Here is a 112,880-nt window from a genome sequence, read left to right on the forward strand (position 1 = left end):
CCGCGGCCCTCGGGGAACATCAGCTCGTCCACAATCGTGCCCGTGCTGCCTTGGCGAGCGGCGGTAATCACGTTCTCGCCGTCCAAAATAATCGTTGAAAGGTGGTCGAGTGGCACCGATTCCCAAATGTCGCGCACCACGCGGGCGGCGAGGTTGGTCGGAGTTTCGGCTCCGGCCGCCACCGAGCTTACGGCGTACAGGAGCTCAGCTTGTCGCAAGCGACGCTCTTGCGAGGTTTGGTCGCGCTCCTGGCGCAACACCGCCACCAGCGGCGTCGTGAGGCGCTCTAGCAGGCCGACCGCGTCGTGCACGGTCTCGGCGTCGCGGTCCACCAAGGCAACCACAGCCAACACCTGACCTTGATCGCGAAGCACCACATACCCGGCGCGCTGCGCCGAGCGATCCTCCTCGCGGAGAGTTTGAAAAAGGTTGTCAATGCGGCGCTTCAGCAGGCTGTCGTTATGCACGCCGCTGATTTCCACCGCGCGGATATCGAGGTTCTTGGGCACCTCGCCCGAGGTGACCCGCGCCACCAGGCTATCGGCCATGCTGGCCGGAGTGTAAACCACCACGCCTTCGCAAGCCGTGAGCTCGCGGAGCTTGGCGGCAAGCCGGCTGAGCATCGCGTCGCCCTGCTCTTGCAGCACGGTCACAAGACTCGCCACCAGCGAGTCACGTTTGGCGGTGCGCTCTAGCTTGAGGGTTTGCTCGCGCAGCTCGCGGTAGTTTTCGCGGAGCAGCAAGAACTTGCGGTCGGGTTCGTCCGTGTTGCTCGGAGCCATCGCCGCGGGGACCGGAATCTCGATCCGCTCCTCAACGGTGACGACCACTTGACCCATGTTGAGTAGCAAGCCGACGGCGAGAATGCCCAGCGCCTGCACCAGCACTAAGGTTTGGTTGACCGGACCCGGCGCGAGATTCGCCGCGACGAGCAAAAACGAGGTGGCGAGCGGAGCCATGGCGGCGGCGTTCGCTCCGTGCTTCGCCGCGGCAAATGCACACGGCGCGAGCACAAAGAAACTGTAGTATTCCAGCGAGCCGCTGAGGCCGAGCAGTACGGCGATGACGGCGGAATCCATCACGGCGACCAGGCCAGCGAAGCCTTGGTTCATTTTGCCGCGGGTTTGCAGCCAATAGGCAATGCCCGCGTAGCTCGCCAAAGCCAGCGCCAAGCGCCAACCCCATTCCAGCGGCGGGGTTCCTTGCCAAAACGAGGCAACCAAAATGCCCGTGGCCCATATCAAACGAACGATGCACTCAACCATGAGAATCCACTTGAAGTTTCGGCGCGCCGAACCGGGTTCTGTAGGAGCGAATTTGGGGTCGCACAAAAAAATGTCCCCGCCAGTTCTCTGGCGGGGCCTGGAAGTCCAGGAAATGTCTTGTCGTCTTGTGCTTGCTTGGTCAAAGGCTCTCGTTGGAGCCAGTGACAGTAGTAGGAAGATTTGTGCCAATCCGCGGTTCCGAGCCCCGCAACTATTCGGGACTTGTGGCCTACTTAGAACGTAAAGGACATTCCGTCATAACCCGCAAGAATATTATGCGGAGCGAGTTGATTCGCTAATTCGGCGTGGGTCAAATCGCCAAAATGACTAATATGTGTGGTCGCAACCGGGCCATCCGCGCGGAGAATGCCCGCTTTGCGTAGCCGTTGAACCTGATCCACACACTCCGAAAGGGCGAGGTGTCCGTAATATGACGTCTTGTTGAGGCCCTCCGTGCACTCGATGACCAGCGCATCGAGTCGAAAGTCCCGCAGAAACTCCCACGTGGTCTCATCCCACAAACCGGTGTCGGTCGCGTAGAGCAGCGTGGAGTGGCCGTCGCTGATGATCAGGTTCTGTGCGTCCTCGTCCAGCTTGTGCATCGCATGGATCGGCGTGACCGTGTACTCCGCCACTTGGAACGCGCGAAAACTCTCTGTGAGATGCAAGTCGAATGGCCACTCGGGGTACTTCAGGTGAATCGCATCGAGCACCACCTGGTTGCCATAGATTGAGTACGGACACTCGTGCAGGCTCGTAAACGGATACAGGCTGTACTGCAGTTCGCTCGCGGCAAAGTGGTCGTCGTGGCTGTGCGTGTAGAGCACCGCGCCCCATTCCCGGGGATTCAGCCCGAGCGCGCCAACCTGGCCCAGCGTGTCCGGACCCATGTCGATTTTGAGAAAGCCATCGACCAGCGCCGACGCGCGCGACCGGCGGTCTTTGCCGCCATGCTGGTGTGCATACTGCGAGACACGGCTATCGGCGTACAGGGACGGAATTCCTTCCGATGCTCCTGTGCCGGTTAAAAGTATCTCCATACGCGCCGCGTCCGGTACCTAGTGTGCCTTACTTTTCGAAGTCGTTGAGGGACCAAAGGACTAGTCCGCTCAGGATTTTCGGGTAGTAAAACGTACTTTTCTGCGGCATTTTCTCGCCCCCCTGCGCAATTACCTGCATGTCGTCCACGCTCGGCGGATTCATCAGGAAGCTGGCGGGTGAGCCCTGTTCCACGGCATCCAGCGCTTCTTGGGGGTCGCGCGTGTAGTCGAAAAAGTCGTGCCCGGTTAGCCCCAGGCATTCGCCGAAAATGAGGTCGTGCAGCACGGTGACGTCTAGCCCGGCGAGCCGCCGTTCGGCGTCGCTTCCGCTGCTTTCCGGTCGCGGGGCGGTGAACAAGTAGCCTTGTCCACCGGGGAGCGCCACGCCAAACACGCATTCGCCGGCGTTGGTGTGCGCGTCAAGTGCGGCCGGAATGTCGGCGTTCGCCATCGGCGTGGAGGTGAAATGTTCGCTGAGCTTGGCGAGCATGGCCTCTTGGCTCAGCGGACAACGCTTCAGCATGCGGTGCGTGGGAAGCAGCACCAGCCCTGGATCGCTGATGCTACTGATCGCCATCATCATGAGGTCTTCGGCAATCAGCGCATCGCTGGCCGGCTGCATGCCGCGGAACGTGACTGCCGTCTCGTAGCGGTGGTGCCCGTCGGCGATCCAGACTTTTTTCGGCGCGACCAGCTCGCTGATCTGGCCGATCGCGGCCTCGTCGGTGATGACCTCCACGATATGGCGCACGCCATCCGGGGTGGTCACATCGGCCACTCGCTCACCCGCCGCGGCCATGACGAGCTTGAAAAACGCCTGGTCGGCATCTTCGATGAGGCCGTAGATGCATTCGAGATGCGCGCGCGTGGCTTCGAGAATCCGCAGCCGGTCTTCCTTATGCTTGGGGAAGGTCTGCTCGTGCGGCAGCACCACGCCCTTTTCGTAAGGCTCAACCTTGATGGTGGAGATCAGACTCATGCGCTCCAGCGGCTCGTCGGAGCCGGGAATGGTGAAGGTTTGTAGATAGCGATAGTAGGCCGGCTTGGGTTCGAGCTCGAGCAATCCCTCGCGACGCCACTGCTCCAATCGGGCCGCGCTGCGGGCGTACTTCACATACTTGCTGCGGTCATCAGCATTCTGTTCGGGCAGGGTCAGACCCACCACATTGTTCGCGTTAGACGCGTAAAGTTCGTCGCGATCGGCCGGGCTCAGCACGTCGTAGGGCGGCGCGACGAGAGTCTGCATGGAACCAGCGGACGCCGAATATCGTAGACCGCGAAAGGGTCGAAGAACTGCCATGCGCGGAGTTTACCGACCCCAAGTAGACTGACACCGTGGAGCCCACCCCCGAAACTCGGGCGCTGATTGCGCTCGTGGAGCCTCGTCTGGCCGAGCTGATTGCAACCGGCCCGGACGCCTTGGCGGTGGAAGAAGCGATGGCTTACAGCTTGCTGGCGCCCGGTAAGCGGCTCCGCCCCGTGCTGGCCATGGCTTCCAGTGCGGCAGTGGGCGGGGTCGCTGAGGCCGCCTTGGATGCCGGTTGCGCGGTGGAGATGGTCCACTGCTTTTCGCTGATTCACGACGATTTGCCGGCGATTGACAACGACGATTTGCGCCGCGGTCGCCCGACCTGCCACAAGGTGTACGGCGAGGCGATGGCGATTTTGGCCGGCGACGGGCTGTTTGCCAGAGCCTTTGCCGTAATCGCGCCGAGTGGGACCCTAGCCGTGGCGGAACTCGCCCGCGCCAGTGGCGAACTTGTGCTGGGCGAGGCTCGCGACATTCTCAGCGAAGGCGCGCCCGCCAACGCCGCCACGCTGCAGGCGATCCATGCGCAAAAAACGGGAGCCTTGTTCGGTGCGGCCTGCGCCATCGGCGCGATCTGCGGGGGCGGTGCGCCCGGTCACGTCGGCCAACTTCGCTCGTACGGTTTGGCCTTGGGGTTGGCGTTTCAAATCGCCGACGACGTGCTCAACGAAACGAGTTCGGCCGAAGTGTTGGGCAAGGCCGCCGGCTCGGATCGCGAACTCGGCAAGATGACGTATCCGGCGCTGTTTGGGCTGGAGGAGAGCCGCCGCATGGCGCTTTCCGCGCGGGATGAGGCGATCGGGTTCCTGGCGGGCCTGCCCACCCCCACCCCGCTCCTCGCCGACCTCGCCGAGTATGCGTGTGCGCGGTTAAGCTAGCTGGTGACGCTTTCTCAAAAGCTTCACCAGAATGTATATGAAGATCGGAATCGAAACCGGAACGATGATCAATCTCCATGTGGACCAGAACTGGCGTATCTGAGCCCACGTGGAATCATCTCGGAACGCAACCACTATAGGTTCAGGCCGCTTGTACCCATCCCAAAATTTCTCGTCATCAGGATCAAATCCGGCCTTTATTCTGCCTTCGACGAACTCAACCAATTGCTCGTGACGCCTGTCAGCTGTGTGGCGCGCCAGCGTAAACCGGTGAGGACGAATGGTTTCGGCGGACTTAACGGTTAATCCGAATGTGGCTTTGTTATCATATCGTGTCAGCTCGCGATATCGCAGGTAGGTGAGCGACGCCAAGTCCTTATCATCAGCTTTCCACGCGTACATATTGGCGAGGGCAAAGATGTCCGGGTTCGTCCACGCGTTGCCGAGCTCAGCGAGGCCCAGTAGCCCGCGTGCGGTTTCCGCCGCATTACGTCCGAAGTCAAAGTTTGGCCGCTGTCCCTTAGCCATCTGAATCACGGCCTCTACCACTCCAATCTGGGCCCACTCGCGGCCAGCATGCGCGTTTGGGTTAATCTTGACGGCCTGCTTGAGTTCGGCTAAGCCTGTGGTTAAGAGGCTGATATCCTTTGGCTTGCCTCGCTGAAACCAAAGGTGGATACGAAACGTGCCGCGGTTTGCTAAACCGGAATACCGCAGATACGTTTCTGGCTGAAGACCACCAATTTCGTCCTTGAGACGGGAATAGTCCTGCTTGATGCCCGTCGACCACGCTTGCTCGCGGGCTAACGCCGTCTCCAAAGCCTTAGCCGAATCACCGATCCGATCGTAAGCCACGCTGAGGTCGTCGTACTCGGCCAAGTCAAGCCGGGGGCTCAGCTGCACAAGGCGCTTGATCCGAGCCTCGTAATAGGAATCTGGCATCCGAGGAAAATCTTCGATGGCGATTGCTGCCGGCGATCTCTCGTCCAGAGTCAGATTTCTCGTGTCCACGTCGTTTACGCATGCAACTACGGGCATGCTCAACGCGAGCCCCAACGCGACGATCGCAACCTTCATGAGGAACAAGACAGTTTCGCTCGGCAAATCGTTCCGGCTCAGATCTTAAATCGCCAAGCCGCGATTTTGCCGCCGGTCCACTCCACCTCGGTTTTGCTAAGGCGGGCTTTGCGGCCGTTGACGAACACCGAGTCCGCCGAGTAGACCACCCCCGTGAGGCTCAGTTCGCCATGACCGCAAGAGACCACTTCGGTCGAGATGCTCAGCGTGTCGCCACGCCGCGACATCTGCACGCGCACCACCGTTTCCGCGCCGGAGCCGTAGCTCATCGTCACGCCGTCATCGGCGCGCACCAGGGCCTCGCCGCCCTTGCGGTGGCTAAAGAAGTGCAGTTCCTGCTCGCGCAGGTCGCAAGTGTTCTCGTCCACCACGTTCGGCAGAGTCGGCACAATCGCGCCATCTCGGAACCAAAGCGGCGACTCGCCGGCCGCGCGCTTGAGGTCAACGCGACCCGGCTTGGTCCACGCCCCGGTGCGTGCGTCAAACCACTCGCGGCGACCCGGGAGCACCGTGTCGCGACCCTTGTCTTCCTCCAAAAACGGCGCTTGAAACACGTCTTCGCCGACGAGAAACACGTCGCTGCGAACCTGCCGCGCCTCGTGGTGATACTGCACCGGTCGCCACAGGGGGTGGCCGGTCTCGGTGTAATCCACCATCAGGTTGTAAAGGTAGGGCAGCAGGCGGTAGCGCAGACGAATGTAGCGCCGAATCTCGCGCATGCCGGTGGCCGAGAAGGTCCACGGCTCTTGCGGGCGGTTGGCGTGCATGGAGTGGATGCGGAAGAACGGCAGCAAGAAGTAGCCGCGCACCCAGTCCAACATCAATTTTTCCTGGGTATCGTTGGCGAATCCGCCGATGTCGTTGCCGCAGAACGGGATGCCGCTCATGCCGAGGTTCAACGTTTGCGGAATGTGCGCCCGCAAGTAGTACCGCGTGGAGACGTTGTCGCCGGTCCAAATGGCGGAGAATCCGCTGGTGCCCACGTAGCCGGATCGCGAGAGCAGGAAGGGCCGTTGCTCGGGCGCGGCTTGCAAAAATCCGTCGCGGGTGGCCATTTGCATGCCGAGCGCATACTGGTTGCGGAACGTCAAATGCGACTCGGTGCCGCGGCGGAACAGCATCGCGCTGGGGTCAATCGCGCCTGTGCTCGGGTCGTTCATGTCGAGCCATGCGCCAGCCCAGCCATCGCGCAGAAACTGCGCGGCGTACTCGGCCCACCAGGCGCGGCCTTCGGGCATCGAAAAGTCGGGATACACCGTGAGACCGGGCCAAACGAACCCGCGATACATGCCGCCCTCGGGGGTTTTGCAGAAAATGTCGGCCTTCACGCCGCTCTTAAAGACCTCGTAATTGGGGTCGTCCTTCACGCCGGGGTCGATAATGGGGCACACCACGCGCTTGTTCGGAGCGAGCTTGGCCAAGGTGCTGGCAACGCCGCGCGGAAACTCCTTTTTGCTATAGGTGAACACCCGGTAGCCGTCCATGTAGTCAATGTCCAGCCAAATCCCGTGGTTCGGAATCTTGTTCGCGGCCAACTTTTCGTCAATGCGAAGCAGGTCGGCCTCGCCGTCGTATCCCCAGCGGCATTGGTGATAGCCCATCGCCCAAAGCGGCGGGCGGGTTGGCAGGCCGCACATCACGTTGAATCGGGCCGTGAGTTCGGCGAGCGATTTGGCCACGAGAACGTACAGCAGCGGGAGCCCTTCCTCGGCCCCGAGCGTCAGCATGCGGTTCTCGTCTTGATTGCCGAAGAACGAAGGATCGCTGCCGGTGTCAATAAAGGCGGCGCACGGATTGTGCAGCAGCAGGCCGATCCAGTGGTCGCCGCGCCGCAGAATCACGTACGGAATCGACACGTAATAGGGGTCAGCGGGGCCTTCTTTCCACTGCCCGTAGGGGAAGTCGCCGAGCGCGTCGGTGTTCCAAAACTTGGTCCGCATCTGCGAGACTTCGAGCCGGTCGAACGCCTTTTCGCCGAGGCCAAAATACTGGTCGGACTTGTGATATTCGAAGCAGAAAATGCTCGCCGCCGCGCAAACGCCAAAGCCCTTGCCCGGCACGCTTTTGAGCAAGCTCGTCTTGCCGGCCTTCAGTTCCAGATGGCCGCTCGCGTCCACTGTCAGCGAAACTTGATGCTGCGAAGAGCCACCCGCTGCGACCAGCGGCACGAGATTCTTCTCTGCCGAGTCGTCGTTCCGGGCGGCGGTCAGGCGGAACGTGTCCGGCCCAAACTCCTCGATCGCCACGTTCACGCGGGTCGCCCCAATCTGGCCCTGGCCCTGAACTAGCTTGTCGAGAAACGCGAAATTCGCCGGATGCGGGGCCTTGTTGTAGAACATAGAACCCGTCTATTGTGCGCGAAATGAAGAATTACTAGGGTCCCCAAAGCAGGGTTCGCGAACCTGAAAATATGAAGTTCTGGTGCAATTACTAGGATTGACTCATCCACTCGTTCTTCAACGCCGAGGAGGGGACTGCGTCCGGCGCGGTCAGCGCTTCCCAGTCGGCGCGCGCCATGTCGGCCTCGTAGGTCAGCTTGCTGCCGACCTCGACTCGCACGGACACCATCGGGCAATCCGTCATCGCCCGCAACACGGCGGCGGCGGCGGTGCCGGCCATCGCCTTATGATCGGCGTTGTTGGCATCGCGCAAGGTGATTTGGATGTGGCCCGTGCGGTTGTCGCGACGCGCCTCGGTGAGCGATTCCGGCTCCGTCATCGAGCTCTTCAGCGAGCTTAGCAACTGCTTGTCCTCGTCGGGACGGAAATCAATGATCGTCACGCCGTTATCGCGCTTGGTCGGCGTCACGGGGTCGGTTTGGGGCTCGGGCTCCTGGGTCACCGGCGGCGCGGATTTCGCCTGCTGAACCGGCGTCAGCGTAATCGGCACGCTCACTTCTTTCTGGCCGCGGTCCATCATTCGCCCCAGGAAAAACGAGAGGAGGCACACCGCGAATACAAATGCGGCCGAGCCGATCGCCCACACTTTGGCGCGGCTTTTGGTGGTCGGCAATCCGAGTTGCGAGACGACATTCGCGACCTCGCGGTCGGCAATGCGCTTCTTGAGGGCGTCGCGCTTCTCTTGAATCTGGCGCACGTGCGGTCGTGCAGTCGCGGCTTGGTCTAAATAGGGCAGGGCTTTGTCGAGCTCACCTTGGTCGGCATAAACCTCCCCGAGCATCAGCAATGCGTCGGGCTCGTCCGCTTGCGCGGCCAGAACTTGCCGCAACAAATCTTGCGCGCGGGCCAGCTCGCCGCGCATCCGCGCGACGTTTGCTTCCGCTAACACTTTCGAGATCTCTGCCGAATCCATCTCTTAGCTCCCAGTACTACCAAACCCGCCGGCGCCGCGTGAGGTTTCATCCAGGCTCTCAACGGCCTCAAATTCCACCTGCGTCACGGGGCAAAACACCATTTGTGCAATGCGCTCGCCCGCTTCCAACTCGATCGTTTCCTGACCGTGGTTAATCAGGATGATCCCAATTTCGCCGCGATAATCGCTGTCGATTGTCCCGGGCGAATTCACCATGCTCAGCCCGCGCTTCAGCGCGAGACCCGAACGCGGACGGATTTGGCCCTCATATCCCGCCGGAATTTGCATTTTTAGACCGGTTGGGGCGAGCGTACGTTCCCCGGGTTCGAGTCTAATTTTTGCGGTTGTGCGCAAATCAACGCCCGCCGCGCCGCTCGTTTCGTAAGCGGGGATCACGGCATCGGACGTCGCGACGACTCGCACGCGGGGGGCCATTAGTTGACCTTCGCGAGCTCGGCCTTCAAGTAGTTCAGCCATGTAATGTCCTCCGGATCAACGCCGTTGAGCGAGGCGAGATACGTGGAGACGAAGTCGCTGAGCATCGCCACCCCGATCATTTTCTCCAGCAGAGTCGCGCCCTTGGCGACCACCGGATACAGCTCGATGCGATCCTTGAGCAGCTCGACGCTGACCTCGCGGCGGCGGCGAATCTTGGCCGATTCGGTGCCGTCTTCGATCGTGATGAGGACCCACTGCTTCACGCCCTGGTTTTGGCAATTCACCCAGCCCAGGATCTCGTTGTGATTCAGCTCGGGGAAGGTGTGGTGGAACGTCATGTCCTTCGCGTTCTCGTTGATTTGGCTCTTCCAGCGGAAGGCCACGAGCCCTTGCCAGTTGCCGAGTCCGTACACCACGGCGAGCTTGCCGAACAGATTTTGCGCCAGTTGCTTCGCCTCGTTGCGTTCAAACGGCACGTCCATGCCCCACTCGCTGACCCGATCGCGGAGCGCTTGAATCAGTTGGTCGTAGTTTTGCGACGGGATGAGGCCGAGCTGCTCGCAGGCAACCACAACCGGGAGCAACAGGAGCCCAAGCGCGGTGCGAGGCGGCTGGCCGCCGGGAATGCGAATGAGCGGGAAGCCGTCGGCCGCCGCGAGGTCGGCGAGTTTGCCGCCGCCGGTCACGACGATGATGTTCGCGCCCGCCTTCTTGGCTTGCGCGTAGGCCGAAAGGGTTTCCTCGGTGTTGCCGGAGTAGCTCGTGGCGAACATCAACGTGCCGGGGCCGACCCAATTGGGCAATGTGTAGTCGCGGCTGACGACCATCGGGATCGAGCCGTCGGCATCAAACAGCGCCTTCACGAAATCACCGCCCGCGGCGGACCCGCCCATACCGGCGACGATCACGTTGTCGGGTTTGGCCGACCACTTGGGCAGCGGCGAGGCTTGGGCAATGCTCAGCGCTTCGGCGCACTGATCGGGAAATTTCGAGAAAAGGTCGAGCATTCCCTTGGGGTCAAGTCGGGTGACAAAATCAAGTTGGTCCAGCTGATGCATTCCGTCCCTAGTTTGGCCGATTCTGGGCTTGGCGATTCCCCCACCGCTGGCCGATGATCACCGCCACCGGGGCCAGAATCAGCGCGGGCAGGTAGGTCTCGGTCGGAATGTGCTTGATCTCGGCGAGTCCGAGCCCGATGCACAGCAGGAGCGCGCCGCCCACTCCGGTGAGTTCGGCCATCGCCTCCTCGTTGTCGGCAAGCTTGCTCAGCCGCTTGGCCAGGAGCGTGAGTGCGCCTTGGACGATGAAGACGGCGACCGCGCTGACAAGCACGCCCACGCCCAACGCGGCGGCAAAGAAAACGGAGGCGATGCCGTCGAGCAGTGACTTCATCGCCAAGATGTCAATCTTGCCTTCGAGGCCGTCTTGCAGGCAACCCATGATCGTCATCGGGCCCACGCAGTAGAGCAAGGTGGTGGTCAGGAGACCCTCGGTGAACCGCCCGCCGCCACCCACCGAATGCCGCACCTGCTCGGCAAGTGAAGCTAGAGCCGGCGAGATTCCGAGCGCCGCGCCGAGGATTCCGCCGACGGCAATGCTCCCGGCCACGATGAGCATGTTGCGGCTTTGCAACGCCATCTTGACGCCCAAAATGAACGTGACCAAGCCGAGGCCCGTAAGCGCGACTGACTGCCACGATGCCGGTAGCACGTTGGCGAAGGCGAGCCCGATGAGCGAGCCGACGATCACCGCCACCGTGTTCAGGATCGTGCCGAGGAAGCGGGTCTGCATCTATTCCATCAACAGCGCGAGGTCAATAAACTGGCCGCCCGTTTCCTGATGGCAGTGTACGGCGAGCACGTTGCGGCCAGGTTTCAGCGCCAGGCGCACGCGCTCGGTCACGTCAAACGGCGCGTATCCGTCGTTCCAGGCGCCCTGATTCGAGCCCCAAATGAGCACCCGATTCAAGTAGATGTTGGTCGTGTTGTCGTAGTGCAGGGCGAGCATCGCACGTTTGAAGTCAACCGAATCCACCGTGAACTCCTGGCGGAGCCAAATGTCCGAAGTGGTCCATGGCGTCTTGACATCCTTCTCAAAGCCATCCTTCTTGCCGAACGCGCCCGCCGCCGTCTTCCAGCCAACCTCGTTGAAGCTGACCTGATTCCACGAGGTCGGCGGCCGAGTCTCTGTCATGCGCCATGGCTGCGCGTCCTTATCGCGAGCCGACCCCACGAGGACTTTCCACTTGGGCTCGACGCGAACCGCTTGCTTGCCACCCTTTTCGAAGGCCGCTTCCGCGCCAAAAATCGCGCGGATCTTCGCCATGTCGAACTTGGGTTTGCGGTCGTAGGCATAGATGCCGTTGCGCTCCTGCTCCACGTCCGTGAGCTGCGTGTAGACATAGCCAAACATCCTCGGGTTCGCGAGCAACGCCCCGGTCAGGCCGTCAAGCCGCGTATAAAATTCCTCTAGCGTCTTCGGGTTTTCGCCGTAACCCCAGCCGAGCGCCGTGTCCCACCCGATGCCGCCGTATTCGCTGACCATAAACGGAATGTCCCATGTCCAGTCGCGACTGTGATAGCGCGCCGGTAGCGGGCTCGATTCGGGGTTCCAGCGGGCGAAGAAGCTCACCGGGTTCTGATCGTAGTCGTGGGCATCGCGAATCTCCGCGTCGGCGAGGCCGTGCGTGTAGCCCGACGTTTCGATCACGGGCCGACTCGGGTCGAGTTGCCGCGTGAGGCGAACCGTCGCGTTTTGCAACGGAATCGCGCCCGAATCGGTCTCGTTGAACGGGCACCAGCCGATCACCGACGGGTGATTCCGGTCGCGCAAGACAATCGAATTCCATTCATCCAGGAACGGCAGGTCAACGCCGCGGTTCGCGTGGTTCATTCCGTAGTTCGGCGATTCACCCCAGCATAGGTAACCCATGCGATCGGCCCAGTAAAGGAATCGCGGCTCGAACACCTTTTGGTGAAGCCTCGCGCCGTTGAACCCCGCCGCCTGCGCGAGCTCGATATCGCCCTTGAGGGCGGCGTCGCTTGGCGCTGTCCAGATGCCGTCTGGGTAGAAGCCTTGGTCGAGCACGAGTCGCTGGAACACCGGCTCGCCGTTCAGCAGCACCTGCCGTCCCCGGATCGAAATCTTGCGCAAACCGGCTTGGCTGGCGACTTCGTCCACGACCTTGCCGTCGCGGAGCACTTGCACGGTGACATCGTACAGGTGCGGATTCTTGACCGACCACAACGTCGGTTTCTTGAGCTTGACCGTCACCACGCCGTTGCGCCAGTCGCCGATGGTTTCGGCGGCCACGGTTTGACTCTTATCGCGCACCGTCACGCGGACCTTGGTGCCCGCTGTCTCGCCATCGATTTCCGCGCGGAACCGAAACTGGTCATGATCCGGCTCGGGATCGACCATCAGATTCTTGAGGTAGGTCGCGCCCACGCCTTCCAGCCACACGCTCTGCCAAATGCCCGTCGTGCGGGTGTACATGATGCCCCAACTTTCCTCGCGATGCGACTGCTTGCCCGTTGGTTGGAGCCCGCTCGCCGTATCGTCAAACGCGTGAATCATCACTGTGTTTGAGCCCGGAGTAAGGTACTTGGTGATGTCGAACGCGAAGCTGGCCGAGCCACCCTGATGCTGGCCGACTTCCTTGCCGTTCACGAAGACCGTCGTCAGGTAGTCGCAAGCGCCGACATGGAACCGCACGCGTGGCGACTTCCACCCCTTCGGCACCTCAAACTGGCGTCGGTACCACACGTTCTTGACGAGGCCCTTGCGGCCCAGCCCCGAGAGCTCGCTTTCGCGGCAAAACGGCACCACGATTTTGTCCGGGAACTTGCCCGGTTGAGTGGCCTCGTTCGATTCGGCAAACTCCCACACGCCGTTCAGGGTCAACCACTCGTCGCGAAACATGTCCGGGCGAGGGTGTTCGGGGCGAGGGATCGTTTGTCCGGAAAGAAATGCCGCGGCAGCCAATGTTGCAAGCATCCTCGCAGGTTATCGCATGCTTGCTTAGGTTCGCCCGCGACTTGCGCAAAACCGCTACACTGACAACGGGATGTTGAAATGGGGGATTTTGGGTACCGGCGCGATCGCCAAGAAGTTCGCCGAGGGACTGCCGCTCTGTCGGAGCGGCGAGTTGGTCGCGGTCGGCTCGCGTGACTTAGCTCGGGCGGAGCACTTTTGCTCGGAGTTTGGTGGTCGGGCGATGGGCGACTACGCGGCGGTGCTGGATGACCCGGCGGTTGAGGCGGTCTACATCTCGTTGCCGCACCACATGCACGCCGAGTGGACGATCCGCGCCGCCGAGGCCGGCAAGCACATTCTCTGCGAAAAGCCGTTTGTGCTGACCCGCGACGAAGCGGTGCAGTGCATCGAAGCCGTGGAGAAGGCCGGCGTTTTCTTTATGGAGGCGTTTATGTACCGGGTGCACCCGCAGACTCTCACGGTCCACGAGCTCTTGCAAAATGGCGTGATCGGTCAACCCAAGACGATGCACGCCGAATTCGGCTATACCAGCCAGCGCGCAGCCGACGCGTTTCGATTTGACGGGAGTGTGGGCGGCGGCGCGCTCATGGATGTCGGCTGCTACCCGATTAGCCTGGCCCGGTTTGTGGCGGGCTGCGAGCCGAATCAGGCCAGCTACTCAGCGGAACTCGCGACCAGCGCCGACGGCCACAGCAAGTACGACGCCTACGGCACCGGCGAGCTGATCTTCCCAACCGGTTTCCGCACGACGTTTCAGTGCGGCATGCACGTGCAAATGAACAACTGGGCCACGATTTTCGGCGAGCTTGGACGCATCCACATCACCTCGCCGTGGTTCTGTAACGGTCCGCTGTTTGTGCAGCTGAACGGCAAGGAGCCCGAGCCGATTTCGGTTAAGGCCGTGCCGCACCTTTGGGGGAACCAAAGCGTGGTGGTTGACCAGCTACTAGCCCGCAAGCAAGCACCGTTTATGTCGTGGAAGGACAGCGTCGCGCAAGCCTCGATTTTGGAACGGTTGCGACTCGCCGCGGGGATTGGCTAGGTTGGAGCGGATTGACCTGCCCATGCCGAGCGACCCGGTCGCTTGGGTTCGCGATTTTGCGGCGCAGCACGAGTTGGTTGTGCTGGAATCGAGCCTGGTTACGCTCCCCGGATGCACGCACTGGCACCTTCGCAAGGCGGGTAGTTCGGGCACGCTGGAGCTCACATGGTGGCCGCGCACTGAGGAGTTTTGGGCGAGCGTCCACGCCAACCGCCACGCCGATTGGATGGAGCCGCTCCTCGCCCAACTGCGCGCCGACTAAAAACAAGAAAGGCGCCCAATGTGGGCGCCCCTCGAGCATAAGCAACGTAAGCTTACTTTTTGCGGCGAAGCAGAGCGAGCGCGCCGAGGCCAAGAGCCAGGAACGAACCGGGCTCGGGCACGGGAATCGTGTAGCGCAGTTGGCTGTTCGATTCGGTGGCTTCGGTCCAGAAGGTTTGACCGTCGTTGTTGCTGTCGTTGACAACCGACTTGCTCAGGAGGTCCCAAGCGGCGTCGCCGCCGTTACCGCCCGACGACCAGGCGTCGAAGCAGAACGTGCTGCCCCACGTCAGGCCAAGTTGAGCCCACGTGTAGGTGTATTGCACGGCGTTGTTGACGGGAATTACGTTGGCCGATTGCTGCGCCGGGCCCCAGCTGCCGCCGCTGTAGGCAAACAGTTGGTTGAATCCGGTCGGGGCTTGGTCAACCCAGCTACCTACCCAGAAATCCATGCCGCTGGGCATGCTGACAGCACGGGCCCAGGGGTTGCCCGTGGTGACGTCGCCACCCGGCATGCTGTCGATCATGAGGCCGTACTTGCCCCAATTGGTCGCCACGATGTCGGCGTTGAGGTTAATGCGGAACGTGATCGTCCCGATCGTGTGGGTTACATCAACGGAAGTGATGTCTTGGTTGGCGAAATATCCACCCGGCATGTTGACATCGCCAACGGCGTCGTTATAGGTAACGGCGAACGCATTCGATGCGGCGACGATGCCGATCATGAGTGCTAACTTTTTCATTTGTTGCTCCTTTAAAGTCGATCAGGACAAGCCTGATTGGATGCCGAGAATACGTATTCTCAGAACATTCTCATCTATTGTACAGTACCTTTCGAATCGGAGCAACATTTGAACGAGAAACTAGCAAAATTACGTGCGGCTTTCCTTAGTAAACTAGGGGTCATGGTGCGCGGTTTGTGTTTGCTGATGGCGGCGATCGGTTGCCTCGGGGTCGCGAGAATGGACGGCGGCGCGCCGCTACAAGACCCGATCAAGCGCCTGCAACAGGGCAACCTGAAGCTGAGCTACCACCCTACGCGTGGCTACCTCGACGATCTGCTGAAAGCGCTCAACATCAGTCCGACCTCGCAGGTGCTGGTGTGGAGTAAGTCCAGCCTGCAAACCGACTTTATCGGCCGCAAAACTCCGCGCGCGATGTACTTTAGCGAGAGCGTTTATGTCGGCTGGAGCCCGGGCGCGCCGGACCTTGAAATTCTCTCCATCGACCCGGTCCGCGGACCGCAGATGTACTCGCTGCCCAACAAGAAGGGGGTTGCGCCGAAGTTCAAAGAGGAGCTTGCGCTTTGCACCCGATGCCACGCGGGCAACGACGGTCGCCCGGTGCGGCTGCTCGCTCAAAGCACGATGGTGCCCGAAAGCGGCTACCCGCGCGCCTTTGCCAGCACCATTAATGTGACCTCCAAAACGCCGTTCGCGCAGCGCTGGGGAGGTTGGTATGTCAGCGGCACGCACGGTGCGATGCGCCACATGGGCAATAGCGTTTCGACCGGCACCGACGAGCAACCGAAGCAAGACGTGAACAAGGGCGCGAACATCACCGACCTTTCCAAGTTCTTCAACACGAAGCCGTATCTGTCGCCGCACTCGGACTTGGCCGCCCTGATGGTGTTGGATCACCAGATTCATGTTCACACAATTTTGTCGCGAGTTCAGGCCGACACCAAAGACCTGCGCGAGGTCTCGGCGGAAGAAGTGGAGCCGCTGGTCAAGGCGCTCCTTTGCGTCGGCGAAACCAAGCTCACCGCGCCGATCAAGGGCGTCAGCGGATTCACCGAGGCGTACGGCAAGCAGGGTCCGCTGCATGTGTTGGACCTCAAAACCCGGCTGTACCGCCTCTCGTGCTCGCCGCTCATCGGGTCCGACGCGTTCCGCGCGCTCAACCCGAAGGTTCGCGCGCTGGTTTGGAGTCGCATCCACGAGGTTCTGGCCGGCGACGAGTATCCTCACATCCCCGCCGCGGTGCGCGGTGAACTCGATGCCGCCCTTCGCGCGAAACAACCGGAGTATCTCGCGGCCTCAAGCAAGTAGCATAGGAATATGCACAACTTCTTCGTTCTCAGTTTCGCACTGGTGTTGGTCGGGACGGCATCTGCCTCGCTGCCCGGCTTCCTCGCCCGGCCGTTTGAAGGTGAATGGATCTATGTCGAGGATCGCACCGCGGGCCGGCCCCTTGAAGATCACCAGCCGAGCATGAGCGCGCGCGTGGTGTTCCGTATGGAAGATAACACCTTCGTCTGGGCGCGTCGCGATGGCGACCAACGGATTCCGCTGAACGGAAACTCCAGCGAGACCACCGCCAACGGCACCATTACCCGCGTGAAGGGCACGTTCGTGGATGGCGTGATTGAGTACGAGACACGGCTGATTCGCGAATCCGATCAGGTCGAATTGAGCCTGATTCGGCGCGAAATCCGCCTGGTCGAAGGCGGTTTGCATGCGCACGTTCGCGTCGGTAACCCGACCACGTTCGAATCCCTTGCCTACTATCGCCATCCGGAGGACATTCCGCTGCCGACACCCGCGAAAGCCGTGGCCAGCGATCTCGCCTGGATGAGCGGCGACTGGGTGGGCACGCGCGGCACCGCCGGAACCACCACCATTGAGGAGCGCTGGGGGCCGGTCAAAGGCGGCTCGCTCTTTGGCGTCTCGCGCACCGTGACTCGCGATGCCTTGGCGGGCTTTGAGTTTCTGCGCGTGGTGCAGCGCGAGGGCGGTTTGGTTTACATCGCCCAACCTCGCGGCGCCGCGCCGACCGAATTCGTCGCGACCGAGGTGTCGGCCAAGCGCGCGGTGTTCGAGAATCCGCGCCACGACTCCCCTCAGCGGATCACCTACGAGCTGGTCGAGGGCGGCCTCACCGCCACCATCGGCTACATCAAGGGCGGTCGCGGGCAGAAGTTTGAGTTCAAGGCGGAGAAGTAAGTTCTTACGACTCCTCGATCTGGTTCATCATGCGCTGGACCGCGTCGGCCTCGGGTTCCGGTCCCTTGGCCGCCTTGAGTGCGGCCAAAGTCTGCACGAGCTTATCCAAGAATTTGCGGCATGGCGTGCATTGCGCCGTGTGGGCCATCGCGTAGAGTCGCGCCAGCCAGCCGGCGCGCCCCTCGGCGGTGCGGTGCAAAATCGCGTCCATGTGCGGACAGTGCTCATCGGGACCATGCTTGTGAAAGGGCCAACGCATTTAATTTGCCTCCATTGAAAACGTGCATAGGTCGATGAGAGCCCGGCGCGCGCGGTAGAGTCGGGAGCACACTGTTCCCCGCGGAATCTCTAGCGCCAGCGCCACTTCATCGTACGACATTTCTTCGATATCGCAAAGGATGATCACCATTTGTTGGTCGGGATTCAGCTGCAGGAGGCCAGCCAACACCTCGCTTGTGGCTAGCCGGTGCATCACGATTTCGTCCACGGCATGTGGACTCGCCTCCTCGCTGATCGAGTCCAAATGGGCGTGTCGATGGCGAGCTTCGATGCTGCCTTGCCGAAAGTTTGCGTTGGTCATGATGCGCAGTAGCCAGGCGGAGGGGTGGGCACCATCGAAATGGTCCCACGCTTTGGCTGCTGCATGGAGAGTTGTTCCAACCAAATCCTCCGCCCGGACACTGCTTCCTGTGAGTCGAAAGGCCACCCGGTACAGCCGAGCGAGCTCGGTGCGCACAAGTTTGCAAAGAGCGTCGCGGCTCGGCGGGCGGGCGGCCATGTGGATCAAAGCTTACGCACTTGCTCGCTTTCTTCGCAACATCATCCCAATTCCGGCCACGCCAAGGAACACCAAGCCGCTGGGCTCGGGCACCGGCAGCACGGTCAGCGTCATCAGCCGCGTGTTGCTGGTCCAATCCGGCAGACTCGCAAAGCTATCGCCGCGACCCGGGACAATGGATTCGTGGACACGGATGCGGTTGAAGCCCGCCGCTTCGGCCGGATTGCCGGAGCCGCCGAGCGCACCCAAGTCGGCGGCGTTTTGGGTGTTGGCTTCGGTGCCGGCATCCCAGGCTCGCGCGCCGTAGACGTTGACGCTAAAGCCGAGCGGCGTGTTTCCGCCGAATAGCCGCAGCCCCATGCTGCTGACGCCCTCGCCGAGGAAGCCGTCGTTGGTCATGCCGAGCATGGTCGCAAACGAGAAGTAGTCCGAACCCGAGTTGACGTTGATCGTCGCCGAGCGCGTGAGCCCGGGCATCAGCGGCCCGCCCGCCAACACTCCATAGAGCTGCACGTTCGATCCGGCGGCCGCGGCGATGTTAAGCATCGGGTTGACGTTGCCGGATTCGGCGATGGACTTGATGCCCGCCGACGAGGTTCCGCCAAGGCTGAAGATGTCGAATGAGGCGTTGCCGACCGACCAAAAAAGCGGGCTGAGCGGCTGCGGTCCGTGGTTGGTCCAGGTGACGGTGAACACTGCCGCGTGGGCCGAGACCGCCGCGAAACAGGACACGATTAATGGTAAACGGAAGTTCATAGTTGTTTCCTCCCACCCCCAAACGGGGCAGGTGAAAACAAGAAGACAGGGACGCGCGAATTACTTCCATCGCGGGCGGGGAATCTGCGAATTTTGCGGGTAGTAAGTTAGGCTGAGGCGATTAGGGCGGCTATTCGCCTCAAAAACTGAGGCGAATCATTGGTTTAAGAATCTGCCAAAAACTCAAGTCAGCCTGGGGGAATGCCGCGTTTGTACGCTGTTGGCCGTAGGCCCATGAAGCGGTTACACCATCTTCGGACGGCGGCGAGGTAGTCGCTGCGAACTAAGACCAAATGAGAATGAACAACAATGGATAAAGCCCGACTACCATTGTTTGGTGGAGGATAGCGGGTTCGAACCGCTGACCTCTTGCATGCCATGCAAGCGCTCTCCCAACTGAGCTAATCCCCCAAAGGTTCCAACAGTATACCGCCTGACGCGGAGGGCGCTAGTCCCCCACCGCGTCAAAGCTCGTCGCCAAAATCGTGTAATCCGCGATGTCCACAATCCCGTCGCCGTTCAGGTCCGAATCCTGCGGGGCGATGCCGTTGCCGTCCGGCGTCAGCCAGTTCGGGGCCGAACTATCCAGGTCGAAGGCGGCGGCGAGGTACGAATAGTCCGCGATGTCCACAATGTTGTCGCCGTTCACGTCGCCGTTCTGCAGCGCAAAGGTCAGCCCGCTCACGTTGCTGCTGGTGTCAATCGCCTGCTTTTCGGCGAGCCACGTGCGGCCTTTGATGCGCAGGTCGTACGCGCCCAGGTTCGCCGTGCCAAAGGCAAAACTCCCGCCTGCGCCGAGCGTCAGGTTCCCGGATTGCACCACCGTCGCCCCAGTCAGCAACTCATAGGCCACCTGCTTGCCGGTTTCGTCGGCCCAATCCAGCAGGTCCACGGTGCCCGAAACCGTGCTGCTCGCCTCGATCAGGTATCCCATGCGCACGTCGAGTTTCACGTCGCCCCACGTGCCGACATCGCCGGTGTTCAGGTCGCGCAAACGCACCTGCCAGGCGCCGTCTGGGTCCTCGTTCCAAAAGCCGTTGACGGTGAACTTCCAGTTCGAAATGTTCGCGCCCGAGTCGCCGCCAAAGTCGGTCAAAAACCGAATCTGTGTGCCCGCCGGGGAGGTGATCACGCCTTCCACGTCGCCGCGCCAGGGGTGGGTCACGTTCAAGGTCACCACCACGTCCTCCACCTTTTGCGAGGGGTGCTGCGAGGCGATGTTGATGTTCCGGAAAATGGCCGCGCCCGTGCCATCGGGCAGGGCCGTGTTCACCGAAATCGTGCCGCTGCTCACGGTCGCGGGCAGCCCGACGCCGCTATAGGCGCGCGCCAAATCCACCACACCCGAGGCATCGAGCAAGCCAAAACCGTAGTTCGGATTGAACTTCAAGCCCGCCGCGTTGGTCACCCAACCGCCGGTCAAGCTGGCGTCGGCGGCATCCACTTGCCGACTCGATCGCGCGATGAGGTGCTTGGCAAAGCGGGCGTCCAAGTTCGGGCGAATCTGCTTCGCCAAGGCCAAGGCTCCCGCCACTTGCGGGGCGGCGCCCGAAGTCCCGCCAAAGTTCGGGGTGTAGCTGGTGTTCGGGAATCCGTTGTAGCCCGGCGAACCGCTTCGGTCGGTCGTGAGCAGGCCAATGCTGCTCCCGGCGGTGGGGTTGCTCGGCACGCAGCAAATCAGGTTCGAGCCGAAATTCGAGTAGTCGGCGAAGACGCCGTTGTTGCCCATTGCTCCGACGACGATCGCGGAAGGCGTCCCGCGGTCGCTGGACTTGTTGGCGTCTTCCGCGCTCGTGCCACGATAGTTTCCGGCCGAACGCACGTGAATCGTGCCCGCCGCGCTTGAGGTTTCCAGGGCGTCGGCCAATACGGAGTAGTTCACAAACGGCAACGACACGCCGTAGGAATGATTCTTAATCTTGATCGCGGTATCCGCGCCACTGCTCTTAAAGAGCGTCGCGTCGGTCAACTGCGTGATCACGTTTCCGGCGCTAAAACTCACCCGGATCGCGCTGATGCTCGCAAGAGGAGCGACGCCCGTGACGCCAATGCCGTTGCCGCCGCGGGCGGCCATGACTCCGGCCACCGCCGTGCCGTGGTTCTCACTGCCGCTCGCGGAAGGATTGTTGTCGTTGTTCGCAAAGTCCCAGCTATTCGCCGAGAGGTAGTTCGGAAAAATGTCTTCGTGGCCGTTCTGAATGCCGTCGTCCACGATGCACGTGGTCACGCCGAGGCCGGTCACGTCATCGGCATAGGCATCGGCGACGTTGATGTCGCGACCCGCTTCAATCTGGTTCAGCAAGTGCCACTGGCCACGGTATCCGGCGCTCGGCGCATCTTTGGGGAAGTAAGGGTCGTCAATGACGATCTCGGGTTGAACCGGCACCGCCGGAACCACATACACGGCGGCCACCAAACGGTCCATGCGCAAGCCCATCAGAGCCGCATCGCGATCGGCGGCTGACCCAAACTCCATCACGCCCCAACCGGGCGAGCTGAGCAAGGCTCGGGTGCCGGGAATCGGTAGACCGGTCCGACTTCGCACGATCAGCGTGTTGGTCAGCGGAACCGGGGCGGTGTGAGCGCCAGCCTTGGTTTTGCGCGCGACGATATGCTGCGGGAGCTCATCCGCAAACGCGACTAGCCCGCAGGCCAGGAAAATTGCCGTGATCGAAAGCCTCATCAGTACCCTTTAATGATAATGCGAAAAGCTCGCCAGTTCGGAGGGCAAGCGGCCTTTCTGCAAAAACCTGGTACTCGCGCTCAGCGATTCGCGCTTCCGCCCGCCCCGCCGACCATAATCACCTGCCACAAAAGCTGGTGCGCGGCGGCAAACGAATCGCATTCGATTTCGACCGTGTAGCCGTCCAAGCGGCGCACACCAGGGATGCGGCTGGCGGCATCGGCTTCGTGCGTGAACTTGAATTCCAGCTTCGCTTCCACCGGTAGCTCGGGCGCCCAGGGGTCCATATCGCTGGCGCGCTCCACGCCTTCCCGGGCCGCCTGAAAAATCAGCTCCTCGCTTTGCGCGGGGTGCAGGCAGTCGGCCATAAAGCGGCCAATGCCGGTCTTCACCACCGCGCTGGCGGCCTTCGGGTTGATCTTCAGCAACTCATCGCACCCGGCTTGGTCGGAGCTAATCATCACAATCGGGACGTCGTAACAGCCCGCGAGCCCCGCGCTCAAGCCGATCTCGCCGGTCTTGCGGTCGTTGATCCAAAGCTGGTGAACGCTGTCGTTGAGGGTGTGCTCCATCACGGCGGCTTTCGTGCCCGCCATCGCGTGGTAGCCCACCAGCAGCGCGGCGGTGCATTCGCGATCCATGCCGCTCATCATGCCGGCGGTGCCGTTGCCGTAGCCTGAAATCAGGCTCACGCCGGGTTCCAGCTTGTCAATCAGCAAGTTCTTGCTGTTGTTGTGCGAGTCCTTCACCACCACCTCGGTGGCGCCTGCGGCAAACGCGCCGCGAATGGCGGCGTTCGTGTCGGCGGTCATGCGTTCGCGCGCAAACTGGTAGTCGTAAACTTCGGAGCGCGGGCCGCTGCATTGCCCCCAGGTCACCAGGCCCGTGATTCCTTCCATGTCCACGGAAATGAAGACTTTCATGGCTTCACGGTACCATGACAGGCATGGCTCTTTCCCGCGAACAACTGGCGCAGCGCGCCGCGCAAGAACTCCGTGACGGGTTCTATGTCAACCTCGGGATTGGCATTCCGACCCTGGTCGCAAACTACATTCCGGAGGGCATGGACGTGGTGCTGCAAAGCGAAAACGGCATGCTCGGCATGGGGCCGTTTCCATTTGTGGGCGAAGAAGACCCCGACCTGATCAACGCTGGCAAGCAGACCGTCACCGAGATTCCGGGGACGAGCTACTTTAGCAGCGCCGATTCGTTTGCCATGATCCGCGGCGGTCACGTGGACCTCACGATTCTTGGCGCGATGGAGGTGAGCGAGCAAGGCGATCTGGCCAACTGGATGATCCCGGGCAAGATGGTCAAGGGCATGGGCGGCGCGATGGACCTTGTCGCCGGAACCAAGAATGTCGTCGTGGTGATGGAGCACGCCAACAAAGCCGGTCAAAGCAAGGTGCTGCGCGAGTGCTCGCTGCCACTCACAGGCAAGGGATGCGTCAACCTCATCATCACCGATCTCGCCGTATTCGCTGTCACGCCCGAAGGTCTGGTGCTGCGCGAGCACGCCCCGGATGTAACCGTGGACGAGATCAAATCGAAGACCGAAGCGGTCTTTACTGTGGCCAGCGACCTCCGTCCGATCGCGGTCTAACCGCGACTCAATAAAAAAAGGCGAGTGACCCAGGTCACTCGCCTTAATCTGTTCTAACCGAACGTCAGTCCGCGAACGGATCGTATTCGTCGTCGCTGGGCGTTGGCGCTGCCGGAGTGACCGCGCGGGCCGGAGCCTTGTAGCCCGAGCCTTCGGCATCGCCGCCACCGCCGCCGCCGTTATCGTCGCGCGGACGGTCGAGGCCTTGCACGTTGTCGGCCACGATTTCCACCACCTCGCGGTTGGTGCCATCGCTGGCTTGGTACTTGCGCGATTGCAGGCGACCTTCCACGGCCACCATGCGGCCCTTGTTCAGGTAGTTCGACACGTACTCGGCCGTCTTCTCCCAGCAGGTACAGCGGAAGAAGTCTGCGTCGGGCGAACCGTCTTGCGGCTTAAATCGCTTGGTGACCGCAATGCTGAAATCACAAACGCTTTTGCCGCCGGAGGTCATCCGCAGCTCAGGGTCTCGTACTAGGCGACCGATCAGGACAACTCGGTTAATGCTCATGAGGTTCTCTCGTTAGGCCGTGGCCGCAGCTTCTTCGTCGCGAAGCAACACGATGTGACGAATCACTTCGTCGCTGTTGCGCATTTGGCGGCGAAGTTCCGCCGGAACCGTTGCTGCCGCATCAAAGTGCATGATCACGTAGTTGGCTTCCTTCAGGCCGGCCATTTCGTAGGCAAGCTTGCGCTTTTCCCACTTTTCGGCGCGCTCCACCGAGCCGCCTTGGCCTTCAACAATGCCCTTAAACTTCTCGGCAATCGCCTTGACTTCGCTGTCCGCCAACGCCGGACTCACCATGTATAGAACTTCGTACTTTCTGGTATCCACAATATGCTCCCTATGGTCTTGGCTAGGTTCCGAAACTCGCTCGGAACAGAGAGCCGCATAGGCCTTCAATGATACCCACTTCTTAAGTGGATAGACATCAGTATACATAAATCCGCGAAAAGTGTCAAGAATTTTTGGTTTTTTTCCAAACTTCTCCGGCCCGGCGAACCCAGCGGTACACTCTCAGCATGTCTTTGGATCGGGACACAATCCAACAATCCCTGCGCACTGCCCGCGAGTTTGGGCTGCGCGTGGTCAAGTTGCAAAGCGGCGACGATAAATTTCGCGCCGTGCTGAGCGCATCGGTGGAAGCGGACGAGCCCGAAACCGAAGAGTTTGCGGCGGTGTTTACCAACGAGCCCGACCCGATTAAAACAGTGTGCTCGCCCGTGGTCGGCTTTATGAAGGCGGCCAAAGTCAACCTCAAGGTTGGCGGCAAAGTCGAAGCCGGTCAGGTCATCGGCGAGGTGATGGCGCTCGGATTGGCCAACGATATCGTGTGCGATCACGCGGGCGAAATCACCGAAGTCCTGGCCAAAGATGGTGAGCCCCTGGAATATGGCGGCGGCGTCATCCGCGTGAAGGTGACGTCGTGAAGTTTCTGCTCCCCGCCCTTGCGTTGTTGCTCATTGGCTGCGATTCGGGCCTGGAGAACAAGCGCCTCGACCAAGAAGGCCATACCGTCGTCGGGCAGACGTTCGCCCGGGCCAAAGACGAAGTCTGCATGTCGAATCTGCGCTCGCTCCGGCAGTCGGTCGAGCTTTATCGCTCGCAATCGGAAGACAATGCGAACCCGCCCGTGCTGATCGGTCTGCCGGGTATTCCGGAAAGCATGACCAGCGACCCGATTGACCACAAGCCTTACGAATACAATCCCGCGACCGGCGAAGTCAAATGCAACCACCCGGGGCATAGCAAATACTGATGTTCAAGAAAGTTCTGATTGCCAACCGAGGCGAGATCGCCTGCCGAGTGATGCGCGCGTGCCGCGAGCTCGGCATCGAAACCATCGCCATCTATTCCAAGGCCGACAAAGATAGCCTGCACGTGCGCTTGGCCGATCGCGCCATTTGCGTGGGCGAGGGCAGCAACTCTGACTCGTATTTGAACCTCGCGAACGTGATGATGGCGGCGCAGATTAGCGGGGCCGAGGCGGTGCACCCGGGCTATGGCTACTTCAGCGAGCGCGCGAACTTTGCCGCCGCTCTGGAGGAAATGGGAATCAAGTTCATCGGGCCTGGCCCGAGCGCCATCGAAGCCATGGGCGACAAGGCGGCCGCCAAAAAGGCAGCGATCCTTGCCAAGTGTCCGGTTGTTCCGGGTTCGGAAGGGGCAGTGGATACCGACACCGAGGCAATGCGACTTGCCGACGAGATTGGTTACCCCGTGTTGCTCAAAGCGGTTGCCGGAGGCGGCGGACGTGGCATTCGCCGGGTGGATGACCCGAGCGAACTTCAGCGAATGTGGAAGCTAGCCCAATCCGAGGCTCAGGCGAGCTTTGGCAACGGCGACCTCATCGTCGAAAAGTGCGTGGTCGAGCCGCGACACGTGGAGATTCAGATTTTTGGCGACCAGCACGGCAACGTGATTCACCTTTGGGAGCGCGAATGCTCGGTGCAGAATCTTCGCCACCAAAAAATTGTCGAAGAAGCGCCGTGCGTGAGCCTCCCCGAAAAGACGCGCCGCGCGATGGGCGAGGCCGCCGTTCGCGTGGCCAAGCAGGTGGGCTACAGCAACGCCGGGACGGTCGAGTTTATCGTCGATCAGTCGGGCAAGTACTACTTCCTTGAGATGAACACCCGGCTGCAGGTGGAGCACCCCGTGACCGAAGAGATCACCGGTCTTGACCTTGTACGGCTACAACTCATGGTCGCCAACGGCGAAAAGCTGCCGCTCACCCAGCGCGACGTGTTGCTGGAAGGTCACAGCATCGAGGCGCGCATTACGGCCCAAGACCCCGACAAGGAGTTCGCGCCGAGCACGGGAAAAATCACCAAGTGGAATGCGCCGGGTGGACGCGGCGTTCGCATGGACACGCACGTGTACGCCGGATTCACGATCACCCCGTTTTACGATCCGATGATCGCCAAGCTCATTGTCACCGGTCGCACCCGCGACGAGGCGGTGCAGCGGCTGGCGGTTGCGCTTCACGAGTTTGACGTCGAAGGGATCGCCACCAACATCCCGTTCCTGCGCCGATTGGTCGCCCACCCGGATTACCGCAGCAACAACATCAGCACCGCGTTTGTTGGACGATTCCTCAACGAGGCTGTGCATGCCTGAGGATCGCGCGGAGTACGATTTTCCGCCGGTCAAGTCGCGCTTCGGGGCCCGCGAGGCCGTGTACTCGGCGCTGTTCGCGGCCGCCGGCATGGGGTGGCGCGCCAACCAGGTGCTCGACCTATTCCTCGCCGCAGAGGGCACAACGCCGGAAGCTCGCGAATATTGCACGACCTTGTTCAAGGGGGTTATCGAGGACTTCGACCTGATTGATAGCGTGATCACGCCCCACCTGGCGCGCGGATGGACGCTGGACCGCATCGCGATGACCGACTTGACGGCCCTGCGCATGGCGGTGTTTGAGCTCTACCACGTGCCCAGCATTCCGCCGCGAGTGACCATCAACGAGGCGGTGAACCTGGCCAAGCGATTTGGCACGCCCGAAAGCGGCAAGTTTGTGAACGGCGTGTTGGGCGCCATTTTGCCCAAGAGCCCCAAGGCCAACTGGACGCCGCCCGCGCCGGAGGAGGTTCCTGAGCCGACGTTGCCGGAAGTCGTGGCCGAGGACACCGCTCGAACCGAGGTGGAAGAATTCCACGAAGACGCCCCCGAGATCGTTGATCCGGCCGAACCGATCCTCAGCTGGTCTATAAAAGAAGTATAAGAATCGCGGGATTTAGCGCTTATTTTGCGGTCGTGTGATATAGATACTTGTGCTCAAAAGAGCACGGGAATCTTTATGAAGCGTATTGCGCAAATCTCTCTTGGCTTGTTGGTGGCGGCTGCAGCGTCAGCTCAGGTTAGTTTCACCGAAAACTTTGACTCTTATATCGCCGGTGACGAACTGGGGACACAAGGTGGCTGGCAGTCGGGAACGTTCAACGCCCAAGTTGATCCGATTTCCATCACCGACTTGTTCAGCGTCAGCCCAAACAACTCGGCCTACACCAATCTCTGGTTCCGTCCGGCGGCAACGGGCGCGTTCGCTTGGCAGTACATTGGCCACGACCCCTCCATGACGGACGGCAGCATGGACTTCTCCTACTCGTTTATGATCAGCGAAGACGGGTCGCGAAATGACACTGTGCTCGCGAACCTCAATCTGAACAAGGTCCTTGACGGGAGCGGATGGATGACTCTGCAGTTCCAATCGAGTGGTACCCCTGGTTACGACGACTCGCTGTGGATGATTGACACAGTCGGGAATTTCAGCTATGTTGGCAACACCGGTGGCAACCCAACTAACACTTGGCATAACGTGCGTGGTCGTTACAACTCGACGAACGGCAACTTGACCCTGTGGTTTAACGGCCAAATGTCATATCGCACCTACTTCTCTGACCCGGCGCGCGTTGGTTGGATGAACATGATGAGCTATGCGTTCGTTCCGAATGCGCTGCAAGAAACCGCGTTCGACGACATTTCGTTCAACAGCAAGCCCACGACAACCGTGGCCGGAACGGTGCAATTCCAAGGGATGACCGACACTCTTTATGATGGGTACATCTTCTGGATCCAGGCTTCCTTCTGGTCTGGCACGACCAAGGTGGACGAAGCCGCTGGCTACGTGGACATTGATGGCAACCTGACCATGGATTGCTCGCTGCCGGATGGCGTCTACACCGCCTACTTCGACGGCTGGTACGGTCTCCGACGCTCGGCGACGGTAACTGTCTTGGGTGGTAGCTGCTCGGTGAACCTCGTGCTCCCGAATGGCGACTGCGACTCAAGCGGCATCATCGACATCGCGGACTACACAATCATCGCATCGGCGTTTGACGCATTGGTGGACGATGGCACGGGTAACCCGACTCCGACCTGGAACTACGACGCCGATATCAACGGCGACGGCGTGATTGACATCGCCGACTACTCGCTTTTGGCGGGTAACTTCGACAGCGTCGATACGGACTATCCGTCCTAAGCCAAAACAGGGTCATCCAGAGAAAAGCGCGGGGTCTGACTTACAGACCCCGTGCTCGTTTGTCGTAAGCTAGGCTTACTTGCGGCGAGCCGCTTTGATGCGGTTCATCGCGCGACCGATTTCGGTCACCGCGGTTTCGCGATCCATGCCGCTTCCTTCCCCACGAAGCGCCTTTCGGGCTTCTTCGAGGTCGTTCTCGGCCTTGGCGAGATCAATTTCGCGCGCGTGTTGAGCGTCGTCGGCCAGGACGATCACCTTGTTGTTGCTGATCTCCATGAACCCGCCGCTCACCGCGACATATTCGCGCTGATCTTGGGTATTCCGATACTCCAGCACGCCGTTTTGCAGCGCGACGATCACCGGCACGTGACCCGGCTGAACGCCGAGATAGCCTTCGGTGCCCGGGGCAATGATGGATTTTACTTCTTCATTGACCACCGTGCAGTCGGGCGCGACTACGGAGAGCGTCATCATGCCTTAGGCCTCCTGCAGCTTCTTCGCCTTTTCGTAGACGTCGTCGAGGCCACCGCAGTAGAGGAATGCCTGCTCCGGAATGTCATCGAGGTTACCTTCGACGATCTCCTTGAACGAGCGGATCGTTTCTTCCAGCGTGACGTACTTGCCGGTGTTACCGGTGAACTGCTCGGCAACGAAGAACGGCTGGCTCATAAAGCGCTCGATGCGTCGAGCGCGGGCCACGGTCTGCTTGTCGTCGTCGGAAAGCTCGTCGATACCGAGAATCGCGATGATGTCTTGGAGTTCCTTGTAGCGTTGCAGCAGGGTTTGCACCTTGTTGGCCACCGCGTAGTGCTCTTCGCCCACGATGCGCGGGTCGAGGTTCTTCGAGGTCGAAGCCAACGGGTCAACCGCGGGGAACAGACCCTTCGAAGCAATCGAGCGCTCCAGGTAAATGTAAGCGTCAAGGTGCGAGAAGGTCGTGGCGGGCGCGGGGTCCGAGGGGTCGTCGGCGGGAACGTAAACCGCTTGCACCGAGGTGATAGAACCCTTGGTGGTCGAGGTGATGCGCTCTTGCAGGAAGCCCATTTCGGTGGCCAGCGTCGGCTGGTAACCCACGGCGCTCGGCATCCGGCCCAGCAGAGCCGAAACTTCCGAACCCGCTTGCACAAAGCGGAAAATGTTGTCAACGAAGATCAGAACGTCGCTGCCGACTTCATCGCGGAAGTATTCCGCCATGGTGAGTGCGGTCAGGGCAACGCGGAGACGGGCTCCGGGCGGCTCGTTCATTTGGCCAAAGACCATGGCCGTTTTGTCGATAACCGACTTCGTCGAACCGTCGTTATCGGTGAACTGAGCTTCCTTCATTTCCAGCCAAAGGTCGTTGCCTTCGCGGGTTCGCTCGCCCACGCCAGCAAACATAGCCACACCGGAAGCTTCAACCGCGATGTTGCGGATGAGTTCTTGAATCGTAACCGTCTTGCCGAGACCAGCACCACCAAAGAGTCCGATCTTTCCGCCCTTGTTGAACGGAACCAGCAGGTCAATGACCTTAAGGCCAGTGACGAGCAGCTCGACCTTTACGTTTTGTTGGTCGAACGTCGGCGGTTGGCGGTGAATCGGAAGTCGAGGAGCGGCGGCCACGGCCTTCGCCTTGGCGTCGCGGACTTCGGGGCTGTCGGCGTGCTCGCCGCTTTCCACGATGTCAATCGGCTTGCCGAGCAGGTTAAAGACGCGGCCCAGAGTCGCATCGCCCACCGGAACGGTGATCGGAGCGCCGGTATCGACGGCTTCGGCACCGCGGACAATCCCGTCGGTGGAGGCCATCGCGACGCATCGAACGATGTCGTCGCCAAGGTGCTGGGCTACTTCGACCACCAGATCAATGCCGCGCTTGGCGTCTTGAATTGTGATCGCGTTGTAGATCCCGGGCACGTTGTCGGTGTTGAAGCGGCAGTCCACGACTGGACCCAAAACTTGAATAACTTTGCCTACGTTGGCCATATGCTGGTCGATCCTCATTTTATGGGCGGCAGACGCACGCCCCACAGGCGGAAAGCATACCCCAAAACCCACTCAGCGGCAGCATTTGATTGTCGAGGCTGATGGACTCACTAGGATCGGCAAAGTTGGGACAGTATCTATCTTGCAACTGAACTTAAAGTTGGCCCATTTGCAGTGCAATAATTGCCCCATGCTACTTGCAGCTGCACTCTATTCAACAGGAATGTCCACGTTGGTCGCCCCGGCCCCGGCAATCCCCACTTACAACTTCAAGGATGGCGAAACCTGGACCTTTAAGGTCAAGGGCAAGGCCGAGATTCAGCCCTACGGCGTGGCCGGCCCGCTTACCGTGAAGTTCTCCAAGGGACCCAAGGGCTGGATGATGACCTTGAACCACAAGACCGAAATGGAAATGAACGGCGAAACCGGCCCGGGCCAAGAGATGACGGGCGTTTTCGGCGTTGACTCGCAGCTGATTCCCGACGGCTCGGGCGAGGGCGCGCTGATGTTCGGCGACCAACTCTTGGCCGCGCTCGCCATGCCGACCAAGGAAGAAGTAAAACTTCCGCTGCTCGGCGACGCCGTGACGTTCACCACGAAAGCCGTCGAAGAGAAGGAGTTCATCAAGGTCACCAGCCAGTGCAAGGGTCTTGTTGGCCAGCACGTGGTGGAGCGATGGATTGACGCTAAGACCAGCCGTCTGGTGAAGGCGAAGGTCGTCAGCACCATGGCCATCGGCAAGATCAACTACGAACTCTTGCCGGTCAAGTAAGGCCGCGCATATCGCGAACAAATTGGGCCGCCCCTTGGGGCGGCCCTTCTCCTTTCCGAACGAATGCGGTCCCTTACGGGGCCATGTCGACGAGCTTGCTGGGGTCCGATCCGCCCGTCCACTTGAGGGTCGCGCCAATGTCCTCGCGGCGCACGTCGGCGTAGTTTCCGCCCAGCATGTAGGAGTCGCCAAACGGGACGATGGTGCGGTGATGGCTGTACAGCAGCTCGTTGAGCGAGAACTTGATCTTGCCATCCTCCAGGACCGCTGCGTTGTGGCTCGCCTTGCCGTTCACCGAGTTAAACTCACCCGCAAAAGCCAGACGATTCTTGTCGGCGTGGACAAAGTAGGTTTCGTTGTCCGTCTTGGCGGCGAGGCTCCACTTGGAACCATCCCACTTGCCGATGCCTTGGCTACCGTCGATGGAGAATTGACCCGCCGCAAACAGATTCGTGCCGTCCGAAGCGAGCCATGCGACCCGATCGCTCAGGCCACCGTTGCCGACTTCGCTCCAGGTCTTGCCATCGTAGACGGCAACCTTGCTGATCGCGTCATCGCCAAACTCCTTGAAAATGCCACCGGCATAAAGTTGGCCCTTGTGCCAGCACAGAGTCATCACCGCGCGATCGAACTTGCCGCCGATGGCTTCCCACTTGGTGCCGCCCCACTTGGCCACGCCGCGCGTTTCGGTCGCGTTGTTGATCTTGGTGAAGTTTCCGCCGATGTAGATGCTCTTGCCGTCGGTGGCCAGCGCATAGATTTCGCGGTCCACGGCGGGCTTGCCCATGGCCGACCAAGCGGTGCCATCCCACTTCGCGATTCGGACGGCGTCAATGCCTTCCGATTCGCTGCTCTTGCCGGCGTACGAGAAGTCGCCCGCGACGAAGACCTTTCCGTTGAGTTCCAGGATGTCGTAGACCTTGCCGTCGACGCCCTTGCCAAGACCCGACCACGCCGTGCCGTCCCAGACCGCGACGTTGTTGACGAGCTTGCGGTTGGCCCGCTCGAAGCGGCCACCGACATAGACCTTGTTGTTGAACACGCGCATGACCGTGACTTCGCCGGCCTTGTCGATGCCGCCGGTGGCCACGGTCAGGCCGCCCATGCTGAGCATCGCGCTGCCGAATGAGATCGCTGAAGAAATTGCAGTAACCATAAGTTGAAGTGCCCCCTTTTTCGAAAGTTGCAGGCAGAGTATTCCATCAAAATTGTATAAGAGTGTCCTATTTTTGAACTTAATACTGACATAGGGACTGTCCCAACACGGTTTCGCTGGCTATACTGGCGGTATGCGTTCGGAAGAGTTTCGCGAGAAAGTTGAACAGTTGGGTTACGGGGTGCTCGGCCAGCGCCTGTTTCGCGCCCGCACCTATCACGACCTTTCGGTGCGCGACCTGGCCGACCGCGCGCAGGTGAGCAAGAACACGATCACGCGCATCGAAAAGGGCCTGCCGGTGCACATCGAAACGCTGCGCATTTTGGCCCGGGCTCTGAAGCTCAAGCCGGAGAACCTGGTGGCGGCCGAGTTCGACGTCGGCAACACGGTGAGCGTGGCGCGCACGACCACCGGTCGCTGGTTCGACCTGGCGACCTACACGGGTTCGATGCCGACGAGTCCCGAACTGTCCGCTGATCCCGACCAGTGGGCCAGCGACGCGCAGCCATTCTCGCCGTTGGCGAGTCGCGACATCGAGGGCCGCTTCAACCCCAACCTAATTGTGCTGCGCGCACCGACCGAGCGGCGCTCGCACCGCGGCGAGGAGTTTGCCTATGTGCTCACCGGACGGTTGCGGGTGGTGTTCGACGATCGCGCGGTCGAACTTGAGGCGGGCGACAGCATTTACTTTTGGGCCGCGGAGAGTCATCGCTACGAGCCAATATCGGAGGACGTGAAGCTGCTCTCGATCGTGCTCGACCCGGTTCCGACCAGTACCCGCGGGCTACGATTTGCTCGAAACTAGCACTCGCCGGAACCGAGTCCGGTATCGTAGAGTAAAGAGGACGTCATGAATACTTTTAAGCTGATCACCAGCGCGGTTGCCGCGCTCTCCATTTCGGCCGCGTTTGCGCAAGGCGCAACTGCCGCTCAACCCAAGGCCCCGGCTCTGAAGGAAGGCGCCAAAGCCCCCGCTCTTGCCGTCGCCAAGTGGGTCAAAGGCAAGCCCGTGCCCAAGTTCGAAAAGGGCAAGATTTACGTCGTGGAGTTCTGGGCGACCTGGTGCGGCCCGTGCAAAACCAGCATCCCGCACATCACCGAAATGGCCAAGAAGTACGCCGGCAAGGTGAGCTTCAACGGCATCAGCGTTTGGGAGAACAAGCGCGACAACAAGGACACGAGCTACTACGCCACGGTCGAAAAGTTTGTCAAGGACATGGGCACGAAGATGAACTACAACATCGCCATCGACGGCCCGGCGGGCGCCGTGAGCGACGCCTGGATGAAGGCATCGGGCCAAAACGGAATCCCGACCGCGTTTATCGTCGGCAAGGACGGCACGATCGCCTGGATCGGTCACCCCATGGACGGCCTGGAAGAAACGCTCGACCAGATTATCGCCGGCAAGTTTGACCCCAAGGCCAACGCCAAGAAGCGCGCCGAAGCGGCCGCTCTTGAAGCCGAAATGGAGGCCGCGTTCAACGACCTGAGCCTCGCCATGGGCACGCAAGATTACGACAAGGTGTCGGACATCTACCGCAAGCTCTCGGCCAAGATGCCGACGGGCAAGGCTCAGATTTGCGCGAGCATCTACTCGGCGATTTGGGATCAAAACCGAGAAGAAGCGCTGAAGTTCGCCAAGAGTTTCCAAGCTGACTTTGACAAGGACGCGATGGCGCTCAACGAGGTCGCCTGGTCGATTGTTGAAGTCAACGACGCCACCAAGGAAGACTACATGTACGCCTGTTCGCTCGCCGAAAAGGCCGCCAAGATTCGCGACAAGGACTACGCGATCCTGGACACCTACGCTTACGCGCTCTTCCGCTGCGGCGACAAGGCGAAGGCGATTGAGGTTCAAACCAAGGCGGTGGAACTCGCCGACAAGGACGCCGCGGCCGACGCCGAGCTCAAGAAAGAGCTCAAGGAACGACTCGAACTCTTCAAGAAGAGCTAAGTCGCCGACGCAAAAACGCCCCCGAGCAATCGCTCGGGGGCTTTTTTGTTAGTTCGCTGCGCCCGCCGGAGTTGGCACGCGCCCTGGATAGCGCTCCAGCGCCACGCGAAGGCAACGAACCGCCTCGACGATCTTATCGCACTCCAGCACGTAGGCAATCCGCACCTCGTCTTTGCCGAGGCCGGGAGTGGCGTAGAACCCGCTGGCCGGAGCCAGCATCAGCGTCTGGCCGTCGAGCTCGAACGACTCCAGCAGCCACTGACAGAACTTGTCGCAGTCGTCAATCGGCAACCGCACCATGGCGTAAAACGCGCCATCAATCTTCGGCACCACCACGCCCGGGACGCTCGCCAATTCGCGAACTAGCACGTCGCGGCGGCGCGTGTATTCCTCGCGCATCGCGTCGAAGTGCGCCTGCGGAGTTTTGGTCGCGGCTTCCACACCGATCTGCTCCAGCAGCGGCGGCGAAAGTCGGGCCTGAGCGAAGCGGGCTGCGCCCGACATCACCTCGGCGTGGCGGGAGGCCAAAAACCCCACGCGCGCGCCACAAAGCGAGTAACGCTTGCTGACCGAATCCACCATGACCGCGTGATTCTCAAGACCTTCAAGCTGCAGCACACTGCGAATCGGCGCCCCCGTGTAATTGAACTCGCGGTACACCTCGTCGGCAATCAAAAAGAGGTCGTGCTTCAACACCAAATCGCGCAAGGCCATCAGCTGATCGTCGCTGTAAACCGTGCCCGTCGGGTTGCTCGGATTGCAGATCAAAATCGCTTTCGTGTTTGGCGTAATGCGGCGCTCAAACTCCTCGGCGCTCGGCAACGCGTAGTTGTCTTCAAGGCGCGTCGTAATCGGCACGATCTTTACGCCCGCCGGAACGGAGAATCCCAGATAGTTCGCGTAAAACGGCTCGGGCACAATCACCTCGTCGCCCGGATTGCACGTGCACATCATGGCGAAGAGCACGGCTTCGGAACCCGCGGTGGTGACGAGCAGTTCGCTGTCGCTTAGCTCTATGCCGATCGAGGCATAGAACTCGCGCATGGCCGCGCGGAGGCCAGGTGTGCCCTGCGAGTGCGTGTAGTCCACAATCCGCCCGTGCACGGCTTTGACGCCGTCCCAAAACTCGGTCGGCGCCATCACGTCGGGTTGCCCGATGTTGAGGTGAAAAATCTTTGTTCCACGCGCTTTGGCCGCGTCCGCGTAGGGCATCAACTTGCGGATCGGGCTCGGCGGCATCGTGTCCGCGCGAAGGCTGGATTTAGGCATCGCCGTGTCGCTTCTCCTGAATTCGGGCTGCGCGCTCCCAGCGCTCAACGGCGCGCACGTCTTGGCGACGGCGATCAATCGCTTGGTCCACCTTCATGGTCAATAGCTCGAACACGTCCACGCCAGGCGAGTTCTTTTCGACGTAATCAAAGGCTCCCCGCCGCATACATTCCACGGCGTTGGCGACGTTGCCGTAAGCGGTCATTACGATGACCTCGGCGAAGAGGTCGCGGGCGAAAGCCGCGTTGAGCACGTGTAGGCCCGCTTCGGGATCCTCGATGCTCATGTCGGTGACAATCGCGTCGAATGGGTCCTTGGAATCCTGAATCTTGGTGATCCCTTCGGCGGCCGTGGATGCGGCATCCACTTCGTAGCCTTGCCGCTCCATGCGGCGCTTCACCGCGTTCAAAACCGCGTCTTCGTCATCGATCACAAGGATTCGGGGCATACGGGCCAAGTATACGCGAAACCCCTAGTCCTTAACGAAACCGAACGAGTTCGCGCGAGGCGATGAGATGCTCGGGATTGATGGTCACCGCGGTCGTAAAACTCTTCTTGGCTCGGTCGAGTTCGCCCAGGCGGCGATACGCGACGCCAAGCAGCGCGTGCGCATCGGCGAAGTTCGGATTGATCTCGATCGCCTTTTCGAATTCGCTAGCGGCGCGGCCCACCTGGTTGAGTTCTAGCAGGCACTGACCGTACTTCATGCGGACATCGGCATACTGCGGCTGAAGCTCGAGCGCCCGCTCATATTCGGCGCTCGCCAACTCGTGCTGATTCTTACCGGCGAACTGGTCGCCCAGCCGAATGTAGGTCTTCACGTCGTTGTGCTCCAGTTGCAGCAAAACGTGGAAGTGCGCCAGCGCCGTACCCCGGTCGCCCAACTCAAAGTTGCGTTGGCCGGCCAAAAACCGGTCGCCGCCGAACAGCGGGTCAAGCGTCGCCGCGTGCTGCATGGCCAGCAAGCCAATCTCGGCGTCGCCGTGCTCAAACTGCATGAGTCCGGAGAAGAACACCGCGCGCGGATACTTGGGGTTGAGCCGCAACGACTCGGAAATTTGTTGCTTCGACCCGTTCACATCGCCCACCAGATACAGCGCATGCGCCAAATGCAGCCGGACATCGGGGAAGCTCGGGTGCAGGGAGACCGCTTCGGTGAGGTAGGTCACGGCGTCGCCTGCTTCTTCACGGCGCAGCGCGCGCAGCCCGGCGTTGGTGAGCGCCTCGGCCAAATAGAAGTGCGCTTGCCGGTGTAGGGTCGGGTTCTTTGCGGCCAACACGCGGCGCAAGGGGTCGATTGCTTCTTCGAAATTCCCCGCCGAATGCTCCCGTACGCCCGTATCGTAGTCGGGATTAATTCCGTAGCCAAACCACTTTTGAAGTGACATTGTTTTCCTCAGTTTGAATTATTGGCTAAAATCGTCTCGTCACTACTGTAGGAAAGCGTGAGAAAGGGTGAGGGGACTTTTGACCATAAGGGAAGTGGCCCTCCTTGGCCATTCGCCCGCCACTCCTTTGGCCTGTAGAAGTGACGCCAAGGGGCGGGGAATGGATGCGGGGCTTATACACAGATTTTCCACCAAAGGGTTGACATGGGCGTAAACAAGATTTTTCAAGAGCAGCGACGTCTGCGGTTCTTCGTGCTGGGCGGGATCCTCTCGATGGTGCTTTCCGTGCCGATGTTCTTTGCCGGTGGACTGGTCTCGGCCGGCGCTTATGCCAGTGGGGCGTCCAACAATATCGCCGGCGTGTGGCTGTCGGTGATCATGTTTCTGGGCGGGGCCGTGGCCCTGGGTTACGGGCTCGTGAAAGGTCTGGCGTACCGCGACGGCGTCAAAGCAAACGCGCCGCAAGGCGTCATCAACGACGCGTACATCATCGGGCGTTACGTGCTCAACATGCAAAACGACATCGTTGACGAAGGCTATCTGCTCGACGATCTGCAGTACAAGTACATGGTGCGCGTCGCCATGCCCGATGGCCGCCGCCTTGAAATGCAGACCGCCGAACAGGTGTACTTCACCGTTCCGGAGAACGGTACCGGCCGCATTTATCACCAGGGAACGTGGATCACGCGGTTCGAATTCATCCCGGTGGTCGAACGCCCGTATCACGCGCCGCGACTCTAACCTGAGCGGTCGGTAAACTAGGGCTGGTTTGTTACGCGACCTCCTCGCTCAAAAAGTCAATGTTGCCCTTCACGCGGTTCGCTCCGACGTGGCGTGGCCGGTCGCGGAAATCCAGGATTCCAAGGCGCCCGAGTTTGGCGACTACACGACCAACATCGCGATGATCGCCAGCAAGCTCGCGGCCAGTAACCCGCGCGCGCTCGGCGAGGCCCTGGTGGCGCAGCTGCAAGGCATGAGCGGAATCACGCGCGCCGAAGTTGCCGGGCCGGGATTCGTCAACCTTTGGGTCGAACCCAGCCTCATCGCCGCGCAGGTCGGCGAGGTGCTCACGCAGGGCGATTCTTTTGGTTCGCTTCAAGCGGCTGACCCTCAGCGCATCAATGTCGAATTCGTGTCGGTAAACCCGAACGGACCCATCACCATCGGCTCGGGTCGCGGCGCGGCCTATGGCTCGGCGCTGTGCAATGTGCTGGAGGCGGCGGGCCACCAAGTTCACCGCGAGTACTACATCAACGACGGCGTGAACTCGGAGCAAATGCGCCTCTTCGCCGAGAGCGTCCGCAGCATGGTCGAAGGCACGCCCTTCCCCGAGAACGGATATCGCGGCGACTACGTGCAAGAGGTGGCGGCCAAGCTCAAACCGGGCATGGATTACCGCACGGAAAGCGAGGCGCTGATGATCCATGCGCAACGAACCGCGCTCAGCGCGTTTGGAGTGGAATTCGACACCTGGTTCAGCGAGCAAAGCCTGCACGAAGCGGGCCGCGTCGCCGAGGAAATTGACCACCTGCAAGCCAGTGGCGTCGCCGACGAAAACCCGACTCGCGCCAAGCTCAAGCTGGCCAAGGGCGGCAAAATCGAGGATGTCGAGATCGAGGCGCAAGTCAACGATGCCGACGACGCCGAAGGTGGCGGCGCGACGCTTTGGCTCCGCTCGACCAAGTTTGGCGATGACCAAGATCGCGTGCTGCGGCGTCGCGATGGCCGCCTGACCTACATTTCCAGCGATGTCGCTTATCACAAGGACAAGTTCAACCGACCCGCCAACGCGCATCGGCTGATCACGATCTTGGGGCCAGATCACCATGGTTACATCGGGCGCTTGCAGTCGGTGGTGGCGGCGATGCTCGTTGCCGAGGGTGAAGTGCCTCAGCCTGAACCGGGCGCGGAACTCAGCGAGGTCGAAGCCAAGCTTTACCGATCGGTCGCCGAGCGCGACCTTTGTGTGGCCGCGCTGGCCCTGGCCAAGCAACGCCTGGAAGTGCAGATTTACCAGCTGGTCCGGTTCCTGAAGGACGGTCAACCCGCGCCGATGCGCAAACGCGACGGCAACATTTTCGCGCTGATTGACCTGATGCGCGAGATCGGGACGCACCTTAAGCCGGCGGCGAGCGAGGACGAGCAGCTGGGGGTCGGGCGCGATGTCGCGCGCTTCTTCTATCTCATGCGCTCGCACGATACGACGTTTGACTTTGACCTCGATTTGGCGCAGCGCGAGTCTGATGAGAACCCGGTGTTCTATGTCCAATACGCGCATGCCCGCATCTGTTCGGTTATCGCCAAGGCCGCGGAGCAAGGGTTCACGCCCGATGCCGCTCAGACTGTCGCTCTGAGCGATCCGCGCGAGCTCACGCTGATCAAAAAGGTGGTGGACCTGCCGTTCGAGGTGGGGCGATCGGCCCAAGATTACGGCGTGCACCGGCTGACCACCTACGCCATGGAACTGGCTCGCAGCTACCACGCGTTTTACGATGGGTGCCGCGTGATTCAAGCCGACCAACCGACCCTCACCGCCGCCCGATTGGCGCTTTGCGAAGCGGCCGCCCTCAGTTTGCGACGAAGTTTGGCCATCCTCGGCATTTCCGCGCCGGAACGCATGTAGCCGCCTTATGACAGCGCTCCTTGTCACGCTCGGCATCGTCGCCCTGCTGTATCTCGGCATCCTTTACGCGGTCGCGCGGTTTAGCGTGCACCCGTTCCGCACCCCGCTCTTCTTTTCGCCGGGCCTCATCGGCGTGCCGCAGGAAAACGTCAAAGTGATCGGTCGCGAGGGCAAGCAGCTTTCGGCCTGGTGGCTACCCAACCCCGAAGCCAAGACCGTCATCATCTTGGCGCACGGCTACATGATGAACATGAGCGAGCCCTCGGCGGTCGCGGCCAAGCTCAACGAGCGCGGCTACGCCTGCCTGCTGTTCGACTTTCCTGGACACGGGCGCAGCCCCAATGCGGTCGTAACGCTCGGCCTACGCGAGGCCGAAGATGTCGCCGGCGCCGTGGCCCTTGCTCGGGAAAAAATGCCGCACGCCAAAGTCGTGGTGTGGGGCAGTTCCATGGGCGCGGCGGCCACGGTTCTCGCGAGCCCGAACCTCAAGCTCGATGGCATGGTGCTCGACTCGGTGTACGCAGAGCTGCTTCAAGCGGCCCAAGGGTGGTGGCTGTTCCTCGGCGGAAAGACGCTGCAGTTCTTTATGCGCCCGACCCTGATTTTCGCCCGCGTCCTCGCGAAGGTTCGGCTGAAAGATGGCCGCGTCACCGAAGCATTGAAGAAGACCGACTGCCCGGTGCTACTGATGCATGGCGATGCCGATACGATGGTGCCCCTCGCCGAGGCGGAGCGCAACCAGCGCGCTCGCGCGGGCATCGACCTGCACGTGTACCATGGTTGCAACCACGCGGAAGGTCGTTGGGTGCACTCCGGCCAATACTACGCCGACCTTTACGAGTGGCTGGAACGGCACGGATTCACCGCGCGTTGAACTCGCCATAATACTGGGTAACTATGCAACCGACCGGGCTCAAACGTCGCCGCATCATGTCGCTCGGCCTCCTCTTGGGGCTGGCCGCGATGTACTTTGGCTACACCAAGTTGCAGGACTTTCTGCAAGACCCGGATACCGGCGTCCGCGATACCCGCGACCTGGTGCTGGCGACCAAAGTCGGTTCCGATGGCGCGAAGGCGGTTCTGCTGTCGCCCGGCGGGAGCGAGGAACTCGCGCCCGACGCCACCGAAACCTCCACCGATAAGGCCCCCGTTTGGCGACCCGACGGCAACCGCGTGTTCTTTTTGAGCGATCGTAACGAGGGTGCGTATCTCATCCATCGCTGGAACGTGGCCAAGAAGTCGGTCGAAGTGCGCTCGATCGGCACCCGCAGCGTCACCGGCATGTACTGGGGTCCGTTTGGCGAAACCGATACCAAGGAAGCACTGATCACGCAGGCCGGATTTGTGCTGAGCTACGAGCCGCGCGAAGGCACGACGCGGCAGGTGTTGCCGCCGCAAATGAAGTCGGCCAACAAAGACGACGAAGGCGGGAGCACCGACCAATTCCAGATGCAGTACCAAAACATTGGGAAGGCATTTCGATCGGCGAAATGGCCCAGCGACCGCAGCGTGGTTTACGCGCTGATGACCACCGAGGACGACCGGCAAGTGCTGGTGCGCCAAGGGCTCCAACCCGAAAAAGATCAGACCGGCGAACTCACTCTGCCCCGCCCGCAGGTGCTGGTGGTCGGCAAGCGCGTGGACTACGATGTGAGCGGGGACGGCAAGGTAGTGGCTTGCGTGCTTGGTTTCGACTTTCTGAACAAGGACTCCATTCCCGAGGAGTTTGTCAAGAACGGAAAGATCATCAAGCCGTACGAAAACGCGGTGATCGTGTTTGACTTTGCTGGGAATGCGGGTGCCATCCCCATGGCGGCGAGCAAGGACCCCAAGAGCGCATTCGTCTCGGCCACGTTCTCGCCCACCGGCGACCAACTGCTAGCCATCGCCGGAACTTGGGACGGCAAGAGCAGCTTTGCGGGTCAAGCGATTGTCGCGGCGCCGGTGCAGGCCAACGCCCAGTGGCAAGGCGTGGTGCAAGGCAACATTTTGGAGGTGGCATGGCATCCGAGCGGCCAGCAAATGGCGTTCGTGCAACGAGTTTCGCCCACCGAATCCGCGGTCTACACCCTCAAGGTCGGCAGCGATCAGCCCAATAAGTTGACTTCGGGCGGCGAATATCAGTCCATCTCGTTCTCCCCGCAAACCGAAATTCCGAAATGAACATCCTGGGGTTTATCGCCGATCGCCGCGACGCGCGGGTCCACACGACCGCGCAGATTGATGAGTTTGTGCAGGCGCTTACCGCCGGGGAGATTCCCGATTACCAGGTGTCCGCCTGGCTAATGGCGGCCGTGTTGCGCCCGATGACTTCTGCGGAAACCGCGGCTCTCACGTTGGCGATGGCCAAGTCGGGCTCGCGCCTGGACCTCAGCCGCATGAAAAAGCCGTGGGTGGACAAGCATTCCACCGGCGGCGTGGGCGACAAAACCACCATCGTGTTGCTGCCCCTGCTGGCCGCGTGCGGTCTGAGCGTCGTGAAAATGAGCGGCCGCGGCCTCGGCATCACCGGCGGCACCGTGGACAAGCTGGAGAGTGTGCCTGGCTTCAATGTCAATCTTGCGCCGGAAGCCATGGTGGATCAAGCTGCCCACATCGGTCTAGCGCTCACGGGCCAAACCCCGCTGCTTGCGCCCGCCGACAAGATTCTCTATGCCCTGCGCGACGCCACCGCAACCGTGGAATCTATTCCGCTCATCGCGAGCAGCATCCTGAGCAAGAAAATTGCCGGCGGAGCCGAGACCATCGTGCTCGACGTGAAATGCGGGAGCGGCGCGTTCATGCGCGAACTTGCCGACGCTCAACAATTGGCGTCGGCGCTCAAGCAGATCGGCGCCGAATGCGGGGTGCGCGTCGAAGCCGTTATTAGTGACATGGATCAACCTCTCGGCGAAGCATGCGGCAACGCGATCGAGGTGGCCGAAGCTGCCCGCGTCCTGTGTCGGCGCGGCCCGGCGCGGCTCACGGAACTCTGTATTCATCTGGCCGGAGTGACGCTCCACGCCTGCGGCCTCGCGCCGAGCCTCGACGCCGGGCGAGCGACCGCCAAAGACAAGTTGGAGTCGGGCCAGGCGCTGTTCCGCGCCGAAGAGTGGTTCACCGCGCAAGGCGCTAATCCGCGCTTCCTGAGCGACGAATCCTGGGTGCCGAAAGCGCCGGTCAAGGGCGTGATTCAACATCAAGGCGCGGCGGAAACCGTGCGCCGCATCCCGGCGGGCGTGGTCGGTCAAGCCGTCGTTGATCTGGGCGGTGGCCGCAAAACCAAGGACGCGAAAATCAATCACGCGGTGGGCATCGAGTGCCATATTCGGGTGGGCGACCTCGTTCAACCTGGACAAGCGCTGTTCACGATTCACGCCAGCGACGAGAACTCCGCCATCGCCGCGCGCAACGCGATTTTGCCCGCTATCGAATGGTCCACGAGTCCGGTGATGCCGCGACCGTTGGTTCTGGGCTAGTTCAAAAACCGCCGAATTACGGCGCGGTCGCGTCGCCACACGTTGCTGTAGCCGACGCCGCCCTTGATCGCCTCGATGGTTTTGCCGCCGCCGACATAGATCGCCACGTGCTTCGGGCTCGGGTACACGAGCACATCGCCAAAGCGAAGTTCGTCCACCACCACTTGCCCAAACGCGACCTGCCCCATATCCTGACTGTGGCGCGGCAGGTTGATGCCGAATCGGGCGAAAACGCCCTTCACAAATCCACTGCAATCCGCGCCGTCTTTGGTGTTGCCGCCCCACACGTAAGGCGTTCCGATCCAGCTTTCGGCCTCCGCGAGCAAGTCGCGTAACGCGGGAGTGTAGGGTTGGTCAAACGGACTTTGCTGGTTGACGCGCGCGAACAGATCTGTCCCGAGCGTGGCGTTGATCTTATGCAATCCGATGACCGGCACGCGCTGCGCGAGTGTGCCCAGCGACGGCCCGCCGTTCAAAATCTGCATCGGGTCGGTGTCAGTGGGACCCTGCACGCGAGTGAACTGCGCCACCGGCCGCGAATTGAACACGCGGTAAATGCGCGTGTCCGGCGACAGCTCAAGCGTGTCGCGGCGAACCCGGCCAAAGTCGGCGTAGGCGACCTCGCCATCGCCGATATAGACCCGCGGCTGGCCTCGCCGAACCAGAATGTCGCCCACCTGCAGGTCCGTCGTGATGCTCTTCGCGACCTTTTGCAGGGTCTTTTCGCGATCGGTGAGTTTGGTCGTCGCGCCGAGGGAGGCGACTTGCGCCTGCGTCCAATCCCACGCGTTCGCCGTGGTAGTGCGGGCGTTAATCGCGTTCTCGCGGAGTCGCAATTCGTCGGCGGAAAGCTCAGGTTGGCGAGTGCCAGCCGCGTAGCGAACGAAACCGTTGTCGGTAGTCGTGTCGAGCTGCTCAGGCGCAATGCGTTTGATAAAGTCGCCGTGCAGCAGCCACAGCCCGTCGTCGTCCGCGCTCAGTATCTTGAACGGCGCGGTGGGCTTCTTCTTCGGCAGATACACATCCACCGCACCGGCCTCGACGCTGCCGCAAAAAATGCGCGCGCCGTCGGTCCACCACAGGTTCGCGCCGGAACTCGTGAGACTCTTGTTGTAGTTGGGCGAAATCCGCAGCGGAATCTCTTGCGGCATCCAGCTTTTCGCACGCAGAGGCACCGCCAGCGCCAGACGATCTTCCAGGGCAATGAGCCCATCTGGGCTCAAAATCAGGTTGCCGGGGTCGCATGCACCAAAGGCTTCGTCCACATCTTTGCGTCCCAACTTAAACTTGACGCGCGGGCCATTGGCGGGTCGAAACTCGACGAGCGAGCGGGTGTATGTGCCGAGGGTTTTGTAGTCGCGCCCGGTGCTGCTCCAACCGGTGATGCTGGCGATGTCGCGGATCGGCGTGGAATCGTTTTGGCGGCGACCATAGCGGCGAATCACGACCAGCTGCCCCTCGCCCTTGCCGTCGCGAGTCGTAAACCAGTTGCTCAGCACGGTGCCTTGCTGGGCGGCCTCGGCTACGTCCTTCGGCAGCACGTCCTCGGGCATCTTCACGGTCAGCTTGTCGGGGGCGATGAACCTCAGCTGGGCATCGCCTTGCACGAGCACTTGCCCTTGCCAGGTGCTCAGCCGGCGGGGCGCTTCGGTGAGGTTCGCCGCGACTTTGGTCGGCGTCTTCACCCCCGAGCGGGCGGTGAACACGTCGTTGCCTTCGCCGGTGATCCACCAGATGCGGTTGCCTTCCCACACCACGTCGGTCGGCGCGGGGCCGGGGCTGGGGATGTAGAGGATCGGCGATTCCGAGCCGAGATCGTAGACGGCGGCACCGCCCGAGCGGAGCCCGACCAGCAATTTGCCGCGCTGCACCTTGACCACGCTCGCCTTCAGGTCTTGCCAACGAGGCATCTTCGCCACGGCCACACCGCCGAAAACGAGAGCCAGAGACAGGGCAAAACCGCGCATACCTTTTATTTTGACCCGGTAAATCTACGATTCATAGCCCAAATGCGCATAATTAACCCGTGTTTCCCGCCTGGACATGGATAGTCGGACTCTTCATCGGGGCATCGATCGGCAGTTTTCTCAACGCGCTGATCTATCGCATGCCACGCGGGCTCAGTATCTCCGAACCCAAAAACAGCTTTTGCCCGCGGTGCCGAGCGCGGCTCACGGTCCTCGATCTGTTCCCGCTTTTGAGCTGGCTGTTCCTTCGCGGAAAGTGCCGCCATTGTCACGCGCCGATTTCCAGCCGATACTTCTTTATTGAGCTGTTCAACGGAATCCTGTTCGCGGCGATTTGGTACCAATGCCTCGTACTCCGCGAAGATCCGTGGCGCGCGGTCTGCCTGGCTATCTTCATGTCGGCCCTGGTCGCGGCCATTGGCACCGACCTCGCGCACTATATTATTCCGGACCAACTGAACGCCACCATGTGGTTCGCCGGGGTGACGTACAACATCGGCCTGATCCTGCAAAACGACCCCAAGGGTTGGACCTGGGGCATGCCCAGCGCGCTGGCCGGGTGGCTGGTCGGAGCCGGACTGATTTGGGGGATCGCCTTGCTCGGGCGGCTTCTCTTTGGCAAAGACGCGATGGGTCACGGCGACATCAAAATGATGCGCGGCATCGGCGCGATGCTCTTTCCGATGCTCACCGGGTTCAGCCTCATCATTGCGGTGATGTGCGGCATGGTGGTGGGCATCATTACAATCGTGGCGCGCAAGGCAAAACCGGCTGCCCCCGAGCCCGAAACCGAAGACGACGACGAAGAATATGTGCCGGAATCGGTCGGAAGCTTGCTCAAGTGCGGCGTCGGCTACTTCCTGCTGTTTGATATTGTGGGACTTTTCTTCCCGAAGTTCTACGAATCCTACTTTGGCGAGAACCCCTTCGCCGCCGAGGAGATTGACGAGAACGACGAGGTGAGCCTGACCATGATTCCGTTCGGGCCGTCACTTGCCGTCGGGGCCATGATTGTGGTGTTTTTCGAGCCCCAGGTCATGCGCCTCTACGAAGGCTATTTGCAGTTTCAGGGCCTGAAGTAAGAATTTTGAGAAAAGTTGTCTAGGACTTATGCATGCTCCGGGAACCTTGCGCCGGGGCGGGTAGTCTAGCATCTGTCTCAGAGTGAGTGAATATGCAGCATCGTCGCGCTTTTACGTTGATTGAATTGCTGGTTGTGATCGCCATTATCGCGATCCTGGCCGCAATCATCTTCCCGGTTTTTAGCCGGGCGAAGGATAACGCCAACCGGGGGAACGACATCAGCTCGATGAATTCGCTCCGCTCTGCGCTCCAGCTGTATCGGCAGGACCAAGGCGGATATCCGCCCGCCCTCTTAGGATACGTCTCGCTTTATCAAACCGGTCCGCAAGCCGGACAAGTCATCCCAGCGAACAACGTGAGTGGGTTCCTTTATCCTAAGCGCGTGGATGCGGTGGACACGTTCCGCCCGATTAAGCTCCGCGCCGCGGCGACGGATATCACGACCGCCGTGTGGCCGACGCAGGACACGCGAGCGATCGGCACGTCGCCGATCATCGACCTGAACGGCGATGGCCGACTCGTGGGCGCCGACGATGACCTTGCGAACGCTCGCCAAGCCTTCGGTCCGACGCAAGTCGTGCAGAACGGCGGCGGTAACGCTCAGTTTTACAAAATCAGCGGCTACGACGCCTCGGAAGTGAACACCCCATCGGGGCGGCGCACCGAGCTTCGCTACAGCCTTTTCTGGTCCACGTGGGGACTCGCGGGTGGTAACGCCCTCGACGATCCGCGGCAACTCGGCTACAGCGATCCGCCCGAAAACACGGTCATCACCTGGAACAGTTTCTATCGCGACTACGTGAACGGCGTGCCGCAGCGCATTAAGCGCGAGGCCGTGCTCTTCCTGGGAGGCGGCGTGAAGAACGCCGACTCGCTCGACGTGGCGAACCGTTCGTGGCGCGTCATTCCGTAACAAGTCTTTTCGCTTCCTCAACATTGGTTGGGGGCAAGTACTCATGCAACACATGTATTCGAACCGTAAACTGACCCGGGCCGCCAGCTTGGTGGAAATCCTGGTGGTCATTGTGGTGTTCCTGGTGGGGATCCTGGGGGTGGCTCAGGTGTTCCCGAAAGGTCTCGGCATTTTGCGAACCACGGCCAACAACTCCGTGGCCGTCAACCTCGCCCGAGCCGAAATCGAACGCCTCAAAGGTCAAAGTGAGCAAATCGCGGAAGCGATTCTTCCCGTGCAATACGCGGGCGGTGGGCTCCAGCTGGACCTGAACCAGCGACCCTCGGCCGTGATCCCGGCGGGAACCTCGACGATCCGCTCCTCGGACGGTTTTATCATCGTCAACGGCAACGCCCTTGGGCCCTGGCATCGTTTCGCTGGCTCCAACACCGTGCGCCGCGTTCTCGGCGAAGGCAAAAAGATTGCTCAGCCGCGATTCGTGCCGGTCGGTACGGGTGCGGGTGTGGTGGATCAATTCGGTTCGCTGATGAACCTGCAATTCGGGCCGGTGCTCCTGCCCGCCGGCCAACGCCTGGCGGTCTACGGGCCGGACATGGAGAAAATTTTCCAAGATAACGCCCGCTACGCCTCGAACTCCTACTTGCTCGATGACGACGGTCAGCAGATCGCGTTGCCGGAAGGCGCCGTGAACCGCGAATATCGCCTTGAGTTCAACTACATCGCGACGAGTGGGTCGGCGTTTGAATCCCGAACGCTGACGACGACCGTGGTGATCCCGGGCAAGCTCGCCACACCCTATGGCTACGTCGTGGTGAACCTTGGTTCGCTGCCGGGCGTGACGAACTTCGCCCACGCCGAGCAAGACACGATCCGCGCGCAACGAATGTTTACCGAAGTCGCGCCGCTCGCCAACTTCTCGACGACGGTGGCCGACGATTCGGCGTTTGAGTACAAGCTGCTCGACGCGAACCTTGGCACGTTGATGTTCAACCCGAACGGTTACGGCTACGAGCTCCGCACGCGCCGCGCCCGGGTGCCGCTTTCGGCCCGCGTGGACTACGACGTGTTCGACTGGCGCATCTTGCGCGAGGATTTAACCGGCCTCACCGCCGGACGGCCGTATCGCCTCGCGATTCGCGGTCTGAAGGTCTCGGGCATCAATGGCCCGGATGGCCTGCGAAACGCGGGTCTTGGCTTTACCGTGAACGACGGCGACACCACACCGGACGACATCGCCGTGATTGACCTGGAAACGGGCGGCATCATCACTCCCGCTTCGTACTCGATTGACAAGTCGGAAGGAATTTTGACGTTCAACGCGACGCAACAAATCGTGTACGCGCAATCAACGACGCCGCAGCCGATTACGGTGGATGGCCGCTCGCTGCGCGCGATCTACATGGCCCGCAACGAAATGGCGGTGCAGGTGAGCAAGGCGGCCTCGGTTTACGTGCCGACGAGCTCGGCGACGATCGGGTTTAAGCAGTGCTACCTCGGCGCGACCAACTTGGCTGGAGACGGATTGCCTTACCGCATCTATTTCCCGCTCAGCGATATTGGGAAGAAAGTCGCAATTGGCGAGGTGTGGTACCTGGATTCGGGAACAAATCGCCAACTGGTAGAAGACCAAACGTTTGTGATTCAAGCTCCTCGCGCCACCGATTGGCAAGCGCTCGCCTACGTTGATATCCGCGAAATCCGACCGGATGCCGCCGCGCTCGACTTTAGCAACGGTTACGCCGTGCGACGAGTGCGCGGTGCGAGCGTGGACGTGCGGGTGACCTGGAATCCGGGCAGCTTCCAACTGCGATCGGCGACCGCGCCGCTCAGCGCCCTGGAAACTTACATGCAACAAAACCGACGCTCCCTGACGGAAAGCTTCATCGTTCGCGGGGTGGATCAATGAGACTCAAGCGCGCCTTTACGCTCATCGAACTGATCACCGTGATGGCGATCACGACGATCCTCCTGACGATCATCACGATTCCCGTGGTGCAGAGCTTCAACTTGTCGCGCGCGGCTCAAAGCTACGCGCTGGCGCAGGATCGTGCTCGCGGCATCATCAACGACGTCGTGAAGGACATCACGAACGGTTCCAGCGTGCGCGACAACTCGGGCCTGCGCGGCTCCGTGGCCGTGCAAGTGCCGGGCCTCGCGGCCAACTCGGTGGAAACCATCCTTCTGGAGAACACCAAGCTCGACATTTTCCAACCTGCAGCCGCTCCCTCGGTGGATGGCGGTGGTGGTCTGCGCAATCCGAATCTGCTGATCAATCCGGCGGGCGATGCGCAAGACGAAAACAACTGGAAGGTGGACCCGACGCTCCGTGCGCCGGTCGGTCAACCGGTGATTCCGGTCACGCAAGGCTTCCGCTTGGTGCGCTGGTTCGTGTCGCTCAACCGACCGATTGAACCGCCCGCCAACAACAACCAGGACTACCGCAACTGGGTTCCCGCGGCCTACCGCAACCCGTACGACCGTCTGCTCACGCCGCGCGTGAACGGCCGCGACAACCTCTTTGTGCTGCGACGCGCCGAAGTGGCGTACCGCGTGTACCGTGGCGGCGCCTGGCAGTTCAACAGCGACCTGTTCGTGGACGCCGATGGCGATGGCGAGCCGGATAACATTGACGGCCCCTACTTTATGATTCCCGGCGTGGACGACGTGACCGGTGCGGCGCTGGCCGGTGCGGCCGCGCAAGCCAAAAACGTGCGCATCATGAACTGGATCAAGGCTTCGCGCGTGGTCACGGATATTGATCGCTTCGATTCGATCGCCCCGGTTTACAACAAGCAAACGCGGCAGATCACCTACGACGGCAACCGCCCGCGCATTTCGTCGCTGATTACGTTCCAACCGACGCGGATTGCGAACGAATCGCCCGATGGTCAACTTCCGCTGCGCCTCGGCGAAGAGTCAACCAACCTCGCGCAGGTCGGCGCCGACGTGTTCCGCACGCAATTCGGCGGCTGGGCACGCAACAAGGTGAGCGTCCGGCCGAGCCCGATCGTGCGCGGTGGCACCAACCCGATCGCGAACGTCAACGATCGCATTCGCTTGGAAAACCTGCGACGCGCCGATGGCGGAATCGGCATTTTCTACATCAACCCGGTGACCGGCGAAAACCTGGAGGTCTTTGACCTCACCGCCTATGAGCTGGCCAAGAACGACCCGGCTGCAACCGGCATGGCCCGGTATCCGTTTACCTACGCGCAGCTGCAAGCCGACGCGCGTTCGAACTGGACGGGCAGCATCAACGCTCTGCGGGACTTCATTCCGTTTAGCTACAGCCGCCGACAAGGCAAGGTGACGACGAGTTTCGCGCTTACCGAGGTGGGACAAGGCGCGGCGTTCACTGTTCCGGCCGCCGGTGGCTTCACTAGTCCAGACGACAATCGCCCGGAAGTGGTGGTCGGCCCGGCGTTCACGCCGGCGACGGACCCCGCCGCCGCGTTGCCGGCCGTGGCCAACCGCTGGACCACGAATATCGCCTCGCCGTCCGAGAACATTGGTCAAATCAACACTCGATTCAACATTCTTTGGAACGACTGGGATGCGATTTTCCCGGGTCTGGGCAATAAGCAAGAGCTCGTAAAGCGATTTATTGACCTTCGCCGCATGCTCAATAAGGATTCGGAAATCGGCCCGCTCTATAACAACCAGCAAACCTGGGGTGGACGCGGTCGCATTGTGCCCGGCAGTGAAGTCGTGATTGGTCCCGACCAAAACGCCGGTCCCAACTACGGACGCCCGATCCGCTACACGCGGGTGAGCGGTCAGTCGGTAGGCCCGAACGAGTACAAGATCAACTACGTGGATCAACCCGAACCGGATTGGACGGCGATTGTCGGGGCGGTTCCGCCCGCGGCTTACCAAAGTGCGAATCCGATCTCGGCGATTCTGCAAGCTCGGTACCGCGATGGCTATCTTGAGTTCCAATCGGACCCGAGTAAGCCGATCCCGCCCGGGAACATTTCGGTCAATTACCGATTCCAAATGAACGAGACGAATGACATTGTCGCGGTGGATTACGAGACCCAACAACTGATGGGCGTGAACATTACGATGCTGACGTTCGCTTCGCAAACTTCGCCGAACCCGCAACAGGTCACGCTGCGCGGCTCCGGCACGGTCAGGAACTTCCTGCGATAAGGCTTTTAGAGAAAGATATGCAACCTTCGGTCCTTCGATCACGGCAACGCGGCCAAGTCCTCATCATCGCCATTTTGGTGTTGGGAATCTTGCTTGGCATCGGCTTTCTCTTCTCGGCGCTCGTCGCCCGCAACATCAGCGATACGGGGAAGTCTATTCGCCGTACGCTGGCGGGAGATTTGGCCGAATCGGGCATTCGCTACGCGCACTATCAGCTGCAGTACTCCGTGCTGGGCGCCGACTGGCGACCGAGCGGCAGTCCGCTGGTGGCGCCGGGCGGCTTCAGCCGCGATCCGGACGCGATCTATCTGCGGGGTCCTTCGGGCATCCCGTTTAAGAACGACACCGACACGCTGCTCGATCGCGGCGGTCCCGATGGTCTTGGCCCCTACACCCGTCTGGAGTACGAAAAGGGCCGATCGCTGATTCGTGTCCGCTATGCTCCCGCCGACTTTGGCGGATTCCGCTCGGGCGCAGGCAATCTTCGCCTGCCGGGTAAAGCGAAGTCGTTTATTATCGTTGAAGCCGTGGGTCGCGCCGGAAAGCTGACGGCAACCGACCCGAGTCTGCAGAACCAAAAGGCCGTCAAGGTCGCGGGTTATGCGAATAACGCTGAGTTCCGCACGAGCCTCGGCGAAATGAAGACCCTGGACGTGATCAACATCAACACGCGCAAGCTCATCGCCTTCGCGCAAACGGGGATCATTGATTACGCCCGCTTCATCACGAACAAATTTAACGTCAGCCGCGCGGCGGAACTGGGGTCGTTGACCTCGCCGACCGCCAGCGACAGCCTTGGTGTGACCTACACCGAAAGCGCGACTTTGAGCGTGCAAGTGGCGGTTCGCTCCATTTTTGGCGGCGTCAGCACCGACAGCACGGGTACCGCGCTCATGGCCGGATCGGGTTCGATCCGCGTGAACGGCGACCTGACGTTGCACGGCGACAACCTGATGTACGCCGACCCGCGCCTGGGTGATGGGCTGCTGGTCAGCGGCGATATTCGCTCGGCCAACGGCGCCTCACAGCTGACGTTGCGCACTCCGAATGGCGACATTGCCGCCGGGGCCCTCGACTCGCGTAACAACGCATTCAGCACGCAAGGCGGATTGATCCGCGATGGCGTCAACGATAGTGACGGCGACGGTTACCCGCGAAGCACGGGCCGCACCGAGCCTCCCTCGCTTACGGCGACGGATCCGAACAGCAATTTGAGCCGCTATGTGGTGCTCACCCGCGACAGCGGTGCCCTCGGCCCCGATGGTCGCAACCTCGGTCGCCTCGGCTACGGTCGTGGTGTGTACGTGGACTCGGCCGAGCGCGGCGCAAGCCAATCGGAAACCGAGCGCGAAACGACCGCCGGTCGAGATTCGGTGGTGCAAGAATGGCTGAACCCCTACAGCGTCAACCAAACCAACGGCGCTTGGTTCGGGCCGTACTACCGCCCGGTCGCGACGACGATTCAACTGACGAGCGACGGATTTCGAATTACGCGGCACGAACGCTCGGCGCGCCGATTCTGGCGCACGATTAACAACGCGGCCACCGCGCTTTCCTCAATTCGATACCGCACGCGCCGCATCGGGAACGTGACGTACATCCTCAACGAGGTGACGAACGGCAACTTGGTGAATCAAGCGATCACCGACGCGGTGTTCGTGCAGAACGGTCAAGAGTTTAACGGCGTGGTTTACGCCGAGGGCGACGTGCAAGTGCGCGGCGTCATCCCGACCGACGTCCAACTTTCCGTCGTCTCGATGGGTTCGATTTACGTCAATGGCAGCATCACCAAGGGCATCCGCACGGAAGCCGGCGCGACGCTGGGCCGACCTTCGACCTCGACGCTCATGCTGATGGCCAAGGACTTCTGCGTGGTGAACACGACGATGTTCTTCGCGCCGTCGCTCTCGGAAACCGTGACCGCGCGCTCCGCGCAGTCGCTGGCTTCGACGCCGACGCCAGAAGCCGCCGTGATCGCACCGGATTCGGTGGATTACAACTACGAAACGGAGCTGCTGCTGAATCCGGTGACGGATGCCGCAGTTGGCTCGGTGGCCGGAAACCCCAGCACGTGGTCGCCGCTTGCGCTGCAGTATCGCGATGCCGTGAACAACAGCCGCATCCCGAGCAATCTCGTGCTTTCAGCCGCCGCCGATAACGACGGTCCGACGTACATGTCGCTGAATCTCACGCCGCTCACGGCGGGCGCGGTTCCGCAGACGTTCCCGTATCTGTTCTTGGGCGGCGTGGACGCGGTGACGAGCGAATTCATCAACCCCGAGGCACGACGCCACTTCCTGCCGAACGATCCGGTGGGCGTGCAAACGATGCTCGGAATCCCGGTTTATGCCTTGGCCGACGCCACGACGCAAACGTATCCGCGATTCGAAATCTCGTCGCACGAGCTGATCGCGACCGGCTCCACCTTCGTGGGCGGGCGCATTCAATCGCCCGGCGGATACATTCACGGCACATTCGAACTGGCCACGCAAGAAAGCACGCTCTTCGGAGTTCGCCTGAACGCGCTTGGCGGCAACGCTTCGCAAAACTTGGTCGCCGCTCGCATGGCGATCAACCCGGCGGATATTCGCATCGAAGCCTCGATGTACGCCGAAGAAGGTTCCTTCTTCGTGATTCCCGGCCCGGCGTTTAACCTGAACGCGGCGGATACGCGGCTGGCGTTTAACACCGACGTGGCCAACGTGGGACGCCCGGCGGCGGAGCTTCGACGCTACCAGCAGTTCGGCGCGCGCCCCTTCGCTCCGTTCTATGGCGAACCGCTCAACGTGAAGGTGAGCATCGTCGGCTCAGTGTCGGAAAACATGCCGCAGCCCATCGCCGTGCAAGCCGCCTGGCAACGCAAGTGGGGTTGGATGCCGCGACAACTCGCGGGCACGCCGTTCTTCTTGCCAGCGCAACATGTGCCGGCCGGCCAAAACGTCAACAGCGGTGTCGCGCTGGACGCGATTGTGCCCAACTTGACCATTAGCCACGACCCGACCCTCGCTTTGGGTTCGGCGGATGGCGCGAATCCGGTGCGGGTAGACGCCGCGGGCAATAGCCTGCCGCCGATGCCGCGACTGCCGGTGTCCCCGACCCTGTCTTACTTTGGAGAGATCAACCCGTGAAGTTCATGAATTTGCGCACTGCAACCTTGTCGCTTGCCTTTAGCCTGGCGGCGGGGGCGATCGCCCAGAACTCGGCGCTGACCAAAATTCAGGTTCGAGCCGGCGTGATCTATCCCGGGAGTCAACTGACCGCGGGCGGATCTGCCTATTCGCCGATTCCGCACGTGTTCTTCGGGCTCGATCAGCGCAAGAATCTGCGTCCCGCCAACTGGGACGTGATGAATCCGCGCTCGCAGACGAACATGTCGGCGCTCATGCAGACGCAGTGGGCTTCGATTCACAGCAAATTCGGAATCGGCGGCGGGCTTCCGGCCGTCGGCTCGCGCGTGGCTAAGAGCAACGCCGCCTATTGGGCGGTTGGACTCTCTCGCTCGACCGTGGACGAGCTGAGTGAGTACGACATTCTCGCCCTCGGCGTCAGCGGCACACTGAGCCTGAGCCCGGCGGACCGCGAAAAGCTGCGCCGCTACGTGGACCAAGGCGGCATTCTCTGGATCGCCCAAGAGAACGTTGGCGACCCCATCAGCTTCGATGTTGTGAATCCGGCGCCCGTGCCGCTCACATTCCTCGGCGCATTTTCGGGAACGGTGCAAGGCGACTTCACCAGCCCGCTGCTGACCACGCCGTACCCGGTCAGCCAAAACGAATTGCAAGCCCTCGGGAACGGTTCGAGCGCATTCCGCCCGGTGACCGCCGGTGATCTCGGCGCGAACGCGGCGAGTGTCAACGAGTGGATTCCGATGGAATCCGACCGAATTCGCCCCATCGTCGGCGCTTCGCCGACCAACCAAATGATCGGCCTGAGCCAAATCGGTGAAGGCTATGTCGTGGTGACCGCCTGCAACATCGGCGCGTTCATGAACCGCGGCTTTTCGGGCGGCGCGTTTACCAACAATTTGGGCTACCAATCGGCCACGCCGTCGGCGGACAACTACGCCGCGCTCGCAACCAAGATCGTGGTCAACATGATCAACCTGCGCAGCAGCTTTGCCGGTCAAGGCGGCGGCGCGCGGCAATCGGGTTCCACGAGCGTCACGGTTTCAGCCCCGCCCATTCAGCGATTTAAGGCCAACGGCAGCGCGACGCAAAACGTGGCGATTTACAAAAACCGCATGGTCGTCATTTCGGGCACCACGCTTTCGGTGTACGACGCCAACCCCGGCCAAGATTTGGATAACGACGGCAACGTTGATGACGGCATTGCCGACGCTCAACAAGGCGGCACCGACGTCATTTGGCGCGCAACCATCGGCGCAGGAACCTCCGGCCCGGTCTGCGGCGAAGCCACGGGCGCGGCTGACCCCGACCGCATCTTCTTTGTCGACGCGACGGGCGCGTTGGTGTGCTACCCGCTCAATCCGGCGAACGTGAACACGCCGGTGCCGCTCGGCACCGCGAATGCGCCGGGTCAAAGCGATCCCGGCGGAACGCGACTGACACCGACGATTCACGACAATCTCGTTTTTATTACTGAGCGAACGACCATTCCGCAGGCCAATGGCCGCGTCTGGTCGGTTGATCTGGAAACCCTCACCGCGCCGACGCGCGGTTCGGGCTCGGCTGGAAAGGGCTACTTCGGTATCGATCGGGCGTTCCGCCTGACTTCGCCTTCGGGCCCGGCTACCGTCGGCCTGATTCCGATTGCCGATAACTCGGGTGGCGTGGACCGGGTGGCCTACGTGCCGACGGCCCCTTCCCCCGCGCTGCGCAAACCGGCGGGAATCGCCAGCCTTTGGGTGGGCACGCGCGGCGAAAAGCCGCCGACCATCATCGGGCTTCCCGGCGGTGGCACTGGATTTATCAACATCAACACCCGCGCCAGCGAGCAGGGCGTCCCCATTTATGCGGGCGGCGGTGCGCTCGGCGTAAAGATCACGCTCATCGAAATCTCGACCGGCCGCGTGTTTAATCAAGCGCAAACGGCCGCCGCGATTCGGATGAACAAGATCAACCTGGGCACTCCGGGCGTTATCCGGGCGGAAATCCTGGGCGGAACCACCCCCAGCGGGGCGGCGATTGTCATTGATGGCGCGAGTAACGTCGTGCCCCCGACGACCTCCCTGCGCGTGGACTACACGATTGACTGGGGCGCGAGCAATACTGGCTCCGGCGAAGATGTGGGTCAACCCGAAAACTACGTTCGTGGCGACGTACAGCTCGCCGACAGCACGTCGCTGAGTCGCCAGATTATGGGCGGCATCGCGATGGGCTCGAATGGAAACCTGTTTGTCGCGCTCGGCAGCAAGGACCCGGCGGTTCGCACCGGCGGTAGTTTCTATTGCATCACCGAAGAAGGTCGCGGCAGCTTCATTGTCCGATATCGTTGGGAGCTGCACGACAGCATCGGCGGCGGCGGCTCGGACCGCACGCTCACGATTCCGCTGGTCGGCGGCAACGAAACCCTGCGCTACGACGCCTCGGTGGTGGACCACGACGGCGTGCTCGACTTCCCGGGCCTCGGCGCGATCCTCGATCGCCCGCTCTCGAAAATGCAGTTTGAAACCGCGCCCGTGGTGCGTGGCGACACCGTGTTTATCGCCGCGACTGGCTTCAAGAAGGGCTTGCCCGCTTTCCCCGGAATGCCGCCGTACATGTCGGTCATCCTGGCGTTCAACGCCAACCCCGGTCCGGCCTCCATTACGCTAGACCTCGGCTCGCCGAGCAACCTGCAACTGGTTCAGCCCGATCTCGCTCGCACCGATTTCACGGCGCCGTTCGCGCAAATGAACTCGCTCGCGCCGGGTCAGTTCTCGCAAGAGAAAATTGATCCGAACATCATCACGAGCCCCACGCGCATCGAAATCCGCAATTTCTCGACCACGACGCGCGGCAGCTTGGCGAACACCATCGCCTGCAACTTGCCGCTGTACGTCCGAACCGGATCGAGCCGCGACCTCAAGGTCGAGCCCGAAGCCAACGTGCAAGACGGCGTCTATCTGCCCGGCAACGCCGGTGGCAGCTGGAACCCGCTGCGCTGGTACACCGTGCTCAACGGCATGTATACGCAAGCGAGCCCGGTCATCACCGGCTCGACGATGTACACCGGCGGCCCGAGCTTCCTGCCCTCGATCATCATCAACCAAACCTTCCCGCCGACCGGCGTGGACGGCCTGATGTACGCGATGGACACGAAGGTGTCGCCGAGCGACCTGCTGGTGCCCGACGCGACCCGCAACGGCCACCTCGCTAACACGCCGGTCCGCACGTGGTATCGCTACCTGACGACGGTCAAGGTGAATGGCGGCAACGTCAGCCAACCGCCGTACTTTAAGTGGCCGCAATTCTTTGGCATCACCGACTTCACCGACTTCGGTCAGCGCCTGTTGCAGGCCGTCATCCCGGGTGAAACCACGGTGCCGAGTCTGGCTGCCGGCGATGACCTCATCGCGGTGAACACGACTTCGGGCGTGTACGGATTCCGCCGAGGCGACTTCTTGATCGCCGACCAAGGCCGCATTATCCGCGCCGACAGCACGGGCAACGCGCTGTGGAGCTCGGAATTCACGGCTCAAGCCGGGGAAGAGCTTCCCGACGCGGGCCAAGTCAAAACGCGCAAGCTCAACCGTCCCTGGCGGGTCATCCCGGCCGGTGGCGGAAGCAACTGGGTCGTGGATAGCGGCGCCGATCGGATCGTGCGGATGAGTTCCGCCGGGTTCGAAGAGCGTGTGATCTCCGCGATTCGCGTGGACCCGCGATTCCAGCCGCCCGGACTGGGCGACAACCCGCCGAGCCGCCTGCGCATGCCGCGCGACATGGTCACGTGGACGTCGGTAGTCGCGGCGGCGAATAACCCCTTCACGAACCCGCAGCCAGCCGAGTATTGGCGTCACTATCTGATCGCCGACCAAGGCAATTTCCGGGTCATCGAACTGGTGGACCGCTACGCCTACGATTCGTCAACGGGTCGGGTGGGCGCGGTCGTCAACTATGTCGATCCGATTGAAAACGCGACCCTCGCCGGGCTCGGCGTGGTGTATAGCCACAGCAGCCCCGAACTGAGCGGCAAGCAGTACGCCTACAACAGCATCGCTCGCCTGCGCAGTCAAGATGGCACGCGCATTCTGTATGCGTTCGGATTCGGCAACATCGAACCGGGCCTGAACAGTTTTGGCGCGACCACGGGCAGCACCAGCGCGCTCGACCTCAAGAGCGGCAACGGTGGCGTGGTTCTCTACGATCCGCAAGCCGCGACCGAAAACCTGATCACGCAGTACTCGCTGCAGGGCATCACGGGCCAACTCTGGAACCCGGTGACCAACAGCTGGGCGGCGGGCACCAACACCCCGCAAACGCGCAAGTTCGCCGGACTCACGTCGGTGACGTTGGGTTACGATGCGAGCGGCGCGATCCGCCTGATGGTCACGGACTCGACGGGCGTTTATGAAATGACGACCGCCGGAAACGTCACGTGGGCCTTGCCGACGAACGTGTACCGCGCGATGCGACGCACGATCACTGACGTGGTCACCAGCGACAATCCGAACGGCTTCCGGCCCTCGTTTGCGCGCAGGCTCTCCAACAACGACGTGCTCGTGGTGAACGCCTACCAAGGCGAGTTTTTCAACGACACTTCGAACAAGACCTTTGATGGCGAAGTCGTACTCTTGCGAGGCGACGACTTCGGGTGGAACTTCGACAACCTCGGCTTCGGTCGATACACGATCAAGTTCGCCCTTCCACCCCTCAACGGCGTCCGCGGACTCACGGTCCCGGTCTTCGCCGATCAACGTTAAACCAATTAGCTTCCGATGAAAGTAGCGAAATCGATGTTCAAAAGCGGACTGGCCCTGCTCGGGCTGGTCTGCGTGGCCGCAAGTCAAGCCCAGGTGTTCGATCATCTGGGGGGTACGAACCAACGCCAAGGTCGCAATCCCGCGGCTACGGCGGCGGATAACCCCGGCTTGATGAAGCTTCGTTGGGGCGACCCGACGCTGGCCGCAAAGCGCGTGCTCGATAACTGGGACACCGCGCCCCTGGGAACGAAGCCGTTTACCAACTTTATCGCCGCCAATTGGGGCGATCCGCTCGACGCCAAGGGCGCCTCGTATGTTGACCTTTCCAACGGCACGGAAGCACCGTATCGCTACGCGTTTGCGACCGCATCGGCCCTTACGAACGACTACTGGACGCCCGCCAACCCGGCGCTGCTCAAGGTGTTCACCTGGAACTTCCCGCAGTACCAAAACGGGGATGAACTGGAGTTGTTCGTCAACATTCCGGTCGGTCCGACCGACATCAACAACGCGGTCCTGACCGAAGACCTCCGGTTCCAGGCCCGCTATCAGGTTTATCAAATCGAGGGCGTCGACAATCCCGATGGCACCACCGATCCGATCTACGTCAAGATCGACACGTTTAACGTGCTCGGCGGCACGGTCCGCCTTGGTCTCGATCGGGGCCCCAACGCGACGTGGACGGCCAATCTGAACGGCGGCGTCAAGATCACGCTGCTCAACACAATCCCGCGTAACTCAAGCGGCACGCTGGAAGACCCTGAAGAAAACAATCCGGCGGGCACCATCGGCAAGCTCGTTTATGCCGACTCCGCTGAAGCGCAACTCGTGTTGCCGGGCAATGCCGGCACCATCACCGCGCAGCCGGTGGTCTATCAGCGAACCTCGGGCAACCCGACGGACTACACGGTGGCCGCGGGTCGCAACGAAGCCGTTTCCGGCCAAGTCGGCAGCGAAGTGTTCAGCTCGAACATGGCGATTGTCACCGGTTACGCTCACAACGGACAAAAAATTACTGCTGCCGAGCCTGGTCTCGGTGGTTCGGTGCGCCGCAACATCCTTTGGTCCTGGCCGGTGCGCCGTCCGTTCGCCAACTCCTCGGCGGAACTCAACACCTTTAACACCGCGAAGTCCACGTGGATGGAGACCAATGGTCGCTATCAGCAGGTCCTGACGCAAGACAACCAAAGCAGTGGCGTCACGCCGACCGGCGGTTGGAATGTCGCGACCCTGCCCAACAACAAGGGCGACGACGCGCTGACCTTCCCGGCGGTGGTCGGGGCGGCGACGCAGCAGATTTCGTTCGCCAAGAACGGCCTCAACGGCCAGTACGTGATTCAAGTGTGGTCTCCGGGCGGCACCTTCGCCAACCGCGTGATCGTGCAGGTCAAGTCCCTGGGCTTCACCATCGCTTCGGGCGAAGTGGACCTCAATGGTGCGACCGGATGGCGCGCTGTGCGGGCCGCTGGCTTTAGCAACTTCGAAGCGTTCGGCAACTTGGAACTGGTCATCACCAATGAGACCAATGATGCCGGTAGCGCGGGCGCTGATGTGGTGGCGGACCAAGTCCGGTTCATTCGCACGGCCGACCTGAGCATGACCAGCACGCCGGTGGCGGTGCAAATGCCGATCAACGTCGGTGGCTCGCTTGTCAACCGAACGGTGCTGTTTGTCGCCCTTCAGAACGGACGCATTTATGCGCTTGATGGCGATGGCGACCCCCTCACGGGCACGACGGAAGTTTTCTGGGCCTATCCCAGCGAGCGAGCGGTTGACCCCAACCACATTGCCACCGAAGATGGCGTGGATGGCATCGCCGAAATGCCGGCGCAGTTCGATCTCACGTCCGCCGCATTCGAGACCGTGACCTACGGCCCTGGCGATCAACGCACGGTGCTGGTGATCGGAAGCACGAACGGCAAGGTTTACTGCCTCGACGCACAAGGTCGTGGCGACCAAACGCCGACGCTTTACGGAACCACGCGCCGCTATTGGAGCTGGCCGGATGATTATCCCGCCGCGCCGAGCACGGAAAATCATGGCGCCATCGTTGGCTCGGTGAGCTGGTCCAACATGGGCGGCGTGCAAAAGTGGATCGTCCCGACGAGTTCGGGCCGCGTTTTCGCCCTCAACGCCGTGGGGAACGACACCACCAAGACGACGTCCGTGGCTTGGCAATACCCGGCTCCCGCCGCCACCCCTCGTGGCCCGGTCGTGATGTCGGCGCTCAGCCATCTGAACCACATCGTGTTCGGATCGGGCGATGCCATGATTTCGCTGGACGCCGCTTCGGGCGCAGAAAACTGGGTGAAAACCAACGGTGCGACGGGTGCGTTCCTGCCGTTCGGCACCTCCACCCCGGCGCTGATGCGACAAATTTCTGACCCGCTCTTGCCGCACGACACGCTGTTCTTTGGCAATGGCGACGGCTACATTTATGCGGTTGATCTGGCCAACGGGAACACCGATTGGGCGGAAAACTCGATCGGTGCGGTCGCCTCGGCTCCGCTGACCGCGATGCACCGCCGCGGATTCCTGACGACCGGCGCGCTTTCCCCGACTCCGGAACCGATTGTGCTCGTGCCGACCAACGCTAACAGCTATGTGGCCCTGCGCGCGGTGAATTCGATCACCGGCAACCGCGGTTCGGTTGCCTGGACGGGACGCCTCAAAGGCTCGCCCACGCCGGCCGCCACTGGCGCCCGGGCAATCGGTGCGAATCCGAACCTGATTGACGCGCGGATGGATGACGAGTTTGGCTACATGTTTGGCGCCGACTCGGACGGAAACCTGCTGGCCTACGGCTACGATCCGGACTTCGGTCTCGATGATCAGTGGCTGCCCGATGGCGCGCCCCCCGTGGACGACGGCATTGACGACAACGACCCCAATTCGGTGGATGTCTCGAACATCGCCAAGGGAGCCAAGGTCGCGTTTATTCTGGAAAACGATCTTTACATGCTCACTCGCCTCAGCCGCGAGGGAACCCTGAAGCAAAGCGACGTGGACGCCGCCGTGACGAACGGGGCCGCGATTACGCGCCGCCACTTTGAATTCGGCGAACGCCTGAACTTCATCGCCTACGACATGCCGGATCCGGCCACGCTCGGCTCGGGCGCGTCGTACTCGGTCGAGATTCAGATCAGCACGCCGGGCGGCTCGTCGCAACGACGAAGCGAGTTCCCGCGCATCATCACCGACGCGGCCAGTCCGCTGCGCTCCCGCTTCATCACGGGTCAAATCGCGATCGTGGGCACCGGCAACAATGCCGTGGCTCCCGGCCCGACCACCGTGAAGTGCTCGATCGTCGGCTACGCCAGTTCGAGCGGTGGACAGGCGCAATCGACCTCGGAGATTCCGAAGGCAAACATTTCGTTTGGCGGTCAGATCACGACGAACAACCCGATGGGGATTCGCATGCTCTCGACGCAAGCCGGAAACGTGAACCTCGCCATTTCGGGAACTCCGCTCGAAGCTTTTGCCGATGGCAACGGAAACCAAGACCTGGACAACAACACGGGCGCGGTCATCGCGAACCAAGTGCTGCGCCAAGGTTTTGCGCCGAGTCTCGCCGAGGCCACAGGTGTCGCGCCGGAAGTCGCGCACGGCAACCAAGCCCAGTCGCGCATCTTCCTTTACGACCGAAGCTGCATGTCAACCCTGCTGGGTCTCGACCGTGGCCTGCCGAACATTCGCATGGCCAACCGCGACCTGTTGATTCAGGGCGCCAACGGCTCGATTCCGGCGAAGGCACTCGGTACGGATTATCCGCTGTTCGAGCAACCGATCTCGCGCCCGAACGGCGTGAACATCAGCCTCGACTACCCCGACATGAAGCGATCGCTGATCGAAGTGGTCAAGGAAGTCTCGGGCAACGCGGAAAATCCGCTGTTCTCGCCAGTCTCGCTGAATCCGCCCGCCTACACCGTTGCGGACTACCAACAGTACAAGTCGGACGGCGCGACCTACAACGCAGGTTTGCCGCGCACGACGCAAGCGACGCCGTTTGACTACCGGTTGAACACGCCGCGATTCCAGCCGCCGAGCAACTACCTGGGCACGCAATATGCCTACGTGGATGCTCAACGCACGACGCTCTCGTTCGTGCCGGGTGCCACGACGGGCTACGCTTACCGCGAGTTCACCGCCAACGCGGTGGTCGGCGGTGACGAACGCCTGAGCGTGGTGCAAGAAACGATTGACCTCGGCACCCTGATGGGTGGCGCCGGATTCGCTCCGGGCGTTCCGTTCGCGGCTCCGGGAATCAACTTCCAAGCGCCGGTCTTCAACCCGAGCGGCAATCCGTTCTTCCAACGCTTCGGCGTGATGAACGAGGGCAACGTGAACTTGCTGAATGTGCGCGTGGCCAAGGCGGTCGAAAATGACTTTGAGCTGTCGAAGATCTCGGGCCTCGGCCTGCAGCCTTCGGCGTGGCTCAACATCTCTCGCCACCTGCACTCGGATATTGATCCGGAGTACGCGCCGGCCGGCACTAGCAATCGCGTCGCGATTCAAAAGGCTCGCCCGGGCGATCTGGAACCCACTCGCTTGCGTGTGAATCCGATTCGCCGCGCGAATCCGGCGATCGGCGCAACCCAGGTTCCGCTGCTTAACACAGCGGTGTTCCCGGCCAACGAAGATCCGAAGATTGCCGTCTCGATTCCGATCGGGGCTCCGATGGGCAACTACACCGTGAACGTGGTGGTTTTTGAAGATCGCGACGTGGTGAACGCATTCAACTCGCCCGTGCTCAATCTCGAGGCAAGTTCGACCTACGAACCCTACGCCGATCCGTTTGTGCTCAAGCTGAACGTCGGCGAAACCCGACTGACCAACGCTCGCCCGAACAAGGCGATCAACATGATCGATACCGATCTGGGTCTGACGGGCAAGGAATCGCATCGTTGGGGCAACCTCCAGCCGAACATGTATCGCGATGGCCTCGGTCACGTCTACATGGCGTTTGCGAGTGAGCGACGAGGCGGCACGAATGTCGCCGACTGGAACGCTCGCCTGAAGACTCCGGCTGATACGACGACCCCGCAGTACCGCATTTATATTGCGTCGCTGGCCGGTGGTGTCCCGTTCGCTCCGGGCGTCGATCCGTCGCCGCTCAGCGACCTCGACCGGTTCAGCCCGGCGATCGCGAGTCGATGGTTCTTCCAAGAACTGAATCCGTTCCCGATCTTTGCCAGCCCCGAAACCTTGTTTGGCGTCGGCGCGGGCGAGACCGTGCAACCGGGTTCGGTGCAGTTCGGTTCGCCGACGTTCCCGACCAGCGGTGGATTTGCCTCGCGAATTTCGCCGGGCAACACGGGCCGCAACTCGACGATTGCGCCGTACATGGCCTTCATCGCCGAATTCAATAAGGTGGATGGCACGGGCCAAGTCACTCGCGAAAGCCGCATCTTCCTGTCGCGTCTCAGCGGCGGGCCGGGATCGGTCACGATGAGCGCGCCGGTGATGCTCAGCACGACCGCGGCGGTCATTGACCCGTCGGCAAAGATTGGTCGCCCGTCGCTGATTCAAGACGAAAACGGCGTCGCGACGTTGTTCTTCACGGTCACTCGTGGCGGACAAAGCCAACTGATGTTCGCGACCTACAACGGCACCAACTGGGTGGTTCGACCGGGCTTCGGCGGTAACGCCGTCGTGCAGTCGTTCAACTTCGGCAGCGCCTTTGAGCTGATCTCGAACGCGAGCTCGTACCTGCGACCGGCCGGTGGCCTTGATATCGTGATGACGGGACGTGTCCGCGGCCGCAGTGGCTCGGAAGTCTTCCTGGGTCGCATGTCGCCCACCAACTCGGCACAACCGAGCTTCTCGGGCGGCGGCTGGATGAACAAGTGGAACACGCTCGTGTCGCCGCTGAACAAGGACGCGCGAACCGGCATCTACTGGGGCCTGGGCGTGCAACTCGACACGCGCGATTGGAACCAAGATTCCGCGGGAACGCTGGCCGATCCGACGGTGGCCGACTTCATTGACGTCTTCCGACGCACGAATGCCGGCTACGTCTCGGTGATCAAGCCCGGCACGCGCAAGCTCAGCGAACGCACGAATAACGTGGTCGCCGAATGTATGCTGGGCGGCACGATAACGATCAATATGACTAGTGGGGCCGTGCAGTTCGATGGGGCGTTGATCCCGGCGAACATGCAACTCTCCATGCGCTACCGCGCGGAATTCGTCCGCATCAGCGGTGGTCAGGGCGCCAACTACAAGGGCGTGAGCATGGTCTTTGACGACCGCATGGTGGGCGACACGCTCAACTGGCGCGATGCCGGCGGGAATCCGCTGGGCACGGTGGTGCCGCGTAACGATCGGTTCGTGTTTACGTACCTCAAGGAAGACCAAGAGTCGCGCCTCGGCCCGCAGGCCATCATGCGCACGGCTCGCTTTGGGATTGTCCTGAGCCAACGTCTCGCAACGGATGCCAACGGCAACTATCAAATCACGGCGATCTCGGGCAACCTCGGTCCGTTCCAAGTGGATCCGGTGAACAACCGCATCTACTTCCAGTCGGAAGACGAAGCGCGATCGGTGCAGATTAGCTACGTTTCGACGGGCGGAAACACGACCGATCGGCAAACGGTTGGCGTGCTCACCGAAACCGCGGAAACCACGCTGCCGATGACGCCCGGCGTCACGAGTCTGCAGGTGGCACTGGACGCGCCGAGTACGGCCTTCAACAACAACGTGTCGGCTCGCCGCGCGAACCTGTTGTGGCTGATCTGGTCGAGCACGCAGCAAGGTGTCCCGGACATCTACATGGGCACCGTCGCGCCGTTCTTCTCGTCGCGACCTTAAGGAAACCCAAGACCGAAGGGCGAGCATGGAAAATGCTCGCCCTTTTTTCGTTTCGGCTGTGCCTTATTTGGGTTTGCGACCATCATAGAACTAAAGCGGAACTTTGCCTCGTCATGGTAAGGTACGCGGTGGGTTACGCCCTTGCACGGGTTGTGCTCTCCGGGATAACATAGGGGACACCCAAACCAGGGAAGAATTTGGACGAAGTATGGCGAAAAAGCTAACGAGCGTTTTAGGGATCGATATCGGCAGTCAGCAGATTAAGATCGCCGAAATCAAGATGCAAGGACGCGAACCAGCGGTGACTGCGCTGGGGATCGCCCGTACGCCCGAAGGGGCGGTTGACCATACCGGTGTCTACGACGTGGATAACGTCGCCCAGGTGGTCAAAGACCTGGCGCAGGCTTCGGGAGCCTCGGTCAACCAAGTGGTGGTGACCGTCGCCGGGCAAGCATCCGTTTTGGTTCGCACGGTGGAGGCTCCGCGCCTCGAAGGCACCGAGCTAAAGAACCACATGGAATGGGAAATTACGCGCAACGTGCCGTTCGCGGAAACCACCATCCAATCCGACTTCAAGCCGATACCGGGCGGCGATCCGGCTAGCCAAAACATGGACGTGATTATGGCGATCTCGCCCCAGTCCGCTATTGACACGCTGGTGGACATCGTCAAGAAGTCCGGCAAGAATCTCGCCGTCATCGACGTGGAGCCGCTAGGCCTCGCCCGAGCGTTCAAGGCCACCTACGGCGCGGATTACGATAACCAAACCGTCTGCGTGGTGGACTTCGGCCATAAGACGACGGCCATTAATATTTACCGCGACGGCTACCTGATGCTTCCGCGCCAAGTGCCAATGGGCGGCGAAAACTTTACGCAGGCCATTGCCGCCAACATGGGCGTCGGCATGGACGAAGCCGAGCACATGAAGACCACGCGCGCCCGAGTCCCGGAAAACGCTGGTCAACAAAACGCGTTTGGTCAAACTGGTGGTTTCGAACCGTTCAATCCGTTCGCGGATGCGGCGGCGTTCAATCCTGGTCTAACGATCAACGTCCCCGCGGCCGATCCTGGTCCCGGTGCGGCCGGAACCGGTGGCAGCCTGTACGATTACGCGGCGCCAACTCCGGGGGCCGACGACACTCCTGCTGATTTCAACGCGTACGCCGCGGCGGACGCGACTCCTGAGCCGGAACCCGAGCCCGCGATGGCCCCGGTGCCGGCGGCTCCCCCGCAAAACGACGAGGAAACGCAGCTGTACCAAGCCTTTGCGCAAGTGCTCGACGAGTTCGTCAGCGAGCTGCGCCGATCGGTGGATTACTACCGCTCGAAGGGTGGCGAAGTTTCGGCCGTCCTGCTCGTGGGTGGCGCGTCGAAGTTGCCTGGACTTACCGAGCATCTTCAAGCCTCGCTCGGCATTCCAACCTCGCTGCTCGATCCGTCGCGCGGCCTCCCGATTAATGCCAAGCGCCTGGAAGCGGGTCTGCTGGAAAATAATCGCCAAGATTTCGCCATTGCCATCGGCAACGGCCTGCACATTGCCTTTGATTGATCTATGAAGCTGAATCTCTTGCCTCAATACGTCACAAAAGGGGCCGCTGCGCGGACCTGGATGGTGGCTTCCATCGCCGCGGCGGTGGTCTCTGTTTTGGGTTCGGTGTTCCTTATCACCAGTTCCAAGGGTCAGCGCGATGCGGCTGAGGCCGCGGCGAACGACTTGGTGCCGCAAGCCCAAGCTGTTGTCGCTCTCGCCAAGACCGCCGATACCATCGGCGCGAGCTCGGCCGAAACGGTGCGCAACATCGCGCTCGCCGATGCCATGCAGAAGCACCCGGCCAAGATCACCGGTTTCTACCGTGAGGTGATCCCGTACATTCCGAGTTTCTTCCGGGTGAACGCGATGTCGATGACGCCGATTGATGGCAATCGCGCCGCCTTGACTTTGACGGGCACCATCCAAACTTATCAACAGTACGCCGACTTGATGTTGGCGCTGCTGAGAATCCCCGGCGCGCAAACCGTCGGTCGCACGGGCTACGTGCTCGATCGCCGTAACCTGCCGAATGTTACGGAAACCGACCAGTATCCGGAGTTCAAGAAGGCCAGCGACGACCGCTTGCCGCTTGATCCCGTTGACCGCATCAACGCGTTGGTCGCGCGCGCTTCGGCGGAACCGACCGGCTTTACTGGCGCGGGCAACTACGCCGGTCCGATTGAACAACCGCGACTTGCGCTTCCGAAGTGGCAAAATATTACCGTGAGCGTCGTGCTCCAAACGCCGGGAGCGCAAGTTCCGGTGCCGGGCGCAACGACTCCAGGCGCCGGGCCTGGCGCAATGAATCCGGGTGCCGCTCCGGCTACCCAACCCCGACCGAACGCAGGTGCGAATCCGGCGATTGTGGCGGGTCCGGAATACAATTTCTTAGTCCCCGTCCCCAAGGACAGCATGCCCGCGGGCGGTCCTCGCCCAGGTGGTCGTGCTGCGGGTGGGGCCAACCCCTCGCTTCCGCGACCGGGTGGTCCGGCGGGCCGGGATGGTGACATCTAATGAAAAAGCTTTCGCATTGGACTTGGATCTGGATCGGTCTTTCGATCTCGCTGGCCGCGCTTGCCTTTGGCTACTTCCAGCACTGGAAGCCAAACATGACCGAAAAGGAATCGTTTGACGCCCAAAAGGAAAAGCTCGAAGCCATCGTCGCCTCGCGCGGCAAGGCGCAAAAGCGAGTGGAAGATGTGTCCACCGAAGTCATGGCGAAGAACGACGAGTGGGGCGACATCGTCCTGCGCAAGACTCCGCAGCAAGGGCTTCAAAACGGCGGCATTGACCTCGCCGTGAACCCATGGCAGCTGGTGGTGGACGCGCCGAAGTTCCGCGACTCGATTCAGGCGGCGGTGAACCGACAAGTTCGCACCGGCGGAATCAAGGTCATCACCGGACCTGCGATCAAGCCGTTCTCGCAAGAAGCGACCAACATTTTGGCCTCGGACTTTAACTATCCGGCGCTTGGCTATCCGGTCATGTTCATCGACCTCGGCACTATCACGGTCCGCGGCACGATGCAACAGATCATGGCGAACTTTGAAAGCTGGGCGAACATGCCGAACTATATGGCAGTGAGTCACGGTCTTCGATTTAACGGAACCTCGCCGGTTCTCACGGGAACCTATCAGGTCAGTATGGTGGCGTTCATCCGTGCCGATCAGGTGGGTGCTCCGGTTCCCGAAGGCGCGGCTCCCGGTGCAAGCGGCGGCGGTGGAATCGGTGGTCCCGGAGCGGGTCCCGGCTTGCCGGCCCCCGGTGGCGGCGGTGGTAAGCTGAGCCGCAGTACTCAGAACAACTAATCTAGTGAACATGAGCAACAAAATTTGGACAATATTGGCGGCCTCTGCGCTGAGCTTCGGCTTGGTTGCTTGCGGTGGCGGCGAAGGCGATGCAGGTCCGGCAACGCCTCCGGGTGGCCCGACGGTTGGTGGAACAAACCCAGCCGTTGGCACTGGAGCAACGGGCGCGGCCACGGGCCCCCTCATGAGCCTGGAAGACATCGCCAAGAAGATGAACCGGCCCTACACCAAGCCGCTCGCGGGCATGCCGCTCAGCGAGAAGTTGGATCCGGGTAGCGCTGAGCTTCGCCTGTACGCGGAAAACAAAGGCTTCCAATCGAGACGCGATCCGTTCGCGCTGCTTCCGGTGGAAAAGGCGTTCGAAAACGCTCAGCGCCGCGAGAAGCTGTTCAGCGAAGGGCTCTCGTTCACCAACTATTTTGAATTGCCGGAAGAAAAGCCTTCCGAAGAAGACATTGTCGAGCCGCCCCCCAACAATTGGCGACTGGCCGGCATCTTCCAGGGCAACGGCATCTCGGCCATCATGACCAACGGCTCGTTCCCTGCGCTGCAGATCAAGCCAGGCACCCAAATTCCGGGTTCCGAATGGTACGTGGCCTCGATCGATTCGGAAAAGGCGATCCTTCGTCGACGCAACAATAAGCGTCCGCGCGAATGGGTGGTTCGCCTGCAGGGCTCGTTTGACTTTGGCGGAAACCAAGGTGGCGGCGGTGGAAATCAAGGCGGCGGTAGCCCCGACAGTCCTCCCCTCCCCGGTGGTCGCGATGGCGATGGCATTCCGGGAGGAGCCGACCGATAATCAATTTTGGCGTAACTGCCGTTGACCAGAAACATTCGACTTATTGAGGTTGAAACTATGAATAACCGACTAAAATTGGCGCTTGCCGCTTTGATGCTGTTCGGAGCCATGATCTTCACTCCGGTGAAGGCCATCGCTCAGGGCACCGACCCGCGAGACCAGGTAATCCCCTCGATTAGCCTGGACGAAGCCGACGTGCGCGACGCGCTGCGCGAGCTGTTCCGACAAGTTCAGGTGGACTATTCGGTTGCTCCCGAAGTGCAAGGCACCGTAACGATTAAACTGACGAACCAAACGTTCGAGACCGTGCTGCGCAACATCCTCAATCAAGTGGATTCGACGTACCGCGTGGAAGCTGGCGTTTACGTCATCGTGAAGAAGTCGGACGGCGGCGGCCCGGTGGGTCCGGAAACGACTCCGGAAACCCCCCAAGCTCAAGAAAATCAGATTGTTCGCATTCCCATTCGCTCGGCTGACCCCGAACTGATCATTCGCTTGATCAACGGCACGCTTAGCCCGGGTTCGGAAGTCGAGTTCAGTTCGCGGCCTTCTAACAGTGGCTTCGGCGGCGGCGGTGGTGGCTTTGGCGGCGGCGGTGGCGGCCTCGGTGGCGGTCTCGGCGGCGGTGGCGGTGGCCTCGGCGGCGGATTCGGCGGCGGCGGTGGCGGCTTCGGCGGCGGCGGCGGCAGTCTGGGCGGACGATAATTCGCCAGCATTTTTGCAAGGATATTGAATAGTATGTTGAGGATGAAGAAGAAGAGTTTCGCGAAGGTCGCCAGCCTGCTGGTCGCCGGATGCGTACTGGGTGTCAGTGCTTTCGCCCAAGATGGTCTGAGCAAGCGGATTGACGTCACGTTGAGTGATGCCGACCTGTACTTTGCAACTCAGCTGTTGACGGCGCAAACGGGAATCCAGTTTGTGATTGAACCGGGTGACAAGGACTTCGCGAAGATCAATATTTCGCTGAAGGACAAGACCGCCGAGGAAGCGATTCGCTACATTTGCGACGCGGCCGGCGCCCATGCTGAACGCGACGAGTCGGGCGTGTTCATCATTCGCCGCGGCAAGAAGGTCACTGCTCCTGAGGTTCCGGTCTCCACTGCGGCACCTGTCGTCATTCGCAAAGTTGTTCTGCAACATGCTGACGCGGCAAAGGTTCTCCAGCAGATCGCAGCTCAAGAAGCATTCGATCCGATCGAGGGTTTCCGTGAGCTTCAGGCCATGCAAGAGCTGTATCAAAGCAAGTCGAAGAGCAGCGAAATCTACATCGTCGGCAGCGGTCCGATTCCTGGCCAAGCATTCCCCGTGTCCAACCAACCCGGTTCGTTCGAAAAGGCTGCCCGCGGTACCTCGGACATGAATTCGGTAGATTCCGACGTTCGCCTTCCCGGCGACGAAGCGGCTAAGCAAGCTGGTTTCGGCGGTCGCGGTGGCGGCGGTGGTGGCGGCGGCCAAGGCAACGGCTTTGGTGGCGGCGGCGGCGGTCAACCGGGCGGTGGTGCTGGCGGTCAAGGCGGCCAAAACGGCGGCCAAGGTAGCGGTAGCACGATCACAGCTGGTCAAGGGTTTGCTCCTCAGGGCCTTGATCGAGTCACCTTCGATCCGACCGATAACTCGTTGGTCGTGCAAGGTACCGAAGAAGCCATTCGCAAACTTCGCAACTTGGTGGACCTCTTCGACGTGGCTCCCAAGCAAGTTGAAATCAAGGTTGAATTCATCCAAACTTCGATTGGTGTGGCCAAGTCGCTTGGCTTCGACTGGTTGTATCAGCGCGGCGGCGTTTCGGCGGGTAACCGGCCGGGCACGTTTGCGCGAGCCGGCGACCCTATCTTCTTGAACTACGCAACGGGCAACGTCACGACGCGCATGCGCACGTTCATCACCGAATCCGATGGTAAGACGGTCAACGCGCCGTTGATCCGCACACTGAATAACCAGAGCGCTACGGTGTTCCAGCAAACGACGACTTACATCTTCGTTTCGCAGGTGACCGGCTCGGCCGGTGGCAACATCGTCACCTTTACGCCGCAACCGATCAATATCAACACGTTCTTGAGTGTTAAGCCGCGCATCAACGCTGACGGATTCATCACGATGATTCTTCAGCCGAACATTGGTGACCAAGGTCAGATTCGCCGCGGTCCAGACGGTACGGAAGTGGCTGATAGCATCAACCAAGGCATGCTCGTCACCGCTCGCGTCCGCAGCGGCCGAACCATCGCCCTTGGTGGAATCACGCGAAAGCAGTTCACCAACACGATGCAAAAGTTCCCCGTCCTCGGTGACTTGCCCATCATTGGTCAGTTCTTCCGATCGACGACCAAGAACCGCAACGATACCGAAACCATCATCTTCGTCACCCCGACGATCATCGATGAAGACGGTCAACCCGGCCTTACCCCCTAATCAGCGGGAAACGGTCATAATCAACTGGGCGGAGCGAAGGCACCGCCCAGTTTTTGTATGACTCAATGGTGGATCCTCGTGGGCATGATGGGGTCCGGAAAATCGATGGTGGGCAGGAAGCTCTCCGAGATATCCGGGCGGCCCTTGCAGGACACCGACCAGCTTCTCCAAAACCGCTTTGGCCGCACCATCGGCAAGATTTTTGACATCTACGGAGAGGCCGCCTTCCGCGACCACGAAACGAGCGTGTTGAAAACCCTGGACCCGGAGGCCGGGATTTTGGCCACCGGCGGCGGCGTGATTGTCCGCCCCCAAAACCGCGTCGAGCTCGCGCGCCTCGGCAAAACCATCTATCTGCAAGTGCCGCCCGACAAGCTCATCGAGCGCCTCAGCCTTAGCCGACGCCGTCGCCCCCTGCTGGAAACGGAAAACTGGGAAGACCGCTTCCGCGACCTTTACGAATCGCGGCGCGAGATCTACGAAGGCGCGGACCTCACCTTTCCTGTTTCCGCTGAGGACCTGGAAGACACCGCCGCCGCCCTGCATGTGCGGCTGATGGAGCTCGGATGGTAGTCCAACATTCGCGCGGCTCGTATCCGGTCCATTTTGGCGAGGGCATGCCGGAACTCCCCGCCGGCGCGCCCCTCATCACCGATTCCAATCTCGCCGCGCTCTATCCGGAGCTCATCGCGAACCATCCCCACATGATAGTGCCCGCCGGCGAGGCGAGCAAAAGCCTGCTCTCGGTGGGTCCCATCGTCAGTTGGCTAGCCAGCCAAAACGTCCGCCGCGACCAGCCCATCGTCGCTCTCGGCGGAGGGGTCATTGGCGATCTCGCCGGGTTTGTCGCCAGCATCTACATGCGCGGCATCCCGTTCATCCAGGTCCCCACAAGCTTGCTCGCGATGGTGGATTCGTCGGTCGGCGGCAAGGTGGGCGTGGACCTGCCCGAGGGCAAGAATCTCGTGGGCGCGTTTTGGCCACCCGCGGCGGTGCACATTCACCCCGTCTTTTTACATTCGTTGCCCGATTTTGAACTCACCAACGGCCTTGCCGAGGTCGCCAAGATGGGCGCGATCCTCGACCCGGCGCTGCTCGAAAGCCTTCAACCCGACGGCGCAACCCTGGCGCAGATTCAGCGCAGCGTTGACCTCAAACGGCAGTGCGTGGAGGCGGATGAGTTTGAGCGGAGCGGCATCCGGGCGACCCTCAACTTCGGCCACACCATCGGCCACGCTCTGGAGCAAGTGACCGATTACGAGATTCCTCACGGCCGCGCGGTGGCCATCGGCATGATCGCCGAGACCCAGCTGGGCGAGCAACTGGGCCACACTCCAGCCGGCACCGCCGACTGGCTGCGCGCTCACTTGGAGCGCCTAGGCTTGCCGACAAGCATCCCGGCCGCCGCCCGCCAACCGCAAGCATTGATCCAAGCGATGCGGCGAGATAAGAAAGTCTCCGGCGAGAACTTAGCTTTTGCGCTCCTGACAGCACGCGGGGCGTGTAAACTCTTCGCGGACATCCCAGTGCGGGCGGTGGAGGAGCTATTCAACAACATAAGCTAAAAACGGCGTTGGTTTTGGTCATCGGCCTCTTCGTCACCAGCGGTTATGTCATGAGCCAGTTGGCCGTGTGGCGCGGCGAAGCCACCGACTATGCGCGCCGCATCGATCAGCCTCCCGTGGCGTTGTTAGCCACCGTTCTGCTTGGCCTCGTGCTCGTGGTCGGATTGCTACCGGAGGACCGCTCATGATCGGCACCGTGCTCAGCATGCGCTACGAGCTGATGAAGGAGACCGAGCGATCGCCGCTGTTCCGTGTTTTCAAGGCCCGCGATCGGGTTGTGGGTCGCGACGTGGTCGTCCGCGTGCTCGACGAGCCGTTCGCCAGCGAGGAGCCGTTCCTCACCGCGCTTTCCGAAGTCGTGCAGCGCAGCATCTCGCTGCCTCACCCCAATATCGAGCGCATGTTGGAATTGCAACGGGAAGACGGCGTTTCGTATCTGGTGTCCGAATTCAGCCCGGGCGTCCCTCTCGCCGAGCGAATCGGCTTGCTCGCGCCGTTCAGCCCGGGCGTGGCCCTCGGCATGATCAGCGACATCTGTTTGGGACTAATGATGTTGCACGAGAGCGGCGTGACGCACGGCGACCTGAGTAGCCGCAACATCATGGTGGGGCCGGACAATCGCGTGCGCATTACGCTGGCCGGCATGTGGACGAGCTTTAGTCATAGTCGCACGGCGGGCGCGGTCGTCTTGCCCATGATGGCGCCCTACCTTGCGCCCGATATCACGCGCGGCGAAATGCCGAGCCCAAGCACCGACATGTACGCCGTCGGCGTGCTGCTGTTTGAACTTCTGACGGGCAAAATGCCCTATCCCGGCGACAACGCGATGGCGATTGCCGTGAAGCAGTCGGCCGAGCCGATTCCTTCGGCGGTGGCCACCAATTCCAGCGTGCCGATGGTGCTCGACAAGATGCTGCAAAAGGTGTTAGCGAAGAGCAAGGGCGAGCGCTATCCCGATATCCGGTCGCTGCTCGCCGACATTCGCATTGTTCAAGATGGGCTGCGGTTTGGCCGTCAACTCGCCTGGCCGCTTGTGCCCGATCCGCAAGACACGGCGGCGCAAGCCGAGCCCGACGAGCGCGTAGTGGTGCCCGCCAGCATCGCCAGCCGCATTGCCGACATTCCTAAGACGGTCGCGATTTCAACAAGTCCGAAAGTAGACGCGGGTGCCGCGAGTCGGCCGCAACCCAAGCCCGAGGACGCCGGCCTGATCGCGCCGCGCATGGGCGCCGTGCGCGACAAGATGAAGCCCGAGGAAACGCCAATCGAGATCAGCGACTCCATTCCGAAGGGGCTGCGCATGCTGCTCATCCTCATCACGCTGATGTTGCTGGTGCTCGCGGGTAGTTACGTTTTTTGGAACCTGACCAAACCCAAGGAAATCCGGATGCCCAAGGTGACGTTCATCAGCGCCTCCGAAGCCGACAAGAAGCTAAAGATGATGGGTCTGAAAATGCGCGTCATCAAGCGGCAGATTGATCAAAAGTATTCGGAAAATACGGTGCTCGAAACCAACCCCAGCGCCAACCAAGCCATTAAGCAGGGCAGCACGGTAAACGTGATTATCTCTGCAGGCACGGGCTTTGTCGAAGTGCCCGACTTGGTCGGTCGCAGCGTAGAAGAGGCGAAGCAGACCCTCACAACACTCGGTTTGCAGCTTCGCGAACCGGTCAAACGCGCTTACGATGACAAGGTCCGTGAGGGCAACATCATCGAGCAACGTCCGCGCGCGAAGGTGCAGATCGAGCGCAATGCCGGGAAGGTCGCGGTGACGGTGAGTCGCGGCAAGTTCCGCGATGCCGCCGAAGGGGAAGGCGGCGGCAAAACGCAAAAATACACGATTCGCCTGACCATGCCCGAGGGTCAGCCGGAAACCGAAGTGCAGATCACGGTCGTGGATGCTGACGGCGAGCGGTCGGTGTTTAGCGAGCGCCTCAGTGGCCAAAGCGCCACGCGTAGTATCGAAGTGGAAGCCGCGGGCGACGAACCCGAGTACCGCGTTTACTACGACGGCCAACTGGTGGACCAAAAGCCGCTCAAGGAGTCGCGCCGGTGAAGATCGCGCCGAGCATCCTCAGCTTTCCGCTGGCCGAAGTGGCCGGCCCGGTTCGCGACATGGTCGCCGCCGGGGTGGACTTGATCCACTTTGATGTGATGGACGGGCAGTTTGTGCCGCCGATCACATTCGGCGATGCGCTCGTGCAGAGCCTTCGTCCGGTCGGCGAAATCCTGTTCGAAGCCCACTTGATGACCCTCACGCCCGAAGCGCATTTCGAGGCGTTTGCCCGCGCCGGATGCCAGCGCATTATTTTCCATGCGGAGGCCACGATGCACAGCCATCGCTTGGTGCAGAGCCTCAAGGGCATGGGCATTGAGGCCGGAGTGGCGATCAATCCCGGTACGCCGGTGCAGGTTTTGGAGCCCGTGCTCGACATGCTCGACATCGCGCTTGTGATGACGGTCAACCCCGGCTGGGGCGGCCAGGCGTTTCTTGGCGACTGCCTGCAAAAGGTGGCGTGGATCAAGGCTCGACGACCCGACCTGCTGGTGGAGAGTGATGGCGGCGTCAACGACAAGACTTGGCCCATTGCTCAGGCGGCGGGCGTGGATATCGCGGTGGTGGGAAGCTATCTGACCGGGCCTGAAGGCATTTCCGCGCTAGTGCGGAGGCTCCGCGCATGTGGCTAAAGGTCGCCTGCACCACGTTTTTGGTGGCCGGAGTCGCGATGCTGCTGTCGTGGGTGAAATTCGTAGGACCGCGTCCGCCGAGCGACGCCCCGAAGAAGGTTCTCGCTCAGTATGGCGTGCATCTGCTGACCTACTTTGGCATCACTTGCCTGCTGTTTTTGCTGGCCGCCATTTTTGCGGTGCTCATCATTCGGCACACACGACGCCAATATGTGGAAGAAATGCGCGGAAACTACGACGAATTGATTGAGGGCACGCTCCACGATCATGCCCGAAAGGAGTAGTCGCGACGCCGCGATGGATCGGGCGCTGGAACTCGCTCAGCAGGGCTATCCCGCGCCGAACCCGCACGTGGGTTGCGTCATCGTTCGAGACGGCGAGATCGTCGGCGAGGGCTATCACGACCACGCCGGTGGCCCGCACGCCGAGGTTGTCGCGTTGCGGCAAGCCGGAGACCGGGCTCGCGGCGCGGAGGTTTTCGTCACGCTGGAGCCCTGCAATCATCAGGGGCGCACCGGCCCGTGCACCCAGGCCTTGATCAGCGCGGGCGTGGCCAAGGTCTGGATTGGTGCCCTGGATGAGAGTCGCCCAAGGGCGGAGGCGGGCGTTCATGTGTTGCGTGATGCCGGGGTTGCCACTGAGGTTTGGCCCGAAGACATGGCCGAACGCGCGCAATGGGTCGCGCGCCAGTTTTCCCGGCAACGAGTGACGGTGGTCGGCAAGGTCGCGATTACAGCGGACGGATTTTTGGCGCGGCTCGACGGCACCAGCAAGTGGATCACGGGCGAATCGGCCCGGGCCATGGGCCACAGCATGCGCGCCGAGTTGGGTGCGGTGTTGGTGGGTCGCCGCACGTTAGAACTCGACAACCCGCAGCTCACCGCGCGCGTGCTGGGCGTGGTGAATCAACCGTCTCGGCTGGTGCTCGACCCCCATTCGCGCGTGGGGGCAGATCATGAGTTCTTCGCGAGCGGCGGGCGGCGATTGTGCCTGCGTGCGGAGCATGGTTTTGATATTGCGCTCGCTGATACGCAGAACGCCAGCATCATACAGGCGGTCGCCGGCCTTGGCGCGACGGGCTTGATGATTGAGGGGGGCGCGACGTTGCTCAGCGCGATGCTGCCCGCCATGGACCAGTTTGAGGTGTTCCGCTCGCCCGATGAATGGGGCGAAGGGCAGCCGTTTTTGACGCCTCAAGTTCAACAAGCTTTTGCCGAAGAGTTTAGGGTCACGCGCAGTATGCGGCTCGACCGGGACTTTTGGTTCACGTACAAAAGAGTGGGAACGCGGTAAAGAAAACCAGCGTTAGCATATACAAAAGAGCATCAGACTCTTTCTCCCAACACCCACCCTCAAGCCCCCGCCGAAACGAGCGGGGATTTTTTTTGAACTATTTGCGGGGTTTGGTGGTTCTTATCTATGAGAGTTTCATACTCTCTCTCCCAAAAACCCAATAAGAAGCCCCGCCGGAAGCCCTCAAGCGCGGGGCCTTCTGCTTTTAGAACCCCAAAAAGTAGCGGTGGACTGAGACATCGTCCGTCAGCTCGGGATGAAAAGAGGTTCCCAGCCGATTCCCTTGCCGCACGGCGACCACCTGGTCATCAATCGCGGCCAGAACTTGCACGTCGTCGGCTCGCTCCACCACGACCGGCGCGCGAATGAACACCGCCGTCACCGGCTCGGTCAGGCCGACCATTGGAATCTGCTGCTCAAAGCTGTGAACCTGCCGCCCAAAAGCGTTGCGGCGGACCTTGATATCCAACAGGTTGAGGCGAAACTGGTCGCGATCCTCGACTTCCCGGGCCATCAAAATCATGCCCATGCAGGTGCCCCAAATCGGCATCCCTTCGGCCACGGCGGCCACGATCGCCTCGCCGAGCCCGAACCGCTGCATCAGCATGCCCACCGTCGAGCTTTCGCCACCGGGAATGATCAGCCGGTCAACGCCCGCCAGATCGGTGGGGGTGCGCACTTCCTTGCTGGAGCCGCCCGCCGCCTGCACGGCCTCGGCGTGTTTTGCGAAGTTGCCTTGAATGCTGACAATGCCAACCACGACCCTCATTGTACTCCCGGTATTTGTTCTAGCAAGTAATCCTATGGTCGGTGGAACAACTTCGCTGAGGGTCAGTGAATGGGTTTTGAGATTTCGATGAATACGGTGCAGCTCTCGGCGGTGCACGAGATTTGCAACATTGGCCTGGGTCACGCGCTCACTGCGCTCTCGACCATGACAGGGCGCAGCTTCAACATGGAGATCCCGAAGGTGGATGCGGTGCCCGCGGCGACGATTTCGCAGATGCTGGGCGGTCCGGACGAAATCGTGGTCTCAGTGCTGATGCCGTTCGAGGGCGATGTGGATGGTCAGATGGCGTTCCTCTTCCCGTGGGAAAGCGCGCAACAACTTTGGGCCATGCTGCTCGGCGCGGCTCCGGCCGACTACGCCGCGGTGGACGACATGCACATGTCCGCCACTCGCGAGGTCGGCAACATCATCAATTCCAGTTTTCTCAACGCGCTGGCCGACATGACCGGGCTGCGCATGCACGCCACGCCGCCGTCGTTTGCGCTCGACATGGCGATCTCGGTGGCCGGCAGCATTGTGGTGGAAGCCGAGGCCCGCGAGGCCGTGGCACTTGCAGTTGAAACGGCGATTTTCGATTCCGAGCATACGACCAAGGGCTACTTTGTCCTGATTCCGACCGTCGCGACGCTGCGCACCATGTTCGAGCGGTTGGGGATCGCTGAGGCGGCCTAGCATGACCAAGTCCGAGCTGCTGGTCGGCATGGCCGACATCCATTTTTGCAAGGGTCCGGCCAAGTACACCTGCCTCGGACTCGGGTCGTGCATCGGACTGGCCCTGGTGGACAACCGGACCCAGATCAGCGGGATGATTCATATCATGCTGCCAGCTACATTCCCCGATCGTCCGGTGGACAAGATAGGCAAGTTTGCTGATGTTGGCATTCCCGAGCTCATTCGCGTGATGTCGCTGCACGGCGCCGAGCCGCGGCGCATGGTCGCCGCGTACTGCGGCGGCGCGGCGGTTTTCAAAACCGACGGCGTCGGTTCGCACTTGGATATCGGCGCGCGCAACGCCGATGCCGTCAAGAAGTTTTTGAATGAGAATCGCATCCCGGTATGCGGCGTCGATGTCGGCGGCTCGTCGGGCCGCACCATGATCTATCACTCAGATTCGGGCGAAATCACCGTCCGAACCGTTCTCGGGGGAGAAAGAACACTTTGCAATCTCAAGGCAGGTTAAATCGAAATGACTCTCCAAGAACTGCTCTGTCAGGCAGCTGATCTCCCCTCGTTCCCGCAACTCGCGTTGCGAGTGGCGCGCGAAACCGAGCACTCGGACGCTTGCGCGGCTTCGATCGCCGACCTCATGGCCGAGGATCAAGGTCTCTCAACCCGTGTTTTGCGCCTGGCGAATAGCTCATTTTTCGGTGTGCCGCGCCGCATTGATAGCTTGCGCGAGGCGATCATAATTCTGGGGCTGGTGAACGTCCGCCGCTTGGCGCTAGCCGCCAGCACGTACAGCTGGTTCCTCTCCACGGGTCGCGGGTCGCGGCTGCCGATGGCGCTGTGGTCGCAGAGCGTGGGGGTCGCGACGGTGGCCGCGTCGTTAGAAACGCAGTCGCCCAAGGTCAGCGAAACCGACCTGTTTACGGCGGGAATCTTGGCGGATATCGGTCTCTCGGCGATGGGTGCGGTCGCGCCGGAACCCGTGGATCGCGTGTTCCAACTCTGCCGCGACGAGCTGATGGCCTTGGCCAGGGCCGAGCAAGAGGTTTTCGGATTCTCGCACGAGCAAGTTGGCGCGGAACTCGCCACGGAGTGGGGTTTCCCCGACGGCGTGATCACGTGCATTCGCTACCACCACTGGCCGCATCGCGCGCCGGATGGCGAAGTCGCGCCGTACTTCCTGAACCTTGCCGCCGGCCTCATGTCCGAGACGAATCAGGGCCTGGTCGCGCTGGGTCATCAGGACGTGATCTTGCCCGAGGTTCTCGTCGCGTTGGGTCTGGAAACTGAGCACCTAGAAGCGGCCCGAGCGGGCCTGCAACGGGCGTTGAGCATGCCGCAAGGCATTCTGGGAGGACTGGCCGCCTAGGTGCAGACACCTGCCCGGACTGCCGATAACAACACTATGCGTAAACAGCGAATTCTCATCGTGGATGACTCCCCGTTGATCCGACGAATTCTTTCCGATTGGATTCAGGCCGAGTTTGACCTTGAACTCGTCGGCGCGGCGGAGAACGGTCACGAGGCGATTCGTCTGGCCGAGGAACTCAAGCCCGACCTGATTACGCTTGACGTGGAAATGCCCGAGTGCGACGGCATTACGGCGCTCCGCGCGATTATGGCGGCCAGGCCGACGGCGGTTTTGATGATTAGTTCGGTGACCACCAAGGGCGCGAAGTCGACTTTGGCGGCCATGGAAGCCGGCGCCTATGACTTTGTGACCAAGCCCGGCGGAGCAAGCAGTGTGAAGTTTGGCTGCACCAAGGAAGAAGTTCTGAACAAGATTCGGGCGGGGCGATACGTCCGCGTCGGCTCTCCGACAACCTTAAAGGTAACCGAAAAGCCCGCGGCGGTCAGCATTCCCTCGCGTAGCGACAAGGTCGTGGTCATCGCGTCCTCCACCGGTGGTCCGCAAGCGTTGGTGCGCCTTTGGCCGAACATTCCCGCCAACTTCCCAGCGCCGATCCTGATCGTGCAGCACATGCCGGCGGGATTCACGGATTCGTTTGCAAAGCGACTCACGAAGCTCGGCACGGTGCCTTGCGTCGAAGCCAAAGCGGGAATGACGCCGGAGCCGGGCGTCGCGATTCTTGCGCCTGGCGGCTATCACATGACGCTTGACGCGGACGGAAAAATCGCGCTCGACGCGCGTCCCACGATTCATGGTGTGCGGCCAGCGGCGGACTTTTTGTTTGAAACCGCGGCGGCTCGCTTCGGTTCGCGGCTCATTGGCTTGGTGCTGACCGGCATGGGCAAGGATGGCGCGGCAGGCGCGTTGCAGATCAAAAATTCCGGCGGGGTTGTGCTCGGCGAATCAGCGGATTCGTGTCTGGTTTACGGCATGCCGCGGGCGGCGATGGAACTCGGCGCGGTCTCGGCTGAGGCCAGCATCGACGACCTCATGTCGCACGTCGCGGGTTGCCTGACCAAACGAGGGCAGAATGCAGCCTAAGGCCGCCGAGTGGGAACTGTTTTATAGCCGGGTCCTTAAGCGGACCGGGCTCGATCTAAACGACTACAAGTCGGAGCAGTTGCAGCGCCGATTGGTCAACCTCTTTCGCACGTGCAAGGTAGCGAATCTCGACGAACTGTGGACGTACGCTCAGGCGCAGCCCAATGGAACGTCGTGGCTCTTTGACCAGATCGCCATCAATGTCACGGAGCTATTTCGGAATCCCGAAAAGTGGGCCGAACTTGAGCAGAAAGTGATCCCGCAACTGCTGGCCAAGTCGCCGACGCTCAAGTGTTGGAGCGCGGGTTGTAGCATCGGAGCCGAGGCGCATACCCTCGCGTGTTTGTTCGCCGAAAAGTTTCCCGGACGGCACTCGATTTTGGGCACCGACATCGACATGAGCGCCCTGGCCGAGGCGAAGCGGGGGGTGTTTTCCGCCGCAGATGCCAAGGCAACTCCAAGCGCGTACCTCAAGAAGTACTTTACGCCGCAGGACAAGTCGTACCAAGCAAACCCGGCGCTCACCAAGTACCTCCAGTTTAAGCATGGCAATCTGTTGGCCGATCGCTTTGACACAGGGTACGACCTTATTCTCTGTCGCAATGTGGTGATTTATTTCACCGACGAGGCGAAGGACCAACTGTATCAGAAGTTCTGGAGCGCGCTCAAACCGGGCGGGATTCTTTGGATCGGCGGTACAGAACGAATCCACAATCACCGATACTTGGGATTCGAGAGTCCGCATCCGTTCTTTTATCAGAAAACAAACAACGTGGAACAAACATGGCGAAACGCATCCTAATCACCGACGACGCTCTCTTTATGAGAGTCACGCTGAAGAACATCCTTACCGGCGCAGGCTACGAAGTAGTGGGCGAGGCCGCCAATGGCGTCGAGTCGGTGGAACTGTTTAAGAAACTCAAGCCCGACCTCGTGACGATGGACATTACGATGCCCGAACTCGATGGCATCGGCGCTCTCAAGGCGATTAAGGGAATCGATCCCGATGCGCGAGTGGTGATGTGCACCGCGATGGGCCAAAAGAACATGGTCGTCGAAGCCATTCAGGCCGGCGCGAAGGACTTTATCATCAAGCCGTTCCAGCCCGATCGCGTCCTCGAATCCATCTCCAAGCACGCCGCCTAGGAAGCAAAATCCGGTGAAAGTCGAATACATTAATCCGTTTGTCCAGGGGTCGCTGAACGTGATTCAGACCCTTACCGGAATCACGCCCGAACGTGGTCACCTGACCGCGCGTCCGCAGATGTTTACCACGCAACAAGTGAACATCGTGATCGGCGTTACGGGCCAAGTGGAGGGTCAAGTGATTTATGGCATGTCGGTGCAAACGGCCGACCGCATTGCCGGCATCATGCTCGGGCAATCGGTGGTGACTTTCGACCAGCTCGCGGCGAGCGCCATCGCCGAACTCGGCAACATGATTAGTGGCAATTCGCTGGGCATTCTCAGCCAGGCCGGATTTGTTTGCGATATCACTCCGCCGACGATTATTCGCGGCAGCAGCGTGCGGATTAGCACGCTCGACATCCCCGCACTCGTGATTCCCCTGAAGCTGGAAGATGTCGGCGTGTTCGAGATTAACGTGAGTTTGCAAGAGCGTCGCCGCGCCATGGCGGCGTAGCGCTACGCCTCAAAAATCGCCTGCAAGTCCTTGTAATGAAGGAACAGGCGCATCGGATTTGTCGGTGAAGGCGTCATCCCAAGCTTTTCGTAGTAGGCGCGAGCCTCCTCATCTTTCGCATCGACGACAAAGAATCTCACCGGCGCGGCCGCCTGCGACATCACCGCCCAAGTCCGTCGGAGCGCGTCCGAAAATAACGACTTTCCTAACCCCTGCCGCTGAAAGGTTTCATCAATCGCGAGGCGAGCCAGAAGCAGGGCCGGAATTGTGTCCGGCATTCCGCGCGCAATCTTCTTAGGTGCTTGTTCACGCACGGAACTCACGTGCGCGAGCGTGTAGTACGCCGCCACATGCAGTGAGCCCACGGGCGTGACGACATAGGTGCGCGACAGCATCGCGTTTTGCCGCGCCAATGCGTGCTCTTTCAAAAAGTCGTTGAGCGGTGGCTTCCCGCAATCAAAGTTTGCTACCTCGTGCTCGGCCGTGAGGGGAGTGGGCGCGGCGAAGTCAGGCATCCCAAACTGGTTTTTCGTTGAGCAATTCGCGCAGGGCGGGGAGGTCCCGCGCCGGTTGATCCATGAGCTTTGCCATCAGCTCAAACTCGTCGGCGGAGAGGACGAGCCGTTGCTCCTCTTGCAGCACTCGGTCGGCCTCATTGAGCGAGGCTTCCAGCACGAATTGGCTCATCGAGGTGTGGCGAACTTCCGCCGCGCGGCGAAGCACCTGCTTCTGTTTCGCGTTGGCGCGAATCGAAAGTCGGTCCTCAGATGGTGATGGTTGATTGCCAGGTTGCATATCTTCTCCCTAAACTATAACTTGATTATGCCCGATTGTGTTCCCATTGTCCACCCAAATATTGCCATTTGTTCCGAAACCTCGTGCCAGCCTCAGCCGTACCTAAGTCATGCGAATGGACCTTGTCGGCTTGCAAGCCACTGATTTTTACGCCGAGACGGATCAGCGGGCGCTCGATGCGCTCAAGCGAATCCCCCTGTTACCCACGCTCACCAAGAAGTTTTTCGAGCACGGGATTGACCGCTGGATGTACGTGCAAAACATGGCGATGTGCGTGCGTTGCGGGCCGCGACAATACGCCACCGTGTACGGAATCATGCGCGATTGCGCGCGGCGGCTCGACATGCAAGAGCCCGAGCTTTATCTCACGGGGAATCCATTTCCCAACGCGTTTGCCGGCGGCGTGGAGCGACCCTACATCACTCTGCGGTCGAGCATTCTCGACACCCTTAACGACGAGCAACTGGTGCACATCATTGGTCACGAGTTGGGCCACATCAAGGCCGGCCACATTCTCTACATGTCCATGGCGCGCGTGCTCGCCCCGCTTATGCAGCTTTTGGGCCGCGCGACCCTAGGACTTGGCGACGTCGGCACGCTGGCCCTCGTCATGGCGCTGGCCGAGTGGTCGCGCCAGGCCGAACTCACTGCCGATCGCGCCGGACTACTGGCGTGCCAAGACTTGCCGACATCCATGAGCGCCAACTTGGCGTTGGCGGCCGGACCCAGTCGGTTTGCGCACGAGGCCCACCTCGAAACGTTTGTGGATCAGGCGCGGGCTTACCAAGAAATGTCGCAGACGGACATGGTTGGGAAGGCGATTTGGTTTATGCGATACGGCTACGCGGCGAGTCACCCGATGCCGGTCTATCGCACACAAGCCCTCGAGCGTTGGGTGCTCGCGGGCTCGTACGATCAGATTTTGCGGACTTACGGTTCGGCGACGACTTCGACTTCGTCGGCCACCGGAGCCTGATCCTCGACGGGTGCGTCGGGCGCGGCGCCCACGCGGAACGCAAACCGGGCGTTGCCGAGCGCAATCTCATCGCCGTCTTTGATCTCGGCGGTCTCGACCTTCTCAAAGTCGTCGCGACGGACATAGGTGCCGTTCGACGACTCCAGGTCGGTGATGCTCCAATTGCCGTTTTCAAAGTCAATCTTGGCGTGGCGTCGGGAGACGTACGCGCCCTCGGGCGTGCCGCCAAGGTCCACGTCAATGGGGCCGACACTCGGATCGAAGCGGCCAATGGTGGCGGGCGGGGCAAAGAGGAACGACTCGGTCGTTTCGATGCCGCCTCGAATCACGATTAGGCGTGCAAGCGGGATGGCGTCTTCGGCCATCGGGGTCACCACATCTTCTGGTTCCATGAGATTCATGCTAGGGACGGTTGAAGCCCCGCGAGTTGTTCGCGAACTTCAATCCCATTGTGGAGTATCGGTCGAACGGTGTACGAAAAGGAGACCAACGCCGCTTTCCACAACCACCGATACGCTCGCGGAAAGCGCGCGGTTGCTGATGCTTTTGAACCCGCCGGGCGCAAACTTCTGGCCCTCAACGGGCCACTCGGTGCCCAGCATGCTGGCCACGCATTCGGTGAGCGGCAAAAACGAGATTGTCGCCCCCGCCTCGCAAGGGAAGACCGTTCGCGATCCCGGGCGCAGGATGTAACCAAAACCGAGGCGAAGCACCAGCCGAATCGCGAGGTCGCTGGCGGCGCAAGCCGAGAGCGTGGCCAGCACGTGGTCCAGCCGATCGCCTTCGGCCCCCAGGATGGTCACTTCGGTGTGGCCCAGGAATTTGGCCGCGGCCAGAGCCTTTTCGCAGTCAGTCGTTTCTTGGTCGCCGTCGGTGGTCAGGTGCGGTCGCCACGCTTCGCTGATCGAGTCGCCGTCGCCCACAACCAGGTCCGCCGCGCGCTCCGCGGCAAGGCGATTTGCGCCGCCATCGGCGGCGATTATGTGGTCCGCCGACCTGACCCATTGGTCAGCCTCGGTTTGTCCATGGTCATCTCCACCCAACAAAATTAAATTTCGCGACATTTGCAGAATTCCACCGAGTTTTCCACCGTTCCCCAGGTTCAAACCGAGCCTTTGATTGTGGATAAGACTTTTTTTATACCCCCTTGACAGGGGGTTGCCATTGGTCCCAAAACTACATCCTATCTTCGCCCCGGGGTCTCGGGATCGCGCATAATTGCGGGTGTTCTCGGGACCTTGGGGGATGGGGCGGAGATGATGCATTTCTGTTGGGTTTTTTATGGCAAATCAATTGGTGTTTGATAAGTTCAACGAGCTAGAGCTCGCCAAGACCGCATGGACCAATGCCCTCGTGCGCTTTGAGGGTGAGGTCAACCCGGCCCAAATGAACCGGTTCCTCCGCCGCATGACCGTGGTTGAGTTCGAGAACAGCAACGTCGTCTTCAGCGCCCCCGGCCAGTTTATTTGGGAATGGCTCCGCGAGCGTTTTAGCAAGCGCGTGCAAGAAGTGCTCAGCGAAGAGATGGGCCGCGCCGTGACGATTCAGGTGCGAGTTCGCCCGCAAGAAAAAGCGCCGACCTCCGCCGAACAAGCATTCGCGGTGGTGACCCCCAAGAACGATGCCGCTGCCGACGGGTTCCGACCCAACGAAAAGTATCGCTTTGACACGTTTATCGTGGGCAATTCCAACCGTTATGCGGTCGCCGGGGCCAAGGCCGTTTGCCTGGAGCCCGCCACCAAGTACAACCCGCTCTTCATCTATGGCGCGCCGGGCCTCGGCAAAACCCACTTGATGCACGCCATTGCCCATGAACTCCGCCGCACCAATCCGGCCGCGACGATCACCTACATCACCGCGCAGGCGTTCACCGAACAGTTTGTCAACGCGCTGCAAACCAATCGCATTGACCAATTCCGCCGCGCGCAGCGCAAGTCGGAAATCTGGCTCGTGGACGATATCCAGTTTATTTCCAGCAAGGATCGCACCGGCGAAGAGGTGTTCCACACGTTCAACGTGCTGCAAGAAATCGGCAAGCAGATCGTGATCTGCGCCGACCGCCCGCCGCGCGAACTGTACGGCATGGAAGAGCGACTCAAGTCGCGCTTTGAATCGGGCCTCGTCGTTGATATTCAAACGCCGGACACTGAAACCAAGAGCGCGATTTTGCTGAGCAAGGCCCAGCAGGAGCAAGTCGCCGTCACGACCGAAGTCGCGCTGCACCTGGCCAGCTCGGTCCCGGGCAGCATCCGCGCCCTCGAAGGTGCGCTACACCGCGTGCTCGCTCTCGCTAGTTTGGAAAAGCGCGAGATCACCTTGGACTTTGTGCAAGAAGTGATCGAAAAGTACTACCAAGATAAGGCGGCCAGCAAGCCGAGTTTCCGCAGTATCGTGGACGCGGTGAGCAAGTACTACAACATCGAGCAAAGCGAAATTCTCGGCATCAGCCGCAAGGCGCCCATCGCGCATGCTCGTCACGTCGCGGTGTTCCTGACTCGCGAGATTAGCGGCGATTCGTGGAAGCACATCGGCGCGCAGTTCGGCGATCGGGACCACACGTCGATGATGCACGGCTACCAAAAGATCAGCGAATTGAAGAACAAGGACCGCGATTTGCAACAAGCGGTGGACACGTTGCTGCGCGATCTCTACCCGCAATAAAGAAGGTTTCGGGGCTGGCGCGGTACACTGAGGGCGTGATTTCAATTGCTGTCCTCCCGTTCAACGCCGGCCCTAATTCGCGTCCTACACTCGCGCGTCAGCTCGCCGCGTACATCGCGGAGATCGTTCGTGTGCAGACCGGAGCCGAAGTCAATTCGGTCAACTATCTCGTGCGACTTGACGAGAGTCCCAACCCGCGCCTGGCGAATGTCAACGCCAGCGAAACCCTGAACGAGTACGAAATGATCGGACAGCTGTTCGATCAAGCCGAAGTGGGTGGCGCCGTTGACGGCCTGCTTATCGAAAACGGCGACAACGATTACACGCTCACGATTCGGCATTTTGCCAAGGGCAACCAGGAGGCCGTAAGCGAAAGCGAGTACGCCCTCACGCCGTTCACCATCCTGCCGAGCCTGCGCGAAGCCATCACGAAGTTGGCCAAGTTCGCCGAGGCGGACCTGGAAGACAAGCCGGACAGCGAGTTCTTTGGAACCGAGAACGGCCTCGCCTTCATGAAGTTCCTTGAAGGATTCGACGCGCCGACCTACATTGACAAGACTCAAGGTCGCGTGGCGGAAGCCTTTACGCCCGAACCGTCCTTCGCCACGCTCCTGGAATCGGCCGAACTGGACAAGGATTGGGAAGCCCCGTTCATCGCCATTTTGCAACTGGCTCGCATGTGCGTCCAAAGTCAAATCGGCTCGGCGGAAATGGTCGAGTCGGCTCTGCAGAAGCTCCTGGAAATCGCGCCGGACGACGAGCGCGCCATGGTCGTGCTCGCCGAACTCTATCAAGCCATTGGCAATTTCCAAGGTGCCAACGACGTGCTGGAAAAGGCGGTTAAGAACAACGAAACCGAACCCGCGCTGTACACCCGGCTGGGTCTGGCGCAGGCGGGCATGGGCATGCCGGTGAACGCCGAACGCAACTTCCGCAAGGCTCTGGAGCTTGAAGGCAACGATAAGCCGAGCGCCGACTTCCTGGCCAACGTGCTGCAGGAAACCGGTCGCGGTCACGAAGTTGCCGGCCTCTACCAAACGCTGATTGACCTGGACGGCCAAAACGCCGCCGCCTGGGTGAAGATGGCGCAGGCGCACTTTGGGAACCAAAACGAAGCCGCCGGTTTGGAGACCTTTGAAAAGGCCCTTTCGACGGTGACGGAGAACCTGCCGATCAAGCGCTTCTATGCGCCGGTCCTCGCGCAAAAGGGCGAGTTCGACCGCGCGATGGACTTTTACGAAGATGCGCTGGACGAGGCTCCGGCCGACGCTCAACTGAACATTGAGTACGCGCAGACGCTCATGGGAGCCGGTCGCCAATTTGAAGTGCCGAAGATTCTGCGCGACGTGCTGAATCTGCCGGTGGACCAAAACACCCGCGCGAACCTGCTTGCGTGGCTGCTGGAGCTTGAACAACCCAAGCGCGTGGAGGCCGTGGGCAACGCCCAGCAAAAGCTTGAAGCCGAAGATTACGTCGGCGCGCTGCGCGACCTGCGTCCGATGAAGAACTGGCTGGCCGATTACTGGAAGATGTGGGCCCTCCTGGCCGCCGCACTCAACCGCACCGGCGAGCACGAAGAAGCCGAAGAAACCGCCAAGCGCCTCATCGAGCTCTTCCCAGGCTGCGAAATGGCGTACACCGAACTCGCCACTGCGCTGGGTAACCAAGGCAAGGACGAGGAGTGCTACCACGCCATGCGGTTTGGCCTCAGCAACTGCCCGGGCTCGATTCCGATTGGCCTGAACCTTGGTTTGGCCGCTCGCCGAGTCGGCCAAGACGAGGAAGCCAATGCCATCGCTCGCGGCATCCGCGAAGCACTCGGCACCAGCCAACCCGAAATCGAGCCGATTCTGGCCGAAATCGAAGGCAACAGCATCGTCTAACGAGTCAACATGAAACCAGATCGGGGGCGGCTTTGGTACCGGTTTATCCGGGGCGTAGCCGCCCTTTTCTTCCGCGTGATCGGCGGCCCCCGCGTGCTTCACGGCGATCGCGTGCCGATGAACGGGCCGGTGCTGATGGCCCCGATTCATATGAGCTTTTTGGATCCGCCATTGATGGCCGTGGCCACACGGCGCGGCCTCAGTTTTATGGCCAAAGAAGAGCTGTTCCGCGGTCCGCTGGGCAAGCTCATCTCGAGTCTGGAGTCCTTCCCGGTCCGACGCGGCGAAGGCGATTCCGAAGCGATTAAGGAAGCTGTCCGCCGGCTTTCGGTGGGGCGAGCCGTGCTCGTGTTTCCGGAGGGTACGCGGGGTCGCGGCGATGTGATGGGACCGATCAGCTCGGGCATCGCGATGTTCGCCCGCCGCTCCGAAGCAGTTGTGGTTCCGTGCGGCATTCTCGGCACGGAGAGGGCGTGGGGCAAAGGGCAAAAGCTGCGCCGTGCAAAGCTCACGGTGTGCTTTGGTCAACCGTTTACCTATTCCGAGATCGCGACTGGCGCAAACGAAAAAGAGAACCGCGAACTCTTTGCGCAGGAGCTTGCGGCTCGCATCGCCGCGGCGTGCCAGGAAGCGGGATTGAAGGTCGCGGTGAACCCCGCGAACCTACCGCAGACTAAAACCGAAGTTCAAACTGAAGCGACGTGCTCCCCCGACGGAACACCCATTGCGTCTTCAGCCGATCGCGGAGTTTGACCTCGATTCCGGCGGCAATCTCGCTGGTGTCGTACTCCGTGATCATCGCAAACTCGTTGGTCGCCGGGAGCTTCAGGCCCATAAACAATCCAGCTAAGCGGCCGCTGCCGCCACCCAAGGTGAGCTGCACCGGTGAAGTAGCATTGCGCTCGCCGTACTGATTGAATTCGAACGTGAACACGCCGTAGGCTGAGCGCCCGTGGAATTGGTTGCCGACTTGCTCGATGCCCACCATGATGCCGGGAATCCGGTCGGCAAGACTGGGTAGGAGTTGCAAAGCGGCGCTCCCATCTAAGCGGCCATCGAACCACTCTCCGCGCAGTTCCATGGTGCTCGCGTAACCGGTGGCCAGGCTGAATCGCGACTTGCCGCGCAACGATTGCGCGGTGCTGCTGCGAAACGAGAATTGACGGTCGGGCACGCGCAGGCCGGTCGGAATTGTTATCAGCTCATCAGCGAAGACAAGACCTACCGCCGCGCAAACTCCCAGCACAAAAACCGACCGCAAAACCATTTCCATCATTATGGCGCGAGGTTCAACATCACCAAAAATTGCGGAAAATACGCACATTGTTGCCAATGGGTGAACATGTTGGGTCGGTTGCCGTCAGAGTCGGTGGAAGTTTCATTGGAGAAACCTATGAAGAAGATTATTACTGTCAGTCTCGTCGCCATCAGCGCGCTCGTTTTCGCCCAGCAAGGGGGTCCGGCTCCGGTCGCGGCAACCCATGGTCGCGGCGTTGCGCAATCGGAAGATGGTCGCCGAGGCGAGTTTAAGTTTGAGGCGGTGAAGATGATGCGTGAGAACCAAGCTCGCGTTCGTGGGAATGCCGAGTTTACGCAAGTGCGCACCGAAACGGTGCCCGGCGTGAAGGTCTCGGTTCGAGAAGTTGCGCTCCTGGGCGCACAAGGCAATGTCGCTGAATTCGGCGGCCCGGCCATCATCATCCTGCCCCCGGCCACGGTCGGCGGTCAACCTCGACGAGTTGAAGGTCGCGCGAATTTCCGCGTGGTCGATCGCGCTCAGCCGAATGGTGGTGCCGACCAAGCCAAAGACCTTTACCGAATTCATTTCGAAAATCAGAACCAAAGCCTGACTTTCGATTTCCAAGGCGCAGTGCAACGCGGCGACTTGGTGGTTCGTGTCAACAACGGCGGCGGCAACTAAGCTCAACCGAAACTCAACTCAAAGCGGGCGGCTCTTTTCGCAAGAGCCGCCCGCTTCCTATTCGCGGGTGAGGAATCGGTAGGCGCGATCATTGAATCCGCGTAGCCCCTCGTGGCCGAAGTCGGGGTATATCGCCACTTCGTGCGGGCAAGTGAGCTTGTTGTATGCGGCGAATTGCGTGCTCGGCGGACAGACCGTATCCATGAGACCGCACCCCGCGAGAACTTCCGCCCGGATTCGACTGGCTAAGAACTGAACGTCAATGTAGCCGAGCGTGCGCCAGAAGCCCTCGACATCCTCGTGCGTCGGCAGGTACCGCCGCAGGTAGGTGCGGATGTCCTCGTAGGCGCGGGTGGCGAGGTCCATTTCGTACACGCGCTTGTAGTCGCAGAGGTACGGGAAGACGCTTACGCAGCGCGCGATGCGCGGTTCGAGCGCTGCGCAAACCAAAGCCAGGGCACCGCCTTGCGATCCGCCGATGCAGTGCACACGGGTCGGGTCCACCATGGGGTCGGCGAGGGCGATGCGCGCGAGTTGCGCGCAGTCCAGAAAAATTTGCCGAAAGAGCAGGTTGTCGGCCCCGCCGGGCAAGCCTCGCGTGATGTGGCCGTCGTCGGTGGGCCCGGTCACGCCGCCGATATCTTGGCTGAGGCCGCCCTGGCCGCGGACATCAAGGGCGAACACGGTGAACCCCGCCGCGACCCACCGCATCATCTCCGCGAAATCGGGTGCCATCCACTGATAGCCGTGAAACTCGAGCACCGCCGGGCCGGGTTGGGTTTGGCCCTTGGGACGCAAGACCCGGGCGTGAATCCGCGCGCCGCCCACCCCCGTGAACCAGAGGTCGAGCCATTCGGCGTTCGGCGGCGACTCGCGAGGAGTCCATTCCAACTGGTCGGGTTGGGCGGCGAGTTCGGCCAGCGCGCGCTCCCAGTATTGGTCAAAGTCGTCGGGGCGAGGGTTGCGCCCGGCATAGGCGCGCAAGTCGTCCAGCGGCATGTCAATCAGCGGCATGGCTTCATTCTAGCCGCTCGCTCGGGTACCTTCAAGGCCATGATCTGGGGCCAGATGACCGCCTGCTTTGTGCTGTGGATTGCCTATGGGCTTTGGCTCCGGGGTCGGGTGACGCGGCTGGCTCAGTACTGGCAAACGATGCCCGCGACCAAACGGACGATGGTGGCCGGGCTGATGCTCATCGGGGGCTTGGTGCTTCTTTTTGTGGGCCTCACGTTGGTAGCCGCGTTGCGCCAGCTTACGCCGAACGGGCTTACGCCGGTCGGATTGGTGCTGGTGTTTGCGAGCGGGCTGGGGTTTACCGACCTGCAAGTGCGGGCGGCTATGGGTTTGGCGGTGGCGACACTCTCGGGGAACCGGGAAACCACCCCTCCCCCTCAACCGTCCAAAGATGGTGAAGATTGAGATGCTGAAGAAATCTTGGATTTTGTTGCTTGCCACCGCGGCGATTCTGCCTGCGACCGCCGTTGCCCAAAGCGATCAGGGCAAAAAGTCAGACGAGATTTTGGTGAAGATGCGCCAGGTGGACATGCTTTCCCAGATTCTGCCCGCCGTTTTTACGAGCGAACAACTGAAGAAAATTTTGCCCGTGATCGAGCGCTGTCGCAAGACGGTCCGCGAAACCGAGGCGAAGGAGGCGACGGTGCTCGCGGCGTTGGAAGCGTCGCTCGATCGCAGCATCAGCGACGCTCTCAACAAGAAGCAAATGCCGAAGCCGGATGTGAAGAACAAGATCGCCAACACGATCAAGTTGCTCACCGTGATCCGCGACCAGGTGGCGCAAGACAACGCACAAAAGGTTTACGACGTGATGGCTAAGGAACTCAATACCGGGCAGCTCCGAGCGATTTCGAACGCGCTGAACCCCAAGCGAATTGACCCGAAGATCAACACGACCGGCTGGACGCAGGAACGCAAAATCAAGTACTGGGTGCGTGTGGTGTTGCTGGACCCCACCACGTATCCGCTCCTCGTAAAGCTCAGCCGTTAGGCCTTCTGAAGATCATCTTCGCGAACGAGAAGAACGTAGTTCGGGATGAAGTTCTTCTCTTCGGCGGAGAGTCGCGATCGGCCCTCTTCGCTAGTGCTTTCGATGAACTTGGCGCGCAGTCGGCGCGTGGCCTCGGCGTGGACGTGGCTGGAGACCTTGCTCAGGCTGTCGAGGTCGATTTTGACCGCGACCTCGGTTTCGGAGTAGACGCTCTGAACGATGCCGACAAGCCCGCCCATGTGCTCGAAATACGAGTTGCTCAGACGGTCATCCATCGTCGGTTCGCGCTTGACAATCTTAACCTTGTCGCCCTCGGTCCACTTCGCCATAGAGTTAGTTTACCAGTTTAGGTGAATTCAATCGAACCTGATGAGAGAAACAAAAATCCCCAGCGCAATTAAGTCGCCAGGGTGGGCCCATTGTACTAATCGTTGGGCGCGGTTCTAAATAGTGTGCAGTATTGTCGTGGTGTTTTATGCCAGCAAAAATACCTGACCCGCTATTTCGGGTAGCCGTTCGCTTCTAACTCCAACCAGCGTTCCCGCGTCAGGCACGTCAGAACCTCATCCGCGTACCGATCGCGACGCCAAAACTTCTGCGGCAAGCGACCGCACTCCAGATAGCCGATCTTCACCTGCATGCGCGCGCTGGCCGCGTTGCCGTCGATATAACCTGAGTGCACCACCCGCAGACCGAGCACCTCAAAGCAATATTTGCTGCGCAGACGATTGGCTTCTACGGCAAAACCCTGCCCCCAAAGGTCCTTGCGACCGATGAAGCAGCCCGTTATCGCCGTGCCCGGCGGCTGATTGATGTTGTGAATCCCGGTTGCCCCGATGTGCGTGCCATCCAAAAGCTCAATCGCAAACGCGATATCCGTCTTGCTTTCGGCCATCCGGTCGAAGAACTTCTGCCCGTGCTCAATCAGGTGCGGCGGCGAAATCAGCAGCCCTTCGCTCACCTCGTAGTCGTTGAGCCACTGGTGATAGGTCGCGGCATGCTTCTCGCGTTCAGCGGGGACCAAGCGCACTCGTTGCCCAACAAGGCCAAACGCCATCAGAAATCGGCGCTCCCCGGCACGCGGTAGTAAGGAATCACGTCGCGGATATTCTTCATCCCCGTCACGTACATGAGCAGGCGCTCAAAGCCGAGGCCGAATCCGGCATGCGGAACCGAGCCGAAGCGGCGCAAATCGAGATACCACCAGTAGGCTTCGAGCGGCAGGCCCGATTCGACGATGCGCGCCTCCAAGCGGTCGAGCCGCTCTTCGCGCTGCGATCCGCCGATGATTTCGCCGATGCGCGGGGCGAGCACATCCATCGCTCGCACGGTCTTTTCGTCCTCGTTCATGCGCATGTAAAACGCCTTGATCTCCTTCGGATAGTCGGTCAGAATCACGGGGCGTCCAACCTTCACCTCGGTCAGCCAGCGCTCGTGCTCGCTTTGCAGGTCGCTCCCCCACTCGACGCCGTACTCAAACTTTTCGCCCGATGCCTGCAGGTGCTTCACGCCTTCGGTATAAGTCATGCGCTCAAATCCGCTACTCACCACGTGCTCCAGGGTCTTGATCAGCTCGGGTTCGATGCGTTGGTTGAAGAAGTCGATGTCGGCCGAGCACTTGTCCAGCAGATGCTGAATCACGTACTTGAGAAACTCCTCGGCCAGGTTCATATCGCCTTCCAGCGAGCAGAACGCCATCTCTGGTTCGATCATCCAAAACTCGGCCAGGTGCCGGCTGGTGCTGCTGTTTTCGGCGCGGAACGTCGGGCCAAACGTGTACACGTTGGTCAAGCCGAGGGCGAGCGTTTCCGCCTCCAGCTGCCCGCTCACGGTCAGGTAGGCCGGCTTGCCGAAAAAGTCGTCCTTGGCGTCGGTTGAGGCCAAGTTGAACTTGTCTTCGTGCGCGGTCAGCGAGGTCGAAACGGCGAACATCGCGCCCGCGCCCTCGCAGTCGCTGGCGGTGATGATCGGCGTGTTGACGTAGTGGAATCCGCGCTCATTGAAGAACTTGTGAATCGCGAAGGCGGCCTCGGCGCGCACACGATTGACCGCGCCAAACGTGTTGCCGCGGGTCCGAAGGTGGGCAATCTCGCGCAAGAACTCCATCGTCGCGCCCTTCTTTTGGAGCGGATACTTCTCGGGATCGGCAGGGCCGTAGACTTCCGCGCTGGCGGCTTTGAACTCCACCGACTGGCCCGCGGCAGGAGAGGCCACGATTTCGCCATCAAACCGCACGCTCGCGCCGGTGGTCAGCAACTTCATCGTGTCCTCGGGCAGCGAGCCGGCCTCAATGACGATTTGCAGGTCCTTAAAGCACGAGCCATCGCTGAGCTGCACAAAGCTCACGCCCTTGCTATCGCGCCGCGTTTTGACCCAACCGTACGCCGAGGCTTGCGTGCCCGGTGCGAGACTGAACAGGTCTTTGACATACTGACGGCGAAAATCCATACCCCTAAGGATACCGCCGGGTCGATTTGCGGCAAAATGAACTCATGCCGAGGACCATCCTCATCGGGACGGCGAACCACAGTTGGCGGAGTTACATCCGCGAGCATCGCGGCGATCGCGATTTGGCCGTTCTCGACCCGATGGACGCGCACCACGGCACCCCCGGGCGGCTGGCGCTCTACCATGGCGACAAGTGCGTGGACTGGGTGTTTCTCGGTGCGATCGATGCGCAGAAGAACCCGCTCGCGCTCATCGCCGGCTCCATCCGGTTGCTCGCTCAATCGAGCGACGACACGCTGATTCTGTTTCCCAACTTTCAGGGCGTCCCTGCGGCCCGACAACTGCTCCTGCAGTTAGCCCAACTCATTCAACCGGGCGAAATCTTTGTCCCATCGGGAAGCAAAATCGCGGTTCATCCGTGGCCAGTCGGAGCCGAGCACGTGGAGGTTGAGGCCGAGTTTCCCGAAATGGTGCAGCTTGCGCAGCGCCGCGCCCGATGGATCGCGATGCTCGAGCAGTGCGAAGATCACGTGATTCCGCTCGACGAGATTGACTACATGTTCTCGCGGTTCGGCAGCGGTCGCCGCGTGCCGAGCGACCACTTCGATCGCGCGGGAATCTCCGGTGTGCTTTGGGCCGAGCGAGCCGCCCAAACGTTGCTAATCGTAGCGCGGCGCGACTTTGATGACGACGAGCTAGCCGGGCTGCTCAACGTGGGCCACGCGACAAAACTGATGTTCCTGGACCCGCTCTCGTTCAGCGGATTGCTCTGCAGTTTCGCGCGCCAGGATGGCGAGGAGATGGGCATGGGCATGATCGAAGAAGCCAGCTTTACCGAGGGCGTGATTAAGGTTCGGTGCCAGGCTGTCGCCCCCGCGCCGGTGCGCATCCTCAAAATCGGGCATTTGCGGATTGATTCGCTGGGCCGCGAACTCCATGAAATCCGTCCGTGGACGGTCTAAGCGTTTAGGCGTTCGACGTACTTCGCAACGAGATCGTATTCCAGATTCACCCGATCGCCCACTTTGGCGTTGGCCAGATTGGTGTAGGCTCGGGTGTGCGGAATCACCCACACGCTGAACTCTTGGCCGACCGGCGACACAACCGTCAGGCTAATGCCATCGATGGCGATGGAGCCTTTGTCAATCAGATAGCGCTCGCCGCCGCTCGGCACCGCAAATCGGTACTCAAAATGGCCGCCACGCGATTCCACGGCGATGATCTCGCCGACGCCATCCACGTGGCCCTGCACCCAGTGCCCGCCCATGCGGTCGCCTACGCGCAGCGCGCGCTCTAGGTTGACCGACGCGCGGACTACGAGTTTTTCGGCGGCGGTGCGGGCGATGGTTTCCGGGCTCAGCTCAAAAATGAGGTCGCCGGGCACAATCGTCGTGAGGCAACAGCCGTTCACGGCCACGCTTTCGCCGGTCGCGAGCGGCTCATAGTCGCTCGGCCAACTTGCGTCCACGGCCAGCCGACCGCCGTCAAACGAGCGAACCGTGCCGAGCGCCTGAACTAGTCCCGTGAACATCGGCGGACTTCACGGGCGAGCATCAGGGCGAGGCCGGACCACAGGACCAGGGGCAGAATGATCAGCATCCAATTCATGAGATTGTCGAGAGAGAAAAGCTTCGGTTCGAAGGCGCGTGACGAGCGACCAAAACGCGCAGAGAGAGACGATAATCAGGAGCACGCCCACGCTGTAGGTTGAGTCGAGACGGCCCTTTTGGATCGTGTCGCTGGGGTGCAACGAGGTGTTGGCGACCTGGGGCAACCGCGGGTACACGGTGATGAGGAACAGGATCGGCAAGTACGAAAACGCGGTGTACGCGGCGCTGATCTTGGCGCGTTGATCGGGATCAGAGATTGCGCCGCGCAACGAGAGTCCCGCCCCGAGAATCAGCAAGACGAACAGAAATGACGTCTGTCGCGGGTCGCCGTGGTACCACTCGCCCCACTGGCTCTTGCTAAAGAGGATCCCGCTGAACATCGTGTACGCGCTCAGAAATCCGCTGAAGTCAAGGGCCGCGCCCATCTTTACTTCGTGAATCGCGTTGCGACCGCGCAGGTAACGGACCGCCCACACGGCGGCAAAGGTCGCGGTCACGACCGTCAGGATTGCGGCCGGCAAGTGAAAGAAGAGAATTTTGGCGAGTTCGCCCTGGGCGAAATCATTCGCTGCCGGAGCGCGAAGGGTGAACAAGCTGCCGACGAGGCCAAAAACCACGAATGTCCAAAAGGAGAGCCGGCGAGTGATGGCCACGTTCAAATTTTACCCGCGACTACTCCCATTCGATGGTGGCCGGAGGCTTGCTGGTAAGGTCGTAGAGCACGCGGTTGACACCCTGCACCTCGTTCACAATGCGCAGCGTGATGCGTTCGAGCACGTCGAACGGAATCGGCACCGCGGTGGCGGTCATCGCGTCTTCGCTGCGCACAGCGCGCAGAACAATCGGGTGCTGATAGGTGCGCTCGTCTCCCATCACACCGACGCTGCGCACGTCGAGGAGCGCGGCGTAGCTCTGCCAAATCTCAAGCGACTTGTGCAGGCCCGCCTCGCGGAGTTCTTGGCGGAAAATCCAGTCCGCGTTCTGCACGCATTCCACCCGCTCGGGAGTGACTTCGCCGAGAATCCGCACCGCGAGTCCCGGCCCGGGGAACGGCTCGCGATCCACCATTTCTTCGGGCAACCCGAGCTTGCGGCCGACTTCGCGCACTTCGTCTTTGAACAGCCATCTGAGCGGCTCAATCACGCGAAGCCGCATCCAATCGGGCAGGCCGCCCACGTTGTGGTGCGTCTTGATCTTGGCCGCCGTGCTCGACCCGGACTCGATGACGTCGGGGTACAGCGTGCCTTGGGCCAGAAAATCGCAGCCGCGCAGCTCGTCGGAGTGCTCCTCGAAGCAGCGGACAAACTCCTCGCCGATGATCTTGCGCTTTTGTTCGGGGTCGGTCACGCCCGCGAGCTTCCCAAAAAACTGGTCGCGCGCATCAATCGCAATAAGGCGGCTTTCAAAGTGCGAGCCAAACTGCTCAATCACGGTCTCGGCTTCGTGCTTACGGAGCAGGCCGTGGTTGACAAACACGCAGGTAACTTGCGAGCCGATCGCCTTGCTCATCAGCGCGGCGACCACCGAGCTATCCACCCCTCCAGACACCGCGCAGAGCACGCGTCGCTCGCCCACTTCCTCGCGAATGCTGGCGATGGCGGCCTCGATAAAGCTGTCGCTGGTCCAATCCGGGCTCAGTTTGGCGCGCCGCAGAACGAAGTCTTCCAGCAGAGCCTTGCCGCTGGGAGTGTGGGTCACTTCGGGATGAAACTGTACGCCAAACACGGTGCCGGATTCGTTTTCAAAGGCGGCGATGGGGCAGGAATCGGTGCTGGTGGTCACCCGAAATCCGGGCGGCGGCGCCTCCACTTGGTCGCCGTGGCTCATCCACACTTGCGGGTCACTCATGGTCGCGGCGAGCGAACCGGCGACTCGGTCGCCGAGCATGCGCTTGCCATATTCGCGGTCGTCGGCTTTGCTCACCTTGCCGCCAAGGGCGTGGGCCAAAAACTGGTGTCCGTAGCAAATGCCGAGCACGGGCAGGCCCTGCAGCACGCTGGGGTCGATGCTGGGCGCGCCGTCTTCCAGTACGGAACGGGGGCCGCCGCTGAGGATCACTGCATTGGGACGATCGGCCACGATTTTGCTGGCCGCACTCATCCACGGCACCATCTCGCTAAAGAGGCCAATCTCGCGCACGCGCCGAACAATCAGTTGCGAGTATTGCCCGCCGAAATCAACGACCAAGACCTTTTGGTGCGCGCTCATGAATGAGGCAATTTTGACAGCCCCGGGAAAAGTTCGCTCCAACGGCGCGGACGGTATACTTCACCCTTACGAATTTGCGCAGGAGCGCCAACATTTTGCAGTCTCAAAAACAAGGAAATCTCTTTCTGCTACTCGTCATCGTTCTGGCGGCCGTGTCCGGCTTCCTGTTCGTTGACAACAAGATCAGCAAGTTTCAGTACGGTCTGGACATTCAGGGCGGCGTACAGCTGACCTACCGGATGAAGACCGAAGAGCTGAAGAAGCAGCCGACTCCCGATGAACTCGCGGAGATGCAGCGCAACCTCTCGGACATCCTCGGCAACCGCGCCGGTCAGGCGCTCGGCGTAGTCGAAGCCACGGTCGGAACCAAGGGCACGGATAGCGTTTTTGTGGAGCTTCCGGGCTACACGAATGCCGACGAAGCGCGAAAGACGATGTCCACCACGGCGAGCATCAAGATGTATCACGCTCGCAGTGTCACGACCGAGCGCGACAATCTGCGACGGTACACCGAGGTTGATCGCACCGATGATGGAGGATCCTCACCGGCCGTCAACTTCGTGCAGAAGTCAACCGGCAAGGTGCTGACGCCAAAGGACCCCGAATACAAGACGATGATCGGCACTTGGGACCTGATCCTCGAAGGTTCGGATCTGCAAAAAGCGAGCGTCATGTTGCAAGGCAACGGCGCTCAACCTCAATTTAGGTTTAGTTCGGCCGGTGCGGCCAAGCTGGAAACCTGGTGCCGCAAGTTCCTCACGGGTGGCGAAAAGCTTGCGTTCGTTTTGGACGGTGTGGTGTTGAGCTGTAACCCGAAGGCCGAAGGCGAGATTCTGAACACGGAAGCCGTACTGCAAGGCAGCTATAGCCCTACTTACGCAGGCCAATTGATCAGCTTGCTCAACAGCGGTGCGCTTCCCGTCTCGCTGGAAGAAACCAGCAATCAAACGCTCGACCCGACGTTGGGCAAGGACGCGATGCAAAAGATGCTCTTCGCGGGCTTCATCAGCTTCGGCGTAATCGTGCTGTTTATGCTGTACTACTACGGCTTCCCGGGCGCGGTCGCGTTCGTGGCGCTGTTGCTCTACATCCTGTTTACGCTCACGGTGATGAAGCTCACCAGCACCACCTTCAGCCTCGCCGCGATCGCTGGTTTTATCCTGTCGATCGGGATGGCGGTGGACGCCAACATCCTGGTGTTCGAACGCATGAAGGAAGAAATGCGCGAAGGTCGTTCGCTGATGACCGCCGTGCAACTCGGCTTTAAGCGCGCCCTCACCGCGATCATCGACTCGAACGTGTGTACGATCATCACGTCCTCGTTCCTGGCGCTGTTCGGCACCGGCCTTGTTAAGGGCTTCGCCACATCGCTGATCATCGGGGTGTGTATCTCGCTGTTCACCGCGATTACGGTCACCCGCTCGCTGTTGGTGTTCTTCGTTGGGAGCGGCATTATCAAGTCCGAGAAGTTGCTTCTACCGCAGCGCAACTGGTTCGGCGAAAAGTTCGAAACCGAAGCCGCAACGAACCCGATTCCGATTGTTCGCAAGAGCAAGAAGTACTTCATCATCAGCATCATCTCCATCATCCCGGGACTGGTCATGCTGTTCATGGGCGGCCTCAAGCCGAACGTAGAATTCACGGGAGGCGTGGACGCGATCTACAAGGCCGGTGATTCGAACCGCGCGACCGTGCTGGCCAACCTCGAAAAGGGTGGTTACGCCGGCGCCAACGCCAAGTATCTGACCGCAGCTGGCCAAAAGCTGGTCTCGATCACGATTCCCGGCGTCAAGTCCGACGACCTCGGCGCGTACGACAAGATCGGCACCACCGCGAGTCTGGAAGCAACCGAGACCAAGTCGTTCACGGCGGTCGGTCCAACCCTGAAGAAGGAAGCGCTGGAAGCCGCCTACAAGTCCATCGGATTCAGTTCGCTGGCGATTGTTCTGTACCTATCGTTCCGCTTTGGCATTGCGCTGGGCGGCATCAAGAACGGCCTCAAGTTTGGCCTGTCCGCCATCGCCGCGCTGCTGCACGACATTCTGTTCGTCATCGGCATTGCCGCGATTGTCGGGAAGTTCATGGGCTGGGAAGTGTCGTCGCTGTTCGTCACGGCGATGCTGACCGTCATCGGCTTCTCGGTTCACGACACGATCGTCATCTTCGACCGGATTCGTGAGAACCTGCGCAAGCCGCAGCCGGGCGAAGACTTCATGCACCTGTGCGACCGCTCGATCTCGCAGTCGCTGGCGCGATCGCTCAACACGGCGGGAACGGTCATTGTCACCCTCATCATCATGATCGCGTTCGGCACGCCGACCATCGATCTGAAGTTCTTCTGTGTGACGATGCTCGCCGGGATCATCTCGGGTACGTACTCGTCGATCTTCAACGCCACGCCGATCCTGTACCTGTGGGATAAGGCGAACGAAAAGTCGAAGGGGCCGGCAGCAACGCTCATTCACCAGTCGACGGCGGAACTGGCCCGAGCTCGCGCGGCGGCCATGGCCACCACAGTGGGCGGCGGCGCGGTTCAGCCCGGCCAAGGTCAAGCGGGGCGCGGCTACGGCACGATCAAGCGCAAGAACGAAGTCGAAAAGAGCGAGCAAGAACTCGACTAATCGACCTCAAACCCCTTTGACTCGGAGCTTAAACGCCCGGGTCGAAGGGGTTTTTCTTCGCCAGCGGGGTCACCCGCAGGTACTCAAACTCCACTTCCGAGCCTTCGGCTTGAATCGCGATGCGTCCGCGGTTGGCGGTGCACTTGTTGCCGTCATTCACGAGGTCGCCGTTCACCCACACCCGCACGCGGCGGTCGCGACATTCAATCCGCATCACATTCCACTCGCCGAGCGGCTTTTCGCTGTCGTCGGTCAAGTTGACAATGCGGCGATTTTTGTCGCCATCCACGCCCCAAGATTCCTTCGGGCCGCGACGCGCGACCATGTCGGGCACGGTCACATCCTCGCCGATGCACCAAAAGTCGCCCGCGTTCTTGTGCATCATCTGCACTTCAAGGCTCTGCGGAAACATGCCGTACAGCCGACGCGGCTTGCTGGCGTGGACGAGCACGCCGCAGTTGCCCGGCTTGTCCGAAAATCGGTACTTCACTTCGAGCGTGTAATCCGCGAAGTTGGCTTTGGTGATAAGGTGGCCGCCGGGCGTGCCAAGGCTCACGAGTTTGCCATCGCGCACGATGAACGGCATCCGCGCCTTGCCATTGTTATCCAGGGCGGGCACGTCGGCAAACCAACCGTCGAGGTTCTTGCCGTTGAACAAGTTCACGGTTTGGGCGAAGCTGGAAGTGGCAGCCAAAGCGAGGAGCGGCAACACAAAGCGCATGTGCCAAGTATAGTTCTGATATGCGCGCATTTGGCTTGGCAGTGATGATTTTGGTGGCGAGCGTGGGCTCGGCGAAAGAATGGCAGAGCTTGTTTAACGGGAAAAATCTCGACGGGTGGACGCCGAAAATCAAAGGCTATCCGGCGGGCGACAACTTCGGCAAGACGTTCCGCGTGAACAAGGGCGTGATTCAGGTGGGTTACGAAGGCTACGGCGGAAAATTTGCCGACCGCTTCGGGCATCTGTTCTACAAGACCCCGTTTAGCCGCTACATCTTGCGGATGGAGTACCGATTCTTTGGCGACCAACTCCCCGATGGGCCGGGCTGGGCGTGGCGAAACTCGGGCGTGATGATCCACTCGCAGTCAGCGGATTCGATGGCGTTGAACCAAGACTTCCCGGTGAGCGCCGAAGTGCAGTTTCTCGGCGGGGCCGCGGAAGGCGATCGGCACACCGGCAACCTCTGCACGCCCGGAACCAACGTCGTGCGCGACGGCAAAATTTGGACGCCGCACTGCTGGGATTCGACCTCGCCGACTCTGCGCGGCGACGTGTGGGTGAAGGCCGAAGTGGAGGTTCATGGCAACGGCGCGGTGATTCACCGCATCAACGGCAAGGAGGTGATTCGCTACGAGCAGGTGCAGTACGACCCGAACGACGCCGACGCCAAACGCCTGGTTCCGGGCAAGAACTTGCAGATTTCGAGCGGCTACATCGCGCTCCAAAGCGAGAGTCACCCCATCGAGTTTCGGCGAATCGAGATTAAGCAGCTGCAGCCTTGAGCCACCTAGAGGAGTTTCGCCGCGCTCTGAACGAGGACGTGGTGGAGGCTAGTCGTTTGCTGCTGGGACTGACCATGGCCGTCGGCGAGCACCGCGCCAAGATCGTCGAGGCCGAAGCTTACGGCCCGACCGACCCCGGTTGCCACGCCTTCCGCGGAGAAACGCCGCGCTTGCGGGCGATGTTCGGCGCACCCGGGTTTGCCTATGTGTACTTCACCTATGGCAATCATTGGATGCTCAACGTGAGCGCCTTGCCCGAGGGCACGCCGGCGGCGATTCTTATTCGTGCGGCCCGCCCGTTAACCGATCCGGCCCCGCTTTACGCAAACCGCGCCAAAGCCAAGCGCGATCGAGATTTGCTCAGCGGCCCGGGCAAGCTCTGCGCCGCCTACGGCATTGATGCCCGGCACTACGGGCTGAACTTCTTTGACGCCGAATCTGAGATCCAGCTGCTCGCCGGAGAGCCCCCGGGCGACATCGTGGTCGGGACGCGAATTGGGCTTGCGCCGGGCAAGGGCGACGACTACCTGTGGCGATTTTGGGATCGCGCTGAGCAGGAGTACGTGTCGAGGCCGCTCACTTTTTCATGAACGGTCGCTCAAACAGCCAGTAGAACCCGAAGCACGTCGCGAGGATGATCGGCAGGCAAATCGCGAACAAGCCCTGGTACTCCGCAGCAAGGGGCTGCGAGCCTACCCGCGTGAGGTGCGCGTAAACCTGAAGTACAGGATGGTGCATGAGATAGAGCGAGTAGCTGAATACGCCCAACCCCACGAGCGGTCGCCAGGCGAGTCCCCACACCTCGCGCCGGGCCGCGCATCCGGCCCAAAGCAGGGCCGCGACGCCCGCGCCAAACACCAGGTTCGGGCCGATTTGCGACTTGGTGAGGCTACACCACCACGCCCCAGCCACCAACCCGATGAGAGCGGCCAAGCCGAACATCAGGGGCGAGCCCGGTCGAGGGCCGAACGCGCCCCGAGCCGCCATCATGCCGACGATAAACAGCGTGGCGTACCACGGGTACAGCTTGATGAGCTCGGGCCACACGAAGATGCTCACCGAAGCGAGGATCGCCACCAGCACCACGGCCCAGGCTTGTCGCCGCGCGAGCAACCACGCGAAAACCGGCACCGTAAAGTACAGCTGGAACTCGATGCCGATGCTCCACAGTACGCCGTTGATTTTATACATCCACTCCGGCGCGAGGTTGTGCACCAAAAACACGTGGCTCCAGATCGCGCCGCCGGTGACCGGAACATATTGGTTCCACGGCAACCCGGTGTGACGCGACGTGACCAGCCAGCAAACCAGCAAAGAGAGCGCGAGGCACGCGTAGTAGGGCGGCAAGATGCGCCGCATGCGCGCCAGGAAAAAACGCTTCGGCTCGGGGCAGGTTCCGCCAGCGGGATCTCGCCGGTACAGGCTCATCTGCATGCAGAATCCCGAGATGACAATGAACGCAGCGACCGCCATGTGGCCGTAGGCAAAGGGGGCCATGAATGCCTGCCACCAGGTCCCGTCGGCGCGCTTGCCGAGCGGGTCGGCCATGGTGCCAAAGTGGCCGATCACCACGTAGAGGGCGGCGAGTCCGCGCATTCCTTCGATGAATGCAAACCGGGTTCGCGTAGTGGGTGATCGTTCCATGAATTGGCCCATCGCCAAGATACCAGCCTCGGTGTGCCACAATCCGGACATATGGCTCGCTTCGAGATATCTAAGGACTACCTGGTCCGAATCCTCACCGACTTGCTGAACACCCCCAGCCCCACCGGATTTACGGAGTGGGCGGTCAGCTTAGTTGAGCTTGAGTTGAACTCGATGGGCATTGAGAATTTCCAAACGCGCAAAGGCGCGCTGGTGGCCTTTATGCAAGGCTTTGAGAGCACCGCGCCACGCGCCCTCACCGCGCACGTTGATACGCTCGGCGCGATGGTGAAGGAGATCAAGAGCAACGGTCGGCTGAAGCTGACCGCGCTCAACGGCGTCGAGTGGAACTCGGTGGAAAGCGAAGGCGTGCTCATTCACACGCGCGGCGGCAGCAGCTTCTCGGGTTCGATCGTGCTGGAAAACGGCGCCCTCCACGTGAATAAAGAGGTGCCCAAGGCTCCGCGCAACGCCGAAACCCTGGAAGTGCGCATTGACGAGCGCACCGCGACGGCTGAGGAAACTCGCTTGCTGGGCATCGAGGTGGGCGATTTTGTGACCTTCGAGCCGCGAGTGGAAGTCACTCCCTCCGGCTACATTCGATCGCGATTTTTGGACGACAAGGCCTGCGTGGCGTGTATCCTCGCGGCGCTGAAGTCGCTCACTGACGCCGGCATTACGCCGCTGCAACGTACGCACATTTTGTTTAGCAACTATGAGGAAGTCGGTCACGGCGGCATCGCCGGGCTGCCCGAGGACTTGGCCGAGTACGTGGTGCTCGACATGGCCTGCGTGGGCAACGGCCAAACCGGCGACGAGTATCACTGCTCGCTTTGCACCAAGGATTCCAGCGGGCCGTACAGCCGCGAGCTGGGTGACAAACTTTCCGACCTCGCCGAGCGCGCAGGCATCGATCTCAAGCGCGATATCTATCCTTACTACGGCAGCGATGGCAGCGCCTATTGGCGCGCCGGTGGCCAGGCTCAGGTGGCCCTGATTGGGCCTGGCGTGGACAGCAGCCACTGCTACGAGCGCACGCACATGGAGGCGCTGGTCTCCACCGCCGAGCTTGTCGCCGAGTATTTGATTAGCTAGGTCTAAAGAGTCGTTGGTTTTGGGCCAATATTTCTTCTCGGAACACTGTTCCGAAAGGGGATTTGAGCAAAGATGTCAACGACCAAGACCGGAGCGGGAGAAAAGGCGATCAGCATTAGCGCCGTGAGTAAGATCACGGCCATTGAAGTTTATACGCTTCGTTATTGGGAAACCGAGTTTCCGTCCTATCTCAATCCTCCCCGAACCCGCGGCGGCCAACGCCGTTATCGCCCCAACGATATCCAGAAAGTTTTCGTTCTCAAGCGGTTGCTTCGAGAACAGATGTTTAGCATCGCTGGTGCTAGAAAATACTTAGCTGATCAGTCAAAAGCCGCATAACCAGCTAAGACCATAGGTGCGCCCTCCGACTGAAGGGCGCATTTTTTTATGCCCGAAGCCCGACTTGGTCGCGCACGATGCGCAGACAAAAGGCGTAGTCGGCAAACCCGTTGCCGAGTGAGCGGTACGTCGCCGCCTCTTGATTGTACGGCTCGTGATCGAAGCTGCTGACGACAAAGTAGCTCTCTTGCCCTAAGCGGCAATAGGCTTCCAAGTTCTGCGGTGCTTCGTCGGGCGCGTGATGCAGAAACTGCGGAAACACGCCGACACCAAACAGGAGAAAATCGCCAAGATGGCGGTGCACTTCGCGCTCGCGAGCAAAGCTATCCGCGCGCTGCGCAATGTCGCCTTCGGCCAACAGCTCGGCGACTTCGCGCACCGGTCGCCCGGCGCGGTCGCGGATAAAGAAGATCTTGTCGCTATCGCTAAACTGCACGAGCAAATTTGTCAGGTAGTCAATGATCGGCTCTTGCTGCTGGCTGGCAACATGGCGCGTAACGGCGTCATCAATGAGGCCGCCAAGCCAAAGCTTGAGTTCACTACTGGGAGAAATCTTGTCGCCCATATCTGTCCTTATTCCTTATTTCTAACGAATCACGAAAAAGTTGAATTCTTCGCGGCGAAGAAGCTGCCGGCGAACATCCAAAATTTCTATTTCTAGACGCCGGTTTCCTACGGTGAGTTCCTCCGGCTGGATTGTCACGCCCCAATTCTCTCGCCCTTGGGCCATATGGATCACTTCGCCATCAAGTCGGAAGCGCGCCCATACCGCGCCATCCACCCGGCCCGGATCCACCGTCAGGCGGGTCGGCGCGCTGAGCGTCATGCCCGAGGTCGCGGCTTGCTTTGGCCCGCTAATGGCCATCGAGTCATCATAGTCGGTGGTGCTGCTAAGGAAGTAGCCGCTCGCCGTGGCATCTTGGTAGGCGGCCCGAACGAGCGGTTCCACCGTGACTCGGTAGTCGTTATTCACGCGGTGCTTAAGCTCCAAGTTGTTGGTGTTAAAGTAGTTAATCGCCTTGACCCGCGGGAAGCGGCTCGGCAAGTCGTGATACAGGTTGAGAATGTTGTTCACCGCAAAGTTGATTGCGGCATTTTCTTCCATTGCGGAATAGTGGGTGGTCGCGTATTCGCCAATCATGATCGGCTTGGTTGCCGAATAGCGATCGTAAATCCACTGCAACATTTCTTGCGGGGTTTTGTCAATCGCGGGTGTCCGATCATTCTGATTGTAGTAAGTGACGCTATACATGTTCACCCCTACCCAGTCCACGGCGTCATCGCCGGGATAGTATTCAGGAATGGTGCGAACCGGCTGAAAATATGGACACCACACCATCGCCACGTTTGGCGCGTATTTGTGCATCAATCGAGCGACCAAGCGGAACTTTTCCCGGTACTTTCGCGGGTTGCCATGATAGCGAACCCAGGGTCCATTCATCTCGCTGGCAAACCGGATAAAGATCTTCGCATCAATGGAGCCCATGTCTTTGGCCAAGCTCGTGAGATACTCGTCTTCTTGCACTTCATCGAGTCCGCCGTTGGGCTCTAACGCGATATGAATGTAGCGATCTTCGTCGGCCAGTTTCGTGATCCAATCAAACGGAAATTCGCGACCATAACCCATGTAGAAAAAGTACATGCCGTGCTTTTTTCCCACGACTTTCTCGAATTCGCTGGGAAGTTTGTGAACGCGGCGGCCATCGGCGCACATGTACTTCAGTTGCAAACTCGGGTCGAGATCAATGTACGCGCCGAGGATGCAGCCGGTCGCAGGTTCGTGGGTCGCCAGGCTTTTCGTGGGCTTGGCGCCGGTGGTCATGCTGAACTGCATCGGCGGCACTTGGCTCTGCGCCTCGATGATCAGCGAGCGATACCACGCAAACGGGATGATGACGAGCGCGCAATAGCCGAGCGTGCACAAAAGCACCGCCCACGCGCGGCGGCTCATGCCGACTCGTGGGCGATGCATTAGCACCTTCAAAACTCGCTCGGAAAAGCTCAACTGCACCCCTGTGAATTATCGGAACGCGGGCTTAGAATTTGAACTCAGGCGGCTCGCTTTTTGCCAGTTTTGGCAATCCTTTTAGGCCGAGCTTCTTCATGATTGGCTGTTCGGCCATCACGACCGTGCTTCCTTCGGCAAGAATCTCGGTGGTTGGCGCGACGACGGCAAACTCGCGCGAGCGCTTTGCGCCGAATTTGCGGATGAATTCGCCAAACTGGTCGCTGAGAATCGGCACCGTGGCATCGAATTCCCATGCCTTTTCCTTGTCGCGGCACCATGCCCACAGCTGCGCTTCTTCGGCTTGCACCAGCGCCGCCACTCGCAGGCCCGGGTTTTCTTGGCGGAGCCATCGCAACTGGCCGATGGTTTCAGGCGCTTCGCTATCGTCGGGCGAGAGAAACACGACCACGACATGGCCGCCTTTGGTCAGGTCAAACAGTGAGTAGTGGTTGCCGTCATAGCTCTTGCCGCGGAACCGGGGCGCGGGGTTTTTGAGCTCGCTTTGCGGGGCACAGCCAGCCAATAGCGCGGCTACAACCAGGAGACTAAGGGGAGAGTTTTTCATGTCGTTGAAGCTCCCACGCAAGAATTCCCCATCCCAAAATTAAACATACGCCGCCGATGGGCGTAACCGCCCCGACCCATCGCAACTGCGTCAGCACTAGGGCGTAGAGCGACCCGCCGAACACGGCGATGCCGACCACAAACAGCCAGCCGACGCGTCGAAACCGGTCGCTGAGCGAACTCAATCCAAGCGCAACAAGCGCTACCGCGTGGATCAGGTGATAACGCACGCCGGTTTCGAAAACTTGGAGGTCGCTCGGCGAGAGCCGATCGCGCAACGCGTGGGCGCCGAATGCCCCCAAGGCAACCGCGAGCATGGCTAGCCAGGCACCGATGATGGCGAACTTGCGCACGGCATCATCGTACCCGCGAGGCGGATTACAGGGCCGAAATGCGGCTGAACTCGCTTCCCAAGATGACCTGGCTTTCCGCGCCCATCCAATCTTCTAGGGCGGTCGCGTAGACCTGCCGGAAGTCAATGCTGAACTTCAGGTCGCCATCCTCCAGATCGGTCAGGTTCGGAATCGGGCCGTACATGCCGCCCTTCACCTTCTTGCCGATCAGGAACATCGGAGCCGCTGCACCGTGGTCGGTGCCGCCGCTCGCATTTTCATAGGAGCGTCGTCCGAACTCGGAGAACACCAGGACCATCACGCGATCGGCGATGCCGAGCGCCTCGATTTCGTCTTGGAATGCGCCGATAGCTTGGCTAAATCCACCAAGTAGCTTCTCATGGGATTCGGCTTGCCGGGCGTGGGTATCGAATCCGCCGGTGCTAAAGTACACGACGCGGGTTTGCGCCGAGGTCGCGAGGAGCTTGGCAATTTGCTTAAAGCCGTTGCCGAACGGGCCCTCGCCGTAGTTGCCCTTCGGGTCGAAGCCCTTCAGCTTGTCGCGGAGAATGCCCATGGCATCGAACGCGGAGTTGTTTGCCTGCTGAATGATCTTCGCATTGGCGTCGGTCGCGCCAGTCTGAATCTGTCGCAGAAGCTTTTCCATGTCGGGGTCGCCGACCATGTTTTGAATGTCCGCGAGCGAGGCGAAACAGGGAATGGAGGCCTTGTCGGCGACCAGCGCGCGCGGCTTTTCGGTGCTCAAACCGAGCCCGATGACCGGGTTCAGCGGGCCGCTGCTCAGCATCGCATCAAAGTAGCGTCCCAACCAACCGTTGGTGTACTTCAGTTCGGGGCTGGCGGCATGCCAAATGTCCATGCTCTTAAAGTGCGAGCGATTCGATTTGGGATAGCCGACGTTTTGGATGATCGCGACGCGACCCGATTGGTACAGCTTGTGGAACGCCGCCATCGAGGGGTGCAGGCCCACCTTTTCGTTGATCTTCAGCACCTTGTCGTCGGCAATGCCGAGCGTCGGGCGAAGCTTCATGTAGTTGGAATCGCTATAAGGGATGACGGTATTCAGGCCATCGTTACCGCCGCTTAGCTGGCAGACCACAAGGATCGTATCCTTGGCGCCTTTGCCGCCCTTCGCTTGCCGAACCATATCGGTGGCGGTGACAGCGGAGAGCCATTGCGGAGCCATCAGACCCACGGCAATCATGCTGCCAGATTTCATGGCGTCACGTCGACTAATCAGCGTACTCATAGCGTTATCAACCTAAGTGCCTAAAGATACGGACCGGCCAAGTGATTGTTCACTCCCGGGGTAGGCTTTCCCGTACTTTAGCATGGATTCTCGGCGACTCGGACAAATCTCCGCACTCTCCTTAACCGTTCTCACGTTGGCGGTGTTTGGGGCGAGTCGGAACACGGGCGCCGAATCGCAAGTGCGCGGATTTATCGAAGCCGCTTTCCGCGGGGAGGGGCAAGACGCCGAGCGCTACCTCACAAATCTCTACGATCCTGGTTCTGCGCAAACACTGTACGGTCAAATTCAGCAACTGTTTGGCACCCGCGCCACCATTCGCAAGATTGATTACATTGGGTCGCGGGCGGAGGTTTTGGTGAGTTTCGACATGCCGATGGGCGGCACCTATCATCAAATTTTTGTCCTCAAGCGCACGAATCGGGGTTGGCGAATTGACCCGCACGACACGGTCCATTTCATCGATGGACAACTCTGAGGTTTAATCTCAGCATGAAACGAGCAGGGCGCATCCACTGGCTCACCATCACCAGCACGATCGCCACGCTTGCCGTGGTCGGCATCTTGTTCATGGGCAAGGAAACCCCCGAGCAGGCTTGTCAGCGATTTTTGGTGGCCCTGGCCAAGCAAGACGTTCCGGCCCTCACCGACCTCACCTACATGGAAGACGCCAAGCCGGAAGAGATTTCCGCCGCCTGGAAGAAGACGGTCACGGTCTCCGCACCCTACTTTAGGTTCGCTTGGAAGTTCAAGCGCTCGTCGCAACCCGAGCCAAACCGCGCGAGTGTTGACCTTTCGTGGGTGAAAAACGCCGATTCGCCGAGCGCGTACGAAGAGAACTATGGCATTCCGATGGAGAAGGTGGACGGTCGCTGGAAGGTGGATGTCCGGGCGATTACGGCGGACTTTTACCCCGGGCTCCCGCGCTAGTGCCCGACCTCAACTTGCCGGTGGCCGCGTTCGCCACGGCCATTCCGCGTGTGCAAATCGGCACGTCGCTTGAACGGGCTTGCACGCTGTTGCAACATCACGATTGCGCGTTCCTGGTTGTGCTCAACGGCCCCTTGTTTGTCGGCGTGCTACCTGCCCACGCGTTGCTGACGTTGGCTGACGGCACTCCGGGCGAGGCCGCGGTGGACGACTTTGTACAGGCGATTGCGTCGCTCAGCCCGCTGTCGTCGGGCGCGGAAGCCTTGCGGTTGGTGGCGGACTCGCCGCTCGGCGCGGCGGTGATTCTCAACGAAGAAGGCATGTTTGGCGGGGTGGTGACCATCGCCTCGCTGCTCCACGATCGCAGCCATCCGACGGTCGAACTCGGGCCGGTTGGCGGCATGGCCACGCCGCTCGGCGTGTATCTGACCGACGGCACGCATCAGGCGGGGCCACGACCGTGGGGGCTGATGCTGACCGGCGCCGGGCTGTTTTTGTTGCTGAGCCTCTGCAACGCCGCGACGATTCCGCTTCTCAACCGCCTCAACGATACGCGCCTGACGCCGGGTCTGACGGAAGGATTGGTCGGCCTTGTGGTGGTGCTGCTTTTTCTCATCGGCATGCGATTGCTGCCGATCGCGGGGACGCATGCCGCCGAGCACATGGTCGTTCATGCGCTCGAACGGCAAGAGCCGCTCAC

At 60.9% G+C, this 112,880-nt stretch carries 107 protein-coding genes and 1 tRNA gene (2 of these 108 only partly in view); 62 read left to right on the top strand and 46 right to left on the bottom strand.

Translation table 11 applies throughout. From position 1 onward, the window contains the following. The 3 genes from JNJ45_08375 to JNJ45_08385 form a co-directional block, all read right to left on the bottom strand. Positions 1 to 1,265: the 5' portion of a GAF domain-containing protein gene (locus JNJ45_08375; GenBank protein MBL8048683.1), read on the bottom strand. The gene continues 655 nt to the left of window position 1, outside the view; only the first 1,265 of its 1,920 coding nucleotides appear in the window; it begins with the start codon at positions 1,263 to 1,265; its stop codon lies off the left edge, out of view. 233 nt (positions 1,266 to 1,498) lie between these two features. Continuing rightward, positions 1,499 to 2,305, bottom strand: coding sequence for a hypothetical protein (locus tag JNJ45_08380; GenBank protein ID MBL8048684.1), 807 nt, complete (start codon positions 2,303 to 2,305; stop codon positions 1,499 to 1,501). Positions 2,306 to 2,333: 28 nt separating this feature from the next. Beyond that, positions 2,334 to 3,605, bottom strand: a complete 1,272-nt coding sequence (locus JNJ45_08385) for a DUF1015 domain-containing protein (protein ID MBL8048685.1) — start codon at positions 3,603 to 3,605, stop codon at positions 2,334 to 2,336. A gap of 35 nt (positions 3,606 to 3,640) precedes the next feature. Between JNJ45_08385 and JNJ45_08390 the strand changes: the two genes are divergently transcribed. After that, positions 3,641 to 4,492, top strand: a complete 852-nt coding sequence (locus JNJ45_08390; GenBank protein ID MBL8048686.1) for a polyprenyl synthetase family protein — start codon at positions 3,641 to 3,643, stop codon at positions 4,490 to 4,492. Here JNJ45_08390 and JNJ45_08395 read toward each other — a convergent pair. The 7 genes from JNJ45_08395 to JNJ45_08425 all read right to left on the bottom strand — a co-directional run bounded on the left by JNJ45_08395 (position 4,484) and on the right by JNJ45_08425 (position 13,315). Further along, positions 4,484 to 5,569: a hypothetical protein gene (locus JNJ45_08395; GenBank protein ID MBL8048687.1), complete on the bottom strand. Its 1,086-nt coding sequence runs from the start codon at positions 5,567 to 5,569 to the stop codon at positions 4,484 to 4,486. The two genes, JNJ45_08390 and JNJ45_08395, sit on opposite strands and share 9 nt — an antisense overlap. 38 nt (positions 5,570 to 5,607) lie before the next feature. Continuing rightward, the gene (locus JNJ45_08400) at positions 5,608 to 7,908 is read right to left on the bottom strand and encodes a hypothetical protein (protein ID MBL8048688.1); all 2,301 of its coding nucleotides are present in this window, start codon (positions 7,906 to 7,908) and stop codon (positions 5,608 to 5,610) included. A gap of 91 nt (positions 7,909 to 7,999) precedes the next feature. Continuing rightward, a complete protein-coding gene (locus JNJ45_08405) occupies positions 8,000 to 8,881 on the bottom strand; it encodes a tetratricopeptide repeat protein (protein MBL8048689.1) in 882 nt (293 codons plus the stop codon). Positions 8,882 to 8,884: 3 nt separating this feature from the next. Further along, positions 8,885 to 9,316 carry a dUTP diphosphatase gene (gene dut / locus JNJ45_08410; protein ID MBL8048690.1) on the bottom strand — a complete coding sequence of 144 codons (432 nt, stop codon included), beginning with the start codon at positions 9,314 to 9,316 and terminating at the stop codon, positions 8,885 to 8,887. After that, positions 9,316 to 10,377: a bifunctional phosphoglucose/phosphomannose isomerase gene (locus tag JNJ45_08415; GenBank protein ID MBL8048691.1), complete on the bottom strand. Its 1,062-nt coding sequence runs from the start codon at positions 10,375 to 10,377 to the stop codon at positions 9,316 to 9,318. Before JNJ45_08415 ends, dut begins: the two co-directional genes overlap by 1 nt. Before the next feature lie 7 nt (positions 10,378 to 10,384). Continuing rightward, entirely contained in the window at positions 10,385 to 11,110 is a 726-nt protein-coding gene (locus tag JNJ45_08420; protein ID MBL8048692.1) for a DUF554 domain-containing protein, read from the bottom strand. Further along, positions 11,111 to 13,315, bottom strand: coding sequence for a hypothetical protein (locus JNJ45_08425; protein MBL8048693.1), 2,205 nt, complete (start codon positions 13,313 to 13,315; stop codon positions 11,111 to 11,113). It lies immediately after the preceding gene. A 70-nt stretch (positions 13,316 to 13,385) separates the two neighbouring features. On the opposite strand from JNJ45_08425, the gene JNJ45_08430 reads away from it, so the two are divergent. Both JNJ45_08430 and JNJ45_08435 read left to right on the top strand, forming a co-directional pair. Then, complete coding sequence (locus JNJ45_08430; GenBank protein MBL8048694.1) at positions 13,386 to 14,357, top strand: Gfo/Idh/MocA family oxidoreductase; 972 nt, start codon at positions 13,386 to 13,388, stop codon at positions 14,355 to 14,357. A gap of 1 nt (position 14,358) precedes the next feature. Then, entirely contained in the window at positions 14,359 to 14,619 is a 261-nt protein-coding gene (locus JNJ45_08435) for a hypothetical protein (protein ID MBL8048695.1), read from the top strand. A gap of 52 nt (positions 14,620 to 14,671) precedes the next feature. On the opposite strand, the gene JNJ45_08440 is transcribed toward JNJ45_08435, so the two are convergent. Beyond that, on the bottom strand, positions 14,672 to 15,361 hold the full coding sequence (locus tag JNJ45_08440) for a PEP-CTERM sorting domain-containing protein (protein ID MBL8048696.1): 690 nt from the start codon (positions 15,359 to 15,361) through the stop codon (positions 14,672 to 14,674). Between the two features lie 162 nt (positions 15,362 to 15,523). On the opposite strand from JNJ45_08440, the gene JNJ45_08445 reads away from it, so the two are divergent. Next, a complete protein-coding gene (locus tag JNJ45_08445) occupies positions 15,524 to 16,669 on the top strand; it encodes a hypothetical protein (GenBank protein MBL8048697.1) in 1,146 nt (381 codons plus the stop codon). A 9-nt stretch (positions 16,670 to 16,678) separates the two neighbouring features. Continuing rightward, positions 16,679 to 17,563, top strand: a complete 885-nt coding sequence (locus JNJ45_08450; GenBank protein MBL8048698.1) for a hypothetical protein — start codon at positions 16,679 to 16,681, stop codon at positions 17,561 to 17,563. 4 nt (positions 17,564 to 17,567) lie between these two features. On the opposite strand, the gene JNJ45_08455 is transcribed toward JNJ45_08450, so the two are convergent. From JNJ45_08455 to JNJ45_08480, 6 genes are all read right to left on the bottom strand, one after another. Beyond that, positions 17,568 to 17,822, bottom strand: coding sequence for a hypothetical protein (locus JNJ45_08455; protein MBL8048699.1), 255 nt, complete (start codon positions 17,820 to 17,822; stop codon positions 17,568 to 17,570). Beyond that, a complete protein-coding gene (locus JNJ45_08460; GenBank protein MBL8048700.1) occupies positions 17,823 to 18,341 on the bottom strand; it encodes a sigma-70 family RNA polymerase sigma factor in 519 nt (172 codons plus the stop codon). A 12-nt stretch (positions 18,342 to 18,353) separates the two neighbouring features. Continuing rightward, on the bottom strand, positions 18,354 to 19,073 hold the full coding sequence (locus tag JNJ45_08465) for a spondin domain-containing protein (GenBank protein ID MBL8048701.1): 720 nt from the start codon (positions 19,071 to 19,073) through the stop codon (positions 18,354 to 18,356). Positions 19,074 to 19,432: 359 nt separating this feature from the next. Continuing rightward, positions 19,433 to 19,508, bottom strand: a tRNA-Ala gene (locus tag JNJ45_08470). Positions 19,509 to 19,545: 37 nt separating this feature from the next. Further along, complete coding sequence (locus tag JNJ45_08475; GenBank protein ID MBL8048702.1) at positions 19,546 to 21,780, bottom strand: S8 family serine peptidase; 2,235 nt, start codon at positions 21,778 to 21,780, stop codon at positions 19,546 to 19,548. An 80-nt stretch (positions 21,781 to 21,860) separates the two neighbouring features. Next, a complete protein-coding gene (locus JNJ45_08480) occupies positions 21,861 to 22,703 on the bottom strand; it encodes a M55 family metallopeptidase (GenBank protein ID MBL8048703.1) in 843 nt (280 codons plus the stop codon). 14 nt (positions 22,704 to 22,717) lie between these two features. On the opposite strand from JNJ45_08480, the gene JNJ45_08485 reads away from it, so the two are divergent. Next, complete coding sequence (locus JNJ45_08485) at positions 22,718 to 23,383, top strand: CoA transferase subunit B (protein MBL8048704.1); 666 nt, start codon at positions 22,718 to 22,720, stop codon at positions 23,381 to 23,383. A gap of 64 nt (positions 23,384 to 23,447) precedes the next feature. On the opposite strand, the gene JNJ45_08490 is transcribed toward JNJ45_08485, so the two are convergent. Together JNJ45_08490 and rpsF are read right to left on the bottom strand one after the other, a co-directional pair. Then, positions 23,448 to 23,894 (bottom strand): single-stranded DNA-binding protein, encoded by a 447-nt coding sequence (locus JNJ45_08490; GenBank protein ID MBL8048705.1) that lies wholly within the window; start codon positions 23,892 to 23,894, stop codon positions 23,448 to 23,450. A 12-nt stretch (positions 23,895 to 23,906) separates the two neighbouring features. Next, positions 23,907 to 24,218, bottom strand: coding sequence for a 30S ribosomal protein S6 (gene rpsF / locus JNJ45_08495; protein MBL8048706.1), 312 nt, complete (start codon positions 24,216 to 24,218; stop codon positions 23,907 to 23,909). Positions 24,219 to 24,406: 188 nt separating this feature from the next. Here rpsF and JNJ45_08500 point away from each other — a divergent pair, with 188 nt between their 5' ends. The 5 genes from JNJ45_08500 to JNJ45_08520 all read left to right on the top strand — a co-directional run bounded on the left by JNJ45_08500 (position 24,407) and on the right by JNJ45_08520 (position 28,362). After that, complete coding sequence (locus tag JNJ45_08500) at positions 24,407 to 24,814, top strand: hypothetical protein (GenBank protein ID MBL8048707.1); 408 nt, start codon at positions 24,407 to 24,409, stop codon at positions 24,812 to 24,814. After that, the gene (locus JNJ45_08505; protein MBL8048708.1) at positions 24,811 to 25,143 is read left to right on the top strand and encodes a hypothetical protein; all 333 of its coding nucleotides are present in this window, start codon (positions 24,811 to 24,813) and stop codon (positions 25,141 to 25,143) included. Before JNJ45_08500 ends, JNJ45_08505 begins: the two co-directional genes overlap by 4 nt. After that, positions 25,143 to 26,501, top strand: a complete 1,359-nt coding sequence (gene accC, locus JNJ45_08510) for an acetyl-CoA carboxylase biotin carboxylase subunit (GenBank protein MBL8048709.1) — start codon at positions 25,143 to 25,145, stop codon at positions 26,499 to 26,501. The genes JNJ45_08505 and accC overlap by 1 nt, the downstream gene beginning before the upstream one ends. Next, positions 26,494 to 27,102, top strand: coding sequence for a transcription antitermination factor NusB (gene nusB / locus JNJ45_08515; protein ID MBL8048710.1), 609 nt, complete (start codon positions 26,494 to 26,496; stop codon positions 27,100 to 27,102). Before accC ends, nusB begins: the two co-directional genes overlap by 8 nt. Positions 27,103 to 27,177: 75 nt before the next feature. Then, a complete protein-coding gene (locus JNJ45_08520) occupies positions 27,178 to 28,362 on the top strand; it encodes a dockerin type I repeat-containing protein (GenBank protein MBL8048711.1) in 1,185 nt (394 codons plus the stop codon). A gap of 75 nt (positions 28,363 to 28,437) precedes the next feature. Here the strand turns inward: JNJ45_08520 and atpC are convergent, their stop codons facing one another. Then, positions 28,438 to 28,836 carry an ATP synthase F1 subunit epsilon gene (atpC, locus tag JNJ45_08525; protein MBL8048712.1) on the bottom strand — a complete coding sequence of 133 codons (399 nt, stop codon included), beginning with the start codon at positions 28,834 to 28,836 and terminating at the stop codon, positions 28,438 to 28,440. Between the two features lie 3 nt (positions 28,837 to 28,839). After that, positions 28,840 to 30,321: a F0F1 ATP synthase subunit beta gene (gene atpD, locus JNJ45_08530; GenBank protein ID MBL8048713.1), complete on the bottom strand. Its 1,482-nt coding sequence runs from the start codon at positions 30,319 to 30,321 to the stop codon at positions 28,840 to 28,842. A gap of 190 nt (positions 30,322 to 30,511) precedes the next feature. Between atpD and JNJ45_08535 the strand changes: the two genes are divergently transcribed. After that, complete coding sequence (locus JNJ45_08535; GenBank protein ID MBL8048714.1) at positions 30,512 to 31,093, top strand: hypothetical protein; 582 nt, start codon at positions 30,512 to 30,514, stop codon at positions 31,091 to 31,093. A 73-nt stretch (positions 31,094 to 31,166) separates the two neighbouring features. Here the strand turns inward: JNJ45_08535 and JNJ45_08540 are convergent, their stop codons facing one another. After that, positions 31,167 to 32,249: a hypothetical protein gene (locus JNJ45_08540; protein MBL8048715.1), complete on the bottom strand. Its 1,083-nt coding sequence runs from the start codon at positions 32,247 to 32,249 to the stop codon at positions 31,167 to 31,169. Positions 32,250 to 32,382: 133 nt separating this feature from the next. Between JNJ45_08540 and JNJ45_08545 the strand changes: the two genes are divergently transcribed. Both JNJ45_08545 and JNJ45_08550 read left to right on the top strand, forming a co-directional pair. After that, positions 32,383 to 33,054: a helix-turn-helix transcriptional regulator gene (locus JNJ45_08545; GenBank protein MBL8048716.1), complete on the top strand. Its 672-nt coding sequence runs from the start codon at positions 32,383 to 32,385 to the stop codon at positions 33,052 to 33,054. Positions 33,055 to 33,099: 45 nt separating this feature from the next. Next, the gene (locus JNJ45_08550) at positions 33,100 to 34,203 is read left to right on the top strand and encodes a redoxin domain-containing protein (protein ID MBL8048717.1); all 1,104 of its coding nucleotides are present in this window, start codon (positions 33,100 to 33,102) and stop codon (positions 34,201 to 34,203) included. A gap of 48 nt (positions 34,204 to 34,251) precedes the next feature. Here the strand turns inward: JNJ45_08550 and JNJ45_08555 are convergent, their stop codons facing one another. Genes JNJ45_08555 through JNJ45_08565 form a run of 3 tightly spaced genes read right to left on the bottom strand, consistent with a single transcriptional unit; the run spans position 34,252 to position 36,860 of the window. After that, a complete protein-coding gene (locus JNJ45_08555; protein MBL8048718.1) occupies positions 34,252 to 35,472 on the bottom strand; it encodes a pyridoxal phosphate-dependent aminotransferase in 1,221 nt (406 codons plus the stop codon). After that, positions 35,465 to 35,920 carry a response regulator gene (locus tag JNJ45_08560; protein MBL8048719.1) on the bottom strand — a complete coding sequence of 152 codons (456 nt, stop codon included), beginning with the start codon at positions 35,918 to 35,920 and terminating at the stop codon, positions 35,465 to 35,467. The genes JNJ45_08555 and JNJ45_08560 overlap by 8 nt, the downstream gene beginning before the upstream one ends. A gap of 31 nt (positions 35,921 to 35,951) precedes the next feature. Continuing rightward, positions 35,952 to 36,860 (bottom strand): tetratricopeptide repeat protein, encoded by a 909-nt coding sequence (locus tag JNJ45_08565; protein MBL8048720.1) that lies wholly within the window; start codon positions 36,858 to 36,860, stop codon positions 35,952 to 35,954. 204 nt (positions 36,861 to 37,064) lie between these two features. Between JNJ45_08565 and JNJ45_08570 the strand changes: the two genes are divergently transcribed. Genes JNJ45_08570 through JNJ45_08590 form a run of 5 tightly spaced genes read left to right on the top strand, consistent with a single transcriptional unit; the run spans position 37,065 to position 42,941 of the window. After that, positions 37,065 to 37,601, top strand: coding sequence for a hypothetical protein (locus JNJ45_08570; GenBank protein ID MBL8048721.1), 537 nt, complete (start codon positions 37,065 to 37,067; stop codon positions 37,599 to 37,601). Positions 37,602 to 37,629: 28 nt separating this feature from the next. Continuing rightward, entirely contained in the window at positions 37,630 to 39,483 is a 1,854-nt protein-coding gene (locus JNJ45_08575; protein MBL8048722.1) for an arginine--tRNA ligase, read from the top strand. 7 nt (positions 39,484 to 39,490) lie between these two features. Beyond that, positions 39,491 to 40,357, top strand: a complete 867-nt coding sequence (locus tag JNJ45_08580; protein ID MBL8048723.1) for an alpha/beta fold hydrolase — start codon at positions 39,491 to 39,493, stop codon at positions 40,355 to 40,357. A 23-nt stretch (positions 40,358 to 40,380) separates the two neighbouring features. Further along, positions 40,381 to 41,646 (top strand): PD40 domain-containing protein, encoded by a 1,266-nt coding sequence (locus tag JNJ45_08585; GenBank protein MBL8048724.1) that lies wholly within the window; start codon positions 40,381 to 40,383, stop codon positions 41,644 to 41,646. Beyond that, positions 41,643 to 42,941, top strand: a complete 1,299-nt coding sequence (locus JNJ45_08590; GenBank protein MBL8048725.1) for a thymidine phosphorylase — start codon at positions 41,643 to 41,645, stop codon at positions 42,939 to 42,941. Before JNJ45_08585 ends, JNJ45_08590 begins: the two co-directional genes overlap by 4 nt. Here the strand turns inward: JNJ45_08590 and JNJ45_08595 are convergent. After that, the gene (locus JNJ45_08595) at positions 42,938 to 44,908 is read right to left on the bottom strand and encodes a C40 family peptidase (GenBank protein MBL8048726.1); all 1,971 of its coding nucleotides are present in this window, start codon (positions 44,906 to 44,908) and stop codon (positions 42,938 to 42,940) included. The genes JNJ45_08590 and JNJ45_08595 overlap by 4 nt on opposite strands. Before the next feature lie 59 nt (positions 44,909 to 44,967). On the opposite strand from JNJ45_08595, the gene JNJ45_08600 reads away from it, so the two are divergent. From JNJ45_08600 to ribD, 20 genes are all read left to right on the top strand, one after another. Continuing rightward, on the top strand, positions 44,968 to 45,990 hold the full coding sequence (locus JNJ45_08600; GenBank protein MBL8048727.1) for a prepilin peptidase: 1,023 nt from the start codon (positions 44,968 to 44,970) through the stop codon (positions 45,988 to 45,990). Between the two features lie 92 nt (positions 45,991 to 46,082). Continuing rightward, positions 46,083 to 46,904, top strand: coding sequence for a prepilin-type N-terminal cleavage/methylation domain-containing protein (locus tag JNJ45_08605; GenBank protein MBL8048728.1), 822 nt, complete (start codon positions 46,083 to 46,085; stop codon positions 46,902 to 46,904). 52 nt (positions 46,905 to 46,956) lie between these two features. Further along, positions 46,957 to 48,810, top strand: coding sequence for a hypothetical protein (locus JNJ45_08610; protein ID MBL8048729.1), 1,854 nt, complete (start codon positions 46,957 to 46,959; stop codon positions 48,808 to 48,810). Next, positions 48,807 to 51,056 (top strand): prepilin-type N-terminal cleavage/methylation domain-containing protein, encoded by a 2,250-nt coding sequence (locus JNJ45_08615; GenBank protein MBL8048730.1) that lies wholly within the window; start codon positions 48,807 to 48,809, stop codon positions 51,054 to 51,056. Before JNJ45_08610 ends, JNJ45_08615 begins: the two co-directional genes overlap by 4 nt. A 17-nt stretch (positions 51,057 to 51,073) precedes the next feature. Further along, positions 51,074 to 54,184 (top strand): hypothetical protein, encoded by a 3,111-nt coding sequence (locus JNJ45_08620; protein ID MBL8048731.1) that lies wholly within the window; start codon positions 51,074 to 51,076, stop codon positions 54,182 to 54,184. Positions 54,185 to 54,189: 5 nt separating this feature from the next. Then, entirely contained in the window at positions 54,190 to 58,917 is a 4,728-nt protein-coding gene (locus tag JNJ45_08625) for a hypothetical protein (protein MBL8048732.1), read from the top strand. A 15-nt stretch (positions 58,918 to 58,932) separates the two neighbouring features. Then, positions 58,933 to 65,727 carry a PQQ-binding-like beta-propeller repeat protein gene (locus JNJ45_08630; GenBank protein MBL8048733.1) on the top strand — a complete coding sequence of 2,265 codons (6,795 nt, stop codon included), beginning with the start codon at positions 58,933 to 58,935 and terminating at the stop codon, positions 65,725 to 65,727. A 208-nt stretch (positions 65,728 to 65,935) separates the two neighbouring features. Then, complete coding sequence (pilM, locus tag JNJ45_08635; GenBank protein ID MBL8048734.1) at positions 65,936 to 67,276, top strand: type IV pilus assembly protein PilM; 1,341 nt, start codon at positions 65,936 to 65,938, stop codon at positions 67,274 to 67,276. 3 nt (positions 67,277 to 67,279) lie between these two features. Next, positions 67,280 to 68,272, top strand: coding sequence for a hypothetical protein (locus tag JNJ45_08640; protein MBL8048735.1), 993 nt, complete (start codon positions 67,280 to 67,282; stop codon positions 68,270 to 68,272). After that, positions 68,272 to 69,066, top strand: a complete 795-nt coding sequence (locus tag JNJ45_08645) for a hypothetical protein (GenBank protein MBL8048736.1) — start codon at positions 68,272 to 68,274, stop codon at positions 69,064 to 69,066. Before JNJ45_08640 ends, JNJ45_08645 begins: the two co-directional genes overlap by 1 nt. Before the next feature lie 10 nt (positions 69,067 to 69,076). Further along, entirely contained in the window at positions 69,077 to 69,865 is a 789-nt protein-coding gene (locus JNJ45_08650) for a hypothetical protein (GenBank protein MBL8048737.1), read from the top strand. A gap of 57 nt (positions 69,866 to 69,922) precedes the next feature. Then, a complete protein-coding gene (locus JNJ45_08655; GenBank protein MBL8048738.1) occupies positions 69,923 to 70,570 on the top strand; it encodes a hypothetical protein in 648 nt (215 codons plus the stop codon). Positions 70,571 to 70,612: 42 nt separating this feature from the next. Next, positions 70,613 to 72,271, top strand: coding sequence for a hypothetical protein (locus JNJ45_08660; GenBank protein MBL8048739.1), 1,659 nt, complete (start codon positions 70,613 to 70,615; stop codon positions 72,269 to 72,271). A 57-nt stretch (positions 72,272 to 72,328) separates the two neighbouring features. Continuing rightward, a complete protein-coding gene (locus JNJ45_08665; GenBank protein ID MBL8048740.1) occupies positions 72,329 to 72,844 on the top strand; it encodes an AAA family ATPase in 516 nt (171 codons plus the stop codon). Beyond that, on the top strand, positions 72,838 to 73,836 hold the full coding sequence (aroB, locus tag JNJ45_08670; protein MBL8048741.1) for a 3-dehydroquinate synthase: 999 nt from the start codon (positions 72,838 to 72,840) through the stop codon (positions 73,834 to 73,836). Before JNJ45_08665 ends, aroB begins: the two co-directional genes overlap by 7 nt. 8 nt (positions 73,837 to 73,844) lie before the next feature. Continuing rightward, positions 73,845 to 74,024, top strand: a complete 180-nt coding sequence (locus JNJ45_08675; protein ID MBL8048742.1) for a hypothetical protein — start codon at positions 73,845 to 73,847, stop codon at positions 74,022 to 74,024. Further along, the gene (locus tag JNJ45_08680; protein MBL8048743.1) at positions 74,021 to 75,892 is read left to right on the top strand and encodes a PASTA domain-containing protein; all 1,872 of its coding nucleotides are present in this window, start codon (positions 74,021 to 74,023) and stop codon (positions 75,890 to 75,892) included. The genes JNJ45_08675 and JNJ45_08680 overlap by 4 nt, the downstream gene beginning before the upstream one ends. After that, the gene (locus JNJ45_08685; GenBank protein MBL8048744.1) at positions 75,889 to 76,524 is read left to right on the top strand and encodes a ribulose-phosphate 3-epimerase; all 636 of its coding nucleotides are present in this window, start codon (positions 75,889 to 75,891) and stop codon (positions 76,522 to 76,524) included. The genes JNJ45_08680 and JNJ45_08685 overlap by 4 nt, the downstream gene beginning before the upstream one ends. Continuing rightward, positions 76,515 to 76,808 carry a hypothetical protein gene (locus JNJ45_08690; protein ID MBL8048745.1) on the top strand — a complete coding sequence of 98 codons (294 nt, stop codon included), beginning with the start codon at positions 76,515 to 76,517 and terminating at the stop codon, positions 76,806 to 76,808. Before JNJ45_08685 ends, JNJ45_08690 begins: the two co-directional genes overlap by 10 nt. Further along, a complete protein-coding gene (ribD, locus tag JNJ45_08695) occupies positions 76,792 to 77,817 on the top strand; it encodes a bifunctional diaminohydroxyphosphoribosylaminopyrimidine deaminase/5-amino-6-(5-phosphoribosylamino)uracil reductase RibD (GenBank protein MBL8048746.1) in 1,026 nt (341 codons plus the stop codon). The genes JNJ45_08690 and ribD overlap by 17 nt, the downstream gene beginning before the upstream one ends. 205 nt (positions 77,818 to 78,022) lie before the next feature. Here ribD and pdxT read toward each other — a convergent pair whose 3' ends face one another. Then, positions 78,023 to 78,586: a pyridoxal 5'-phosphate synthase glutaminase subunit PdxT gene (gene pdxT, locus JNJ45_08700; protein MBL8048747.1), complete on the bottom strand. Its 564-nt coding sequence runs from the start codon at positions 78,584 to 78,586 to the stop codon at positions 78,023 to 78,025. A 69-nt stretch (positions 78,587 to 78,655) separates the two neighbouring features. On the opposite strand from pdxT, the gene JNJ45_08705 reads away from it, so the two are divergent. The 7 genes from JNJ45_08705 to JNJ45_08735 are packed head-to-tail and all read left to right on the top strand — an operon-like array spanning position 78,656 to position 83,367. Then, positions 78,656 to 79,279 carry a chemotaxis protein CheC gene (locus JNJ45_08705; protein ID MBL8048748.1) on the top strand — a complete coding sequence of 208 codons (624 nt, stop codon included), beginning with the start codon at positions 78,656 to 78,658 and terminating at the stop codon, positions 79,277 to 79,279. 1 nt (position 79,280) lies between these two features. Next, a complete protein-coding gene (locus JNJ45_08710; protein ID MBL8048749.1) occupies positions 79,281 to 79,787 on the top strand; it encodes a chemotaxis protein CheD in 507 nt (168 codons plus the stop codon). Between the two features lie 6 nt (positions 79,788 to 79,793). Continuing rightward, positions 79,794 to 80,642, top strand: a complete 849-nt coding sequence (locus JNJ45_08715) for an HDOD domain-containing protein (GenBank protein MBL8048750.1) — start codon at positions 79,794 to 79,796, stop codon at positions 80,640 to 80,642. Between the two features lie 36 nt (positions 80,643 to 80,678). Further along, a complete protein-coding gene (locus JNJ45_08720; GenBank protein MBL8048751.1) occupies positions 80,679 to 81,725 on the top strand; it encodes a chemotaxis response regulator protein-glutamate methylesterase in 1,047 nt (348 codons plus the stop codon). Next, positions 81,715 to 82,527 carry a protein-glutamate O-methyltransferase CheR gene (locus tag JNJ45_08725; protein ID MBL8048752.1) on the top strand — a complete coding sequence of 271 codons (813 nt, stop codon included), beginning with the start codon at positions 81,715 to 81,717 and terminating at the stop codon, positions 82,525 to 82,527. The genes JNJ45_08720 and JNJ45_08725 overlap by 11 nt, the downstream gene beginning before the upstream one ends. Beyond that, entirely contained in the window at positions 82,509 to 82,871 is a 363-nt protein-coding gene (locus tag JNJ45_08730) for a response regulator (GenBank protein MBL8048753.1), read from the top strand. The genes JNJ45_08725 and JNJ45_08730 overlap by 19 nt, the downstream gene beginning before the upstream one ends. Before the next feature lie 13 nt (positions 82,872 to 82,884). Next, a complete protein-coding gene (locus JNJ45_08735; protein MBL8048754.1) occupies positions 82,885 to 83,367 on the top strand; it encodes a chemotaxis protein CheX in 483 nt (160 codons plus the stop codon). Between the two features lie 2 nt (positions 83,368 to 83,369). Here JNJ45_08735 and JNJ45_08740 read toward each other — a convergent pair whose 3' ends face one another. Together JNJ45_08740 and JNJ45_08745 are read right to left on the bottom strand one after the other, a co-directional pair. Beyond that, complete coding sequence (locus JNJ45_08740) at positions 83,370 to 83,882, bottom strand: GNAT family N-acetyltransferase (GenBank protein MBL8048755.1); 513 nt, start codon at positions 83,880 to 83,882, stop codon at positions 83,370 to 83,372. Next, positions 83,875 to 84,162 carry a DUF1778 domain-containing protein gene (locus tag JNJ45_08745; protein ID MBL8048756.1) on the bottom strand — a complete coding sequence of 96 codons (288 nt, stop codon included), beginning with the start codon at positions 84,160 to 84,162 and terminating at the stop codon, positions 83,875 to 83,877. The genes JNJ45_08740 and JNJ45_08745 overlap by 8 nt, the downstream gene beginning before the upstream one ends. 109 nt (positions 84,163 to 84,271) lie before the next feature. Between JNJ45_08745 and JNJ45_08750 the strand changes: the two genes are divergently transcribed. Then, positions 84,272 to 85,138 (top strand): M48 family metallopeptidase, encoded by an 867-nt coding sequence (locus tag JNJ45_08750; GenBank protein ID MBL8048757.1) that lies wholly within the window; start codon positions 84,272 to 84,274, stop codon positions 85,136 to 85,138. On the opposite strand, the gene JNJ45_08755 is transcribed toward JNJ45_08750, so the two are convergent. Both JNJ45_08755 and JNJ45_08760 read right to left on the bottom strand, forming a co-directional pair. Further along, on the bottom strand, positions 85,093 to 85,530 hold the full coding sequence (locus tag JNJ45_08755; GenBank protein MBL8048758.1) for an FHA domain-containing protein: 438 nt from the start codon (positions 85,528 to 85,530) through the stop codon (positions 85,093 to 85,095). The two genes, JNJ45_08750 and JNJ45_08755, sit on opposite strands and share 46 nt — an antisense overlap. A gap of 48 nt (positions 85,531 to 85,578) precedes the next feature. Next, positions 85,579 to 86,202 carry a thiamine diphosphokinase gene (locus JNJ45_08760; GenBank protein ID MBL8048759.1) on the bottom strand — a complete coding sequence of 208 codons (624 nt, stop codon included), beginning with the start codon at positions 86,200 to 86,202 and terminating at the stop codon, positions 85,579 to 85,581. Positions 86,203 to 86,419: 217 nt separating this feature from the next. On the opposite strand from JNJ45_08760, the gene dnaA reads away from it, so the two are divergent. From dnaA to JNJ45_08775, 3 genes are read left to right on the top strand one after another with little or no spacing between them, the layout of a single operon-like run. Then, on the top strand, positions 86,420 to 87,799 hold the full coding sequence (gene dnaA / locus JNJ45_08765) for a chromosomal replication initiator protein DnaA (GenBank protein MBL8048760.1): 1,380 nt from the start codon (positions 86,420 to 86,422) through the stop codon (positions 87,797 to 87,799). 35 nt (positions 87,800 to 87,834) lie between these two features. Next, positions 87,835 to 89,682 carry a tetratricopeptide repeat protein gene (locus JNJ45_08770; GenBank protein MBL8048761.1) on the top strand — a complete coding sequence of 616 codons (1,848 nt, stop codon included), beginning with the start codon at positions 87,835 to 87,837 and terminating at the stop codon, positions 89,680 to 89,682. 9 nt (positions 89,683 to 89,691) lie between these two features. Further along, positions 89,692 to 90,435, top strand: a complete 744-nt coding sequence (locus tag JNJ45_08775) for a 1-acyl-sn-glycerol-3-phosphate acyltransferase (GenBank protein MBL8048762.1) — start codon at positions 89,692 to 89,694, stop codon at positions 90,433 to 90,435. On the opposite strand, the gene JNJ45_08780 is transcribed toward JNJ45_08775, so the two are convergent. Next, the gene (locus JNJ45_08780) at positions 90,356 to 90,949 is read right to left on the bottom strand and encodes a hypothetical protein (GenBank protein MBL8048763.1); all 594 of its coding nucleotides are present in this window, start codon (positions 90,947 to 90,949) and stop codon (positions 90,356 to 90,358) included. The two genes, JNJ45_08775 and JNJ45_08780, sit on opposite strands and share 80 nt — an antisense overlap. A 126-nt stretch (positions 90,950 to 91,075) precedes the next feature. Here JNJ45_08780 and JNJ45_08785 point away from each other — a divergent pair, with 126 nt between their 5' ends. Next, positions 91,076 to 91,603 carry a hypothetical protein gene (locus tag JNJ45_08785; protein MBL8048764.1) on the top strand — a complete coding sequence of 176 codons (528 nt, stop codon included), beginning with the start codon at positions 91,076 to 91,078 and terminating at the stop codon, positions 91,601 to 91,603. Positions 91,604 to 91,660: 57 nt separating this feature from the next. Here the strand turns inward: JNJ45_08785 and JNJ45_08790 are convergent, their stop codons facing one another. Further along, on the bottom strand, positions 91,661 to 92,617 hold the full coding sequence (locus tag JNJ45_08790) for an acetylxylan esterase (protein ID MBL8048765.1): 957 nt from the start codon (positions 92,615 to 92,617) through the stop codon (positions 91,661 to 91,663). A gap of 39 nt (positions 92,618 to 92,656) precedes the next feature. Between JNJ45_08790 and JNJ45_08795 the strand changes: the two genes are divergently transcribed. Then, positions 92,657 to 93,022, top strand: a complete 366-nt coding sequence (locus JNJ45_08795; GenBank protein MBL8048766.1) for a hypothetical protein — start codon at positions 92,657 to 92,659, stop codon at positions 93,020 to 93,022. After that, positions 93,009 to 93,608 carry a hypothetical protein gene (locus JNJ45_08800; GenBank protein MBL8048767.1) on the top strand — a complete coding sequence of 200 codons (600 nt, stop codon included), beginning with the start codon at positions 93,009 to 93,011 and terminating at the stop codon, positions 93,606 to 93,608. The genes JNJ45_08795 and JNJ45_08800 overlap by 14 nt, the downstream gene beginning before the upstream one ends. Here the strand turns inward: JNJ45_08800 and JNJ45_08805 are convergent. From JNJ45_08805 to asnS, 3 genes are all read right to left on the bottom strand, one after another. Beyond that, positions 93,605 to 93,937, bottom strand: a complete 333-nt coding sequence (locus JNJ45_08805; GenBank protein ID MBL8048768.1) for a hypothetical protein — start codon at positions 93,935 to 93,937, stop codon at positions 93,605 to 93,607. The genes JNJ45_08800 and JNJ45_08805 overlap by 4 nt on opposite strands. 170 nt (positions 93,938 to 94,107) lie before the next feature. After that, the gene (locus tag JNJ45_08810) at positions 94,108 to 94,665 is read right to left on the bottom strand and encodes a GNAT family N-acetyltransferase (GenBank protein MBL8048769.1); all 558 of its coding nucleotides are present in this window, start codon (positions 94,663 to 94,665) and stop codon (positions 94,108 to 94,110) included. Then, on the bottom strand, positions 94,665 to 96,056 hold the full coding sequence (gene asnS, locus JNJ45_08815; GenBank protein MBL8048770.1) for an asparagine--tRNA ligase: 1,392 nt from the start codon (positions 96,054 to 96,056) through the stop codon (positions 94,665 to 94,667). The genes JNJ45_08810 and asnS overlap by 1 nt, the downstream gene beginning before the upstream one ends. A gap of 44 nt (positions 96,057 to 96,100) precedes the next feature. Here asnS and JNJ45_08820 point away from each other — a divergent pair, with 44 nt between their 5' ends. After that, positions 96,101 to 97,018, top strand: a complete 918-nt coding sequence (locus tag JNJ45_08820) for a hypothetical protein (protein MBL8048771.1) — start codon at positions 96,101 to 96,103, stop codon at positions 97,016 to 97,018. On the opposite strand, the gene JNJ45_08825 is transcribed toward JNJ45_08820, so the two are convergent. From JNJ45_08825 to guaA, 3 genes are read right to left on the bottom strand one after another with little or no spacing between them, the layout of a single operon-like run. Further along, positions 97,015 to 97,587: a riboflavin synthase gene (locus JNJ45_08825; protein MBL8048772.1), complete on the bottom strand. Its 573-nt coding sequence runs from the start codon at positions 97,585 to 97,587 to the stop codon at positions 97,015 to 97,017. The two genes, JNJ45_08820 and JNJ45_08825, sit on opposite strands and share 4 nt — an antisense overlap. 9 nt (positions 97,588 to 97,596) lie before the next feature. Further along, positions 97,597 to 98,319 carry a cytochrome c biogenesis protein CcsA gene (gene ccsA, locus JNJ45_08830; protein MBL8048773.1) on the bottom strand — a complete coding sequence of 241 codons (723 nt, stop codon included), beginning with the start codon at positions 98,317 to 98,319 and terminating at the stop codon, positions 97,597 to 97,599. A gap of 19 nt (positions 98,320 to 98,338) precedes the next feature. Continuing rightward, on the bottom strand, positions 98,339 to 99,874 hold the full coding sequence (guaA, locus tag JNJ45_08835; protein MBL8048774.1) for a glutamine-hydrolyzing GMP synthase: 1,536 nt from the start codon (positions 99,872 to 99,874) through the stop codon (positions 98,339 to 98,341). Positions 99,875 to 99,969: 95 nt separating this feature from the next. Here guaA and secD point away from each other — a divergent pair, with 95 nt between their 5' ends. Further along, positions 99,970 to 102,495 (top strand): protein translocase subunit SecD, encoded by a 2,526-nt coding sequence (secD, locus tag JNJ45_08840; GenBank protein MBL8048775.1) that lies wholly within the window; start codon positions 99,970 to 99,972, stop codon positions 102,493 to 102,495. A 28-nt stretch (positions 102,496 to 102,523) separates the two neighbouring features. Here secD and JNJ45_08845 read toward each other — a convergent pair whose 3' ends face one another. Further along, positions 102,524 to 103,216 (bottom strand): DUF1080 domain-containing protein, encoded by a 693-nt coding sequence (locus JNJ45_08845; protein ID MBL8048776.1) that lies wholly within the window; start codon positions 103,214 to 103,216, stop codon positions 102,524 to 102,526. A 20-nt stretch (positions 103,217 to 103,236) separates the two neighbouring features. On the opposite strand from JNJ45_08845, the gene JNJ45_08850 reads away from it, so the two are divergent. Both JNJ45_08850 and JNJ45_08855 read left to right on the top strand, forming a co-directional pair. Next, positions 103,237 to 103,998 carry a DUF1080 domain-containing protein gene (locus JNJ45_08850; protein MBL8048777.1) on the top strand — a complete coding sequence of 254 codons (762 nt, stop codon included), beginning with the start codon at positions 103,237 to 103,239 and terminating at the stop codon, positions 103,996 to 103,998. Beyond that, positions 103,995 to 104,588 (top strand): DNA-3-methyladenine glycosylase, encoded by a 594-nt coding sequence (locus JNJ45_08855; protein ID MBL8048778.1) that lies wholly within the window; start codon positions 103,995 to 103,997, stop codon positions 104,586 to 104,588. The genes JNJ45_08850 and JNJ45_08855 overlap by 4 nt, the downstream gene beginning before the upstream one ends. On the opposite strand, the gene JNJ45_08860 is transcribed toward JNJ45_08855, so the two are convergent. Next, the gene (locus JNJ45_08860; GenBank protein ID MBL8048779.1) at positions 104,575 to 105,693 is read right to left on the bottom strand and encodes an acyltransferase; all 1,119 of its coding nucleotides are present in this window, start codon (positions 105,691 to 105,693) and stop codon (positions 104,575 to 104,577) included. The genes JNJ45_08855 and JNJ45_08860 overlap by 14 nt on opposite strands. Here JNJ45_08860 and JNJ45_08865 point away from each other — a divergent pair, their 5' ends adjacent. Both JNJ45_08865 and JNJ45_08870 read left to right on the top strand, forming a co-directional pair. Then, complete coding sequence (locus tag JNJ45_08865; protein MBL8048780.1) at positions 105,694 to 106,737, top strand: M42 family metallopeptidase; 1,044 nt, start codon at positions 105,694 to 105,696, stop codon at positions 106,735 to 106,737. It begins immediately after the preceding gene. Between the two features lie 123 nt (positions 106,738 to 106,860). Then, positions 106,861 to 107,076 carry a MerR family transcriptional regulator gene (locus JNJ45_08870; GenBank protein MBL8048781.1) on the top strand — a complete coding sequence of 72 codons (216 nt, stop codon included), beginning with the start codon at positions 106,861 to 106,863 and terminating at the stop codon, positions 107,074 to 107,076. Positions 107,077 to 107,122: 46 nt separating this feature from the next. On the opposite strand, the gene JNJ45_08875 is transcribed toward JNJ45_08870, so the two are convergent. From JNJ45_08875 to JNJ45_08895, 5 genes are all read right to left on the bottom strand, one after another. Beyond that, the gene (locus JNJ45_08875) at positions 107,123 to 107,641 is read right to left on the bottom strand and encodes a hypothetical protein (GenBank protein ID MBL8048782.1); all 519 of its coding nucleotides are present in this window, start codon (positions 107,639 to 107,641) and stop codon (positions 107,123 to 107,125) included. A 21-nt stretch (positions 107,642 to 107,662) separates the two neighbouring features. Next, positions 107,663 to 109,048, bottom strand: a complete 1,386-nt coding sequence (locus JNJ45_08880) for a hypothetical protein (GenBank protein ID MBL8048783.1) — start codon at positions 109,046 to 109,048, stop codon at positions 107,663 to 107,665. 64 nt (positions 109,049 to 109,112) lie between these two features. Next, entirely contained in the window at positions 109,113 to 109,649 is a 537-nt protein-coding gene (locus JNJ45_08885) for a redoxin domain-containing protein (GenBank protein MBL8048784.1), read from the bottom strand. Further along, the gene (locus tag JNJ45_08890; GenBank protein MBL8048785.1) at positions 109,630 to 109,965 is read right to left on the bottom strand and encodes a DUF423 domain-containing protein; all 336 of its coding nucleotides are present in this window, start codon (positions 109,963 to 109,965) and stop codon (positions 109,630 to 109,632) included. Before JNJ45_08890 ends, JNJ45_08885 begins: the two co-directional genes overlap by 20 nt. Positions 109,966 to 110,026: 61 nt before the next feature. Then, complete coding sequence (locus tag JNJ45_08895; GenBank protein MBL8048786.1) at positions 110,027 to 111,250, bottom strand: DUF1501 domain-containing protein; 1,224 nt, start codon at positions 111,248 to 111,250, stop codon at positions 110,027 to 110,029. Between the two features lie 82 nt (positions 111,251 to 111,332). Here JNJ45_08895 and JNJ45_08900 point away from each other — a divergent pair, with 82 nt between their 5' ends. The 3 genes in view from JNJ45_08900 to JNJ45_08910 are tightly spaced (at most 14 nt apart) and all read left to right on the top strand, a layout consistent with a single transcriptional unit that may run on beyond the window. Beyond that, complete coding sequence (locus tag JNJ45_08900; protein MBL8048787.1) at positions 111,333 to 111,728, top strand: hypothetical protein; 396 nt, start codon at positions 111,333 to 111,335, stop codon at positions 111,726 to 111,728. A gap of 14 nt (positions 111,729 to 111,742) precedes the next feature. Then, positions 111,743 to 112,180 carry a hypothetical protein gene (locus JNJ45_08905; GenBank protein MBL8048788.1) on the top strand — a complete coding sequence of 146 codons (438 nt, stop codon included), beginning with the start codon at positions 111,743 to 111,745 and terminating at the stop codon, positions 112,178 to 112,180. Next, positions 112,180 to 112,880, top strand: the 5' portion of a protein-coding gene (locus JNJ45_08910) for a DUF1385 domain-containing protein (GenBank protein ID MBL8048789.1). Its footprint extends 409 nt past the window's final position; the window shows 701 of its 1,110 coding nt (coding positions 1-701); the start codon lies at positions 112,180 to 112,182; its stop codon lies off the right edge, out of view. The genes JNJ45_08905 and JNJ45_08910 overlap by 1 nt, the downstream gene beginning before the upstream one ends.

Origin of the sequence: Chthonomonas sp. (assembly GCA_016788425.1) — a bacterium.
Classification (GTDB): Bacteria; Armatimonadota; Fimbriimonadia; order Fimbriimonadales; family Fimbriimonadaceae; genus JAEURQ01.

What these genes read in the sequence shown, in the direction of transcription:
- JNJ45_08380 (MBL8048684.1), bottom strand. Translation starts at nt 2,305, where the DNA reads ATGGAGATACTTTTAACCGGCACAGGAGCATCGGAAGGAATTCCGTCC.
- JNJ45_08500 (MBL8048707.1), top strand. Translation starts at nt 24,407, where the DNA reads ATGTCTTTGGATCGGGACACAATCCAACAATCCCTGCGCACTGCCCGC.
- JNJ45_08645 (MBL8048736.1), top strand. Translation starts at nt 68,272, where the DNA reads ATGAAAAAGCTTTCGCATTGGACTTGGATCTGGATCGGTCTTTCGATC.
- JNJ45_08725 (MBL8048752.1), top strand. Translation starts at nt 81,715, where the DNA reads ATGCAGCCTAAGGCCGCCGAGTGGGAACTGTTTTATAGCCGGGTCCTT.
- JNJ45_08655 (MBL8048738.1), top strand. Translation starts at nt 69,923, where the DNA reads ATGAATAACCGACTAAAATTGGCGCTTGCCGCTTTGATGCTGTTCGGA.
- JNJ45_08720 (MBL8048751.1), top strand. Translation starts at nt 80,679, where the DNA reads ATGCGTAAACAGCGAATTCTCATCGTGGATGACTCCCCGTTGATCCGA.
- JNJ45_08800 (MBL8048767.1), top strand. Translation starts at nt 93,009, where the DNA reads ATGGTGAAGATTGAGATGCTGAAGAAATCTTGGATTTTGTTGCTTGCC.
- JNJ45_08730 (MBL8048753.1), top strand. Translation starts at nt 82,509, where the DNA reads ATGGCGAAACGCATCCTAATCACCGACGACGCTCTCTTTATGAGAGTC.
- JNJ45_08715 (MBL8048750.1), top strand. Translation starts at nt 79,794, where the DNA reads ATGACTCTCCAAGAACTGCTCTGTCAGGCAGCTGATCTCCCCTCGTTC.
- pdxT (MBL8048747.1), bottom strand. Translation starts at nt 78,586, where the DNA reads ATGAGGGTCGTGGTTGGCATTGTCAGCATTCAAGGCAACTTCGCAAAA.
- JNJ45_08665 (MBL8048740.1), top strand. Translation starts at nt 72,329, where the DNA reads ATGACTCAATGGTGGATCCTCGTGGGCATGATGGGGTCCGGAAAATCG.
- JNJ45_08860 (MBL8048779.1), bottom strand. Translation starts at nt 105,693, where the DNA reads ATGTCCGGATTGTGGCACACCGAGGCTGGTATCTTGGCGATGGGCCAA.
- dnaA (MBL8048760.1), top strand. Translation starts at nt 86,420, where the DNA reads ATGGCAAATCAATTGGTGTTTGATAAGTTCAACGAGCTAGAGCTCGCC.
- JNJ45_08900 (MBL8048787.1), top strand. Translation starts at nt 111,333, where the DNA reads ATGGATTCTCGGCGACTCGGACAAATCTCCGCACTCTCCTTAACCGTT.
- JNJ45_08845 (MBL8048776.1), bottom strand. Translation starts at nt 103,216, where the DNA reads ATGCGCTTTGTGTTGCCGCTCCTCGCTTTGGCTGCCACTTCCAGCTTC.
- atpD (MBL8048713.1), bottom strand. Translation starts at nt 30,321, where the DNA reads ATGGCCAACGTAGGCAAAGTTATTCAAGTTTTGGGTCCAGTCGTGGAC.
- JNJ45_08520 (MBL8048711.1), top strand. Translation starts at nt 27,178, where the DNA reads ATGAAGCGTATTGCGCAAATCTCTCTTGGCTTGTTGGTGGCGGCTGCA.
- JNJ45_08605 (MBL8048728.1), top strand. Translation starts at nt 46,083, where the DNA reads ATGCAGCATCGTCGCGCTTTTACGTTGATTGAATTGCTGGTTGTGATC.
- JNJ45_08895 (MBL8048786.1), bottom strand. Translation starts at nt 111,250, where the DNA reads ATGAGTACGCTGATTAGTCGACGTGACGCCATGAAATCTGGCAGCATG.
- JNJ45_08640 (MBL8048735.1), top strand. Translation starts at nt 67,280, where the DNA reads ATGAAGCTGAATCTCTTGCCTCAATACGTCACAAAAGGGGCCGCTGCG.
- JNJ45_08810 (MBL8048769.1), bottom strand. Translation starts at nt 94,665, where the DNA reads ATGGCGTTTGGCCTTGTTGGGCAACGAGTGCGCTTGGTCCCCGCTGAA.
- JNJ45_08785 (MBL8048764.1), top strand. Translation starts at nt 91,076, where the DNA reads ATGAAGAAGATTATTACTGTCAGTCTCGTCGCCATCAGCGCGCTCGTT.
- JNJ45_08865 (MBL8048780.1), top strand. Translation starts at nt 105,694, where the DNA reads ATGGCTCGCTTCGAGATATCTAAGGACTACCTGGTCCGAATCCTCACC.
- JNJ45_08440 (MBL8048696.1), bottom strand. Translation starts at nt 15,361, where the DNA reads ATGAAAAAGTTAGCACTCATGATCGGCATCGTCGCCGCATCGAATGCG.
- JNJ45_08565 (MBL8048720.1), bottom strand. Translation starts at nt 36,860, where the DNA reads ATGTCACTTCAAAAGTGGTTTGGCTACGGAATTAATCCCGACTACGAT.
- JNJ45_08880 (MBL8048783.1), bottom strand. Translation starts at nt 109,048, where the DNA reads ATGCATCGCCCACGAGTCGGCATGAGCCGCCGCGCGTGGGCGGTGCTT.
- JNJ45_08580 (MBL8048723.1), top strand. Translation starts at nt 39,491, where the DNA reads ATGACAGCGCTCCTTGTCACGCTCGGCATCGTCGCCCTGCTGTATCTC.
- JNJ45_08760 (MBL8048759.1), bottom strand. Translation starts at nt 86,202, where the DNA reads ATGTCGCGAAATTTAATTTTGTTGGGTGGAGATGACCATGGACAAACC.
- guaA (MBL8048774.1), bottom strand. Translation starts at nt 99,874, where the DNA reads ATGAGCGCGCACCAAAAGGTCTTGGTCGTTGATTTCGGCGGGCAATAC.
- JNJ45_08680 (MBL8048743.1), top strand. Translation starts at nt 74,021, where the DNA reads ATGATCGGCACCGTGCTCAGCATGCGCTACGAGCTGATGAAGGAGACC.
- JNJ45_08460 (MBL8048700.1), bottom strand. Translation starts at nt 18,341, where the DNA reads ATGGCCGCCCGCCCGCCGAGCCGCGACGCTCTTTGCAAACTTGTGCGC.
- JNJ45_08535 (MBL8048714.1), top strand. Translation starts at nt 30,512, where the DNA reads ATGCTACTTGCAGCTGCACTCTATTCAACAGGAATGTCCACGTTGGTC.
- JNJ45_08445 (MBL8048697.1), top strand. Translation starts at nt 15,524, where the DNA reads ATGGTGCGCGGTTTGTGTTTGCTGATGGCGGCGATCGGTTGCCTCGGG.
- JNJ45_08775 (MBL8048762.1), top strand. Translation starts at nt 89,692, where the DNA reads ATGAAACCAGATCGGGGGCGGCTTTGGTACCGGTTTATCCGGGGCGTA.
- pilM (MBL8048734.1), top strand. Translation starts at nt 65,936, where the DNA reads ATGGCGAAAAAGCTAACGAGCGTTTTAGGGATCGATATCGGCAGTCAG.
- JNJ45_08570 (MBL8048721.1), top strand. Translation starts at nt 37,065, where the DNA reads ATGGGCGTAAACAAGATTTTTCAAGAGCAGCGACGTCTGCGGTTCTTC.
- JNJ45_08795 (MBL8048766.1), top strand. Translation starts at nt 92,657, where the DNA reads ATGATCTGGGGCCAGATGACCGCCTGCTTTGTGCTGTGGATTGCCTAT.
- JNJ45_08710 (MBL8048749.1), top strand. Translation starts at nt 79,281, where the DNA reads ATGACCAAGTCCGAGCTGCTGGTCGGCATGGCCGACATCCATTTTTGC.
- ribD (MBL8048746.1), top strand. Translation starts at nt 76,792, where the DNA reads ATGCCCGAAAGGAGTAGTCGCGACGCCGCGATGGATCGGGCGCTGGAA.
- JNJ45_08650 (MBL8048737.1), top strand. Translation starts at nt 69,077, where the DNA reads ATGAGCAACAAAATTTGGACAATATTGGCGGCCTCTGCGCTGAGCTTC.
- JNJ45_08595 (MBL8048726.1), bottom strand. Translation starts at nt 44,908, where the DNA reads ATGCGCGGTTTTGCCCTGTCTCTGGCTCTCGTTTTCGGCGGTGTGGCC.
- JNJ45_08885 (MBL8048784.1), bottom strand. Translation starts at nt 109,649, where the DNA reads ATGAAAAACTCTCCCCTTAGTCTCCTGGTTGTAGCCGCGCTATTGGCT.
- dut (MBL8048690.1), bottom strand. Translation starts at nt 9,316, where the DNA reads ATGGCCCCCCGCGTGCGAGTCGTCGCGACGTCCGATGCCGTGATCCCC.
- accC (MBL8048709.1), top strand. Translation starts at nt 25,143, where the DNA reads ATGTTCAAGAAAGTTCTGATTGCCAACCGAGGCGAGATCGCCTGCCGA.
- JNJ45_08455 (MBL8048699.1), bottom strand. Translation starts at nt 17,822, where the DNA reads ATGCGTTGGCCCTTTCACAAGCATGGTCCCGATGAGCACTGTCCGCAC.
- JNJ45_08485 (MBL8048704.1), top strand. Translation starts at nt 22,718, where the DNA reads ATGACAGGCATGGCTCTTTCCCGCGAACAACTGGCGCAGCGCGCCGCG.
- JNJ45_08905 (MBL8048788.1), top strand. Translation starts at nt 111,743, where the DNA reads ATGAAACGAGCAGGGCGCATCCACTGGCTCACCATCACCAGCACGATC.
- JNJ45_08540 (MBL8048715.1), bottom strand. Translation starts at nt 32,249, where the DNA reads ATGGTTACTGCAATTTCTTCAGCGATCTCATTCGGCAGCGCGATGCTC.
- JNJ45_08610 (MBL8048729.1), top strand. Translation starts at nt 46,957, where the DNA reads ATGTATTCGAACCGTAAACTGACCCGGGCCGCCAGCTTGGTGGAAATC.
- JNJ45_08705 (MBL8048748.1), top strand. Translation starts at nt 78,656, where the DNA reads ATGGGTTTTGAGATTTCGATGAATACGGTGCAGCTCTCGGCGGTGCAC.
- JNJ45_08615 (MBL8048730.1), top strand. Translation starts at nt 48,807, where the DNA reads ATGAGACTCAAGCGCGCCTTTACGCTCATCGAACTGATCACCGTGATG.
- JNJ45_08660 (MBL8048739.1), top strand. Translation starts at nt 70,613, where the DNA reads ATGAAGAAGAAGAGTTTCGCGAAGGTCGCCAGCCTGCTGGTCGCCGGA.
- JNJ45_08450 (MBL8048698.1), top strand. Translation starts at nt 16,679, where the DNA reads ATGCACAACTTCTTCGTTCTCAGTTTCGCACTGGTGTTGGTCGGGACG.
- JNJ45_08780 (MBL8048763.1), bottom strand. Translation starts at nt 90,949, where the DNA reads ATGGTTTTGCGGTCGGTTTTTGTGCTGGGAGTTTGCGCGGCGGTAGGT.
- JNJ45_08550 (MBL8048717.1), top strand. Translation starts at nt 33,100, where the DNA reads ATGAATACTTTTAAGCTGATCACCAGCGCGGTTGCCGCGCTCTCCATT.
- JNJ45_08790 (MBL8048765.1), bottom strand. Translation starts at nt 92,617, where the DNA reads ATGCCGCTGATTGACATGCCGCTGGACGACTTGCGCGCCTATGCCGGG.
- JNJ45_08430 (MBL8048694.1), top strand. Translation starts at nt 13,386, where the DNA reads ATGTTGAAATGGGGGATTTTGGGTACCGGCGCGATCGCCAAGAAGTTC.
- JNJ45_08590 (MBL8048725.1), top strand. Translation starts at nt 41,643, where the DNA reads ATGAACATCCTGGGGTTTATCGCCGATCGCCGCGACGCGCGGGTCCAC.
- JNJ45_08475 (MBL8048702.1), bottom strand. Translation starts at nt 21,780, where the DNA reads ATGAGGCTTTCGATCACGGCAATTTTCCTGGCCTGCGGGCTAGTCGCG.
- JNJ45_08555 (MBL8048718.1), bottom strand. Translation starts at nt 35,472, where the DNA reads ATGCCTAAATCCAGCCTTCGCGCGGACACGATGCCGCCGAGCCCGATC.
- aroB (MBL8048741.1), top strand. Translation starts at nt 72,838, where the DNA reads ATGGTAGTCCAACATTCGCGCGGCTCGTATCCGGTCCATTTTGGCGAG.
- JNJ45_08400 (MBL8048688.1), bottom strand. Translation starts at nt 7,908, where the DNA reads ATGTTCTACAACAAGGCCCCGCATCCGGCGAATTTCGCGTTTCTCGAC.
- JNJ45_08820 (MBL8048771.1), top strand. Translation starts at nt 96,101, where the DNA reads ATGCCGAGGACCATCCTCATCGGGACGGCGAACCACAGTTGGCGGAGT.
- JNJ45_08545 (MBL8048716.1), top strand. Translation starts at nt 32,383, where the DNA reads ATGCGTTCGGAAGAGTTTCGCGAGAAAGTTGAACAGTTGGGTTACGGG.
- JNJ45_08750 (MBL8048757.1), top strand. Translation starts at nt 84,272, where the DNA reads ATGCGAATGGACCTTGTCGGCTTGCAAGCCACTGATTTTTACGCCGAG.
- JNJ45_08490 (MBL8048705.1), bottom strand. Translation starts at nt 23,894, where the DNA reads ATGAGCATTAACCGAGTTGTCCTGATCGGTCGCCTAGTACGAGACCCT.
- JNJ45_08385 (MBL8048685.1), bottom strand. Translation starts at nt 3,605, where the DNA reads ATGGCAGTTCTTCGACCCTTTCGCGGTCTACGATATTCGGCGTCCGCT.
- JNJ45_08625 (MBL8048732.1), top strand. Translation starts at nt 54,190, where the DNA reads ATGAATTTGCGCACTGCAACCTTGTCGCTTGCCTTTAGCCTGGCGGCG.
- JNJ45_08890 (MBL8048785.1), bottom strand. Translation starts at nt 109,965, where the DNA reads ATGCTCGCGGTTGCCTTGGGGGCATTCGGCGCCCACGCGTTGCGCGAT.
- JNJ45_08415 (MBL8048691.1), bottom strand. Translation starts at nt 10,377, where the DNA reads ATGCATCAGCTGGACCAACTTGATTTTGTCACCCGACTTGACCCCAAG.
- asnS (MBL8048770.1), bottom strand. Translation starts at nt 96,056, where the DNA reads ATGGATTTTCGCCGTCAGTATGTCAAAGACCTGTTCAGTCTCGCACCG.
- atpC (MBL8048712.1), bottom strand. Translation starts at nt 28,836, where the DNA reads ATGATGACGCTCTCCGTAGTCGCGCCCGACTGCACGGTGGTCAATGAA.
- JNJ45_08425 (MBL8048693.1), bottom strand. Translation starts at nt 13,315, where the DNA reads ATGCTTGCAACATTGGCTGCCGCGGCATTTCTTTCCGGACAAACGATC.
- JNJ45_08850 (MBL8048777.1), top strand. Translation starts at nt 103,237, where the DNA reads ATGCGCGCATTTGGCTTGGCAGTGATGATTTTGGTGGCGAGCGTGGGC.
- JNJ45_08405 (MBL8048689.1), bottom strand. Translation starts at nt 8,881, where the DNA reads ATGGATTCGGCAGAGATCTCGAAAGTGTTAGCGGAAGCAAACGTCGCG.
- JNJ45_08630 (MBL8048733.1), top strand. Translation starts at nt 58,933, where the DNA reads ATGAAAGTAGCGAAATCGATGTTCAAAAGCGGACTGGCCCTGCTCGGG.
- JNJ45_08805 (MBL8048768.1), bottom strand. Translation starts at nt 93,937, where the DNA reads ATGGCGAAGTGGACCGAGGGCGACAAGGTTAAGATTGTCAAGCGCGAA.
- JNJ45_08690 (MBL8048745.1), top strand. Translation starts at nt 76,515, where the DNA reads ATGTGGCTAAAGGTCGCCTGCACCACGTTTTTGGTGGCCGGAGTCGCG.
- nusB (MBL8048710.1), top strand. Translation starts at nt 26,494, where the DNA reads ATGCCTGAGGATCGCGCGGAGTACGATTTTCCGCCGGTCAAGTCGCGC.
- JNJ45_08875 (MBL8048782.1), bottom strand. Translation starts at nt 107,641, where the DNA reads ATGGGCGACAAGATTTCTCCCAGTAGTGAACTCAAGCTTTGGCTTGGC.
- JNJ45_08420 (MBL8048692.1), bottom strand. Translation starts at nt 11,110, where the DNA reads ATGCAGACCCGCTTCCTCGGCACGATCCTGAACACGGTGGCGGTGATC.
- JNJ45_08755 (MBL8048758.1), bottom strand. Translation starts at nt 85,530, where the DNA reads ATGGAACCAGAAGATGTGGTGACCCCGATGGCCGAAGACGCCATCCCG.
- JNJ45_08480 (MBL8048703.1), bottom strand. Translation starts at nt 22,703, where the DNA reads ATGAAAGTCTTCATTTCCGTGGACATGGAAGGAATCACGGGCCTGGTG.
- JNJ45_08620 (MBL8048731.1), top strand. Translation starts at nt 51,074, where the DNA reads ATGCAACCTTCGGTCCTTCGATCACGGCAACGCGGCCAAGTCCTCATC.
- JNJ45_08585 (MBL8048724.1), top strand. Translation starts at nt 40,381, where the DNA reads ATGCAACCGACCGGGCTCAAACGTCGCCGCATCATGTCGCTCGGCCTC.
- JNJ45_08395 (MBL8048687.1), bottom strand. Translation starts at nt 5,569, where the DNA reads ATGAAGGTTGCGATCGTCGCGTTGGGGCTCGCGTTGAGCATGCCCGTA.
- JNJ45_08740 (MBL8048755.1), bottom strand. Translation starts at nt 83,882, where the DNA reads ATGCCTGACTTCGCCGCGCCCACTCCCCTCACGGCCGAGCACGAGGTA.
- JNJ45_08560 (MBL8048719.1), bottom strand. Translation starts at nt 35,920, where the DNA reads ATGCCCCGAATCCTTGTGATCGATGACGAAGACGCGGTTTTGAACGCG.
- JNJ45_08825 (MBL8048772.1), bottom strand. Translation starts at nt 97,587, where the DNA reads ATGTTCACGGGACTAGTTCAGGCGCTCGGCACGGTTCGCTCGTTTGAC.
- JNJ45_08745 (MBL8048756.1), bottom strand. Translation starts at nt 84,162, where the DNA reads ATGCAACCTGGCAATCAACCATCACCATCTGAGGACCGACTTTCGATT.